The sequence below is a fragment of the Subsaximicrobium wynnwilliamsii genome, from assembly GCF_007997225.1.
In the GTDB taxonomy this organism is placed as follows: Bacteria; Bacteroidota; Bacteroidia; order Flavobacteriales; family Flavobacteriaceae; genus Psychroserpens; species Psychroserpens wynnwilliamsii.
In genome coordinates this window covers 1-105,714 of record NZ_VORM01000018.1, presented here as the reverse complement: position 1 = coordinate 105,714, position 105,714 = coordinate 1, and the positions used below count along the sequence as shown (strand labels likewise).

Genomic DNA, 105,714 nt, shown 5'->3' with positions numbered 1-105,714 from the left:
TGCCGTAAAAGTAAAACACCCTGTTACCAAGGAAATAACTTACACCACCATAATCAACTCCGAGCAGCAACAAAATTTAGCGAAATTATTCGATTTCTAACTTGGGTGTCCCAGCGACGAAAACAGGAAATGATTGTTTATGGAGGACTTACACTACTCTTTCAACCATTTTTTAAAATCGCACTTGGAAGAGAAATGTGGAATATTGTGGACGTGATTGTCGGAATTGGACTTATTGCAAGTTTGTTTATGAATAGAACAAAAAGCCAACGCTAAAAGCCATACACATTTGCAATTCGCACCAGCCAACGCTACGCCAAAAATCGCAAAAGAGTATGTCTTGCCAACGCTCACTTCCGAACTAGCATTAAAACCTCGGAAAACCAAGAAGGACGTGGAAAGCCAGCTTACAACAATGTATAAAAATAATAGCGGTTTTATCGCTAAAACCAAAGTATGTAAATTATAAATAAGGTCTGTGTTCAACCGAAAATTAGTGCATTTTAATCCGCTACTATTCTTATACTAGACCGTTGTGCAAAATATAAAAAAACAAACTTCCATTCAATAACTTACCGCAACAAATCTAAATGACAAAATAACTAATTAACCACTTAACAGCAATATGACAAAGAAAATATTTTTCATCATTTTACTCACAATTGTTTCCTGTAAAAACTCACGTGATTCAGAATCAGAATTTATGAATTGTGTTTACTCAAAAAACAGTGAATCAAAACTGACAATTGAAAACACGATATTTGAACATGAAGTTTATCTTAAATCTAAGGGGTTGATTAATGGCAATAACGGAAAAGATTATAAGAGATTAATTAAGGACATTGCTGACGAAAAAATCGCCATCAATATTATTGGTGAAACATTAGCACTTGATGTGCAGAATTTAGATATCGATGTAATTGGTTGTGGAGAGAAATATTCTTCTAAAGATTTTAAGGCTGAAAAATTAAGAGAATTGTTTAGCAATATGCTATATAAAAAAACTGACCTTGTTAAAACCCTCAATAAATTTAATAGTATTGTAGATGAAGAAGATTTTAAACATCCCTTTTATAAAATCTGTACCTTCGTAATCATAGATTATTTCATATTAAGACTGAATGAATAAAAACGTTGTACTACATCGCATAAAATTAATTGGTAGAGCTTGTCATGATCCTAAAAATTCTCGCAGATTTCCAGGTTTATTATTTTTTGCTAAATTCAATGCTTGAGGCGCGCAGCTAATCATCCTCAAGAGTGTAGACAACAAAATGAAAAAAACAACAGCACTGCTTTTTATAGTTTTTGGTTTGAATTCTATTTTGGCGCAAGTCGAAAAGAATATTTACGAATTGAACCCAATTGAAAATCTCTTAACCAAAGATGTCAAAGACATTTTAGACAGCAATTTAAACGGTAAAAAAGTTGTGTTCTTGGGCGAATCCAATCATTATTTTGGCTCTGATTTATTGGCCAAAACTGAATTTGTGAAATATTTAGTTTTAGAAAAAGGATATAAGGACATCGCCTTTGAAGGCGATTTTCTCGGACTCTATTTTGACCATAACAAAAGAAACCTATATCCCTTTTGGTCTAATTCAGTGCAGTGCAAAGCATTGTTTGAATTCCTAAAAGCACATGATGTAAGTATTTGGGGTTTTGACAATCAAATGAATGCTACTTACACCTATACTGATTTCACTATTAAATTAAATGGATTTTTGAATGACAATTCCATCAGCGTTGATAAACGTTTTATTGAATTGACTGAAACCTTTTTCAAAAACACAGCTAGAAGTAAGTCCGTCGAAATTGTTGGCAAGTCAAACTTGGAATACTTAATCGTTGAAATTGACAAACTATTAAAAAACGACACGCTTATTCAGGATAAACTTTGGACTCGATTTTTAGAAAGTTATAAGAGTTATATCATGATAAGTTCAGCACATAAAAGCAGTAAAGGAATAACAGCAATTAGAGACAATCAGATGGCAAAAAATCTAGATTTCCTGTTTAAAACAATGCCTGAAAAAAAGTTTATTGTTTGGTTACATAATGCGCACATGATAAAAGACGACTATGGTACTCAGCCTGGACAAACCATGGGATTTCAATTTGTGAAAGCAAATCCTAATTTGTCATATCATATCGCTTTTTCATCAATACATATGCCGTATAGAAAACCCAAATGGATAGAAAAATATAGTAAGGACGAAGGAAACTTATTACACTTCTTACCTACAACCGAAAAAAACTATTTTATCGACGCGCAACAAATCATTAGGGAACGCCCTGAATATGAAGCACAAGAATATGATGGAATGTTTATCGTTGAGAACAAGGACATAAAAACAAATTGGTTTATGCATTATGATGCTCTGGTTTTTATTTCAAAAGGAGAGGATGTGAAATTTATTGAGTAAAATACTGTTGCCCATAACCTAAGCAAAGCATAATGTAAGGCATTGCATATGCCAATAGTTCGTGCCAATTTGAAAAACGATGAACCGCTATGAGTTGTCTTTACTCTAATTTCAATAAAAATCAGTAAATTTATAAGGATGCTGCTATAGTAATGTTTTCTAATCAATAACCTCGAGGCAAGCCCACGAAGTATGAATTGAAAGATGTTCTTTGAATTTCGAGGCAAGTCTCGGGGAATAAAACCCTCTGGAGGGATTTAACCAAACGCATCGAATGCTGACACACCCGCCGTCAATCCCGCTGAAATATAAATCGTAAACTCCTATTGATTTATGATAAAGTCATTTTTTATAAGCGTTCTTTTGTTAACCCCACTCTTGGGATTTTCGCAGGCAAACGATAGTTTGGCGGAACCTGTTATCTCCATAGATAAGAAAAGCCTCTTGAATAATATAAATATCACATTCGATATGCGCATGGAGTTTCAGGCATATACCTTTAGGGGCGGGGATCGCTATTACAACGGGCTACAGTTTGAAAATGGGTTCACCGCCCTTGGTATTTCTGCAAAACTACACGAACGTGTGAACTTTCATTTTAGAAATCGCTTTAATAAAGACGGCGATGTGCAATCATTGGATCAACTGGGCAGTAATATCGAATTGGCCTATATCGACGTTATAGTCAGTCCGTCCCTTAAGATTGTACTGGGAAAAACCTACGCCTTTTACGGTGGTTATGAATACGAGTTCAAAGCTTTGGATGTTCTGGAATATAATGACATTCAAAGCAATGCCCTGGCTTTTGTTACCGGCGCCGGGATTACTTACCAAAATTCAAAAAATCACAAATTCGGTTTTCAGGTGCTCAACTCGCGTACCATGCTTTATGAAGACCTTTATGGTGACGTCGTTGCAGAAAACATCCAGGAACCTGACTGGCCGGTAGCACTTGTTGGAAACTGGCGTGGAAGCTTTTTCGATGGAAAAATCCAAACCATTTATAGCCTGAGTTATTCCAACCAAGTGAAAAGAAGAGGCACCTATTTTTTTACCTTAGGCCATAAATATCAAGACCATAAACTAACCCTCATGTATGACTTTAATTACAGCTTTGAAGAGGTCGACACGAAAGGCATTGTGACCAGTATTCTTAATAATGACGCTGTGGCTGAGGATGTGCTGTATATTGAAAATTGGTTAAGAGCAGAATACCGCTTCAGCTCAAAATTCAAAGGTCTATTAACCCTCATGACCAGCAGTGCCTATGCCAAGGTCACAAGTGAAAACAACCACCTGAGAAGGAGCTATGGCATGGTGCCTACCTTATATTACAGTCCATTTAAAAACATTGATGTCCGTTTTTTTTTAGCGTACATCGGCCGGTATTATGATCATACAAATTATGCTATCCAAAACCTGGGTGCAGCTAATTATAACAGAAATGAGGTAAGAGTCGGCTTTATTGCACCCCTATCGTTATTATAGATCGCAGCGTGACTTAGTAAGCATTATGCCAAATGCATCCATAAAACAAATAGAACGTATTGAGATGCCATCTCTATTGAAACCAAAAAAAGTATATGTGTAGAACTACCGGCAATTTGTGATACAGAAATTGGTAGCGAAGAGAACTTTGCTAAATTAGGTGCTCAACCACACAACTAACCTGCTAAAACCACATTGTAAACTATGCTGAAAAACCTCATTTACACAATTATATGTCTAACTTCAATCTTGAGCTTTTCTCAAACCATAAAATCAATTGTAGAATTTAAAAAAGTAGGAGATAGCTTGGTTGAAAATAGGCTTAGCGAATTCGATGACTCTGAAAACTTAATCAAAGAAGTGAAGTATGGAAACTATGATTCCAGATTAAAAACATTCAGAAATAAAATCCGAACCATTGAATATTCGAATGGTCATCGGGTTTCTGACTATTTTTGTGAACATTTTGTTTCCGAAGATACTTGTGTGGTTCGTTCATTTTCCACTTTTGAATTTGACGAAAAAACGGGCATTGAAAAACAGATAAAATACGAGTCTGACTCCCTTATTCGATTCATTAGGGACACAAAAAAAACGAAACAAATGAAAAGTTCTAAAACATTTTCTTGGGAATTATCGCCTGTCGAAAAACCAGATTTTGAAAAAGCCATTGTGTTTATGGACACGATATTTTATGACCAAGAGCAAAGGAAAATAAAAAGAGTTAGTTACAATAATCGCAAGCAAAAGCCATTGATTGAATTATATGACTATTCAGATAAAAAATACACCTATCAAACAATTGGCAGGTTTAGAGATACCACTTTGACTTTCCAATACGGTAAATTGCGAAAATTAGCAGATAAAAAATCGTTGAATTACATATTTCAGGACCCCCAGAATTATAGCTACGAAATAGAATATTATTAAAAGCAAGTCTAGCTTACCGCTTAGCATCAATGGCTAGGCTTGAGCCTGCAAATACTAATTCCCCACACCCAAATGTATGTTAAGAGCCGAAGCAAGCCAGATCCCTACTCAAAATAGTCTCCCAGAAAAATAATTTTTTTTTAACCCTAAATCGCAGAAAAACCATAATCACTATTTTACCTTTGGGCATCCATTATAAAGACTCATTTTTTGCTTATCGAAGCGCGTCAAAATCAGGTTAAATCATAAGGAATTGAAAACGTTGGAACATGAAGCGGCAAGTTGGACCAGTTGTCTGGACTGTCAAGGACGCGGCAAAAAAAGTAGGAGGCTGCGCAAGAAAGTGCGGCTCAATTACCAGAGATCACTAGAACACTATCAAAAATCCAATGGCAAAGGAAGGGCTCCAATACGCCCAAAAGGGCATCTATACACCTGTTTGAACTGTAGCGGATCTGGGTTGATTCCTTCCCCAAGTGCACCTATTCCAGATACAGAAAACTACCCACACCTCGCCATTATTGGTGGCGGTATAGGTGGCGTGGCGCTGGCTGTGGCTTGTTTACACCGTAAGATTCCTTTTACACTTTATGAACGCGATACTAACTTTGATGTGCGATCTCAAGGCTACGGTCTTACTTTGCAACAAGCGAGCAAAGCGATTGAGGGATTGGGTGTTTTTACCTTGGAGGAAGGCGTGGTTTCAACACGGCATCTAATGCATACTACAGCAGGAAAAGTGATTGGCGAATGGGGAATGCGAAAGTGGATCCAGCAAGATGACAATAGCGCGCCAAAGCGGACGAATGTGCATATCGCACGGCAATCGTTACGCTTAGCGCTACTTGAACAACTCGGCACACAGGATGTCGTGCAGTGGGGACACCAATTAGTGGGTTTTACCGAAGATGAGGGCCAAGGTGTTGATTTACGCTTTCAAGTGGATGGCGAGATCAAAAATGCCAAGGCAGATCTTGTGGTTGGGGCCGACGGTATTCGAAGTTCGGTGCGAAGCTTGCTCCTTGGTGAAGCTAGCACACCCTTACGTTACCTAGGCTGTATCGTGATATTGGGCATTTGTCCTTTAGCGGGGCTCGAAGGCCTTGAAAGTTCCCTGCTGGATTCGGCAACGGTATTTCAAACCGCCAATGGTCACGAGCGTATTTATATGATGCCCTATACATCAAATTCAATCATGTGGCAATTGAGCTTCCCAATGCTCGAAAAAGAAGCTAAAGCCCTTAGTGCACAAGGCGCTCAAGCACTCAAAGCTGAAGCCTGCCGCAGAACCCAATGGCACGATCCCATTCCTCAAATTTTAGCGGCGACCCAAGAAACCCAAGTTTCTGGTTATCCCGTGTATGACCGAGAATTACTCAGTTCAGAACTATTGGAGACCGCTGGAGCAGTCACGCTCATTGGGGATGCGGCCCACCCTATGAGTCCGTTTAAAGGGCAAGGCGCAAATCAAGCGCTGTTGGATGCGCTGGCGCTGGCTCGGGGCATCTACAGCGGATGCAGACCCCAATCGCAATGGCGGGAAGCCGGACTGCGCAAAAGTGTTTTGACTGCCTTTGAAACAGAAATGATAGCACGCAGTACTCCAAAAGTAGAAGCTTCAGCCGAAGCAGCACAGTTCCTGCATTCCGACATTGTGCTTCATGAGGGTGATGAACCTAGAGGACGCTGTATAAAGCGTAAAGATTCCTAGTTATACGCAGCTTGCGAAACCTGAAATGTTGCGACTCGCATTCGGTAATTATCGGGATTCTATTTGTTTTTTATTTACTGAATCAAGTGCTCAATCACACAACAAACCATAGACAAACAGGCTGTGTTTCCTAATATAGATTCAACTGCAAAAAAACACATGTAGTGTTTGCCAAGGTTGGAGCAAACCTCAAATAAATCAAAAAATCCTTTTTGAACAATAAAAAAGGCCAGCTCATTTTGAGCTGGCCTTTTGTTTTAAGGTCTATGATACCAATGTTCTATCTGGTGGCCTTGATGAACTTCTTACTGATTGTCTCACCATTAAGATGGATCATCAGGAAGTAAGCACCATCGGCAAGGTTAGAGACATCTGCATGGATCTCGCCCTGTCCAGAGTAATTGTCTAGTGAACCTCTGCCAAGCGACTGGCCCATGATCGATACGATCTCGTAAGATACCTTGCCGCCAAGTTGGCTGCGCAGCTTCACGTTCAATCTGTCTCTCGCTGGCACTGGGTACATCGTGACCTCGGTTGTTGCCAAGACCTGATCTTTCGTGCTGAGTGCTGCAAACAGCTCCTCCAGACTGGTTGGTGATGCCAGTGTAGTCGCTACGGAGATATCATCCAATAGGTTGCCAATGGTGGCACTTGTGCCACTTACCGCCTTGAAGAAGATGATTGTTGACTCTTGGCCCGCTGGCACTGCGTAAACGAAGCTCTTAGTCTCCCATCCCGCTCCTGGCGTTGCCATGAATGGATAGGCAGTTCCATCTGTAATGGTTTCGATGGCATCGCTAAAGTAGAGTTCCATCTCGTCTACACCAGAATTGCGTCGCTTCATGTATGAGAAGCTGACCTCGATATTGCTGCCCGGTGTGGTACAGATCTCCTGGTAAATGTTGTTGAGTGCATCGCCGTTGAGCTCAAAGTGGAAACCGCCACTGTTGGACGCATTGCCATCAACCATACCGCTTCTCTGGATCTCTATAGTGCCCGTTGGTGATGTTGTGCTCCAACCCGGAACTTCGTCCTGAGGCACATACTTCCATGATCCGGCAAAGGTGTTGTCATCTTCAAAGCCACCGTTGACGATCTCGCTGAAACAGGTGTTAGGATCCTCTAAAACCGTACATCCCGGCAATGAGATGATGCCATCCAGATCAAAGCCGTCAGGAGATACAGAACCCTCTGGGGTGGTATCCACAACTCTCACTTGTGTGATATACGACAACGCCACAGATGCATTGGAGATATCCAAGCTTGCCGATTCATTGGTAAGCACACTTCCTATAAAGTAAAAGTTAAATCCGTCCTGGGAAACATACACATCGGCAGATTCCGGATAGGAAGCAAACGTGGCGTTTCCATAGGTGGTCTCTACAACCACAAGATCATCGCCTACCTGGTTAAGTACCAAACCATCAAAACCGATAGTGATCTCACCACCATAGCCCAAGGATACAAAGTTTGAAGTATTATCAACCTGAGGTACTCCCAAAGCTTTTGAGGGATCCAAACGTTCTGGGTCTGTGATTGGCTGACCGTTCTTTTTAAGACCTGGCATATAGCTGTTATCTACCACAAAGGCTCCGTAGCAAGGATCGTTCTCATCACTTGGGACATCTTGACAGCCGTTAACGGCCTCTACACCATCAACATCATAACCATCTCCACTACCCGTAGTAATGTCTGTAATACGTATATGCGTCACATAGACCACGGGAATCCCGTCAAGGTCAATGGCGCCGTCACGGCAGATCTCACCGGCATCGTACCAGTTGGTACCATCCTGTGACACCTCTACCATGGCGCGCTCATCGTTGGCACCCGAACAGTTGTCCCCAGAAAAAGAGGTCTCGTAGATCAGGATGTCATCTCCCGCAGTATCATAGACAGCGCCCGAGAATCTCAGGGTCAATTGACCGCCAATACCCAAGGATGCAAAGCCACCGGCCTCATTTGCTCTATCTGGTTCGCCAAGTGTTACCGTAGCATCAGTTCTATTGTTTGCAATGGCGTTCCCGTTGGACTGAACGGTTGGGCTGTAATCTATCACTTCCATGGCGTAGCAGCCTTCTTCATCTTCGTCGTCATCGTCACCTTCATCGTCATCGTCATCGTTAGAGCATGCACCTTGAGTATCCCCATGAGCTTCATGTGCAGGCCATGCTGAAGCCGCTATTTCAATGGTTTGGACATTCTCTGGATTACCTGGTGGGTAATGGCAAATTGTAATCTTAGGGCCGTTGTCATCTCCTTCATGACCACCAAGATCAGAAATAGAGGCTGGCGAAACCTCCCAGATACGCTCTTTTTCAAAACTAATTGAAAAATTTTCAACACCAGAAATCAACGTAACATCGTTAATACCTAATGCGATTTCGATTGCACTGTTTTCTCTACCCTGAACTATTAAGGACATTAATAATAAGGGCAAAAGGCACCAAGACCTTAAAACTTTTGTAATTTTTGTTTTCATAATTAGATGTTTAGGGCATGCACCACAGTCGACCCACCAGCAAGGCTTTTTTAGTTGCTGGTAAGACATTACTGCGGTAATTATAATACATGCAAAGGGTTAAATTTTAACGCTACAAATGATAATTCTATGTAACAGACGGGGACAAGACCCAACCCATTTAGGATAAGAAGTAAAATAAGAGCAACTCATTCTGCTATTAATCAGTTGCATTCAAATGTTCCGGAAGTGACTGCCCAACAAATAAAGAAATATTGATCAGAAGAGTTCTCATGTTTTCGATTAAAAACCTTATTTATTGGCTTTAAGACCTTGTGATGCAATTATATCCGACGAAATGAAGTGCTTTAGAACACTATCATGCAACATTCAAGGCGGTTTTCAAGAACGATTTATTGGATAATTGTATGCTCTGATGCCAATTGGCACAAAAAATAGTGTTTGAAACATACTTGTAACTGAAATAGATTGTATCCCATTTTTGATTTAGCAGAAAATAACTTAAACTTGATAGCAGGATCTTTATATTGATAGAACTCCGGATTATGATATTCTCAGAACTATGCAGTCTTTTGTTCTGCTTTGTCACGGTTTTTATTGTGGTTCTGGAGAAAAACAAATGAATGGTTTAATTAAAATGTGAGAAGGCTAATTTAAACCTAAGACAACTATAATTAAATCAAAAGAAACATCACGAGGTTAGATCTACTTCTACGAAGTTGCAAGTCAAACCAGGCGATGGATGTTTCCAAACAAAAAATCTTATCTATGCGATGCATGGTCCCAAAAATGAAATTATTTAGGGGTTTTCAAGTAAATTGAACATCTCATAATTAGTTCTGAACATGTTCAAATTTTTTGCTGGCTTAAATATTATAATCCCAGTACTAAACCTAATTATTTCTAATTGCGATTTATACTTTATTTTAAAGAATAAACGCAATGAGCGCATGAAGGAAGTTGCAAAGGTGCAATGAGGATCTAAAATTAAAGAATTAAACGTTTACGCATTACCTTTAGCCAAAAAAGCGGCGTAAGGAACGACCTCAAACAAAAAATCAAAATTATTAAAGCGAATGCCAAGTCCCAACCTTGAACTTATTCACGAAAACAATGATTACCTAGTCGTCAATAAATCGGCCGGACTTATAAGCGAAAAAAGTCTGTATGAAAAAAGCACGGTCGAGGATCAAGTGCATCAACACCTTTCAAAAAACAATCGGAAACCTTATGTTGGGGTCATACATCGGTTGGATCGCGTGACCAGTGGCGTCATGGTTTTTGCCAAGAAAAAAAGCATTCTTGTTCAATTTAATGAGTTGTTTAGCAGCCGGAAAGTCCAAAAAACCTATCTGGCTATTGTCAAAAAAAAGCCAGCCAAGACCAAAGCACACTTAACTAATTTTCTGGTAAAAAACAACTTAGAAAAAAAAGCAGATATCGTTCCGTCAAAATCAAAAACGGCCTTAGAATGCCGTCTTTCCTATCAAGTTATAGACGAAAATGAATTTGGCTATCTTTTGGAAGTAAAGCCAACCACGGGTCGATTCCATCAAATAAGAGCTCAATTGGCACATATAGGCCTTCCCATTGTTGGCGATGAAAAATATGGTTCCGATCAAAAGTATGTACCCTTATCTGTTTGCCTTCATGCCTGGAAGTTGAGTTATCAAGTCTCTGGCTCTAAAGCATTCGAAACCTTTGAAGCCCCTGTGCCAAAAAACGCTTTTTGGCGATTCAAATCCTTCGAAAAACAACCCTAATCCCATGAGTTGCTAGCGCTAACCTGATTACTGATCTTGAAGTTTCAGAACTCGCGGAGGTTCTGCTGGCAAGCTGTTTCGATAAACTGGGTAATCAAAGAACATAACATTCATCGCCGCATGATTTTCAGTCCAAATCAAATTTGAACAACTTTTCATAATTCCTGCTTAAATAATTTCAAACCACTAAAAGCTTCATTATTTTTACAGTGTTGAAAAAGAAAATCATAATTATAGGTTCTGGGATTGGAGGTCTAGGTGCTGCTGCATTGTTGGCTAAATCTGGATATGAGGTCACAGTCATTGAAAAGAATGCCAATCTTGGCGGTCGTGCCAATATTTTTGAAGCCGAGGGTTACACCTTTGACATGGGGCCTTCTTGGTATCTCATGCCCGATGTATTTGAGCAGTATTTCAAATTGCTGGATGAAGATGTTTCCAAACATTTAGATCTTATAAAACTTTCCCCGTCGTATCGTGTGTTTTTTTCCAATGATGAAGAATTACCCATCGTTGATATCCATTCGGATCTGGATAAGGACTTGCCGCTTTTTGAGCAGCTGGAGCCAGGTATTACGCCTAAGATTAAAGAGTACCTCAAGCGTTCTGGAGAGCAATATGAAATGGCCAAGGATACGTTTATGTATCGCAATATGGGATTTTCCCTGGATTTTTTAAAATGGGATGTGATTAAAAAAGGGATTGAACTCAATCCGTTTCAAACCATGCAATCTTATTTGAATAAATGGTTTCAAAGCGAGCGGGTTAAAAAAATATTGGAATATACCTTGGTGTTTCTAGGTTCTGATCCTTCAAAAACACCGGCCATGTATAATATCATGAATGCCATCGATTTCAATATGGGCGTTTACTACCCTAAAGGCGGTATTTACGAGATCGTAAAGGCTTTGGTAAGCATCAATAAAAAGCATGGCACCCAATTTATGACCAACAGTCCTGTGTCAAAAATTAGAGTTGAAAACAAAAAAGCAACCGGCGTACTACTCGAAAACGGAACTGTTTTAGAAGCAGACATGATTATCTCCAATGCCGATTTATGGTTTACGGAAACCCATTTACTCGAGAAGCGTCACCAAACCTATCCTGAAAAATATTGGGAAAAGGCTGTTTTGAGTCCGAGTGCGTTTATCATGTATCTTGGTTTAGATAGAGAATTGGAGGTTTTGAGTCATCACAACCTACGCTTTGGTGGCGATTGGAAACAAAATTTCAAAGAGTTGTTTGATACGCCTCAGCTTCCGGAAGACCCAAGTTATTACATTTGTAAGCCCACGGAAACCGATCCAGATTTATCGCCAGCAGGTACTGATAATTTATTCGTTCTTGTGCCAATTCCTCCGGGCTTGACACTTTCCGAAGCTGATATGGCCAGCTATCGTCAGAAGATTTTGAATCTGATGAAAACGGATTTAAAATTACCTGCATTCGAAGATTACATCGTTTATGAACGGTCTTACTGGAGCGATGATTTCCGAAGAGATTACAACGCTTATAAAGGCACTGCCTTAGGAATGGCGCATACCTTGAAACAAACACTAAAGCGCCCTTTAAACTACAGCAAAAAGGTAAAAAATCTCTATTATGTGGGTGCTGGTACAAGTCCGGGCATTGGGATGCCCATTTGTTTGATTTCGGCGGAACTTGTTTACAAGCGTATTCAAAAGATTAAAACCTCCAAACCCTTAAAATCCCTGTAGTTTTCGTTACCCTATTGCTTTAAAAAATAGATAGAAAAACAATACTGCGCCTGTAATCACATTGATGAGTGGGAAGTAAGTGTAATATTTGAATAATTTTGAACTGTTATAGATGCTTAATAGCACCATGGCACTATAAACACTTCCGAAGACAATGGCAATAAATCCTACGTAGTAAAAGCCAATCGAGGCCGAGATCACATAGGCCAATAAGCAAAACCAAAAAGATTTCTGCTCACCAAGCATAATTGCCAAGGTATTCACACCCGCTTTTTTATCGGCTTCAATATCTGGAATCGCAGAATAGGTTTGCATCCCAAAAGCCCAAATAAGACCCCCAAGTACTGCTAACCATTCTATGTTGGTATTGCCGGTGATAAAAAACCCAACGAGTGCTGGTGTGACATATATAACTGCAGAAAACAGAACGTCTAAAGGGGGTTTGCTTTTTGCTCTTATGGGCCGTGCTGAATAAAACAGGCCGGTAAACAAAAACAACAGCAAAGCGAGTTTTGCCGGCAGATTGACCATAAAAAATAAAGGCAAAAACGGAAGCAGTAGCAGCACAATGATGAGCCACAAGCTTCTGTGTTTGTCTTGTTTCAATACAGATTCGTACTTTATCTTTTTATCATTATGGATATCGGTTTGGTAGTCGTAGATATCGTTAATACCGTAGATGAAAACATTAGCGGGTAGGGTAAAGAATAAACCAAACGCTATTAAAAGCAGGGTAGTGGTAGCATCATACAAAAATAAGTTTCCTGATGCAATGACACCAACGAGAAAAGTCCCAAGGACGTACATCCAGAATCGCGGTCTAGAGACTAAGAAAATTTCTTTGAGCGTCATTTTCATATCGTCGCAAAAATAAGGAGACAGACTCGTTAAATCTAACTAATTAAGTTTATTCATTTAATTTTTTTTAGGTTTCATTAAACAAAAACAGCGTCCTTTAAAAGTCAATATCGCATGATAAAACCCTGAATATACCATCGGTTCTTATGTTTTATCTTTAGGCAGCACTAACTATTGGCTTTTCAGCAAAAAACAACTAACTTCGTTCAATAGCGAAAATCGCCAACTTAAACAGCTAAGCTCAATGCACTGTGTGCAATTGCACGCAAGAAACTGTGTTGAATTCTTAAATTATCGGATTTAATTTTTCAAGTATTTCAACAATGAACCTTGCTGTGCTTGAGGTTAAAAATAAGAAATGCATAATGGTGCAAATATAATCCAGAAGCATCTCAACGCCAGTAGATGGCATAACTAAATAACTCTAATGAAATTAAACTTATTGTCTTGTGATGCTCAAAGGCCAGATAGAAGAGCGATAGCCAAATGTATTGCTGAGATTTCATCTTCTATGGATGAACCCTTGTCAAATGAACTTACAGATATACTCTTAGAAGGAGATGCTGTAGCCATTGCCGTAGAAGACAGAAACTCTGCTTCAGCTTTAAGGGCTTTGCGCAAACTGAGTATTGACTACGAAATCGTAGAATGAAACAAATCGCTAGCAAGGCTTGTTCTTGATCACTCAAAATAATTTCTTCTGAAGGCATCATCATCAGTATCAAATATTGAAAACCTTCAGTTAATTCTTAAATTAGGGAGAAAGCACTACAAACAATGATTGACAAGATGCCTGAAAAAACAGGCAAGTCTTTGACTGAATGGTGAAAAATACTGAAACCCAAGTCATTTGCCAAACATGCTGAAGCTGTGATTTCTCTTAAAAACGAACATCATGTGACGCATGGGTTTGCAAATACCATTGCTGCATTGTCAAAAGAAAAAAACGACACAGCAACCAACCTTGTTGAAAAATAGTATAAAGGCAAGGAAGATGTACTTCCAATTTACGAAGCTCTAATAATGCTCATCAACGAATTTGGCAATGACCTTACAATTACACCTAAAAAGACGAGCGTAAGCCTTATTAGAAAAAAACAATGTGCATTGATAAAGCCCGCAACCAAAACAAGAATTGATTTGGGGCTAAAATTAAAGGACAAGCCCACAACACACCGACTCAAAAATTCTGCGCCTTTTGGCACAATGTGCACACACCGCGTGCAGCTTTCAAGTGTCAACGACATTGATAGCGAGCTGAATAACTGGCTCAAGGAAGCCTATGAAAATGCGGAATAAATAAAGACTCAAAAATCCGGCCTTTGTTAATTCGAATTAAAAAACACTTTTCAACGCGTTTCATAAGGGAATGAAGAAAAACCTCGTCGCACTATTCGAAATCTGTAGCAAAGAGACCGGGTTTCAATGTTGACAACATGTGAGGTTCTGCTAATAACACTAACTTATTTCTCCCGTTTGTCTTTTTTGAATTATGTTTTAATTCAATGAATTGTAATCTTAACTTGTATATAAAAAGAGAGCCTTCGCGGAAATTAAAACCGAAATAATTTAGAAGATCTTGAGGGGTATTATTTTTGATCCACCACAATATTAACGACCGAAGCCTAGAAAACTAAGTCTCAACTTCGTTATTTTTGCAAGATGGTTATAATAATTGGAGCAGGTTTGTCGGGGCTTTTGACGGCATATCGTCTAAAAAAAGAAGGCATTCCATTTAAAATTCTAGAGGCAAGAACTCGAGTTGGCGTGTCTAAATAATACACAAACCCTTATAGCAATACTGCGGAAAAATACTTTTTGGACATTTAAATCGGTTTAGATGTTAGACGTGCTTAAGCTATTGCTGAGTATTTAATTATTTTGGAAACTGCTTTTAGGTTCTGATAAAGATTATCAACCTCAATGCTTGGTTCGGCTCAATCTTGACGTTTTTAAAAATTTTTACGTTACAACTCCTTGCTAAATCGTATTTTAGTTAAAACTTAAAACTTTAACTATGAAAAAAATTTACAATGTAATTACGATTCTATTGGTTCTGCTGGTCACAGGCAACATGAATGCTCAAGCATTAAGCGGAACTTATACTATTGGCGACAATACTGCCGATTACGAAACTTTTTTGCTTGCGATAGATGATTTGCAATTAAATGGTGTTGACGAAGGTGGCGTAACGTTTACTATACTCCCTGGTGTATATAATGAAAGAATTTTATTGGAAAATATTTCCGGTTTAAGTGAAACGAGCAGAATTACCTTTTTTGCAGACCCAGGATCAGTGACGATTGAGGCTGTTGGAAGCTCTAATGGTAATGAAGCCATCATTAGGGTCAATGACCTAAGTTATATAACGTTTGACGGTATTGGTTTAGTCGATGGCAGTACTTCTGGTTCAGAACTTGAATTTGGTTATCATTTTGTAGGCACAAGTGCTGCAGGATGCTCTAACAATATAATCACAAATAGCTCTATATTTTTAGGAGCATCTGGAGCTAGGCCTATATCGGCTACAAGAGGGATTTTCTTTACCTCTTCAGGGAATTCCTTAGAAACCTCAAACAGTAATAATATAATTGATAAGGTTACGATTGATAATACATCATGGGGAATACAATTCCGTTGTGCTTCCAGCTTTTTAGGTCAAATAACACAGCCTGATTTTAATAATCAGATCATTAAGTCCACATTTGGAGCCAACCAAAGCTTAGGTCACGACTTTAGTAGTGGTGCGCTGGCAATCAATGCTCTGGGTGGCAGGGATATGATCATTAAGAATAATGTCATAGAAAGTGTTGTTAATTTAAATTCTGCCCCCTCACTGCCAGTTTCTACTTCCGGTATCAGCCTAGATTCGTGTTCTGGGGAAGTTACTGAAAACGAAATAAATAATTTGGAATATGAAGGTACAATTGGTGCCGTATTTGGTATCAGGTCAAGCACTTGGTTAGGAGATACAACACTGATCGCCAACAACAAAATTTCGGGTTTGATAAGAAGTGATTTTACCGCTTCAACGACAGACCCGAGTTTTACCATAACAGGTATTTGGATTTTCAACCAGGGCGGGAATAATGGTTTGGCAAGTATTTTACATAATTCCATTTTTCTGGAAGCGGAATTACCAGTAAGTTACAGTTCCGCTGGTGTTAATTTATCTGGAGGCTCCACTGGCCAATTTCCCGGGGAAGTCTTTAACAATATAATTGTAAACAACATTTCGACTTCGTCACCTAATTATAGATCATTTGGATTAGTAGATGGCAATACCTCGAGAGGATTTTTGATATCAGACTACAATGATCTCTATGCAGATGGTGATAACGGGTATTTAGGTGCCATAGGAAGAGAACTTGGCGGCACAGAGCAATTTACCAACAACTTAGAGGACTTTATCTCGTTTTCTGAAACCAACGAGAATAGTGTGAATTTTTTGCCAGAATTTTTAGATGCATCCTTAGGAGATCTTAGTTTTGCTGATGATCTTGTCGCTACAACCGATTACTTAGTTCCTACGCTTCCCGAGGTGCCTTTAGATATCGAAGGGACTACCAGAAGATCACCAGAAACATTCTTAGGTGCTTATGAGGGAACTGAAGTGCTTTCAATTAAAGACAGTAACCTCTCTTCAATTGCTATTTATCCAAACCCTGCGAGAGAGATTCTAAACCTAAGCATCCCTAATATGATGCCTAATGAGATAACGGTCCGCATATATGATCAAATAGGCAAACAGGTTCTTGAATTACAAGGATTGAAGTTCGATGGAACAAGTTCAGCCGCGTCTGTACCAGTAGAAAATTTGCAAAGCGGTATGTATTTCATAAAGATAAACAGTGGCTCTTCTGAAATCACAAAAAAGTTTATAGTGAGATAATAAATTTAAATTTTAGTTTTTTAAGCCTGCCACTTTATTAAAACGGCAGGCTTATTATGTTTAGCCTCTTCTTAAAATCCTTCATCATTAAAAAAAAATGGAATCTAATCTGATATTGTTTATCCATGAATAAACCGAGAGGAATTCGGCTAAAAGTGTGCTTTATTTTCATTGTTGACCGAAAAAGAATTAAGACCGCTGCGCTCTGAGGACTAAGAACAATCCCGAAAGCTTTCGGGATGATTGTAACTAGCTGATAAGCAGTTATAATTGGTATAGAAAATAAGCTCTCACTCTCGCTAAAATTATTTTCAAAAAAACAAGGTGTCACTCTTAAAACCTCGTAAAATCATAGCATTTAAAAGTAACTTAATGACTTTTCAGCATTTTAATTGGACTAGTGTTTTATTTTATCGAGTTTTAAAATTTATAAAAGTAGGCAGAGATGCAAGTTCTTTTTCCATTGAGACGTTCAAATGAATAACCTAGCAAAAAGGCTTCAAATCAAAGACAGTTTTTAGAAGTTCCTGGATCGATAGTATTGGTTCGCGTTTCGTTTTGGTTGCACAAAATATTACACCCCTGCCAAAACCTGAATTTACAGCTGATTGAAAAATTCAAACCAGTAAAAATCCATTATTTTTAACACCATGCTCCATTCTCAGAAATTGAAATGTGAATAATTTAGAATGACCTTCCCGCGGATGTTTGATTTACCTCAACATTAACAAGCGCCGCTTAGAAACTAAGTCTCAACTTCGTTATTTTTGCAAGATGATTATAATAATTGGAGCAGGTTTGTCGGGGCTTTTGACGGCATATCGTCTAAAAAAAGAAGGCATTCCATTTAAAATTCTAGAGGCAAGAACTCGAGTTGGCGGAAGAATAAACACCATCTATGGAACAGGCCATGCACCGGTGGAAATGGGCGCAACTTGGTTTGGGAACCATCATAAACAGCTCATAGCATTGTTGGACGAATTAGAAATAAACTACTTTGAACAGTATATGGAGGGCAGGTCATTTTTTCAGCCCTATTCTAACGCCGCAGCAAACGCCATACAAATACCCAGTCAACCCCCTAATTATAGAATTGCGGGTGGCACATCCAAGCTTATAAACACCTTATGTCAACAATTCGATGAGGATGAACTCATTCTAAATCAATCTGTAAAAGAAATTAGGTGTCATAAAAACGCTGTTCAAGTCATTGCAAAAGCTGTTTTTGAAGCCAACACGGTTATTTTGGCCATCCCTCCTAAACTGTGGGCAAACAACATCTTATTTGAGCCGCAGTTACCAAGTGATTTGATGACTGTAGCAAGGCAAACACATACCTGGATGGAAGACTCCATTAAAGTGGCCTTAACCTACAAACAGCCGTTTTGGCAACAAGAAAACCGCTCGGGAGCCTTTTTCAGTAACGCTGGCCCTGTTACCGAACTGTATGACCATTGCAATCACAAAAGGTCTAAATACGCACTTTGCGGGTTCATAAATGATTCCTTTAAGACGCTTACTTATGAAAAAAGACGTGCCAGTGTGATCAATCAACTAAAAACTGTTTTTGGAGCGCAAGCTGAAGCATTCATGGATTATGAAGAATGCATCTGGAGCAAAGAGGAAAACACATTTGAGGCATCCATTACCGCGCTATATCCGCATCAAAATAATGGCAACCCAATTTTTAATGAAGCACTTTATAGTGGTAGATTATTAATTTCAAGCTCTGAATCAGCTTCCGAATTTCCTGGTTATATGGATGGCGCTGTATCTTCAGCGAATATGACGGCTAAAAAGATAATTACCTCCAACAGCGCTTAGCCAAAATAGCAGGTGATTCAGAAATAAAAAACCTGTTGGCATCAAGGTGTAAAATAACAGGATAGGCGGCTTGAATATAAAATTGAGCGGATTGCAAGACGTACAAATAGAAATCCAAAAACAATTTTTCCGCTATATCAAGGAGCGGTATTGTATTTGCCTCGTAGCATGAAAATTATAAAACTTGGTGACGTTCCAAAAATGCCGAACCTTTGTGTTGGCAACGACTCGCACTATGTGTTATTTACGTCTTTGTTACCTGCAGGCTTTTCCGCCTGTTTCTTCAAATTCAAGTAATATGCTCTGCTTTTCTTGTCGAATTTCTCAATGGCGTAGCGAAGTGTAATTCTTGGCATGTCACTGGCGTGTTTGTCGAGAAATTTTTTTAGCTTTTCTTCATTTTGCTTTCCAGCCTCCCTTATCCAACTTCCCACAGCTTTTTGAACAGATTCGTCTGTATCATACACAAGAATTTCAGCAATCTCAAAAGTGTCTTCTATTTCATTTTTTCTGATAAAATAATAAGTGCTCACAATTGCAGTTCTTCGTTCCATTGGGTTTTTGGACTTTGCTAAATCGTATAATGCTTTTTTGTCTTTGTCGTGTAAATAGCCTCCAACCACATACGGTGCACTTCTATCTACCAAACCCCAATTGTCAATCCATTTATGATTATCGATATAAGCGCTGTATATCTTTTCTCGTTCGGTTTTAGAAGTTTTCTTATGTCGTGCTTTCCAATCTAAAATAGATACTGCTCCAAGTCTATGGTTGACATTTTCATCTTTTAGCAATTTCACAACTTCAGATACAGGAATTTGCTGATAGGCTTTCGCTAAAGAAAATAGTTCCCGTTTCGGGATTTCTCCCGAGTAATCTTGACCGATTATTTTTAAAGTTTCAATAAATGCTTTAGCAGTCATTTGGTTTTTTTTACCGTCATAAAATCATTCAAGGATTCACATGATATTCTCCAATCTCTTTCCGCTTCGATTATTTTTTTCCGCAATTCTTTTGTCCGTATCATTCTCAAATCGGTTGTCTTCAACTAGGTCAAATGTCATTAAAGTAATTCAGTCCTATGGATAAATTTAGATTTGTTGCATTAAGTTATTGAATGGAACCTTGGTTAGTCTTAATGAAGCACGACGCGATGCATATGATGAGCAACTAAATTAGTAAAAGAAAACGACCCAAATGCAATTACGATTATCATCAATAAAAAAATTTGCCTAGTATTGACAGAACCAAGTATTATACTGAAGCAGTAATTTTAGCTGTAATTCCATTTAAGAATGTGGATTTGTATTAGAAATTTTTGTCTTTTTACAGCTGACTCTCCTATGCGAGTGCTCCACTAAACCCGCTTTGCTTCAGGCCTCGATACAAACAGCAAAAGGTAAACATCTTGCTACTCTAGTAAGGTTTCCCTATTTTTTTTATAAAAATGCCTTATATCTCTGCGGTTTTTACAGCGTAAAACAATATTTTACGAGCGATTTTCAAAAAAAATAATTCGAAATAATGATCACAAAACTTATCGTCCTATCCGTTTATGTCGCTATTCTATTTTTAATCGGAATACTCGCCTCACGGAGAGTCAAAAGTATGAGCGATTATTATTTGGGGGGTAAAAAAATGGGATTTTGGGCTGTTGCTTTTTCGGCTAGAGCAACCGGCGAATCTGGATGGCTGTTGATTGGTCTAACTGGAATGGGAGCCATTGCAGGCTATTCTGGTTATTGGGTGGTTGTAGGTGAAGTTTTAGGTGTTTTTCTTTCCTGGCAATTTATGGCCAAAAAATTCAAAAGGCGGTCAGACGACTACAATTCTATTACCATTCCTGACTATCTCCAAAGTCATTTCAAATCCTCCACCAACACGCTCCGAATTTTATCGGCCTCTGTACTCGTGGTTTTCGTAGTCATTTATGTCGCCTCCCAAATGGATGTTACGGGAATTGCATTTGAATCCATGCTCAATATTGACTATCGCATTGGCGCCTTAGTAGGTTTTGGCATTGTTCTCCTCTATATTTTTGTTGGTGGGTTTGTGGCTGCAGTTTGGTCGGATATGTTCCAAGGGATTTTAATGTTTTTTGGCCTGGTTTTGATCCCCATTGTAGTTTGGTTTTCTATGGATCATGGTGCTGGAGTTACCGCAGGATTAAATGCTATTGACCCCACTTTAACTCAAATAATGGGTAGAAGTGAAGACGGGTGGATGAACTTCTTTACAATTTTGGGTTTCTCTATGATTGGCCTAGGCTTCTTAGGATCACCACAGGTTTATGTTCGCTTTATGTCTATTAAAAGTGAAAAAGAGATAGATAAAGGGAAGTGGGTAGCCTTGATTTTCACACTCTTAACCGATGCCGCAGCAGTAACGATAGGTATTCTTGCCCGAATTTATTTCACAAAAGAAGGACAAGACCCTGAAGCTATTTTAGGAACTGGGGGTGAAGATGTTTTGAGCATGATCACTCATGAGTTCTTACCCACCATTCTAGTAGCGATCTTTATTGCTATTGTGCTTTCAGCCATTATGTCGACCATAGACTCTCTTCTTATTCTGGCCTCTAGTGCTATAACACGAGATTTCTATCAGAAAATATTTAGACCAGATTTAAAAGATAAGGATTTAACGAAACTTTCAAGACTCGTTACTGTTGCCATGGCCATGGCCGCCCTTGGCATCGCCATTTTATTATATAACCTGTATCCAGATAGGCAGGTCTTCTGGATTATGATTTTTGGATGGTCTGGAATTGCCGCAACGTTCTGCCCTGTCATCATTCTATCACTTTTCTGGAAAGGCTATTCAGAACAAGGGGCGATTGTTTCTATGATTACGGGGTTTGCATCGGTGATACTATTCAAGTTTGTATTTGCTAAAATCGAAGGAATAGGAGCCTATTTACAGGAATTAGATGTTCTGGCGCCCTCTTTCGCCTTGGCAATGATCACTGGATATATTGCTTCAAAAATATATCCTCCTAAACATGATGGTATTGAGTAATTCCAATTTCATATAGAGATTTAAAAGGATTCAGTTAAGTACCGATGACGAGATTGATTAGTCGCTCCTTAAGAATTATAAAAATATTTTTGATTGAGCACGAGCCGAATTTTCAAATTTTACTTATTAACTTTCTATCTCAATAAGCCCACCGAAGGAATACTGCTACCTAAATTTAGAAATTTGGCCGACTCGCAAATATACCTTAACTCCGTTTAATCAAATACCTATATATGAGATGAATACGTTGTTGTGCAACGTTATTTTCCGTCTTGTCGGTTATCCCAAAATGCAGAGATTATTAAATCAGTTTCTGAAACTTTATAGTAAATGCTGTAATTTCCAAGAGATGCAACTCGAACATCTTTAAAGTCAGTTGATTTGTAAATAAAAGGCGTTTCTGCTATTTGGTTTGTTCGTTCCGAAACCAATTTTACGAGCTTAATTGAATATCTTTTGGATTTATTTCGCTTAACCCAATATTCTAAAATTCCGACGAATTATAAATCGGCAGTTCTTGTCCAAATTACATTGCGTTTAGCCATTCCAGATTTCTTTTATTCATTGCATCTTGAGAAATCAGTTAGCCATTCTTAATATCCTCTTCACTTATTTCTAACATTACTTTTTGCTCATTGGTTAATTCGACCAATTCAGAGGAAGAAGAGCTTGAAGTTATTAAATTGTCAAGAGCTTGTAAAAAATCTTTGTTTTTAATTGATAGGATTTTATCAATCAATCCGTTTCTTATGTTGTCAACTGTTGCCATTACTTTTGTTTTTGGCCTTAAATGTCCGACAACTTGATGAGTTTTCCTAATGTTGCACAACGCTCTTGGGTATGGTTAGTTGCATGTTTTGAGCAACTAATCTAGCAAATATAAACGAATTATGAATCCGCGAGGATTTTCGTAAGGAGGCTAAAATTATTTTTCAGGTGTCAGTTTAAATTCAGTCCTTTTACTTCCTCCCATTCCCATAAGTGAAAAATTGGTCTCAACGGTCATGATGCCGTCGTATAAAATCCAGTAACCCTTTTCTAAATCAAATTCGGCAGTGGCTTTATGGGACATTTTCATGACTGTTTTTTTGTCATTGCTGTCTTTAGTAAACATTGATAACATACCATTTCCAAAATCGCCCGAAACATATTCCTGTAAATCATATTCGATTACTGCTATTTTTCTTCCATTTGTTATTTTCAAATCCTTAAGTCTCACAGTGTTTTTTTTGAATATGTATCGGCTTTAAAGTTTTGGTCCATCGTAATCATATCCACTTTCAAATTCCATTCATCGCCAACTTTAGCTGGTTTGGCTGGAAGTTCAAACAGCATCGAAATAAGATTGTTTTGAGCTCTTTTGTAATAGAAGCTCAATACTTCTCCTTCCGGACTTACTTTACCTCTTAAAACAACATTTCCGTTCATTTTAGCCATTCCAGAAAATAATTTTTCTGTAGTGTCGGCTTTGTCATTTTTGAGCAACATTTCAATATCCACATTTCCTGTGTTGTCTGGAAACAATTTTGTTTCGTATTTCAAACCAGATAACTGGTTTTGTAAGGCTTTAAACATGCCGCTCATTGTTCCAGAGATCGAATCATTTTCAGTTTGTTCCTTACTCTTTTCAAGAACAACATCACGCATTACAGTCTTGTAAGTCAAAGTATCGGCTATTTTTCCATTTCAAATCCACAGTGTCTTCCTGCTGTGCATTCACGGTAAAAGCAATTAATATAAATGGGAGTAGTGATTTTTTCGTGATTGTGGGGGATGGGTTTGAGTATGACTAGTTGCTTGTTTTAGCACGAACCTCTCCAAATATAAACTAACTTTGGTAAATCCGTAGATGTTCCAAATCGGCACAGACCCAGCAATGGCTTGTACACGGTGTTGCCAATAGTACGATTTCGATTTCCAAAATTTTATTGATATTCAAATCTTTTTATTCCTTTAGTTTTCTTTTCGCATCTATGAAAGTTCTATTACTGTTCTTTTTCAGCGATTTAATAATATCAATTTTATCTAATGTCTCTCTTTGTTCTCTAACAGTATCAATAAGTATCTTGAGCCTATTTTTTTTAGTAATGTTATTGTTTATTAATGTTGAACTCAAACTCTCAAGATTTGATAATATTGCTAACTCATTGATACTTGCCATATCTCTTATGTTTTCGCCATTCAAGACTTTGGTAGGATTTAATTCTCTCCATTGTTTAGCAGTGCATCCGAATAATGCAATGTTTAATAAATCAGCTTCATCCGCATATTCTAACCATTCTTTAGCCGCGCTATATCTGGTTTTAGGAATGATGTGTTTTTTTACAGCATCAGTATGTATTTTATAATTAGTTTTACTCAAAATCCTTCTGACATCCCATTCTAAACCATACTTATCAGTCTCAATTTCTTTGAGTCTTTGATATTCTTTAATAATATGAAGTTTGAATATAGGACTAATTGCAGAGCCAAATTCAAAAGCTATATCTCTGTGCGCATATGTTCCGCCATATCTTCCTTTTACTGAAAATATTCCTTTAGCATTTGTGGATTCTACCCAATTAGAAACGCTCATAGTAAAAGTTGGAAGACCTGCCTCTTTTCTAAAGTGGTCGAATTCGACCACTTTAAAATCTTTGTTGTATAATGATTCCCAAGTGCCTAAAAATTCGATGGTTGACCTGTTTCTAATCCAGTTTTTAATAACATCAGCAGCTCTGCTATCATCATCTTTGCTTCCCGCCATATCGGTAAGAGAAATATAATCTTCCTCTTTTAAAGAAGTTATATTTATTTCTGTACCTTCTACAATTATGCTGTTTCTTTTTGCCATTTTAAATATTTTCAATTATTATTCAAAGATAATTTAATTATCGTAGCTTAATATTTCTATAAAAAAAAATTCAGTTAAACAAAAATCACTTTGATTGTTACTTTAAATACGACTAAAAAGGGAAAATCTTAAAATTTAGTGCAGAAAATTATATTGAATTATCGGGTTTTAAGTATTATTGGCAACGTTTATGTATATGAGCTGTGGCATGTTTTAGCACGAACCTCTGTAAATATAAACTAACTTTGGTAAATCCGTAGATTTTCCAAGTCGGCACAGACCCAGCAATGGCTTGTACACGGTGCTTTGTTAGCAAGCAATTTTATTCCTCGTTTCGTATTTCAGTTATAATTTCTGTTGTCAAAATCCAGTCAATTCCTTTCTTGTTCAACCCCTTTATTAATTTCTTATCGCCAGTCCAAAGTGGTGAATCCAGTTCCAGCGCAAGAGCAATAAAAGGTGCATCAAATTCGTCGACATGGTTGGTTAGTTCTATCGCTGTTTCCCAAGTTGATTCTCTGATGGATTCCAAATCAATCAAGTCTATTTTTTTGGATAAATGGCGTTGCAGAAAACCCAGTTCCTTTTCTGATAATCCACTAATTTTTAATAGTTTTTTCTTGTGGTTTTCAAGTTCGTCTAGCAGATAAGTTGGTGAATAAAAATCAAACGTATTTGACGAATTCAGCAAAAGGTCACTAATTGTTCCATTTGGGCTTAAAAGTCCGCTGAAAATTATATTAGTATCGATTACGATTTTCACTTTACAAACCGACTTTTGTTTTTATTCCACCAAGAAGATTTGGATTCGGAAGAAAGTTCGTCGATTTGTTTTTGAGATGCTTTGCTTTTTGATGCTATTTCACGGAATTTTAGATAGTCCAAAATCCGTTGAAGTCCGACCAAATCCGTTCCAGAAGATACTCGGATTAATATTTCTTTATTTGTTCTTTCGATTTGCATATTTAAATGTACTCAAAATTTTCAATCGTTCCTAAATTTTTTTTTAATGCTTTGGAGTCGAGCCAGGAGTTCGTCAGACGCTTTGCCCTGCACGTTTTACCCAAGGGATTTACCAGAATACGGCACTATGGCATTTTGAGCAGCAATTGGAAAAAAGAGAAGTTGCCAAAACTACAAGCTGAACTGGCCACTGTAAAGAGGGAACCTGTCAGAACAAAAGAACCACTTTTGCATCGCCGATGTCCTGTCTGTAAAAAAGGGAGATTGCATACGATACTATTGTTCAACGATCGTGGGCCTCCAGAGAATTGGCGGGTTTTACTGAAAGACAGGAAATTGAATGGGAGCAACTAAAAATTATTCTGCACATGCGGACTGGCTCTACTATGCCTTAACTTTAAAATTAAACGATGAAAACCAGCTATTGAAAATTTAAACCACTAAAAAGCACTCATGGCGTTAGAAAACAAGTAAGCTTTATGCTTTCTGACCACATCAATAAAAGCAAAACTTCCAACCATCCTTCCCTCGACTCAACGTTTTACCCATAGACGGCAAATCAACCGGATTCGTCAACACAGTATTCATCTCTGGCCTATCGGCGAGCCGAATACTTAGTTATTGTGCGTAGGTTTTATCTTTAAATATTAGTTCTTTTAGCGATAAACTAAATAAGTTTCTTTTGCAAGCTCCATTTTTTTCGGCATGCTTGATTAAATCGTTTATCTCAATATATACCATATTTTCAAATTCACTTTCATATTCCGATTTTTGAAATGAAACTACAAATTTTTCTCGATTAAAAATATGGTTTAGTTTCTCTTTTATTTTTCCGATAGTGTTTTCGTCAGCTTCAAGGATAGGTATTATGAAGGCATTAGCATTTGATAGGCTAACAAACTCGTTGTCGTTGTTGATTGTTAACAAATCTGAATACGGTTTTTCTGTTGGTAAAAAACTATAAATTGATTCCTTGATAAAAGAAGTCTCTAAAACTCTTTTCAACATAGTAATTTGGTCAAAATTAGGCATAAATTTATCTTTATTATGATAGAATATCTTGAAGTTTATTTGTGAAAAATTCTCTGTTTTCATTCGTAAAACTACTTCTTTTGTATCCAATAATATGAGTATTATTTACCTTGTCGTATAAATATCCAAAATCGTTAGAAGTCCATACCTTTTGTTCATAGCATTGTTCTACAATATTATTAAAAACAGTTTTACCTTCTAAAATCACAACTTTAGGTTTTAGTATGTTGATTAACTGTATTGAAAAATAGGCGCTTTTTTTAAAATATTCATTGCTATATTGAATGTCGTCAATAACCTTTTTCAAATCATTTATGTTTTCTGTAGCTAAATGGAAAAAATTACTTTTTACAACTTTTTCTTTAAAAATACTTTTTATTTTTTCATCACTCCAGTTGATTAACTTAAAAAACTTAATAGTCTTTTCTGCTAAATGATATGTGTTTGGATAATCATCTCTATAATCATCATTGTAAATATCTAGATAAGATATTTGGTCAGTTTCTATTATTTTTTTCCCAGAATCTCCATTACCGCGACCAGGATTAATACCTATAAAAAGAATTTCTGGATTTGTGATAGGTTTTCCATCAAAGATTTCGAAGCCAAAATACAGGTCTTTATAGTTTGATTTTTCTTCCAATGATTTAATTAATCTGGTGTTAAATTCATAAACACCTTCTTTCCACTTTATTAAATTTTCAATCATATTTTTTTGTTTTATATTTTACAATATTACGACAAAATATTTAATATTAAAAATATAATTTACTGATACTCGGTTAGTTACGTTCGTTAAACAAGATTAGGGTTTCAGTCCCGAAAATCCGCCTGAAAGCTTCTTTTTATTTATTGAAATAGTTTTTTTAGGTTGAGTGAGCAACTTACGCACAACGTTGATGTGTATGAGCCGTTGCGTGTCTCACACACGAGCCATTAAAAGTACAAAACTCCGCTGGAAAATCTGCGAGGATTTTCTTAATTAGCTTTGCAACAGCAATTAATTTTATAAGGTGTTGTAAGTCATTTTTATTCATCAAAAAAGAACTCGTGAATATTAATTAAATTACCTCGTCCAATTTGAATCAAATTCATTGTTTCTTTTAGATAAATTCCTAGTGAGCGTTCATTATAAATAAATTTCATTTCAGGTGAGTAGTCTGTCACTAGATACATATCTCCCTCTATTTTGTAAAAATCAATATCTTCTCTATTTTTTACTTTAACCCCTTTATTTACGACCTTTCCGTCTTTTAATGCGCCTCGAATGGTACCCTCATTTTTTTCGCTTGAAGCCACTTTAGTATATGCAGTCATCATATTCATCCATTCATTACTATCAATCAGAAACCATTCTACTTTGCTGAAGTCAATACCATATTCATTAATCCAACCGTAACTTGTAAAACCAAATAAGACCAATTTTTTACCTAATTCTGGTTCATTTCCTTTGATATCAAATTCTCTAATTTTAAATGTAATTACTGATGTTGAAGACATATCCTTCAGTTTCTTCCCATCAAAGTCGAGCGTTTTGAGTGAAAATTTATTGTATTCTGGATGGTTTGTTAAGAACCATTCTGTTGCAGTTAATTCTGCTTGTTCTTTCATTTGTTCTATTGCAGCAATTCCGGCTCCAATAGCTAACAATCCACCAGCAACAGTCGCTACAGCCGCTCCATCATTTTGAGCTTTCAAATTTTGAGGTGCTAAATACATGACTACAACAAACAGGATTAAAATTTTTTTCATTGGATTGGTTTTTTAAAATACACACAACGACTGGATATAGACAATTGTATATCTGAATAATAACAGCAAGTAAGACAAAATAAAGGACATATCATATACGTAGAACTACGTAATTTTTTTGATGGTTTGTGGTGGGGGTTGATGGAATGGGTGAGTGGGTGGTTGCGTAGGCAAGAAACTAGTAATTAAAAATACAAAACTCCGCTGGGAAATCCGTGAGGATTTTCCAGATAGGCACAGACCCAGCAATGGCTTAAACAAGGTGTTAGGCACTGGGCTTTATCCGCTTTTTGTTTTTATTCTGTTCAAAATATTTGACAATTTCCTCTGGACTTAAATTCATTATGTCCTTTGAAATTCTGTCCCTTTGTTCGCGCATAAATTTTACGGCATCAAAGGTTTTTTTCGCGTTTTTTTCTTTAGTCTTCATAAGTCATTAATTCTCTTGGTGAACGAATATCTATTGGTTTATAGCCTTCCGCAATATTTACGGAATTATATCCTACGATTCTTACTACGTTTACAATATGTTTAAAATTCCAGCTTATTAAAATGTTCGCATTATGTATTGTTGCCATAGCAATGTGCAGACAATCTGCATATGATGTTGGACCAACGACTCCTTCATCAATATATTTTTTGGCCAAATTGGCTGATTCAATATCCGATTTTACATAAACAGTCGAATCTTTAGGAAGCAATTCAACGGTCGCTCTTATTCGGTCAGGCGCATTTTCCAATTCCTGTTCCGTAACATTTGAGTAAATTATTTCAAATTCAGATTTTTTAACCCGCTCAAATAAAGGCTCCGTATAATCTTTAAACTCTTCGTCGTGCAATCCGCCGAAAATTGAAGTGTCCAAATAAATCCGTTGTTTTTTCATTTCCTAAATTTACGAAATTCAGCGAGAAGTTAAATTGTAGACGGATTTTTTTTTGCCTTGTGCCTAACGCTCTTAAGTATGAGTAGTTGCGTCTTTAAGCCACTAATTTAGCAAATAAAAACGAACTAGCGAATCCACGAGGATTTTCGGAAGAAGAACAGGCCAAGCAATTAATTATACGCGATGTTGTGAAAAGTGGCCTGGAATTATGGTGTTTTGTTGTTGCTTTCCCGGAGATAGTGCGATTGAGTGAGTTCCGCCGTTCCCAATATCCGCAAACTTTTATATTCCGCCCGAGTGTAAAATTCCGTGTGAGTGAGCAATTTCGCAACACGATTTTATTCAGAGTGGATTTGATTAATTCAAGGTTCCGCAAAATTGTCTGTTTACGAACCAGACTAAAAATCCGCGTTGCTTTATATCGGACTGGTTTAGAAATCTGAAATAAAAATTCCGCGACCGTGAAAGGAATAGTTTTTTGAATTCCGATTGTCTATTTATGAGAGAATTACGCCATTTTTTACAACACGTATCAAACCAACAATATACCATTTTCCTACAATAAACCCCCAAAACCACTTGTTATTTAAAAGTATCCAAAGTCAAGTAAGTCCCCAACTAAAACAATCCCTCAACCCAACCCAACCCAACCCCAAGTACAAACGACAACAAACACTTACAAACGATTTTAAACAACTAACTACCGAATACAATTTGGAAGCCATCGCATCTTTGCCCTGTTGGATTGAACGAATGAGATTCAACTTATCAAAACCTTATCTTATGTCTACGTTAAGAAACAAAGTACAGTTAATCGGCAACTTGGGTAACGACCCAGAAATCGTGAAGTTGGAGTCTGGCAAGACGCTCGCCAAATTTTCAATAGCCACCAACGAGAGCTACAAGAACGCCAAGGGCGAACTGGTCAAGGATACCCAATGGCACAATGTGGTGGCCTGGGGCAAGACCGCTGAGGTCATTGAGAAATACCTGACCAAGGGCAAGGAGATCGCCATCGAAGGCAAATTGACCTCCCGCTCCTACGACGATAAAGAGGGCGTGAAGCGTTATATTACCGAAGTGGTCTGCAATGAGATGCTCATGCTGGGCGGCAAATAATCCAAGCCCTTGAGCCCAAACAAAAACATCCAAATCTCATAATAAAGCTTGGGATTTGGATTTTTTTTTGGTCTTTAGTCTCTAACCCTGGTTGCAATTTGTAATTTTACCAATTCCGAAGTTCCTTGAGCGTAAAAAGTGAAATCCATTTCAAATATGCACTGATATCTTGATGGTACTTTGCTAAACGCATTGGCAACAAAACCTATGCAGTTTTCATAAAGAAACGCTGATCGATTTGTTCTGAAATGCCGAATTCCAGAGAAGAAATGCAACAATAATTGCAGACTGAACTTTGACGCGAGCACTGCTTCCTTTGGATCTGAATAGCCTGAAATAATGAAAACAGCCTTATCGGAAATTGAGATTCAACTGAACGATTTTTAAGTCTGAATTTTTTTCCGTCTGTCTGGCAACTCATTGTTTGCGGAAGAATTGCGAAGCCCATCATGAGGTCTTAAACCATAGAAATGACCGAATAAAATAATAAAAAAATAAAGAGTACCACAGGATTACATTGAGAGTCCAAAATAATTAACACAGCCAATTTTACCGCCATGATCGCAGAGCAACCCGTCCTTTCCCTTTTGAAAAAGCATTTCGGTTACGATAGTTTTAAACCTAACCAAGAAGCCATAATCAACGATATCCTAAATAAAAAGGACATTCTTGCCATCATGCCCACCGGTGGCGGAAAGTCGCTGTGTTTCCAATTGCCAGCTTTAATGTTCGATGGTACCGCCATCGTGATTTCTCCTTTGATTGCCCTCATGAAGGATCAAGTAGATGCGCTCAAAGCCAATGGCATCAAGGCTGCTTTTTACAACAGCAGTCAGGACACCACAGTGCAAAACGACATATTATCTCAATTGGCCAACGGCGCACTCGATTTGTTTTATGTGGCTCCAGAAAGCTTGGCGAACCTGTCGCCATATTTCAATAATTTGAACATCAACCTCATTGCGGTAGATGAAGCGCATTGCATCTCGTCTTGGGGCCACGATTTTCGCCCGGCGTATACCCAGTTGGGCTATTTGAAATCTCAATTTCCGCAAACGCCTTTGGTGGCTTTTACAGCAACTGCCGATAAAGCGACCCAAGCCGATATCCGCACCCAGCTCAACATCCCAAACGCACCCGTGCACCTGGCCTCTTTTGACCGAAAGAACCTCTATTTGGAAGTGCGTCCTGGCACCAATCGCCTAAAGCAAATCTTGAAATTCATCGGTTCCAGACCTGAGGAAAGTGGCATCGTTTATTGCCTAAGCCGAAAAAGCACCGAAAGTCTCGCGAGTAAAATCAATGCCAGCGGCATCGAGGCGAAGGCCTATCACGCCGGACTTTCAGCGGAAGCGCGCAACAGTATCCAAGAAGATTTTATCAACGATCGGGTGCCAATCATTGTGGCCACCATTGCTTTTGGGATGGGGATTGATAAAAGCAACGTGCGTTGGGTCATTCATTACAACATGCCGAAAAACATTGAAGGCTATTATCAGGAAATTGGCCGAAGCGGTCGTGACGGTCTAGCGGCTCACAACATCCTTTTTTACAGTTATGCCGATGTGGTGCAACTGCGCAAATTTGCTGAAGGCAGTTCCAACGAAACCTACCAAATCGCAAAATTGGAGCGCATGCAGCAATTCGCGGAAGCTTTGAGCTGCAGGCGCATTGCCCTGCTCAATTATTTTGGCGAGCAATTGACCGAGAATTGTGGCAATTGCGACATCTGCAAAGCGCCTCCCAAATATTTTGACGGGACGGTCTTGACCAAGAAAGTCTGCTCGGCAGTGGCGCGCTTGAAAGAAGTTGAAGCGCTCGGGATGGTGGTTGATGTGTTGCGAGGCTCTCAAAATGCGCAGGTTTTTGACAAGGGTTACCAAAATATAAAAACCTACGGCGCAGCACAGGATTTCGCTTGGTTGGATTTGCAACAGTACATCATACAAATGATCAATCAGGGGATTCTGGAAATTCGATTTCATGAAAACGGGCGCCTCATGCTCACACCTTTGGCGAAAAAAATCCTGTTTGAGGATAAAACCGTGCGTTTGGCCAATATTAAAAAGCATCTGGCGGAAGCGAAGGAAATCAGTAAAAAATCGGCCAAAACCTCTGGCTTGTTTGAGCAACTGCGTCAATTGCGGGCAGAGATCGCCAAGACGGAAAATGTGCCGGCTTACATCGTGTTCAGTGATGCCAGTTTGAAAGACATGGATGCGAAGAAGCCAAGCAGCACCAGGGAATTTGCTGAAGTTTTAGGCGTTGGACAGGCCAAACAGGATAAATATGCGGAAGCGTTTTTAAAAGCGATTGGAAATTATGGCGGAAGCAAAACGTCTAAAGTACCAACCCACGAAGAAACCTATTCACTTTTTAAGGGCGGACGCTCAATTGCTGAAATCGCCGAAAAACGAAATCTCAAGGACAGCACCATTTTTAGCCATCTCATAAAAATTCACGAGGCTGGAAAAGATGTCGATCTAGAGCAATTCATGTCTTCCGAAGAAAGATCAAAAATCATAGCTGCCAAAAACAGCTTCGACGAATTGGAAGGTCTAAAGCAATTGTTTACCCATTTTGAGGAAGAAATTCCGTATTGGAAGTTGCGATTGGCCTTGTATTTGGAAACGGTATGAAAACCACCGGGCAGGTCTATTCTTGATTTCAGCAATAGGATTTAAGGGTGTTTTTTGCCTGTTCTAAAGTTTGTAATTAATTGATGACGATGGTCTTTTCTTCAGTCACAAACTCGTCGTCATTGGCGACACCTTCAATAAACAATTTCAAACGCTCATTTCCAGTATCTGGAATTTTGAAATTCAAATTGCCATTGCTGTCAATTTTAAGTTTCGGTTCCCAGCCAATAACACCATAATTTTGAAAGAAATTGCTTCTATAATAGGTGTATTTTGGCGTATAGAATTTTTTGGGCGATGTAAAGGTTAATGGAATATCAACAATTTGGGTCACATCTCTATTTAAGGGACTATTAAGCATAACCCTTGGGTCTGTAAAGATCTTTATCACTCCAGCTGCCCCGCGCATGCCTTCTCCCAAACCAGACTTATCAATAACAATATAATCCACATTGGCCATATCATAATTTAGCAGGATGCTAAAATCGTTTAGCAAAAAATTATCCATGTAAATGAGGGGCGTTCTGCTCGCATTCAAAGAAATGGTCCTTGCGGTGCTAATGTTGAGATCTGTGGCAGTTTGGTTAACCACAAAACCCCTACTGCTAATATAAGATGCAAAATCAATAAAGGAGTTTCTTTGGATATCGTCAAAAACATCAACTCGCCCATTGTGACGTCTGGTGATTTTTTCGATGCGATCTACTTCCTTTTGTGCGGTAATAACAACTTCATCCAAAGCTTGAATCTCTTCGAAGGCTCTTACAAGTATGGGGTCATTTTCATTGCCTTCAAAAGGCCTGTTTTCCTTAACCGGTAAAAATTTGGCATATTTCTCAAGCGACGGCACCTTGGAAGGATAAAATTGAAGGTAGATACTGGGTTTGTTCACGTTTTCTCTGTTAGAGATCCCCCCAATATTAATTTTCTCATCGTCTTCTGGAAGCAGTCCCTTGACTTCAAAGGATTTTTGACCTTCTTTGATGTTTGTCATAACTGTTGGACTGTTTTTCAATGGATAAACCACAAATTGATCTTCTTTGGAGTTTCGTGTATTGGCCTTAAAGCTAATACCGTTCTCAAATTCAAAGCCAACCTCTGGCGTATGGCTAAAGACATTAGTCCAATCATAACTGCTCCATCCTTGGGTCAATAGCAGCATGTCTAGCTCATATTTTTTCTGTCGATCAATATCCTGAAAATAATATTTTGCATTTTCTATAAATCCGCGAACATAGGGCTGTAAATAGACCTGCGAAATGATGTTTTGATGGTTGTTATTACTTTTAGTATGCTCTGGTAGAATGGATACACTCAGGCTGCTAAACTTTTCAGAAAAAGCAGCTTCAAACGGAACGGTTACCACCACAGAGTCTGGTTCTCTTTTAGTCACAATGGTTTCAGACTTAACAATGCCAATGCCATCATATTTAAAAAACAAACGCTCTAAGATGGGTTGGCCATCTTCATTGAACACAGTGAAAATATTGATGCCTTCAAATAAATTCTCATAATTCAATACTTTGGTCACTTCAAGTTCACTGCCAAAATTGAAATCGACGATTGTTATCAAATTTCCGTTGTGAATTGACAACTTGTAAGGCTTGCTTTCAATCTGGGATAAGGTTTCTGGATTGGTTCTAATGGAGAGCGCCACACGATTTCCCAGATCAGTCAACTTGAGATTTAGACCTATGGATTCTGCAGGAGATAGATTGATTTGGGGAGTTTCGACCTCTTTGATTTTTACGGTATAGCGCTCTTGATCCACAGGTTTGATGCTGAACTTGCCCAAACCCAAAGCATTGGTTTTGAAATTGGTGATTTCAGTGCCAGTGTTGTCATAGACGCCTGCGCTAAGATTAGGGATGCCATAACCTAAGTTGTTCTTAATGGTTACACCAATACTGTTATTGACATTGGCGATAAGATGGCCTCCTTCGGGTAGAAACTGTACATCAATATCTTGTGAATTTGTGGTCACCTCTTTCTTGTAATCTTCTGGATTTATGATTTTTAGATTTTCGATATAAAAGTTCTGCTCATTAAAATTTTTCATCCAATTGCTGTAGGCCTTGAATATGTAATTTCCAGAATCAAAGAGACTATCTATTTCAAAAACACCATTTGCCACGCCATTCTCGGCCAAAATCAGAGATTTTTTCAGGACTTCGCCAGATTCATTTTCTAGGCTGCAATAGATATTAGTAGTGCTGTTTGAAGGCGCTTTAAGGTTTTTATCATAAACATAAATCGCAAAGCCTAAAGTTTCGCCCTTAATGAGAGTGCTTTTATTAAGATGGCCGTAAGTGACTTCCCTAGGTAATTTGGTGTATGCTTGAAAGTTATCCAATAGACTGTTGTTAGCGGTTTGCGCCTCAACCAGGAAGCTAAACAGGCTAAAACAGAATAGAAACACAGCGATTGAGAAGTTTCGGTTTAAGCGGAATGTTAGTGGTTTATGCATAGTAGGTTTTCAAATGAAATAGGGCAAATCAAATCTGGTTATTTTGAGCAAATAACGTGAAAACGATTGAAATATAAAAAGTTAAAAACAATTATAAGCTGTAAAAAGTGATTTTAAGTAAGAATTGATCTCAAGCGTTAAGCTCAAAATTGTATTGCCATTTTGCCTGTCATAGGCCAGCAACCATTATTTTGGTGATTGCTAATTAAGCCAGTGAAACCGTTTAAAAAACACATAATCACTAAAAAACTGGAAAAACTTTTATGCATAGCCGCTTTGCGTCCTAATGGATGTTCTAAACTTAAAAACGCAAAAATTTTTGTTTCCCCCATTAGCCGCGGCTCAAGCAAAAATTTTAGAATGAGTCTAAAATTTGAGAATATGACCACTCTTTAGTCCCGATAGCTATCGGGAGGGGCAAAGGCATATTCGGCCGTGGGATATTAAAATTAACTTTTAGTACTGTTTGCCCATATACGTAAAACTTTAAATATTTACTAAATAGCTGAGTTCATTCAATAAAATACATTTCCTTCATTATCTTTATAAAAATCAAATGATTGCATGTTGATTTTTTATAGCTGGGAAAATGGCCGTTTTTTTAATGCTTACTCACAATGGAGTTATTTCCACCGAGTTGAATGTTCTTAAGCCTGCGTTTTCTGAAGTCTCTATTTTTTCGGCAATGAAAAAAAGAGGAATCCGCTAAATCATCACTTGATTTAAACGACATATAAAACGAATATAAACCGACAAGTAAAATTATGCCAACACAGCCAAAACTCACGCGATTCAATCAAAACGTACTGTCAAAATACCAGATCTACAACAGTATATTCATGACCTTGCCTTTTGATTCCATTACTAAAACCGGCGTTTTATTGCCACTATTTCACGAAACTTGTAAAAAAGGCTTCCAAGATGGCGACAATCCCACGACCATAGTTGAAACGTTTTTCAAGAAATACCAAGCGCGACGCAGTAAGGAAAGCCAAACAAACTTACTCTTCCGCTTTATCCAATACATCGAGCGGCAAGTGGTGCTTTTTGATGCCATTGAGGACGCTGCATTTCCCATTGTAAATAATATGGATGGAGTAGGTACGTTGAGGAGTCTTACAGAATCTGCTTCTTCTGAAAACAAATTGCAGGAACTTCAGCAATATCTTAAGGAATTTAAGGTGCGCATCGTGCTCACAGCGCATCCCACCCAATTTTATCCTGGCAGCGTGCTCGGCATTATTACCGATTTAACCGCAGCCATCAAGGCCAATGATTTGTTGACCATCAATGATTTATTGGCACAGTTGGGCAAAACACCATTTTTTAAGCATGAAAAACCGACGCCTTACGATGAGGCAGTTAGTTTGATTTGGTATTTGGAGCATGTGTTTTATTTTTCCTTCGGAAGTATTTACGATTACATTCAGCAAAATATTTTTGAAGGCCAACACATTGATAACGACATCATCAATATTGGCTTTTGGCCAGGAGGTGACCGCGACGGAAACCCATACGTAACGCCAGAAACCACGCTTAAAGTAGCCGCTAGATTGAGAGAATCCATACTCAAAAATTACTACCGGGACATTCGTCGTCTCAAGCGTAAACTAACCTTCAAAGGGGTTGAGGAACGCTTGTCGGCATTAGAAACGGGACTTTATGATGCCTTTGTTTTCCCAGGAAAGGAAAGCATTACCTTAGAGCATTTTGTGATGGAGTTGGGAGCGATAAAAGCCACGATCATTAAAGATCATCAATCTTTATATCTCGAGCAAATCAATAGTTTGCTCAACAAAACGCGTTTATTCGGTTTCCATTTTGGAGCATTGGACATTCGCCAAGACAGTCGTGCACATGCCGCGGTTTTCAATACGGTGGTTGATAAAGTGATTGCTTCCGGCAGTGAGGTGTTTCCAAAAGATTACCAAACCCTTTCCGAAGCTGAACAAATCAAAACCCTTTCAGCAATAAAAGGGACTATTGATATATCTCTTTTTGAAGATGAAATGGTGTTGAAGACACTCAATTCCATGAAAGCCATAAAAACCATTCAGCAGGAAAATGGCGAAAAAGCCGCCAATCGTTACATCATCAGTAACAATCAATCGACTTTGCACGTGATGCAACTTTTTGCCATGCTTAAGATTGTGGCTTTTGAAGATGACCTTACGGTAGACATTGGGCCTTTGTTTGAGACCATTGTTGATCTTGAAAACGCGCCAGCAGTGATGGAGGAGTTATATACCAATTCGCATTACGCTGCACATCTCAAGAAACGCGGCAACAAACAAACCATTATGTTGGGTTTTAGTGACGGTACCAAAGATGGTGGCTATTTAATGGCCAATTGGGGTATTTTCAAAGCTAAGGAGCGCTTGACAGCAGTCTCTAGAAAATATGACGTGACCGTTATTTTCTTTGACGGTCGTGGTGGCCCTCCAGCGCGAGGTGGTGGTAAAACCCACCAGTTTTATGCCTCCTTGGGCCCAACCATTGAAGATAAAGAAGTGCAATTGACCATTCAAGGGCAAACCATTAGTTCCAATTTTGGCACAATGGATTCTTCACAATACAATTTGGAGCAATTGATTTCCTCGGGTATTTTAAACCGCTTGAATGACACCAACACTGCAATGTCTAAAGAAAACACTGAAGTGATGGAGGATTTGGCGCAATTGAGTTATAAAACCTATTCCGACTTTAAGAGCCATAAAATGTTTGTGCCTTATTTGGAGCGCATGAGTACTTTAAAATATTATGCCAAAACGAATATTGGCAGCCGACCGTCAAAACGCGGTAATTCTGATAAGTTGGTGTTTGAAGACTTGAGAGCCATCCCATTTGTGGGCAGCTGGAGCCAACTGAAACAAAACGTACCAGGATTTTTTGGCGTTGGCACAGCACTCAAACATTATGAGGACAATGACGAGTTTGAGAAAGTGAAGCATTTGTATGAAAGCTCCAACTTCTTTAAGACTTTGGTGGAAAACAGCATGATGTCCTTGTCCAAATCCTTTTTCGATTTGACCAAGTATATGGCCGATGATGAGGAGTTTGGTGATTTCTGGAACATCATCCACAATGAATATGAAACTTCAAAACGCTTGCTATTGAAACTTACAGACGCTGAGGTTTTGATGCAGGAAGAGCCAACAGGAAAGGCCTCGATTGATGTACGGGAATCCATTGTTTTGCCATTGTTGACCATACAGCAATATGCCTTGAAGAAAATTCAGGAATTGGAGCGTGCCGAGGTAAGGGACCAAGAGCAAATTGATATCTATGAGAAGATCGTGACCCGCTCGCTTTTTGGGAATATCAATGCGAGTAGGAATTCGGCTTGATGTTGTTGGATCGTTCTTCAAGTGTGGTATCAGAATACATGCTGAAGGATTTAAAACAAAACACAGTCAATCGGAAAACATAAGGATCCTGAATCTGTAGGCCAAAAGGATCGATTTAGCCTGGATTATGCTTAATTTTGAAAAAAATTTGGCGCTCGGGCGCTTTAGAATAAAGGAAGCAGTAACCCGAAAATTTGAAAACAAGCCAATGTTTTGAAGCATTCTTAGTTGCTACTTTAGTACGAGCAAAAATAAACGCATCACCTACAGGGATACTGTACGAAATCTTTCAAAATTGAACTTAAATGACAACCAAAACCATTGATATCAATGAATCCACCATAAAAAATTACGTGGATTCCTTGCGACCAGATAAACCCGAAATACGAGCACAATTAGACTTTGGCTTTTCTTACGACGGGAAAGTCGCCATTTTATTTGAAATTCGACCTGCATGGGATGATCCAAAAGAAATCCAGCAGCTTGAGTTTGCCAAAATAAGATATTATAAATCCAAACAAGAATGGCATTTGTTCTGGATGCGGGCGAGCGGGAAATGGGAGCTTTACGAACCGTTCCCAAAATCTACCCACTTGGAAAAAATTGTGGATACTTTAAAAGAAGATAAGCACGGCTGTTTTTTTGGCTGATTTCAATAAACGGGCAATAGCAAAAAACTGCTTTGCTCTCAAGCAATACCAAGAGCATTCCTTTATCATTAATTCACCTATGTAAACACGGGGAAGCTGTGGCACTCAAAAAAAAAAATCCTGAGCTAAATAGATTATTGGCACCTAATTCAAAAAAAATTTAAAGTAGTTTTGAAAGTCTATTTCATAGAGACATAAGATAGGTAATTGCAACTGTGAAGACTAATTTCACATGATACGGCGTATAGCTTTATAAAACGAGGTAACACTACTATTCAAGAAGGCTAAAAAGATCACTCAGGCATGTTGACCAAATTGACTCGTTGGGTTTTTGTAGAAAGTGTCTCCAAGAAAGCAATGATTGCTTCCACTTCCGTTTTATTCAATTCTAATTTTTCAAGCATAGGTGACGTGGTCGGAATCAACGAGTCTCTTGTAGTGCCTAAATATTTCTTTTGAATTGGTGCAGGGTTGCCTAAATTATAGTATTCCACGACGTCCAATAGCGACGGAAAATGACCGTGGTGCATCCAAGGTCCTGTCATGGCAACTTCTCTCAAACTTGGGGTTCTAAATTTACCCAAATCCTCAAGTTTATTTGTGTGATTGTAAAGTCCGAAATCTTCATCATTGGTACCAAATAATGCTTGGCCATCATTATGGAAGAGGTTGTCACTAAAATAGGGCGTATTATGGCAATTAATGCAACGTGCTTTGGTTCTAAACAAATGCAACCCCAGGACTTCCTGATCGGTAAAGGCTTCTGCTTTACCGCTTACAAATTTGTCAAACTTACTATTTCGACTTACCAAACTGCGTTCAAAGGTCGCAATAGCTTTTAAGACACGGTCTAAAGTGACTTGAGCATCGCCAAAAGCTTCGGTAAATAAGGGTTTGTATCCATCAATATTCGCTATATTTTCTAGGGTAACGGTGCTATGGGTATTCATTTCAACAGGATCTGAAATAGGGAAGGAGGCCTGATGCTCCAAACTTTCAGCTCTTCCATCCCAAAAAAGACGTTTAGCGAATGCCACGTTCATTATACTCATGGCATTACGTGTGTTTTCTTGCCGTTCGTGACCTAAAGACCGCGTGATATTATCGGTCCAGGCCAATTCAGGGTTGTGGCAGTTCGCACAGGCAATCTGCTTACTTTCAGATAAACGGGCGTCAAAGAAAAGCAATTTCCCCAATTGCTTTTTTTCTTCGGAAAAGGGATTGTCATTAGGATACTCCACTTCTGGCAAAACGCCCAAATCCTCAAATTTAGAGCGGTCTACAAGGCTATCCAATTCAGGCTCTGGCCATTTTTTGGTATCTGCTTGTGCATATTGTGCTCTTAGATTAGATATGGAAATCGACACATACTCACTCTTAGCGTCTACTTTGCAATTAAGAAGAAAGCAGCAACTGAAGACGAAAAGACCATATTTGAGAAGTGTAAAGACGTTCATTATAAATCTATTGGGGCAAAACAAGATTCGCTTATTGGTTCAAGTTCTTCATATTCATTAGTATTATAGATATGATAATACACGGTGCGCGTACCACCAAATAATTCTAGGTTAAAGGTATTAAGTTCTAGTTGAATTTCAAAGATTCCTGTCGCAATTTCGGTGTAAGTTCCGCTTCCCGAAATGCTAATCACATAAGAAGCGCCTTCTAGACTGGAAATACTAAGGTCTTGTTCAATGACTTTTACAAAGCCGTCGCTGCTGCTGTTGCCATTGGTTGGGAAAAATTCTAAAGCTTGTGGAATATTGAATCCAGGGGAGTTGCTGCTGTTGGAGGCTTCATTGTTGAACCAACGTTTGAGATTGAAAGAATTTGTTGTATTGCCATCGTTGGGAGAAACAAAGCCAATTCTGAATGCATGGTGGTAAATATCGTCTGAAGAATCGCTATTGCCCATATCATCATACAAAACCGCGTTGGGATTATCGGCCGTCACAACTACAGGGAAGGTAAAGGCATTGAAACTGCGCCATTCGCAAACCCCATCGTCACTGTTGTCAATCCAATTCTCACCGAAGGTTCTGTAGAACGGATCAGATAGATCGTAGAAGTTATTGGCAGTGAACACGCTCAAATCACGGTCGATCACAATAGGTTTTTTAATGGAGTAAGTACTGCTTCCGCTAAGAGTATAGCCACTTAAATCGGCAAGTTTAAATTGAGCACTAAATTCCAATTCATCTATTGTAATGGCTTCGTTGAGCGTGAGTTTATAGTCAATCGTGCTGGTATTTGTTAAAGGCAGACGCTCCAGAGTGTAATTAAAGTCACTGTTTATGGCTTCTATTAGATTGAAATTCTCAAGTTCTGAAGGCAAATAGCCTTTTGGAAAAAGAACTGAAAAATTAATGACTTCACCATTAGTGCCAATAATTTCTTGTTGGTTTGGAGTCTCAAATAAATAAGTGGGGTTGACTTCGCCTAAAGTGACCAAAAGTGTTTCATTACTGGCATCGTTATTTGGCATCCCAATCTGGATGTTTTGATCGCTCACGTTGGTTAACCTAAAATTGAGTTCCGTATTTGCATTTGGATTCCAACGCTCATTAAAACCAACATAAATGGTATCGATCAAACGTTCTGGTGTGAAGCTTAGATTGTTTGGGCTTATATTGAAGTTGCTCATATTGATAGAACTTGTGCTTTCAAAATTAACTGTGATGTTTTCAGAAAGTGCTTCGTAAGTGAGTGCAACTGGAATTTTGAGTATTTTAATATCGGTCTTATCAAATACCGAAACGGGCTGGAGACCACCATTGATTTCAGGAAATTCTAAAGCTTCATTGTTGTTGTTTACCAATAAAAAGAAGCGTACAAACGGCCCATCAGCATTGGAGAAACGTTTATTCTCTTCTTTGGAACAGGCTGTCAAAGCCAAAGTGATCATGCAAAGTAAAAAAAATTTAGTAGCCTTCATTTTGTTGGATGTTTTGGTTCAACGAAATACTGAAAAACGGAATGGGTTGAATAAAAAATGGAGACGGATATGCCACATCGCACAAATTAGATATACAATCCTGATCGCGAAACACATCTTTTTTATAACGCAAGATGTCAAAAAATAACATGTTTTCGAAAGCCAATTCGAGACGTCTTTCAATGAAAATTTCCTGGAGTAGATTGCTGGTATTGGTTATTGCTTCGAGATTAGCTCGGGTTCTCACAGTATTTAAATCATTGAGCGCTTGCTCAAGGCTTCCCAGGCGGGCGTTGGCTTCTGCACGAATTAAATAAAGTTCAGACAAACGTATGACTGTGGTGCCAGCATCGTTTTGAAATTTCTTTGTGAAATAATAGGTCTTAGGTGTAATGACCCCGTTGACATTGGTGTTAATGTCTTGTTGAATAAACATGCTGCGCCTTATGTCATCATCAGTATATAAATCAATAAGATCACCTGAAGCCGAGTTTTTAGCGATGTTTGAGTTTTGATTACTGCTAAAGAACTCCGAAACAGAAGAACTTACGCTGCCATCAGAATTTCGTGGTGCCGTAAACTCAAGTATAACCTCACTCACTGGAGCGACCTCCTGTTCCCATTCCTGTACGTAGGTCTCGCTGCTCATCAATGCAATTCCAGAATTATCGATGATATCGTCTGCAAAGCTTCTTGCAGTGTCCCAATCATTCATTTGCAAAGCGACTCTGGCATACAAGGCTTTCGTGGTTAGAACATTGAAGTAGGAAAAAGAAGGCCCCGATAATAATTGTGTATTACCATGCAAATTCAAGGCATCGTTCAAGTCGGTTTTGATAAGGCTATAGGTTTCGGCCATGGTTTTTCTGGCTGGAAAATCCTCACCTGCCGTAAGCGTTTCGGTATTGTAGACAACACCTAAATGCGAAGCATTTGGAGTGAAATTATAATTTTGAGCAAATAGCAAGGATACTTGATAATGGGCAAAGGCCCGAATGGTCAACAATTCTGCTTTTAGTTGGTTTAATCCTTCCGAATCAAAAAAGGTAAAACCATCTGAACGTTCCAACAGCAGATTGCTTTGGTTGATGATTTCGTAGCACGCTAGATAATAGCTTTCAAAATCTACTGTAAACTGGGTTGCTTCAAAATTATAGGTCGTTTCGATCTGAGAAAACACTGAAACTTGACCAGTTGAGGACGCCGGAGTAAAGGCGATATTGCCGCCAAGTACTTCTCCATATAACGCATAATTAGAAGAAGTTAAGGTTTCAATATCCTTATAAATACCACTGTAAGCTTCTAAAACGCCTGCTTTTGTAGAGAGTTGCTCTTCAATAGACACTTGCACATCGGGCTCAATCTCCAAAAAATCACTGCAGGCCAAAAGGCTTAAGCTAAAAAATACGATATAAAAAATGGATGTCTTCATATTAAAACGATGCATTTAAACCTAATGAAAAGGTTCTCATTTCTGGATATACGCTCTTGAATTCGGCAATTCCGTTTTTGTTTTTCGGGCTTTTATGTTTGTACCAATACACTAAATTGCTGCCATTCACGAAAACGGATAAGGCCTCAAACGGAATTTTCATTAGGCTTGCTGGTAAATCATAACTAAGATTGATCGCTTTTAGCTTAATGTGTGACGCATCATACAGGTATTTTGACGAATTTGAAATGATGCGATTGGAATTTGAAATGACAGGAAAACTTGCTAAATCGCCTTGCTGTTGCCAAGCTTCGTCTAGCACGTTAATGCTTAGATTACGGTTGGTCAGGACGCGATAATTGTCTAAAAGCACACGGTCTATCAAAGCATCTTGGCCATAAGCAAAGGAAAATATCATGTTGAGATTAATGCCTTTGTAACTAAAACTGTTACGTAGGCCTCCAAAAAAATCGGGTTGGGAATTGCCAATCGGCTGCCAATCGGCAGGAGTAAAGTTTGCTGCTACATAACTGCCATCATAGATAGAACCATCTACATTATAAAGCTCTCGACCGGTTGCTGGATCAATCCCTATAAAGTCGAATCCCCAATACGTGCTTGTTGCATATCCAATTTGCTGTGCTCTGGCGACTTCGGCAGATGATGTGTTTGATCCCAAACCCTTTAAAGCGGTAATCTCATTCTCTATTTTTGAAATGTTTACATTAGACTGCCATTTAAATTTGGAGGTTTTCAGCCAATCGGCCTGCAGCGAAAACTCAACACCTTGATTGTACATTGCAGCGCCATTGATTTGCACGTTGGTGTAGCCAGATTCTGGGATGACGCTTCGGCTTACGATAAGGTCTTTGATATCATCCCTAAAGATTTCCGCAGTGATTTTGAACCTATTAAAAGCATTCACATCAAGCCCAATATTGAATTTGTTGTTGCGCTCCCAGCCGAGATTGGGATTGGGTGCAGAACTTGCATTTGCAAAATTATTGCCGTTGTAACCGTTACCATCGTCATTGTTGTCAACGGTGTAAAGACCCAGTGCACGATAGGAGCCAATTCTAGAATTTCCTGTGGAACCATAACTCACGCGAAGTCTTAAAAAATCGACTGGATTTTTGATGTTTTTTGAGAAAAAGTTTTCATTGCTAATTATCCAGCTGGCACCAAAACCGCCATTTAATGCGGTATCATTATCGCTGCCAAAGGCTGAACTTTGGTCTACCCTGAAATTGGCTAACAAGAAATAGGTCTTTTTAAAGTCATAATTAAGTTGGGAGAATACTGAGCGTCCCGTTGTTTCAGAGCTATCAAACCTAAAATTCTGTCTCTCTGCAGAAGCAATGGGCTGGGCGTTTTCCAATATATCAAAGCCATTTCCTAAGGCATAGGAGAAATCTACTTTTTCTTGTCGGGTTTCCATACCTAAAAGTGCGTCAAAATAATGGGCTTTACCGAATGTTTTATTGTAGAATAAATTCGCACTCCAATTCCAGCGTTTGGTGTTGCGCTCCCTTTGAACCCGCCTGCCTAAGGTGCCATCATTAAACTGTCCGGAACCATTGAGACCCGAAAACAATTTGTCTTCGTCCTTTTCTGAATAGTCGATACCGAAAAGCGTCGTGAGTCTTAAATCATCTGTTAATTGATAATTCATGTTGATACTGTTCAAAATCGCAAAGGTTTTTGACTCTGAAATGTTCTGTTCGGCCACAGCTAAAGGGTTTCCGAAGGTTTCAAAATTGGTGTAAACGCCATTAGCATCATAAACCGGAATGTTTGGTGCTATTGCAAAAGCATATAAAGTATTGGGGTCATTTTTGACTGTCAAGGAAGGCGAAAATCGTAAGGATGCTGTAAAATCCTTTTTTCGATAATCTAATGCAAGAGTGGTATTCAGTTTTTCAAATTGATTGTTGACTTGCGACTCCTTGTTTATTTGGTAATTGGCATTGGCACGATAGCTCCAATGCTCGGTGCCACCCGATACACCTAGACCATAACGGTTGAAAATCCCTGCACGATTGAGCAGTGAAAACCAGTCTGTATTCACCCCATTCCAAGATTGAACATTATTGAGATCACCGTTGTTGGTATTGTAAATGTTCTGTATTCTTTGAAATGACTCGCCATTTAAAAATTGGAACTGATTGATGGGTTCGCTAATCCCAGATTGTACTGAAGCATTGACTCTTAACTTCCCTTTTTTTCCCGATTTGGTTGTAATTATAATCACACCATTGGCGGCATCGGCTCCATAAAGCCCAACCGCAGCTGCATCTTTGAGCACATCGAAACTTTGAATATCTTGAATACCCACCCTCGCCAAAGGATTCAAAATGTTTTCTGAAAGATTTCCAGTACCAACATCAAAAAAGTCACTTCCATCAATACCCACTTCTTCAGAGAGAATAATGCCGTCTACAATAATCAAAGGTTGTGTAGATGTGCCTACAACATTTGCATTTAATGGTGTTAGTGATCCTTGACCTCTAATGTTTATTGATATTTCTTCGCCCAATCGTGGATTGGTTTCTATATATACGCCTGCTAATTGACCTTCTAAAAGTTCGTCAAACGTGTTGGCAGGTTGCTCGGTAATCAATTGATCTGCTGTTATGCTGGCGACGCTTCCCACAACTTCTTGTTTTAGTTTTTTTGTACCATAGGAGGAGGTAATGACTATTTCATCCAAAGACGAAATATCTTCCTCTAGATAAATCTCAAAATATGACTGCTTGCCCAAAGTGACAGTTTTTGAAATAAACCCTAAATAAGAGACTTCAAGTACCACCTTTTCTATGGCGTACTTGCTATTGACTAAATACTTGAACTCCCCTTCAATGTTAGTGACCGCACCTTTGCCTGTACCTTTGATAATTAGGGTCGCTCCTGCCAGGGGAAAATTTTCTGAAGCACTTTTGACCACTCCCGAAATCATTCGCTGATTTTGCGAAAACCCAAAGGATACACTAAACAACAATAGGATTATAAAACCGATTTTTGCCATAAAAAAATTAACTTCGTCATTCTGATAGGAACAACGAAGTTTTGTGAAATTTATAATAAATTCTATTTCGTTACTCTATGATGATTTTTTTCAGAACTAAAGGCTGTTTCTCCGCCTTAAGTTGTAAAATATACAAGCCTGTAGCCAAATCTATTGAAATTTGTTTGTTCACGACATTTCCAGACTGTAACTCTCTTCCATTTATATCGATTATGCTGTATTTGAAATCAAAATTAGAGGCAGATTTTAAGTTCAATACTGAAGTTGCAGGATTTGGGTAAATTGAAACGGACTTAGCTAAGACTATAGCGTTTGAAACAGTTAAGGTTGTAGGGTCTAGTTTGAAAAGCTCTCTTCCTATAACAGTATTTTCTGCTTCAAAGTATAATACCCCGTCTAATGCCACAATGTCATCTATGCCAAAGATATCACTGTCTAATCTTACGGTAATAGCACCATCTGTTCGAAATAAATAGCTCTCTGTATCACCTTCAACTTTGCCAGAATAGTATAAAAAATCGCCAAGCGGGGCAAAGTCGGAAGGATCGTGATTACCCGTGACATTGCTAACATTAGTCACAGTATCTAAGGTAGGGTCGTAAATCCATAACTGATCGTCTGACCCATTGTCGCCCTCAAAAAATAATTTTCCGTTCCATGCGTAAAAATTGTTAATAGCATCGATCCCTTCGGCTTCAGCTGCAGCCACTGCAAGAGTTCCAGCGGTTGTACCATCAGTTTTCCATAACTTTCCCAAAGCTTCAAAATAAAGATTTGTTCCTAAAATTGTAAAATTACTAATCCCTGAATCTTCATTGCTTTCAGTAATATCCTTGATTAAGTTGAAACTATCTATTGCAGGGTCATAGGCGTAAAGTTCCCTGCCAATCGTTGGTTCATCTGTAGCTTCATCCATATAACAAAATATTTTGTCTTGATAAGCAATCATCGTGGCTCCAATAAGACTTTCAGAACCCGATCCAGCAACTAAAGCGGAAGAGGTTCCGTTAAATTGGTTTAAGCTGTTACCTGTTGTCGTATCCACAAAATAGATTAGACCATCCAAGGGTGTTGGGTTAAATACGAAACCGTCACCAGTGGCAGCAGTACCGGCTGTGGTACCGTCTGATGAAAACAACACACTACCTGATCCAGAATTTGCCGAGAAATATAGGGATCCATTATATTCAAAAAAGTTTCCAGGACTAGAACCGGCATCACCAGTTCTTAAATTAGACACAAAAGAGGTGCCTGCTGCCGTACCATCACTTTTCCATAGTTCCCTTCCCAAATCTTCATCTCCAGGAGAATTGGTTCCGCCAGAATCGTCAGCGCCAAAATAAATGGCCGAGCCAAAAACAAATAAGTTATTTGGTGAAGAGTTTCCTTCCCCCTCATTGATATCAAATACCTGTTCTATTTGCGCCCATCCTATTTGAGCACATAATATTGGTAATAGTAAGATGTAAAATTTCTTCATGTTATTCTATTTTTATTAATAATGATTCTAAATAATAAAGCAAATATAGGGGATATTGTTTCTTTTGAGGATGTTTTTAGGTGAAAATCTTACCGAAATAACTACGAAAACAAATCCTGAGCCACACGAAACGTATTGGCATGGGCCTCAAGAATGATTTTGATATCTGGGGAATATCCGCCACCCATGCTGCACATGACCGGTATTTTTGCGTCTTTACAACTTTGCAAGACAAAACGGTCGCGTTCCTTGCAGCCTTCAAGGCTTAGGCCCAATCGGCCTAACTTGTCTGATGCCACCACATCCACGCCACATAAATAGTATATAAAATCGGGACGCTCTGTTTTGATTAACTTCGGAAGGGTTTCATAGAGGAGCTTGAGATAAGTGGCGTCATCGGCATCATTTTCTAGAGCAATGTCTAAATCGCTCACTTCCTTTTTAAACGGATAATTGCCCTTGCCGTGCATCGAAAAGGTGAATACGGAAGGGTCATTTGCAAAAATTTCGGCAGTGCCATTGCCTTGATGTACATCGAGATCGACTATCAGGATTTTCTCGGCTAGCTTTTTATGCTGAAGGTAACGTGCGCCAATCGCTTGATCGTTGAGCAAACAGAAAGCCTCCCCATGATCGGAATAGGCGTGGTGAGTGCCGCCAGCGATGTTCATGGCAATCCCGTTTTTTAATGCAAATTCACTGGCTTTCATCGTGCCATCGGCTATGATGATCTCGCGTTTTACCAAATCTGCACTCAAAGGAAATCCCAGTTTTCGGGCAGCGCGTTTGTCTAAGGTCAATTGATTCAAGTCTTGGTAGTAAGCTTCAGTGTGCACTCTTAAGATGTGTGAATCGTCAGGAATTTCGGGCTCAAAGAAATTCGCTTCGGTACAGGTGCCTTCATAAACCAATTGTTCTGGCAGTAGCTCGTACTTCAGCATAGGGAAACGGTGGCCTTCTGGTAAGGAATGTTTGTAGATGGGATGAAAGGCAATTTTCAGCATGTATGGGCTCCTTAGTGACCTTGATCAATCACTTTGATTATTATTGTTTGAAAAATTGGATGCTAAACGCTATGACCACACTTATAATGAGACCGAGATTGACTTTTGCCAAATCCTTGGCGATGATGATATAGGTTGGTTCCATTTTTTCTTTATTCAGCAAATAGCTCATCGCCAATTCGCGACCAGCCAAAATCCCAATAAATACCCAAGTGGTACTCATGGGTACGGCGTCTAGGTTACCAAAAATAAACAAGAAAATCCCATAAATCAAATCAATGATGGTCGCAGATCGAATGTTTTTGGTATTTGACTTTTGATTGACGATTTCCTGAATCTTCCCACCGCGTTTTTTGAAAATATAAGCCATGATCACAAAGATGATCGCCAAAGACAATATTAAGCTCAAAACATCCAATTTTCGGGGTAAAAACACGAAAATATTGGCGAAATCCTGGATGAGCCATTGCGACCATAGAAACCCTGTGGAAATCCATTGTGCAATGAGCCAATAATGCTTTCGTGCGGCTTTGTCCAATTTTTCCAAAGCGAATTTTGATTCCAGCTTTTTAGAGATAAGTATATAAATCAAAATGGAAAACACAAAGGCAAGCGCATACCCGTAAACCGATTTCAATATCATTTTTTCAATGATGTGTCCAGCAGAAAAAACGCTCAAAATCATGAAGGTGGTGCTAACCGGTATGCCGTAACGTGTAATGATGAGTAGGGTAATGGGAGCCAATAGATACCACCATTCCAGCGTTTCTGGCAAGGGGATTTGGGTCAATCGCCCGTAAGTGACGTCGCCATTATGCACGTACCAGCCATAAACAAGTGTGGCCGCTAAAATGCTTACTGCAAATAGCCATAGCCACCACCATTTTAATGTATGGTTGGAAGCCATGAATGTGCCCAAAGTTTGAATCACATCATTGGCAATAACTGCATAGGCGCAGATGATGAATCCAAGGTAACCTAAAAATAATTCCATAGGTAATCGCGAAAATAATTTGGCGAATTTAACCCGATTATACTTACAGCAGGTTAAGCCAATATTAAATCCCTCCAGAGGGTTTTACTCCCCTAGGCTTGCCTCGAAATACAAAGAACATCTTTCAATCCATACCTTGTGGGCTTGCCCTGAGCTTATTGATTTTCAAATGCCTTTCAATATATTAGCTTATATACGCACTGTTGTTTTCAAGAAAGTTCGCAGGTCTCTATAGGCATTTTTACCAAAAACGCTAAGCTACTTTAATTGCGAAAGAAGCACCTCAGCGGCAATGCGAAATTATTTTCTTTGAGACGCATTGAATAATGATGTGATGTCAAAAAATCATCTACATTTGACCGAAATTATTTGTAATATGATTCTGTCTGCTTGTCTTGTGGTTTTAGGATTTGCGCTCTTGATCAAGGGTGCCGATTGGATGGTAAATGGTTCTACGATGCTGGCCAAAAAGCATCGCATTCCAGATTTGGCCATTGGTTTAACCATTGTCGCCTTTGGCACTTCGGCACCAGAATTGGTGGTCAATACCGTGGCGTCTTTTGAAGGGCATTCCGATATTGTCTTGGGCAATGTAATTGGAAGCAATAACTTTAACCTCTTTTTGATTCTGGGTGTGGTGGGCCTCATTTATCCTATCACAGTGCAATCTTCCACGGTTCAGCGTGAAATACCAATTTCATTTCTTGCCGCTGTTGTGTTTTTATTGCTTGCCAATGGGTACTTGTTCTATGATAACATAGGCCTGTCTAGAGTGGATGGTCTGGTTCTACTGCTTTTGTTTTTTCTGTTTCTATACTATATCTACAAACAAATGCGGGCAGATGTTGAGGTTACTGAAACCCCAAAAATGGAAGCTTCCAGTAAAAAGATTTGGATGCTAATCGCATTAGGCCTTTTAGGCTTGATCGTTGGCGGAAAGTTGATCGTGGATAATGCGGTGGCCATTGCCAGTGACATGGGTGTGAGTGAGAAAATAATTGGGCTTACCATCATTGCGGCGGGTACTTCATTGCCAGAGTTGATGACATCTGTGGTGGCAGCGCTCAAGAAAAACTCCGACATTGCCATTGGAAATATCATTGGCTCCAATATTTTTAACATTCTGCTCATTCTATCGGTAAGCTCCTTGGTGAATCCAATTAATTTCAGTGCTATTTTCAACATGGATATCTATCTGTTGTTGGGCGGCACCCTCTTTTTGTTCTTGGCCATGTTCACAGGCAAAAAGAAACGTTTGGACCGCTGGGAATCTGCAATCTTGCTCATCACTTTTGTGGGGTACACCACTTTTCTCATCAGTAAGGAACTGTAAAGCTTCAGCTCCATCAGCGTGCTATTGGGATTCATGGAACACAGATGACGCAGATTTTTGCAGATTTGCGCTGCTGAAGGATTCACAGGTCAAGAGAAAAATCAGTGAAAATCAGCTCCATCAGCGTGCTATTGGGATTCATGGAACACAGATGACGCAGATTTTTGCAGATTTGCGCTGCTGAAGGATTCACAGATCAAGAGAAAAATCAGTGAAAAATCAGCTCCATCAGCCTTATCAGCGTTCTATTGGTATTTATGGAACACAGATGACGCCGGTTTTGCAGATTTGCGCTGCCGAAGGATTCAGAGATCAAGATAAAAATCAGTGAAAATCAGCTCCATCAGCGTTATCAGCGTTCTATTGGGATTTATGGAACACAGATGACGCCGATTTTTGCAGATTTGCGCTGCTGAAGTATTCAGAGATCAAGAGGAAAATCAGTGAAAATCAGCTCCATCAGCGTTATCAGCGTTCTATTGGGATTCATGGAACACAGATGCCGCAGATTTTGCAGATTTGCGCTGCTGAAGGATTCAGAGATCAAGATAAAAATCAGTGAAAATCAGCTCCATCAGCCTTATCAGCGTTCTATTGGGATTTATGGAACACAGATGACGCAGATTTGCGCTGCTGAAGAATTCAGAGATCAAGAGAAAAATCAGTGAAAATCAGCTCCATCAGCGTTATCAGCGTTCTATTGGGATTTATGGAACACAGATGACACAGATATTTGCAGATTTGCGCTGCCGAAGGACTCACAGGTCAAGAGAAAAATCAGTGAAAATCAGCTCCATCAGCGTTATCAGCGTCCTATTGGGATTTATGGAACACAGATGACGCAGATTTTTGCAGATTTGCGCTGCTGAAGGACTCACAAGTCAAGAGAAAAATCAGTGAAAATCAGCTCCATCAGCGTGCTATTGGGATTCATGGAACACAGATGACGCCGGTTTTGCAGATTTGCGCTGCTGAAGGATTTACAGTTCGACAGAAAAATCAGTGACAATCAGTTCCATCAGCCTTATCAGCGTGCTATTGGGATTCATGGAACACAGATGACGCAGATTTTTGCAGATTTACGCTGCCGAAGGATTTACAGTTCGACAGAAAAATCAGTAAAAATCAGTTCCATCAGCCTTATCAGCGTGCTATTGGTATTTATTGAATACAGATGACGCCGGTTTTGCAGATGTGCGCTGCTGAAGGATTTACAGTTCGACAGAAAAATCAGTGAAAATCAGCTCCATCAGTGTTTTCAGCGTTCTATTGGGATTCATGGAACACAGATGACACAGATTTGCGCTGCTGAAGGATTCACAGATTAAGAGAAAAATCAGTGAAAAATCAGCTCCATCAGCGTTTTCAGCGTTCTATTGGGATTCATGGAACACAGATGACGCCGGTTTTTGCAGATTTGCGCTGCTGAAGGATTCAGAGATCAAGATAAAAATCAGTGAAAATCAGTGAAAATCAGCTCCATCAGCCTTATCAGCGTGCTATTGGGATTTATGGAACACAGATGACGCAGATTTTTGCAGATTTGCGCTGCTGAAGGATTCAGAAATCAAGATAAAAATCAGTGAAAATCAGCTCCATCAGCGTTATCAGCGTGCTATTGGGATTCATGGAACACAGATGACGCCGGTTTTGCAGATTTGCGCTGCTGAAGGATTCAGAGATCAAGAGAAAAATCAGTTAAAATCAGCTCCATCAGCGTTTTCAGCGTGCTATTGGGATTCATGGAACACAGATGACGCAGATTTTTGCAGATTTGCGTTGCTGAAGGATTTAAAGTTCGACAGAAAAATCAGTTAAAAATCAGCTCCATCAGCCTTATCAGCGTTCTATTGGGATTCATGGAACACAGATGACACAGATTTTTGCAGATTTGCGCTGCTGAAGGATTCAGAGATCAAGAGAAAAATCAGTGAAAATCAGTTCCATCAGCGTTATCAGCGTGCTATTGGGATTCATGGAACACAGATGACGCCGGTTTTTGCAGATTTGCGCTGCTGAAGGATTCAGAGATCAAGAGAAAAATCAGTGAAAATCAGTTCCATCAGCGTTATCAGCGTTCTATCCTTGCAACTTTAACTGAATCCGTTTGCGCTTCTCATCCACTTCCAAGATTTTAACCATAATCTGTTGCTGCAAATGCACGTGTTCATTCACATCTTTCACAAAGCCATCGGAAAGGTTGGAGATATGTATCAATCCACTTTCTTTGATGCCCACATCCACAAAGCAGCCAAAGGCGGTAATATTATTGACGATCCCAGGCAGCAATTGTCCTACTCGTAAATCGGATATCGTGCTGATGTTCTGGTCAAAACTAAATACTTTGGCCTGTTCTCGAATGTCCAGTCCGGGTTTTTCCAGTTCCTTGACAATATCCTTGAGCGTTAAAAGCCCGACGGTTTCAGTACAGTATTTTTGCAATGAAATATTCTGAAGTTTAGACTTGCTACCAATCAATTCTGAAAGGGAGACGCCTTCATCCTTGGCCATTTGTTCAACAATAGCATAACTCTCTGGATGTACGGCAGAATCGTCCAAGGGATTTGCTGAAGCTTTGATTCTCAAAAAACCGGCAGCCTGTTCAAAGGCTTTTTCGCCCAATCGGGTCACGTTTTTGATTTCTTTTCTATTGCTGAAGGCACCGTATTCACTTCTGTAAGCGACGATGTTTTCGGCAAGTTTCGGACCAATACCAGAGACCGCACTCAGCAAACTATGACTTGCGGTATTGATGTTCACTCCTACCGAATTCACGCAACTTTGCACCACCACATCCAGTTCATGCTGAAGCTTTGCCTGATCCACATCGTGTTGGTATTGACCAACACCAATGGATTTGGCGTCAATCTTCACCAATTCTGCCAAGGGATCTTGCAATCGTCGCCCAATGGAAACAGAGCCTCTAACCGTCACATCATAATTGGGAAACTCGTCCCGAGCAATTTTTGAGGCTGAATAAATACTCGCACCAGCTTCACTAACCACAAATACCTGAATCTCGTTTTTGAAGCGCATGCGTTTGATGAGCGCCTCAGTTTCTCGTGAAGCGGTCCCGTTTCCAATCGCTATGGCTTCTATGTTGTGGGCTTCGGTTAAGAAACTGATTTTCTTCATCGCGCCCGTTTGGTCGTTTTTTGGGGGATGCGGATAAATGGTTTCATTATGCTTGAGGTCGCCTTTTTCATCCAAACACACCAATTTGCAACCGCTCTTGAAACCTGGGTCGATAGCCAACACGCGTTTTTCACCCAATGGCGAACCCAAAAGTAATTGCTTGAGGTTTTTGGCAAAGATGGCAATGGCAGCTTCATCGGCTTTTTGTTTGGCATTTTGCAAGGCTTCATTGCTCAAGGATGGAAACAGCAGTCGCTTGTAGGCATCGCTTATGGCAAGTTCAATTTGTTGCGCACAGGCATCCTGGGTTTTTATGATGCGACTGGCGATACGGTTGATGGCGTGTTCTGCATCAATTTCGATTTTGACTCTGATAAAGCCTTCAGCTTCTGCTCTCAAAATGGCCAACAGTCGGTGCGAGGGAATTCTGCTTAGCGCTTCTTCCCATTCAAAATAATCTCTAAACTTTTGCGCCTTTTCCTCGTCTTTTTTGGCTTTGATTACTTTGGTCGCAATCATGGCGTGGCGCTGCAATTGGTTTCGGAGTTGATTTCTAAGGTCGCTGCGTTCATTGACCCATTCAGCAATGATATGTCTGGCGCCTTCTAAAGCATCTTCAAATGAAGTGATTTCCGAAGTGATGAATTCTTGCGCAATAGTGGCAAGGCCTTTGTCATCAACATGTCGCGATTGTGACATTAGGATTTTAGCCAAGGGCTCCAATCCGTTTTTGCGCGCAGTTTCGGCCTTGGTTCGTCTGCTTTTTTTATACGGAAGGTAAAGGTCTTCCAGAGTTGTGCTGTCTTGGCAGGCATTGACCTTGGCTTTCAAGTCTGCAGTCAAAACCTCTTGGTCTTCTAATGCTTTTAGAATCGCGAGTTTTCGTTTTTCCAAAGTTTCAAAGGCGTCCTTGAATTTGACGATGTCGCCAATTTGAACTTCATCCAAATTGCCTGTGGCTTCCTTCCGATAACGAGAAATGAAAGGAATCGTGCAATCTTGGTTTAATAAGTTAACCGTGTTTTTTACTGAAGCTTCGGGCAGTTTTGTTTGGGAAATGATGTAGGGGATGAGTTGCATGCAATGGGTCAATTATGTTGGGGGCAAAGATAGGAAGTTCAAGCAGAACATAAGTTAAGTTTGTGAGCTCGGCAAATCTTTTAGAAAAAAACCATTCAGTTTAAACATAAAAAAAGCCCTGTAAAAAACATTTACAGGACCTTCAAAATTTAATTTAGAATAAGCTTCTAAATGCCTTTTGCTTATTTTATTGTTCGCCAGCTTGTTGTTTGGCCTCATTAATCATTTGCTGATTAGGTACAATGGCAACGTTCACTCGTCTGTTTTTAGAGCGTCCATCTACAGTACTGTTATCATGCATTGGTTGGGATTCGCCAAACCAATTGGTTGTAAATCGACTTCTGCTCAAACCTTGATTTGTCATATAATCGGTCACAGCATTCGCTCTGTTTTTGGATAAGGTCATGTTATTGTCCTCAGATCCCACGCTGTCGGTATGTCCCACAACCAAAATATTGGTGTCTGGATATTCCTTAAAGACTCCTGAGAGTTTATTTAAAGTCGCTTGTGATTTGTCGTTGATGTTGTATTTGGCCGTGTCAAAATAGACACCACTTTTCTCATCAAAGGTCACGACAATCCCATCATCAACCCGCTCTACTTGGGCACCAGGAATTTCGTTTTCGATTTCCTTGGCCTGCTTGTCCATTTTATTGCCGATAAGCACTCCAGCGCCACCACCAACAACGCCTCCAATGACGGCGCCTAATTCGCCATTGCCACCTTTGCCAACATTATTACCAATAATGGCACCCAAAATGGCACCACCTGTAGCGCCTATCACAGCACCTTTTTGTTTGTTATTCGCATTATCTACTGCCTTACAACTGGTAAAACCGATGCTCAAAAGCGCGGTTACGGCTAGTATAGTTATTCTGTTTGTTATCATTTTCATATTTTAAAGTTTAGTAAAGTTCATATTAATAATAAATGGCGCACCGTTGCTTATCACGGTTTGCTGCCATTGCATCGAATTCTCTGAGATTGCGGTCAATTTCATGCGAAAACCAGCATCAGTTTCCGATTTGCCTTTCTCATTGGTTGGTTTCAGCATAAAATCATAAAGGCCAGTGGTCGCGTCTGCTTCTTCAATATCAAAATTGAAATAACGATCGCCTGTATTACAATCGGCATTGATAATACTGTAAGTGCCCGTATTGTTATTGGGTACAAATTGCCAGGTACTGTTTTCAAAGCAATCTTTTGAGGTGTCGTTTAGCAAGGTCACATCGTAATCGCCTGTTTTGCTATAAGTAATGGAATTTAAGTTCCAATTCCCTTTGATGGTCTTTTCAGATTCCCGAACCACTTTAGAGCCTCCGCAAGAGAAGAGACAAACCAGTGTTACAGCCAATAGTGCATTTTTCATAAATAGTTGATTTAGTATTTGGACTAATGTAGTTAGTAAAGTGCATACTAAATGATGCAAACCAATAAATTACTAACTTGTTTAGACCCTAAACGTATATACGAGAACTAATGGATCACAGATGTTGAGTAAATGCTGATGAAGATGAAGATGAAGTTGAAGTTGAACTTGAACTTGAAATTGAATTTGAAAAAAGAATATAGATGCTTTGGAAATTACTAAAGGCTTTTTTAGTTTCCATTGGGAAATGAGAATTATTGAAGAACTCAATGCATTATGAGGGCAACGGCATTATTTTGATAACGCGCTGACCCCATTTTGCTTATAAATTTTAAAAACTAGCTTATCTGAAGTCCGTTTTTGACCGTCGTATCGGGATTGACGAATACCAGTTGACCATCTGCGCTTTCGGTCATTAAGATCATGCCTTCACTTTCGACGCCTCTCAAGGATCTTGGTGCGAGATTGACCAAAACGGTAACTTGTTTTCCAACGACTTCCTCGGGCGTAAAACTTTCGGCAATGCCGGATACAATGGTTCTTGTATCGATCCCTGTATCTACTTTTAAGACGAGTAATTTTTTGGTTTTCGGCATTTTTTCAGCAGAAACGATAGTGCCTACGCGCAGGTCCAATTTGGTGAAGTCTTCAAAATTGATGGTCTCTTTTTGGGTTTCTACTTTCATGTTGGCGGCTTTGTTTGATTTTTTGCTGGCTTCTAATTTTTTCAATTGGGTTTCGATGGCCTCGTCTTCAATTTTTGAAAACAATAATTCGCCTTTTCCAATGTGATGTCCCTGCGGAAGTAAAACGTCTTTAGCGGAAACATCCTGCCACTGCGTATCGTTTTCGGCGTTAACATTTAGGATGCCTTTTAATTTGGCTGAAGTAAATGGTAAAAAGGGTTCGCTCAAGATAGCGAGTGCCGAGGCGATTTGCAGCGCTACGAACATGATGGTTTTAGTGCGTGCTTCATCGGTCTTGACAAGTTTCCAAGGCTCTTCATCGGCCAAATACTTATTGCCCAATCGCGCGAGATTCATCAGTTCTTGGCTGGCTTCCCTAAATCGGTAACGCTCAATGGAGCTTTCAATCACTGCGGGATAGGCTTTTAAGGTTTCGATGGTTTTATTATCAATTACTGAAAATTCGGAAGCTTCTGGCACTATTCCGTCGTAATATTTATTGGTCAAAACAACGACTCGATTGATGAAGTTTCCGAAGATGGCCACCAACTCATTGTTGTTTCTGGCTTGAAAATCCTTCCAAGTAAAATCATTATCCTTAGTTTCGGGAGCATTGGCCGTCAACGCGAAGCGGAGCACATCCTGTTGGTTTGGGAAATCCAATAAATAGTCTGGCAACCAAACCGCCCAATTTTTAGAAGTCGATAATTTTTGGCCTTCCAAGTTCAAAAACTCGTTGGCCGGGACGTTGTCTGGCAAAATATAAGAGCCTTCCGCCTTGAGCATGGATGGGAAAATAATGCAATGGAACACGATATTATCCTTCCCAATAAAGTGTACTAATTTGGTGTTTTCATCCTTCCAATAATCTTCCCAATTTTTACCTTCTCGGGCTGCCCACTCCTTGGTAGAGGAGATATAGCCAATTGGCGCATCAAACCAAACGTAAAGCACTTTGCCCTCGCCTCCAGGCACGGGAACGGGAATGCCCCAATCCAAATCGCGGGTTACCGCTCTTGGTCGCAGGCCATCGTCAATCCAGGATTTGACTTGTCCGTACACATTGGGTTTCCAATCTTTTTTGTGGCCTTTTAGGATCCAATCCTTTAAAAACTGTTCGTGTTTATTGAGTGGTAAAAACCAGTGTTTGGTTTTTTTTAGCGAAGGCACATTACCAGTGATAGCCGACTTGGGATTGATGAGGTCGGTAGCATTTAAGCTGGATCCGCAGCTTTCGCATTGGTCGCCATAAGCCTCTTCATTTCCACATTTAGGGCAAGTTCCCGTCACAAAGCGGTCGGCCAAAAATTGATTGGCTTCCTCGTCGTATAATTGCTCGGTCACTTCTTCAACAAACTCGTTTTTATCGTAAAGTGTCTTGAAAAACTCCTGTGCTGTATCGTGGTGTATTTTTGCAGTGGTGCGTGAATAGTTGTCGAAGGTAATTCCAAAATCTTCGAAAGATTTCTTGATGTTGGCGTGGTATTTATCCACGATGTCCTGAGGGGATACACCTTCGTTTTTTGCCTTGATGGTAATGGGTACGCCATGTTCATCGCTTCCGCAGATGAAGGCCACATCATTTCCTGTTAAGCGTTTGTAGCGTGCATAAATATCTGCCGGCACATAAACACCTGCCAAATGCCCAATATGAATAGGACCGTTGGTATAAGGTAATGCTGCGGTAATGGTGTATCTTTTGGACATCTTAATTATGGTTTTACAGGGCACAAAAGTACACATTTTACAAGGGATTTAGAAAAAAAATGTACTTTTACACTATGTCTAAAATTCATCATTTATCACGCTTGTGCGCTTTGTTTTTATTCTTCGGAATAGCGACTGCCCAAGCACAACCCATTCAATCCGAAAACACAGCTTTGATACAACCACCATACCTAAAAGCGGGCGATACCGTCGCCATCGTAGCGCCTTCGGGCATCTTGCAAAACCGTAGCGATGAAGTTGCCCATGCGGTCAAACTGCTTGAAAGTTGGGGCTTGCACGCGGTTATTGGCGAACACGTTTTTAGTCAAGCCAATCATTTTGCGGGCAGCGATGCAGAGCGTTGTGAGGATTTTCAGCAGGCCTTGGACGATCCAAAAATCGCCGCGATATGGTGCGCACGAGGAGGCTACGGGACGGTTAGGATTTTGGATAAATTGGATTATACCAAATTCAAAAAGCACCCCAAATGGCTTATTGGCTATAGTGATATTACGGCATTGCACAATCAATTCCATAATGAAGGCTATCAAACTTTGCACGCCTTGATGTGTACGAGCTTACCGAGAGACATTTCAGAAATAGAGCAAACGGTTGGCACGTTTAAATCGGCACTCTTCGGAATGCCAGAAAATTATACGCTCAAAGGTTCAGCCGATAATCGCATTGGAAAAGCTACAGGCGAATTGGTGGGTGGTAACCTTACCATTTTGCACACCATGTTGGGTTCAGAGACGAGCATTGACACTTCAGGAAAAATTCTCTTTATCGAGGAGATTGGCGAATATAAATACCATATCGACCGCATGTTGCAAAGTCTAAAGCGCGCCGGCTATTTTGATGATTGCGCCGGTGTTTTGGTGGGAGATATGACGCGATTGCGAACCAACACCACACTATGGGGTAGCTCAGTAGAGCAATTGATTCTAGATGCCTTGGCAGAATATGATTTCCCAATTGCCTTTAATATGCCGGCAGGTCATGAAGATGATAACCGGGCCATGATCTTCGGGAGAGTGGTGGAGTTGAATGTGAACAAAGAGAAATCTTCTATACGGTATGCAGAATAATATTCTATGTGTATTATCACATCTTATATCCTAATGATGCCATGATTTGATAAGCGTTATTCTTAAATTCTAAAAATTCTGTTCCCCCCGTATTATTAAAATCGTACAAATAAGAAAAATCAAGACCAACTCTAATTTTCTCAAAATCTTTTACAAATCCAAGCTCCCCTTTTGCGCCAAATACGGTAGAATTTATAATATAACCCTCATAAATAGAACTATCAAATTTATTAGAATCAATCAAAATATCTAGTTTAGGCCCAGCTCCTATAAAAATGTGTGTATTATTTCTAAATCTGATAGGAAATCTTGCAGTTGTATTTAAATGTATATAACTCCAAGATTCTTTAATTCTTGCTCCATTATCAGACGGTAAAAACTCATTTTCTTCTTTTCCTCCTTTTTGTAAATAGCCTACTTCGCTGGATAAGTAAAAGTACTTACTTTCAAAATAATCCAGTCCAAAAGAAAAAGAATAAGTCACGATATTTTGATTGAGAATTTCGAATCCACTAATAACCGCTTCGCTCTCTGTCAAATCCATAGAACTTATTGAAATACCGTTTTTTACTTTTAAAGTTTGAGCAAAAGATGAGAAACTCACAAAAACCAATAGAAAACTAAGGTGCTTTATCATTGTAAATATTTTTATATGTAACGCGTAAAAATTAAGATTTATTATTTAAATCAAAAGAACCACAAAAAATATTTGTAGTTCTTTTGATTTAAGTAGAAAATATAATTATAGAGTGAAATAATAATATGTATAATCGAAGCCATTTTGAAGAGTATTGGGTAAGTCTATATTAATAAATTGAGCATTTAGATTATATTTCACATTAATCATCCATGTTGCAATAACATATTGTTTCGATGTTTGAGTAGTATTAGTGTACTCATTAATGCCTACCGTTTGTGAACTTGCTGAAATATAGCCGGAAGGAGTGGGTAAATCTGCAGCCGGTGCTCCATTTAATGGTATAGAAACTACAGATTGAAACTTATAAATATCACAAATGTAAATACCTGTAGCCAGACCACCTTGTCCACCTGAGAATAGGATTTTTTTATTTGAGAAAACTAACGATTGTACAGCATTTACGGTAAACGGTCCATTTAGAGTAGGCGACCTATTCAAATTTTCATCTTTTAAAAGTGATTTGTTTTTCAAACCATCAATTTCAAGTTTATTAGATATTTTAACTTCTTCATAATCTTTAAATTCTTCTTTGAACATATTATCGATATCTTCCAAAGTTAAAACATCTAGTGTATCACGTGAATTTTTCAACTCAATACTTTCATTTGAATCAATGCTTGAAGGCGAATCAGATATTTGATCATGACTACAAGACCAAACTATTGATGATAATGCAATAAACATAATTAAATTTTTCATAATAGTAAATTTTAGAGTTAATATTGATATATAATATATAGGTTTTGAAATTTTGTTTGGATTTTTTGCACATGTTAAAATTTTAAGATAATTCGTAAAATTTTAGTTTAGACTACAATGAATATTGTGGGATTAATAATAAATATCGTTGTTATATTGAATGATTTTGGACACGGCTCTTGAATAGAGATCATTTGCAGCCCTGTCTAATTTTCTCAGGACATCGGGCATTCCCTTTGTGGCCTTTACAGGGGTTAGCATTTCTGAATTGAAATTGTCTTTCATGTTCGTAAAGAAACCTACCGAGTTGTATATTTTATCTCCAAAGAACGTTCGGTTTTCCTTTTCGGACCAAGCTTCTTTGAACAGCGTAAAGTCGTTTACAGAAGCTGGCGTGAATATGATCTGCTCTGGATGCGGCAATCTATTTGGATTGCAAAATCCCAGGGTGTGGAGCTTCATCCCGTAATAATACATGCTCTTTGTGGAGCAGAAACCTTTGTCCGTTATCTCGGGGGCGACCTTACCCGAACGTTTTCCCGAACATGTGATAATGGGAATTGAATCCAATACACTCAAGCTGCTAGAGCATTCCTTTGGACTGTATTCAGTCAGGAGCATTTCCACAAAAGTGTTCATAACACCGGAGAGTCTGTTTATCCTCTGGTTGAAAGCTTGATAGCTTCCAAGGTCCGGGAACCAGCTCAATAAATACTCACTTGCGAACTGGTGTATCTTGTTCATTTTAAAAATACCCTGGTGGTTCATGACGAATAGATAAATCGTGATTATTTCTTGATCTGTGAGTTTTGGCTCATTGTTGTTGCTGAAACGCATGCATTCATGTTGTAAATGTTCTTCAAATTTCTCACAGACTTAATCATATATTTTTACTAACTTGTAATCCTTGTTATTGTTGTTTGTATCCAAAATAATCTTGTTGAAATTGACTATTAAGATACTGAATATCAATAACTTAAACAAGTTTAAGGCGTTGTTTTTCAACAAATTAAACTTGTTTTTTATCTTTTTTCAACACTTGATTCGCATTAATAATAAATATCGTTGTTATATTGAATGATTTTGACTGAAGATTATTAAAACTATCCTAATCCTTTGCCAACTTCCAACTACCAACTACCAACTAAAGACTAAAGACTAAAGACTGAGGACTAAACAAAAATGGCACAACACAACGAACTTGGTAAAAAAGGAGAGCTTATCGCCTATGATTTTCTCATAAGTCATGGTTATAAGATTGTAGCGCGTAATTTTATTTACGAAAGAGCAGAAGTCGATATCATGGCGCTAAAAGACGATATACTCGCAGTTGTGGAAGTCAAGACCAGAACCAGTGCCAATTTTGGCGACCCGCAGCAGTTCTTAAAGCCAAAGCAAATGCAACGCATCATAAAGGCAGTGGATTATTACGTCAATGAGCACGAGATGGACGTTGAGGTGCGCTTTGATATCATTGCCATTGTGCTCAACAAAAAGGGCATGAGCTTGGAGCATTTGGAAAATGCCTTTTATCATTTTTAATCCTAGCAAACCTGTCTTCCGAAAAGGTAGAAGCAGAGATCTTTTAATTGTCAGTTCGATTTATGAGCCCGAAAGCACGCCGGGACCCTAGTTGCTTATTCTAAGTTGGCAACAAGTTAACCAAACCAAGAACTTAATATTTAACTATAAAGTATCGCTACCCAATCAAGAACATTATTCACTCATTATTAGACTAGGAATGAATTTAGCTTATTTTTTGATGACATTTTCAATTTAAACCGATGCATGCATATAAACCATTATTGTATGTGTAATCGCTATGTGTTTATTGATATTGAGACTTCAAAAAAAAGTTTAGAATTAATTAAATGAAAGAGATTATACTGTTTTATTAACACGTATAAATGATTAAAACTATGAAAACTTTAAATTTAATTTCTAAAAGGTCAATCTTTTTAACTATCGCTTTGTTTTATTGCTTGACGGTTCTTGGTCAGGGCGCTGAATTAGTCAAGGATATTAATCCAGGTCCAAATTATAGTGACCCAAAATCTTATGTAGAGCACAACGGTTTACTGTATTTTCAAGCATTTCATTCCGATTATGGCAGTGAACTTTGGGTTACAGATGGCACTGAAAATGGTACTCATCTCGTAAAAGATATGAATCCCGGAGGGGGATATGGGGCACCGGCATATTTAATATCCTACAACGGAAAACTCTATTTTTTTGCTAGCGATGGAATTCATGGTTATGAACTTTGGGTCTCTGATGGAACTACGGATGGAACAGTCATGCTAAAAGACATAAATACAACAGGAGATTCATCTCCTATCCCGTTTATTATTTTTAATAATTTATTGTACTTTTCGGCTGATGACGGGATTAACGGTCGTGAATTGTGGGTCACCGACGGCACTAGTGAGGGAACACAACTATTTTATGATATTTCACCTGGCATAAGTAGTAGTTCTCCTTCTTATGTTACAGAGTATAACGGTAATTTATATTTTTCGGCAGACGATGATGTGTTAGGAAAAGAGCTATGGATAACAGACGGAACAGTTGCCGGAACTAACGTATTAAAAGATATTAATCCTGGTGCAATTGGTAGTTCCCCGTATGTTTATGGTGTTTTTAACAATTTACTATATTTTACTGCAAGTGATGGAATTCATGGACGTGAATTATGGACATCTAATGGAACTGAAGCAGGTACTGAACTTTTAAAGGATATTAATACAACTGCAGGTTCGAGCAATACAGCTGCAGGCTCGAGCGATCCTACAAATTTCAAAATTTTAGATAATCATTTGATTTTTACAGCAAACGATGATGTACACGGGGAAGAATTATGGCGTACTGACGCAACAGCAGACGGAACAATACTTATTAAAGACATAAACCCTGGAAGTGCACAAAGCAACATAAAAAGATTTGCAGAATTAAACGGAAGGTTATTTTTTGCAGCCGACAATGGTGCAGATGGGCTTAAAATGTGGCGGAGTGACGGAACACCCGAAGGCACCTCTTTTTTTGTTGATGTTAGTCCTGGAGGTGGAATGGACCCATCTTATTATTTTGTACACTATGCAGACGCACTTTATTTTTTTAGCAATTATCAGTTATGGGTAACAGATGGTACCCAACAAGGCACAAATAATATTCCGGATATAGTTCCAACGACAATTAATAATGGTACTTTTTCATTTAAGCCATATAAAAATAGTTTATATTTTTCATCGTTAGCCGATTCTGAAATAGGAAATGAGCTTTACAAATATACAAAGGAAGGATTATCTGTAGATGATGTTAATTCAATATCTATTTCCATCCATCCTAATCCCGTAGATAATCTGCTTTTCATTAATACTTTAAGTTCAATTGAGAGGGTTTTGATTTACGATATTTCCGGTAAAATTGTAAATGAAAAAGATTACAACTTGTCAACTTTTCAAATGGATACTTCTTATCTGAAGTCTGGAATTTACTTCTTTAATTTTGTTACAAAAGACGGGGCGCAAACACATAAAATAGTTAAATATTAAAGAAAGCGAATACTTAGGTTTAAATCTTTAATTCTGGTTACTTCAATGGGTACACTTCTGTTTATCATTACAGTTTAGAAATTGCTTTATTTACAGGTGAGCTGCAAATTTTATAACAACTAAAAAGACGGTACCTTAGTGCTATGAACTTAAAGGAATCCATAAACTCTAAAATGACCGAATTCTCAGCATTATGTAAACTTTATAGGGTAAAGGCGCTTTATGCTTTTGGAACTTCTGTTACCGACCAATTTAATGAAGAGTCTAGCGATATTGATTTGCTTATAGAAATCGATATCGAAGAGCCCATACAAAGAGGTGAAACCTTGATGACAATTTGGGATCAGTTTGAAGCTTTCTTCAGCCGGAAAGTAGATTTGTCAACTAGCGCCTCAATAAAAAATCCGATATTGAAAAAAACATTGACGCCACGAAACAATTGATTTATGATGGACAAGAGCAAAAAGTTCAGTTCTGATGTTTTAATCTCTTAGGGTTTAATTCCCCGATGATTGCATCGTTTTTATTTTTTTTGGAATTTGGAATTTGTTTTTTAGGTATTTGACACCTTGTATGCTTGCATCGCGGTAGTTCATTGGCGATTGACTTAATAGCGTTATTCATTGGTGCTATTTCCGATTTCAAGGCTTATCAAAATGTCTGGAAAACTCAAAGTAAATTTAGATTTTGAATGGAGCAAATTCTATTGGTTACGAAATTACGGGAGTCGTTTCGCACGCGTCGCACAAGTTCAATTCATCAAGATTTGGCCGCCAAGTTATTTGGCATGTTTCGTGAGATTCCCGCCTCTTCCTTTTCGGCAGACAGGTGCGCAGGAATTTTACCTGTAAAAAAGCATCTCATCCAAATACGCCCAAACATGTTCTGGCAACATGGGGCGCACATTTTTGCCCGCTTTGATGCCTTTTCTTATAAATGTGGACGAGAGTTCCATAATGGGCGCATCGATTTTATGAATGCGGTTGTGACCTGTGAATTGGGTTTCGATGCTGCCTTCAGAAATTCTGGGATAAACATAAAGCTCATACTGCTCTAAAATAAGTTCATAATTCTTCCACTTGTGGAAATTTTTGAGATTGTCCTCGCCCATAATCAAAGAAAACTCATGCTGTGGGTATTTTTCTTTAAGATGCACCAGTGTATTTATCGTGTAATTGGGTTGCGGCAAGTTGAACTCAATATCGCAAGGCTCTAATTTGAGATAGTCTTTGGTGGCTTGATACACCATTTCATAACGTTGGCGATTATCCAGCAAGGATTTTTTCTTTTTAAACGGATTGTGAGGCGTGACCACAAACCAAACTTTCTCCAAGTCGCTGTATTCCGCTAAATGGTTGGCGATGGTTAAATGGCCCACATGAATGGGGTTGAAAGTCCCGAAAAAGAGTCCGATTTTCATGATCTATCTGCAATAAAATTGGAAACCAAAGTGTAAGATTCAATTAAGGCATTTTCCAAATGCTCATTGAGTACAATGGTATCGAAAAGTGGTGCGGTCGCCAATTCTGCCGAAGCTTTTGCAATGCGCATATTGATTTTATCGGCACTTTCAGTTTGACGCTTTTTTAATCTTATTTTGAGCTCGTCAATACTTGGTGGTTTTACGAAAATGGCCAAGGTTTGTTTGGGAAATTTCCGTTTGATACGCAAGCCGCCAGAAACGTCAATATCAAAAATCACGTTCTTGCCATTCGCCCAAATGCGCTCGACTTCGGTTTTTAAAGTGCCGTAGAAATTATCGCGATAGACTTCTTCCCACTCCAAAAAATCATCGTTTTTGATGTGCTGTTTAAAGGTATGTGCATCTAGAAAGTAATAGTCCTTGCCATCTACTTCGCCCTCGCGCATCTCGCGGGAGGTTGCAGAGATGCTAAACTCCAAATTCAATTCTTCCTTTTCCAGCAAATGCCTTACAATGGTGGTCTTGCCAGAGCCCGAAGGTGCAGAAAACACTACTAATTTTCCGTTTTTTATTAATTCTTTTTTAGTCAAAAGTCACTTTTTTTTATAATTAACTGTATTGTTTTATCTTTAAAACAGTCGTGAGAGGCATCAGAAACCACCCTCTAAAATCTATTCTCATGGTCTTTTTTTATGCTCTATTTCTTTTCAGCAAATTCTCAAAGCACGTTCAGCAACTGCTCTTTGATTTTTTCAAGCTCATCCTTCATTTGCACCACCAGTTTTTGCATGGGGGCATGGTTGGATTTTGAGCCAATGGTATTGATTTCACGACCCATTTCCTGACTGATAAAAGCCAGTTTTTTTCCGTTGGAATCTTCAGATTTAAGCGCCTTTTCAAAATAATCCAAGTGATTTTTCAAACGTACCTTTTCTTCCGTAATATCAAATTTTTCGATGTAATAAACGAGTTCCTGTTCAAAACGGTTTTCATCTACTTTCTCTTTTATATCGGCAATGCCTTTATTTAAACGCTCTCTAACGCCATCAATACGTTCTGGATCCATGGCAATGATCGCTTCCAATACATTGGAAATATTGTTTACGCGAGCCCTAAATTCCTGCTCCAGTGCTTGGCCTTCATCCAATCGGTATTCTTCAATCTTTTCAAGGCTGTTATCAATTACCTTGGCGATTTCCGTCCACTCATCTTCGTCGATATCGTCGCGTTCGGTCATGATGGCGTCGGGCAATCTAATGGCCATTTTCAATAATTCGGTCTCATCACCATCCACCACTTCACGCAATTGCTTGATGTACTGCCTGACTACTGTTTTGTTGATTTGGGTTGACGTTTCCTCACCGGTCATTTCAACATACAATGAGAAATCAATCTTGCCACGCTGCAATTTTGAAGCGATCAATTTACGAATCGCCAATTCCTTTTCGCGATACATGGAAGGCATTCTAGTGTTGAGGTCGAGATTTTTGCTGTTAAGCGATTTGACCTCTATTGAGATTTTTTTAGACGGAAGCTGTAGCACAGACTTACCGTAACCAGTCATGGATTGTATCATTAACGTTTTGTTTGAAGTTGCGCAAAGGTACATAAAATGATGAAGTTTTTCTGGTCAAGCAGGTTAGACCGCTTACTTCGTTTAAGCCCAATGTGGGTCTCATCAAGACATAAGGGCATCTGCCAGAATTTAAGTAACTGATAAACAGCATGGTTTACGTCTAGTATTGCAATGGTTTTATTTCACAAAGGGCTGAGCAGGTGCTTGATAGTCATTTGATAGGCTCTAGTTTAATCAAGCGTTGATTCTTTAAATTTAGTTTGAGATCCATATATTTTGAGCTTTCTCAATTCTAGAAAATTCAATTATACCCTTTAGGGACAGGGCAAAATTATACTACTCAGTTATACTACCTGGTTTAAACTAGCGCCATTGGTAACCATAAAAAAATTCGTAATTAAGGACTTATGAGATACTGATTTCGTCAAGAAAAAAAATCAGCGAGGAATGACTAAATGGGCTGGTTCTTATTTATACATCATAAAATGATTAATTTTGCCAATTAAATTTTAGAGCATGTACAAAAAGGAATTTGAGATTAGATGGAGCGATGTTGATGGGAATGGTCACATGGCCAATTCGGCATATCTGAATTTTATGAGTCATACCCGCGTAGGATTTTTAAATGAAAATGGCTTTTCAATGAAAGAATTGATCGCGCATGGTGTGGGCCCAGTGGTTTTTTCAGAGCACATTCATTATTTCAAGGAATCGTTTTTAGAGCAGAAACTTACCGTTAGCTTAGATGTTTCAGGCTTGAGTGACGACGGGAAATTCTTCAAGTTTGAACACAATTTCTACAATGGTAAAGGACGGCATCTGGCTACTTGTGATATCTTGGGGGGATGGATTGATTTAAAAACAAGACAATTGGTAAGTTTATCTGAACCTTTGTTGACCAAGATAAAAGCATTTCCGAAATCAGCCGATTTTAAAACCTTGACCAAGGAAGATACACGTGCTTCTGGGAAACGACCGAAGCATTTAAATTAAGAATTGTGAGTGAAACACATTACACTTAATGGCACAACCGCATGCAATATTTTGGGTATTTTTGCTATTTGGAGTCTGGCAATCGAACTTGAAGCGCTCGAAATGGGGAGTTCATAAAAATATGTGAGCCCTAAAAAAAGGCGTAGTTTAATTATCATAATGAAATCTACATTGAATTATGCTGCATTTTTGGTCAGCGCCTTTCGTTCCTGATACTCTATGCACCAAGCGATGCTCTCCTGTTATTCTTCTTGACCAAAACCCTTTTAGCCTGTGCTTAAGTGGTTCGGGTTTGCCTATTCCTTTAAATGGATTCTGTTTAATGGATTTAATGAGTTCCCTTATTTTTAGGGCAGTGGGAGGGTCTATATCTAACCAAAAGTAGAAATCTTCCCAGCCATTAGGTGTGACATCGGCATTCATTATTGGTGGAGTGTGACATCATCTTCATTTGACCTTACCAAGGTTTCATCGTCAAGTTGTTCAATTGACTTCATAAGCCGGTCACTATTAGCTCGTGTTGAGAGCAAGTGCTCAGTTTCTTTCAATGAATTGTATTCGCTTATAGACATGATAACAACTGCATCATCTGCTTTACCTCTAGGGACGACAATGATTTCAATTGAACTTGAAACATATTTAAGATGTTTTTTTATATTTTTTCTTAATGTGGAAACAGTAATTGATCTCATAACGATTCATTTTTGCACAAAAAGTTAGCCGTATAAATGTATAACTAAAAGGTCTATATTTCAAATGGGACGCTGTTAACGCTTTTCAGCTGTGAATTAAACTGAAGCCTTCGACTTCTTCGTTACCAAAAAAACACCAGCAAAAATAAGGCACATGGCCATGATTTTAACGGCGTCAATGGAATCGGCACCCATCAATAAGGCAAAAAGCCCTGCGAAGACTGGTTGCAAATAAATGGAAACACCAACGGTTGAGGCTTTAAGCAGTCGAATGGAAATTGGGTTAAAGAAGTAAGTGCCAAAAGTGGCACCAACCACCACAAATGCAACCGAAAACCAAATGTAGGGCGAGAACGTATTCCACTCAATTTCGGTGGCTTGCGCATAGCCAAAAGGCAGCACCAAAACAATTCCGAATAAGAACATCCATTTTATAAAGGTAAACGGATGGTATTTGGCAGTCAGTTTTTTGACGAGAATCACGTAGATACTGTAAGAAATGGCATTGAGGAAAATGAAGGTGTTACCCAGCGCCACATTATCTCCAACCCGGGTGGATTCGCCAAAAGCAGTCAGTAAAACGCCGCCACAAAAGCCCAGGAACACGCCAATGATTTTCAATTTGGTTAGTTTTTCGCTCAGGAAAATGGCCGAAAGTATCAAGATCACAATAGGCGTTATGGTCGTGATGACCGAAGCGTGGATTGGGGTTGTGTATTCCAGTCCTTTTAAAAAGAAAAGCATGTTAAGGCCTACGCCAAAAACCGCAGCTGCGAAAATGCTAATAAAGTCTTTTTTCTCAATCTTTTCACTTTTCAAGAACAGGCTTAGCAACCAAAATAATGCTGCTGCACCAATGACTCTCAACACTACAAAACCAAAGGGTTTGACGTAGTTTTCGTTCATCACATTTTTGGCGAAGGTGTAGTTTAGGCCATATAATACCTGTACCATGATCACGGCAAAAATGCCAAAGGCGCGGCTATTCATGTGACCGGATAAAGGCTGTTGCAGCCTCAACGGTTTTCTTGCTGTTGCCAATGAATATTTGATCGTCGTAAACTAGAACTGGGCGCTTTAAAAACGTGTAATGTTCTAGCAAATATTTTTTATAGTCTGTTTCGCTAAGCGTCTGGTCTTTCAGGTTTTTAGTTTTGTAAAGCTGTGCACGTTTACTAAATAGTGCTTCATAACTACCTGCCAATTTTTTCAAGGCATCCAATTGTTCCGCAGTGAGAGGCTTACTCTTGATGTCTTGAAACGTCACAGAGGCGTCCAGATTTAAGGCTGCGATGATGTTCTTACAAGTGCTACAAGTGCTGAGGAAATAAAACTTTTTCATAAATTGGGTTTTGCGAAAGTGACACCGAAACAGTTCGTTTTACAAAGAAACAGATTTAAATAGAAAATTACTTATTTTTAAAAAAAATATGAAATTGCCCAAATTGGGGGATTTAAAGCATCTTTAGCCTTTTCATGCTTTCACTAATTGTGTAATTTAAAACGCTCAAAAACACGAGATGGAATACTACACTATCGCCTCCATACTTATTGTAATGTCTGCCCTGTTTGGTTACATCAACGAACGGTTTTTAAAGCTGCCCATTACCATAGGCCTGATGCTTATTACGATAGTGTTTACCCTAATTGTGATTGCAATCGCCAATTTTGATGACACGTTATTGCTTCAAGAAAAGGAATTGATTTCGAATATAGATTTTGAAACCGTGCTGTTGGATATCATGCTTAGTTTCTTGCTTTTTGCTGGGGCTTTGCACACTAATTTCAATCAGCTTAAAATACAACGTTGGCCTATTCTGGCCTTTGCGACTTTGGGCGTATCGGTTTCTACCTTTCTGGTGGGCATTAGCACCTATTATTTGCTTATGCTTTTTGGGTTTGATATCAATTTCATTTACTGCTTTTTGTTTGGTGCCTTGATCTCACCAACCGATCCCATTGCGGTTTTGGGAATCTTAAAGAAAGCCAAAGCACCCAAAAAATTGGAAGCTAAAATTGTAGGTGAATCTCTCTTCAATGATGGGGTTGGCGTGGTTGTTTTCTTAACGATCTTTGCAATTGCCAAACTGCCTGGTGCTAGCATCGATGTGGGAAGCATTGCGCGACTATTTGGTCAAGAGGTGCTTGGAGGTGTTGCTTTGGGTCTGGTTTTAGGCTATGTGACTTATAAATTGCTAAAATCCATTGATAGCTATGAGGTGGAAGTCATCATTACCATTGCAACCGTTATGGGCGGAAGTCTGCTAGCACACCAATGGCATTTATCGGCACCTTTGGCAATGGTTACCGCAGGACTGATTGTTGGGAACGATACGGTACGTAAAAGTTCAATGTCGGACACCACCGAAACCTACGTCGATAAATTTTGGGAACTCATTGACGTGTTGCTCAACACCGTGCTGTTTGTGATGATTGGTATGGAATTATTGGTGCTGAGTTTGGAAACCAACTACATCTTGGCCGGTTTGATTGCCGTGCCTCTGGTTTTGCTGAGTCGGTATTTGTCACTTTGGTTACCGGTTAAATTCTTCTCTAAAAGACTAAAATTCGTGCCACACACCAATTTGATCATGACTTGGGGTGGGTTGCGAGGCGGTATTTCCATAGCCTTGGCCTTGAGTCTTAGCACAGAGATGCACCGCGAACTCTTTTTGGTCATGACTTATGTGATCGTGGTGTTTTCAATCATTGGTCAGGGCTTGACCGTGGAGCCCATTATCAAGCGATTGGCAAGAGGAGCGGAGTAAAAACAACTTCAGAAGGCTATTTTTTCTGCGGAAATAAGGCAGGTATCAACGTTGTTTTAGAAGCGAATTCACTTCCGCATAAGGAATCAAAAATTCGGTGATGCCTTGGGCGTAGGAAGCGATTTCGTAAGTATTGTAAAGGATCACAACACCTTCATCGTTAAAACCGATGCTTTCAGGCAGCTGAAAATCCTTTCCGAAGAAAAAATCCTCAGTGGTCTCTCCCTGATCTTGGGGTTTGGTCTCGCTTTGAAAATGCTGTTGCACGATTTTTAAAAATGCAGCCCTGTCGTTGATGAGTGCTTCCTTTTCAAGCAACTCACCGGTTTGAGCATCAAAGTTCAAGAATCTCACCACGGTATTGCCGTGTGCGCCACCAGTATCGAGATAGGAGTTTATGTAAATACAAATCAACTCTGGAGACTTATAGGTCACTTCGCCATCTACAAAGGCCTCCCATTGCTGAGCTGCTTCGGGGAAATCGCTTTTAAAGCGTTTGTACTCAAAATTAAATTGTTTTACAGCCTCGTCTATCGTGACGTTTCTCAGCGTATCATTTGCCATATTGGTTTGGTTGGCCACGTAATTCTCAATGCTTTGATTGATGCGTTCTGCAACCGTTTTCGTGCCTGTTGCTTTTGGGTAGTTGAAGTTGATGTTGGCAGCTTCGGTTGTTTTGATTTGGGCTTCTTCAAAATTGACTTTCACTTCTTCCGCACAGGAAAGAATCATTGCAGGAAGCAGTACGAGCAAGGCTAATTTTTTCACTGTTTTGGGGATGGATTGTAATACGTTAAACATAATATAAAGGTATCAATAGATTTGAATCCCACCAATTAAACCTTAATTTTATTAGGCGCTATTTTAAAGCGGCTATTATGGTTGAAATGACCGATTTTCGGCGTTTTGGCTCCCTTTAGTCCCGATATCTATCGGGAGGGGCAAGAACAAAATGCCGAAAATCCAATTATTTTTTCCCTAACCCTAAAGGGAATAATCGGATGTTCTAGGTTTGAGCCAATTTAAAAGATTTATAATTTCAATTTTATTAATAATAGCAACGCTAGATTAAACTAGAGCCTTTTATTACTATATTATAGACACCGAAAGTTTCTGGTTTCAATACCTTTACAACTTTCACAAATAGACATTTACAGATGAAATTCAATACAAAAACCATTCACGGTGGCCAATCACCAGATCCTGCATACGGAGCTGTAATGCCACCCATTTATCAAACTTCCACTTTTGCGCAAACCACACCAGGTGGCCATAAGGGATTTGAATATTCCCGCAGCGGAAACCCAACCAGAAGTGCTTTGGAAAATGCCTTTGCCAGCATCGAGAACGGCGAGCATGGTTTGGCATTTGGATCGGGATTGGCGGCCATTGATGCCGTGATCAAATTGCTTGAAACCGGCGATGAGGTGGTGTCTACCAGTGATATTTACGGAGGGACGTACCGTTTGTTTACGAGCATCTTTGAGAAATTTGGCATCAAGTTCCATTTTATTGGGATGGAAGACGCCGAGAATATAGAACATTATATCAACGATAAAACGAAATTGATTTGGGTTGAGACTCCAACCAACCCAATGATGAATGTCATTGATATCAAAGCCACTGCTGCCATTGCCAAAAAACACAAGGTGCTTTTGGCGGTTGATAATACCTTTGCCACGCCATATCTACAACAGCCTTTAGATTTAGGAGCAGATATTGTGATGCACTCTGCCACAAAATACATTGGTGGTCATAGTGATTTGATTATGGGGGCCTTGGTTGTGAATGATAAGGATTTGGCAGACCGTTTGTACTTTATTCAGAATGCAAGTGGTGCGATTTGTGGCCCACAAGATAGTTTTTTGGCCTTAAGAGGCATCAAGACTTTGCACGTGAGAATGCAACGTCACTGTGAAAATGGCAAAGCGGTTGCTGAGTACTTGAACCAGCATCCCAAAATTGAAAACGTCTATTGGCCAGGATTTGAGAGCCATCCCAATCATGAGATTGCAAAAGCTCAAATGAAGGATTTTGGCGGAATGGTCTCTTTTACCACCAAAGGGAATAATTATGAAGAAGCCATTAAAATTGTTGAGAACCTGAAAGTTTTTACCTTGGCGGAATCCCTCGGCGGTGTGGAGTCCTTGGCAGGTCATCCTGCGAGCATGACCCACGCCAGCATCCCCAAAGAGGAGCGGGAGAAAACAGGTGTGGTGGATTCTTTGATACGACTTAGTGTTGGTATTGAGGATGAAGACGACTTGATTGCCGATTTAAAACAAGCCATTGGTTAATTGAAACCATAGCGCATAAAAAAGACCAAGTTGCGCTTGGTCTTTTTTTATGTCAAGTGCGTGCTGATTAATTGCTGTTTAGGTAATGTATGTAACCTATATTGAGCCATACCAGCCAATCATTGGATTTGTTGGATTCTAAATTGTGATCTAGGCCATCAACGCGATCATCTAAGAAATACTGCCATTTAAGATCAATCACTAAATCAGATAAGAGGTTGAGCTTATAGCGGGTACCAACGCCTCCTACAACCGAAAACGTGGAACCGGCGCCATCAAAAAGAAAATTATCCTCGTTAAAATTTGGGTTGGTGGCTTGCACCCAAGAATCGTAAAAGTTATTCGAATTATCGATATTGCCATCGCCAAAAGTTGTAAACACCTTTGGGTTATAGGCAGTAAACTGCACACCCAAACTTATGTATGGCGCAAAGGAATATGACAAAGCTTCAAAATCGCGAATACTGAGCGGAAAGAATTCCAATTGAGAACCAATATTGATGTTTTGGGCAGAGCCAGAATGCTGTCTCAATTTATCGGCATTGGTGCTTTTTCGGTCTTCATCGACCCATTTCCCGAAGTGATCGAGATTTGTTTTATTGAAGGAGAGTTCATTTCTTACCTTAAAATGGTAATTAAAAAAATTGGCGCTTTGTCTAGAGCTGTATTGTCTTCTGTAAGTAAAGTTAATATAGTGCACCAGCCCAATACCATAGCCAGTATTGCCAGAATTTGTTTCAAAGTCCTGGCGTTCGCCAAAATCAGATTGAAAGGCCACAGGGCCAGCAACGATCCCTATTTCATTGGTGAAGCCAAATTGAGCAAAGCCTTCATTTATTCCCAATACCAAAGCAAAGAGCATAACTGTTACTGGTTTAAAATTAAGCGTCATAGGGTTGTGTTAGGTTTGTCAGGTCTTTTTGTAAACAAATATATAAAAACTGACCTAACAAACAAACAAAACTAAATATGTAGGATAAATTTTTGATTGTCATGTCGATACTGTGTTTAAAACGCTATGTTGTTTAACGGGAATATTAAATTAATCGTCGTATTTTTTAAAGAAAATGTATCTTTGTGGTTCGAAAAACAACGTTGATTCTTAATTATTTGAGTACATGAAAAACAAAATAGAGGCTTTTGTGGAAAGCGTCGAACAAAAGAACCCGCATGAGATAGAATTTTTGCAAGCAGTGCACGAAGTTGCAGAAACTATAATTCCATTTATCGAAGCACACCCAAAGTATCAGGGTAAAATGATATTGGAACGCATAGTTGAGCCAGAGCGCAGCATTATTTTTAGAGTACCATGGTTGGATGATGAAGGTAAGATTCAAGTGAATAGAGCCTTTAGAGTGCAATTCAATTCGGCCATAGGGCCTTACAAGGGAGGTTTGCGATTTCATCCCTCTGTCAACTTGAGCATCCTAAAATTCTTGGGATTTGAGCAAATCTTCAAAAATGCGTTGACTACACTCCCGATGGGTGGAGGTAAAGGAGGTGCAGATTTTGACCCTAAAGGAAAAAGCGACAATGAGGTCATGCGTTTTTGCCAATCTTTTATGTCTGAACTTGCCAGACACATAGGTCCAGATACCGATGTGCCTGCTGGTGATATTGGCGTTGGCGCTCGTGAGATTGGATTTATGTTTGGGCAATACAAACGTTTAAGAAATGAATTTACAGGTGTTTTGACCGGTAAGGGGATTGCCTATGGCGGTTCTTTAATACGGCCTGAAGCTACAGGCTATGGTTGCGTCTATTTTGTAAAGAATATGCTGGCCATTAAAAACGATACGCTTGAAGGAAAGACCATTTGCGTTTCTGGATCAGGAAATGTAGCGCAATACGCTTGTGAAAAGGCTATAGCGTATGGCGCCAAGATATTGACTATGTCTGATAGTTCTGGCTTTATACATGATGCTGAAGGTATTGATGCCGATCGTTTGGCTTTTATCATGTATATCAAAAACGAAAAACGCGGAAGGATTAGCGAGTATCTGGATAAATATCCATCTGCCACTTATCATGAAGGTCAGCGCCCTTGGGGTGTAAACTGTGATATTGCTTTACCTTGTGCCACTCAAAATGAATTGAATAAAGAAGAAGCCGAAACACTGGTAAATAACAAAGTCATTGTTGTTGCTGAAGGCGCCAACATGCCTTGCACTCCAGATGCGATTGAGGTTTTTCATAAATCAAAAGTGCTTTTTGCGCCTGGTAAGGCATCCAACGCTGGTGGTGTTTCCACTTCGGGTTTGGAAATGAGCCAAAACGCGTTGCGATTGAGCTGGCCATCTGAAAAAGTGGACGAAAAACTACACCAAATCATGGACGATATTCACAATGCCTGTGTAGAATACGGGAAAGATGATAGCGGCTATGTCAATTACGTCAAAGGCGCCAATATTGCGGCCTTTGTAAAAGTAGCCGATGCCATGTTGGCCCAGGGTGTGGTGTAATTCAAAAAACCAATTGAAAAAAAAAGAGCTTTCGGTTTTGCTGAAAGCTCTTTTTTTTTGTTCATGTCTATATGATATGCACTTAATTCTCGTTAGTAATAAATATATTTGGCATAAACAAAACCTAACATGATCAAAAAGATTGCAGTTACTTTTTTGGTTCTTATTTCTATTCAAGTTAAAGCGCAAGATTTCTCAAGTCTTTGGGAAGGCTATTTTTCCTATTCTGAAATTAGAGCAATAGCGTCAGGCGATGATAAAATTTACGCTGCTGCCGAAAATGCAATTTTTAGTTATGATGTTCTTAGTAATGAAATCCAGACCATCACAACCATCGAAGGCTTGTCTGGCGAAACCATCTCAACCCTTTATTACAGCGAAGCCTTTGATCTATTGCTTATTGGTTATGAAACAGGATTGATGGAAGTCTATTCTCAAAATGATGCATCCATTCTTTCTGTTGTGGATATATTAGAAAAACAAACCATAAGCCCTAGCCGGAAAATCATCAATCATTTTAATGAAGTTGATGGGTTGGTTTATATTTCAACCGATTATGGCATTTCTGTTTATGACTTAAATCTTTTGCAGTTTGGCGATACTTATTTTATTGGCACTGGTGGTGCGCAAATCAACATCAACCAAACTACGGTGGCCAATGGGTTTATATATGCAGCTTGCGGTCAAAATAATGGTGTTAGAAAAGCCGCCTTGTCCAATCCAAACCTAATTGATTTCCAACAGTGGACAAGCATAGCCAGCGGTAGTTTTGGAGCAATAGTAACGGTTCAAAATCAAATATATACACAGCGCCTGGATAATACCATTCTCAAAATTGTTTCAGATAATCTCAGCCCCTTAACCACTTACCTTTCGTCGCCATTAGATGTGAAATCTGTAGAAGAATATTTGTTGGTCACCTTAAACAATCAAGTGTTTGTTTACGATAGCAATTTCAATCTATTGGCCAATGCTGTGCCCAATGCTCAATTTGATGCCAAATTTACCGTAGCATCGCTCAATGATGATGAGCTCTTTATTGGCACCAAAGCATTTGGCGTTTTAAAAACCAGCCTTGCCGCCCCTTTTGATTATGTCTCAATCAAGCCAGAGGGACCCTCTAGTAACAAAGGGTTTAAAATTGAGGCAGGAGATAATGAGTTGTGGCTTTCCTACGGGGAATATACAATCTCCTACAATCCAGGCCCTTTCAACAGTAGGGGGCTTAGTCATTTGAGAGATGGCGTTTGGCGAAACATCCCTTTTGATAGCCTACTTGGCGCGCGCAATTTGAGTGATATTGCCATAAACCCATTTAAGCCGTCCCAAGTTTTCGTGAGTTCCTTTCAAGATGGGCTTTTAGAAATTAATTCTGAAGTGCCAACCATTCTCTACAATAGAACCAATAGCGGGTTGGAGTCTTTGGTTCTTCCTAATTCCCCAAATTTTGTGAGTATAAGAGTTTCCGATTTAAAATTTGACCGTAGCGGCCTTTTATGGACCTTGACCTCCTTGGTGGATAGGCCCTTAAAATCCTACGATCCTGCGACCGGGCAGTGGAGGGGCTTTGATTTTACAGAGCTTATCCCTTCATCTGTAAATAATGAATTGGGTTTTGGCGATTTAGATGTTGGCAACAACGGTACAGTTTGGGTCGCTTCTTATCGTAACGGGGTAATTGGGTATGACACAAATACCTCAGAAATTAATAAAGTGTCTTCCGAAGAACAGAACATGCCATCGCCAACAGTAAGAGCCGTGGCCTTAGACAATAGAGGGCAATTGTGGATTGGAACCGACTTTGGGCTTAGAGTGCTTTTCAATACCTCTGGCTTTGTAAACGACCCTAACCCTAGAGTCAGTGAAATTGTGATTCTTGAAGATGGAATTCCTACAGAGTTACTTTCTGAACAATTTATTTCAGACATAAAAGTGGATGGCTCCAACAACAAATGGGTGGGTACATTAGATTCCGGTGTTTTTTATTTTTCCCCAGATGGGCAAGAGACTATTTATCAATTTACAACCGACAACTCGCCCTTGCCTTCCAACGCCATTTCAGATATTTCCATTGACGGGCAGTCGGGCAGGGTTTACATTGCGACAAGTAGAGGCCTGGTGTCTTTCTCATCAGGGGGTACAAAACCCCAAGAAACGCTTGAAGATGCTTATGTCTATCCAAATCCCGTTAGGCCAGAATATGATATATTGGGCTATGACGACCTTAACAATATCAACAATGGGATTAAGATTTCTGGCTTGACCGAAAGTGTTAACATCAAAATAACCGATATCGAAGGCAATCTCGTGGCCGAAGCACAATCCCAGATCAATAAACGATCGTCGAGAGCCAGTTATAATTTCGCAATAGATGGAGGTACAGGCATCTGGAATGGTAAAAACCTTCGCGGCAACATCGTGGCCACTGGGGTGTATCTCATTTTGATTTCAGATTTGGAATCTTTTGAAACCAAGGTCCTAAAAGTGCTAATTGTTAGGTAAAACACACTACGACCATGCTTATCAAGACTAAGGCGATTGTACTTTCCAAAATAAAATATAGGGATAATGACCTCATTGTTAAATGCTACACCCAACAAAAAGGCATTGTTAGTTATTTATTGAGGGGTGTTCTAAAAAGCAAAAAAGGGAGTTCAAAGTCGGCCTATTATCAACTATTGTCCCAAATTGAGCTGGAAAGCAGCTATAAGGCCAACCAATCTTTGCAGTATATCAATGAGGTAAAAATCGCCTATGTCTATAAAAGTCTGCAAACCAATATCTTAAAAACAGCGATTGTGATGTTTCTTTCTGAAGTATTGTCAAGTGTCTTAAAGGAAGAAGAGCAAAACCTAGAACTCTTTGATTATATAGAGACCACTCTGCAATGGTTGGATCTACAAGAGGAATTTTCCAACTTCCATCTCTTATTTTTGTTGGAGCTTACCAAACACCTCGGTTTTTACCCAGATACTAGCGATGTGAACCAACGCTATTTCAATTTGAACAACGGGCTATTCCAATCTAATAAACTCGATGTTTATAGCATTTCGGGCGAAAATCTTGATATTTTATCACAATTGCTGTTCGTTGATTTTGAGAGCCTGGAAACCGTCAAACTCAATGCCAAGCAAAGACAATCCTTTTTGACCATGCTATTGTTGTATTATGAACTACATTTGGGGAGTTTTAAAAAACCACAATCCCTAGACATCTTCAATCAAGTATTCCATTAAGTCAAAATTTCTATTGAAATGAAATACATAACCTCGGTTATCCTATTTTTGGTCATAACCACTATGTACGCACAAACCATAACCGTTTTGGAAAGGGATACCCAAGAGCCTATTTCTGGCGTGTTGATTTATGCCGCTAAAAAAAATAAAACGGTAACCAGTAATTTAAGTGGAAGGGCCAATTTGGAGGTGTTTTCTGCTTCAGAAGCACTTTTTTTTCAAGCGTTGGGCTATAAAATTTTAAAACTTCGGAAGGCAGACATAACCAAAGCAAATAACCTTGTTTACCTTCAGCCGAAGCTGGAAGGTCTGGATCAAGTCTTGATTTCAGCTTCAAAATTTGAGCAGCGCAAACGAGATATTCCGCAAACCATTGTCAATATCAATGCTGGCGATATTGCTTTTGATAACCCACAAACCAGTGCCGACCTACTAGAAAGCAGCGGTAATGTGTACATACAAAAGAGCCAGTTGGGTGGCGGAAGCCCTATAATAAGAGGGTTTTCGGCGAATAGGCTATTGATCACTGTAGACGGTGTGCGCATGAATAACGCTATTTTTAGAGGCGGAAACCTACAAAACGTCATATCGGTCGATCCTTTTACAATACAGAATACAGAGATCACCATAGGTGCTGGCGGAGTAGCGTATGGTAGCGATGCCATTGGTGGTGTGATGAGTTTTTACACTAAAAAACCGAATTTTGCTCAGAATGATACCTTGCAGTTTAGTGCCAATGCCGTAGTGCGATACGCCACTGCCAACCAAGAAAAGACAGGACATTTGGATCTTAATTTCGGACTGAAAAAATGGGCATTTCTCAGCAGTGTGAGCTATACCGATTTTGACGATTTGAGAATGGGACGTCATGGCCCCGATGATTATTTAAGGCCAGAATACGTGGTTACCGAAAATGGCGAGGACGTGATTGTACAAAATAATGAGCCTAGAGTGCAAAAGCCAACTGGTTATGACCAAATCAATTTGCTTCAAAAAGTGCGGTACCAACCTGAGAATGATTTGAATTTCGATTTAGGGCTTTTCTACACAAGCACTTCTAAATACCCACGGTACGACCGTTTGATAAGGTCTAGGAACAACGAGTTACTTGCGGCAGAATGGAATTACGGTCCGCAAGGTTGGTTTATGGCGAATTTGCAAATTACCAAGACCAATGCCAACAGACAGTTTTATGATAAAGTACAAACCACTGTGGCCTATCAAAATTTTCAGGAAAGCAGGTTTGATCGCGATTTCCAGTCCGCAATTAGAAATAGTCGTGAAGAAGCAGTCAATGCCTATTCCATGAATCTTGACTTTGAAAAGCAGTTGACTCAACAACACTACTTATTTTATGGTTTGGAGTATGTGTATAACGGAATCCATTCCGAAGGCGAAACGGAAAACATTGAAACCAATGTGACTTTACCTGCCGTATCGCGCTATCCTGATGGGTCGAGCTGGCAATCTATTGCAGCCTACGCCAGTTATAAATTTAAACCTTCGGAAAATTTTGTGCTACAAACAGGCTTGCGGTATAACCACATTTTAATTGATGCCGATTTCACTGAAAACAATCTGTTCTTGAACCTGCCTTTTGATAAAACCGAAATCGATACCGGCGCTTTAACGGGAACGGCAGGCATAAGCTGGTCTCCCAACGACATGCTGCAATGGCGTTTAAATGGTTCCACCGCTTTTAGAGCACCCAATATTGATGATGTTGGCAAAATCTTCGACTCAGAGCCTGGATCTGTGGTAGTGCCCAACCAAAACCTAAAACCTGAATATGCCTATGGCGGGGAGCTGGGACTCCGGCTTAATTTCAATGAATTTCTTAGGTTCGATATGGCCACCTACTACACCTATTTGGACAATGCGTTGGTAAGAAGGGATTTCAGTTTAAATGGAGAGACGCAGATTGAATATGATGCTGAGTTGAGTACCGTGCAGGCCGTGCAAAACGCTTCAGAAGCAAAGATCTATGGTTTTGAGGTAGGTATGGAAGCGCATTTTACTGAAGACTTAAGATTGACCTCACAATACAATGTGATTGGAGGCAAAGAGCAAGATGAGAATGGCATGGAAGTGCCGGCAAGACATGTGGTACCTTATTTTGGAAATGTGCATTTGATTTGGAAGCATACAGATGTTAAGGCCGATGCTTTTTTAGAGTTCAATAATGAATTGTCCTTTAGTCAATTATCTCCCTCTGAAACTGCTAAGGACTATCTCTATGCCTCAAATGCTAACGGAAATCCTTACGCAGCATCTTGGTACACTTTGAATTTGAGAACACAATACCAAATTTCCAATACTGCCAGGATTAGTGCAACTTTAGAGAATATAACCGATCAACGCTACCAAACCTATAGTTCTGGCATTGCCGCCCCGGGGCGCAATTTGATATTGGCATTGCTTTATAGTTTTTAATGTAAATCGTTGCTATTCAGCATACGGCTTAAGAGCGCTAAGCTCCACAGGACTCACAGCAGGTTGCCCCAAGACTCAAGAACAATCCCGAAAGCTTATAGGATGTTTTTAGTGGCTGATAGAAAGTATGGATGTTTTTTTCGTTGACATTTGAAAAAATGAAGTGTTCATAAATATCGAAAAAATCAATCAAGGTCTTTTTTAAAATTATCCGAAGCCATTTGAGCATTGCTAAGTCGCCACAGTATTGCACTTCAAGAGCAAACGCATCCTCCAAAAATGGTTGAAACTACACGCAAATGGATGCTGTGGATACGAAGTATTACCTATAAGATTCCGTTTGTTGGTGGCAGAAGCTTTGCTATTGGCAATGGCGCTTGTGATTTTTACATTGCGTCTTCAATTTTGCACCTTGACATGCGGCTATGGTTTTTTGGTTTATATTTACCAGGCATCAATGTCTAATTATGCACTTCGGCTAAGGCTAAGAGCAAAAAAAAAGGAATGGCACCGAGGGGCACACACCTTTAGTTTTATTTGAAACCTAGATTATTGTTTGGGTTTCATTTTAATTCAGCAATTTTTTCTTGACAGTAAATCCGTTTTCCAACGTGATGACTGCGAAGTAGAGCCCTCTTGCAAAATTGAAGTCTTTGCTAAAACGTTTGCTGAGGCTTTCTGGGATGTAATTGGCAATGGCTTTACCGGTAAGGTCGTAAATTTGTACTGCTTCAATGTCTTGGGAGGATTGTACTTTAAGAACACCATTGTTGATAAAGGCAAAGGTATCTAAAGATGTCACTTGATTTGTTGAAAGTGTTGGGGCTGTATATCTCAACACAAAACGATCGTTCACGGTGCCAGCGATTGCTGTAAATGAATAGGGTGATTGTCTCAAATCATGAGACAGATTTAAATATAAATCTTCCACGTACAGGGCTTGTTCTTGATCTACAAATACTGCCCCTTTTAAATTATCGATCCCAATTTTATAGATCCCATTCTCAGATATTGTAAAACCTAAAGGCACTAGATCGCTCTCCTGAAATGGTAATGGGCGACCTTGTATGCTTAATACCGTTTCATTTAAAACAGAATGTAGCGAGAATGTGTCATCTGTGATATGGGCATCATACAACACATCTCTTTCATACGTGGCGCCATCCACATAACCTATCAAAGCGGTGGTTGCTATATTATTAGCATTAGTCAAGTTTAACCAAACCAATTGTTTTTCGGAATCAGCGGACGCATTTCTATAAAAATCGTTATTGTCATAATTAGGGCCAGAATCAAAACGTAAATCATTTTCAAAAGTTAGAGGAACTGATGTGGTCAATGACTGTATTCCTTGAACAAAAAATGCTTGTCCCGAGGCAATCTTACCATTAAAGCTTGAACCTTGCGATGGATTTGAACCGGTATTATTATACGTGAAATATTGATTGCCATAATTCAAATTATAGTCTTGATAATAAGGACTGTTTAGAGCTGTAGGAGACGCGTTATGAGTCCAAATGTAAACAAACCCTTCAATTTTTTGAGAAGTTAAAGCATGATCCGTTAAGAATTTATCAGCATCTATTGCTGATGGATACGGATTCCCAATTAAGTTAAAGTTACTTATCGTTGAGTCATAGGTGCCCGAAGTAGGTACAATATCAATTGTTATATTACCATTATTAGGCCTGCCAGTTAATGTTGATGTGGCAGATATACCTGCTTCAGGATATGCTGGCATTGTGTTTGGTACTCTTACAATATAACCTCTTCCAGCTTCCATATTAGAACCTGCAGCTGAAATATAATTCCCAGAAACACCAGTTACGCCAGTATTGCTTGCGGCTGGATCCCACAGATACCTTGGTGTATTTGAGGAGATCCCATCAATATTAAAATTTTCTACCGGTGATGACCAATACACATAATCATATTTGTTAAGGTTATTGGCAGTGCGCTCCTTGTTGATCGTGCCAGAATTTGCATTTGTAGTAACCGCTTTGGTCTGGATTAGGCTTGCACCATCTTTTAGGGTGAAGGTGCCAGCTGGAATCGAATTTGCAATTACATTACCATCAGTATCATATTCCGTCGGTACTTCCTCTTCTATAATAATCTCACTATATAATTTTAAAGTCTTACCTATGGGTATAGTAACCTTCGCACCTGCCTGCACTCTGCAATTACAGCCTTCCAAGTTTTCAGCTGTGGTTGGATTATATTCCGCTGCAAAGATTAAGTTTCTGTCTGAATCACTTGGAGTAATTCCAGCAGCAGCATACACTGGCGGGAAATTAAATTGTGGACCACCAGTCCATATGGCTGGTGTTCCGCCTTCTTCCAGCGAAACGGGTAAAATTATGGTCCCGAAGCTATTGGAGATTTTTAGATTGTAGGTGCCAAGATCATTGATTGTGATACCGCCAGATAAAGTAAACGGGGCATCAACTGTTGCGGGAGTTAGCGAACCAGTACTACTGGTTGCAGTATTCTCCTTAAACCACTCGTAAGTTAGTGTTTGATTATCTGGGATACTTTCAATAGGCACATTGCGTCCATCAATATCTGCAATAGTATTGAAAGTAATTGATGATGAAGTATTAGGGACTTTACATATAAATTGCGATACAGGATAACGGGTCGCTACGGGCGATTTGATATCAAAGGCATCTCTATTATATGCTAAAAAAGCGATGTCAGCATTACCACCAGCACCCATATTGACATTGTTGACCTGATCGATATTGCTAGCATTGATTTCAAACTCCTCCAGCCGAAGCCCTACCATTTTTAAAGTTTTTTCAGTGGCAGTTTGATTGGTGGCGAAGACTGTGGGAATAGCGCCCTGAAAGTTCCCACTTGAGTAACTAAACAAATCCATGCGCCATCTTGCTAATAAACCATCTCCATCTTCGTTATTGTTCTTTTTAATATCGAGACGTATTGGTCTGCCAACTATACTTCCAAATTCATCGGCATAATAATATATATCTGAACTACCATCACTAGCATCGGCAATTTGAGTGATGACCAAATCAGGGATATTGTCGCTTATTGCTCCTACTTGACCATTACCACTAAAAAATTTAACCGTGACGTCTTTGTTAAAATTGGTAATACCTGTTCCCAAATCTAGACCATTGACCCCATCAATTATCGATTTAAAGATTCCAAAGCCTTTAATTGTTGAAGACGTAATTGTAGCACTTTCATTGGTAGAAATATTTCCATCAACTGCATCACCGGTAATGAGGTAATGCTCTCTTTTAATTTTTCCTTGCACACCATTTGTAGAATAGGCCTTAAACTTTTGAGGAGTAAAAGTAACCTCATTATCTGAAAGTCTAGAGTCTTTAACTCCAGTTGAATAAGTGATACCATCATACGTAAAAGCTAAAAGGTCGTGATTGCTATTTGGTTTAAGATCTTCATTGCCCTGATCATCTTTCCATTGAGAAGAACGCCAAAATCCTTTTGTGCGTGGTTTGGTAGGATTATTTGATGTGCCAACATTATAATCTGTAAAAATCTCTGTAATGCGGGTTACAGTATTTTCACTGCTCTTATTAGATAGAGTCTTTTTTATTGGCTTCAAATATTCAATATTGATTTCTGTATCAGCGTTATTAACCCAAAGATCACCAAACTGGTCATAATTTAGAGAGGTCTTGATTTTAAAGGACATTTCATTTGCGCTGATGAATGTTTCGTCACCAATATATAGATTTTGATGTGAGGCGGATTCACCTTTATAATATAATTGAACTAATATGGTATCTTCATCTCCTGAAGAAAATCCACCGCTCGGGTCTTTAATAATCACTACGAAATCGGTAATTACTCTGTTTGGTGCTGCAGTAATCTGCGCCACGACACCAGAAGTCAAAAAAAGAAAAACAGCAACGAGCGTAAAGCGTATACTGTTTGTTAGCGTAGAAAATTTAGTAGTTGTTAAAGTCATAAGCATGATATTTAAAAATGCAAATACTTTAGAGGTACTTGCCTGGTTAAGTATGATTTAATAGAGAAAAAATTGATATTGATGTTATAAAGGTAGCAATTGGGTTTATGTAATAAAATTTTTTAGTCATTAGGCAAAAATAGTCGTTAAAACGTGACTTTTTACCATGAAATGAATTTTCAAGTAGGCTATTTATCAAAGAGTTATACTGCGAGACATCTAATTATAACAGTAGTGAAATTTTGGTCTTGAGACCTATGCTAGTGGTAGCTACTTACAATAGTCCTTTCAGAACTTTAACTTCTATTTATTGGTCTCAAATAGAGTTAAAACTATGTACTTTAGTGCATTTCGCTTTAGCTTCTAAAAATATTTTGCCACGGTTTTACGAACCTTCCGGGCCGGTAGGCAAGGTTTTCACGAAACCGTTTTCTATCTAAAAGCATTTACAATGGGATACTATTCATTTCACGAATTCAACACACTTTCAGTCTGTTTCAAAAAACCTATGGACTTGAAGTCCATAGTGATTTAGTTTAAGCCTTATTGAAATCATCATTATTTTGCTGGTTTATGACCAAGATAACATATTCCATAATCTGAGCTATTGCCTATGAAGAATTGCTTAAAACAGTATTGATCTCCCTTGCTATCCAATTATAATTCTATTCTAAAGTAGGTGTAAAATATTATTTGGTTAAAACGGAACCAACTGCTTAATAGATAAATATTGAGTAATAAAAAAGGCTGCCCAAAAGGGCAGCCTCAATTTATTTAAAAAGAACTAATTGCTACTATTTAGAGATGATAAACTTCTCTGAAATAGAAGTGTTGTTAGTTGTAATCTTATAGATATACAAACCTGAAGCAAGGTTGCTTCCGTCAAAATTGGCTTTATACTGTTGTCCAGCAAAAGTATTTCCATTGAATACTTGAGCGATATTACGACCATTAATGTCATACACCTCAATAAGTACTTTACCACTAGTCTTAGCTACAAACTCTACATTTGAAACACCACTAGTTGGGTTTGGATAAGAAATAAAGCCTAAGTCCCTAGCTTCTAAGCTGTTTGCGCTCAATAAAGCTGATGATTGCTGAGCTAAGAATGCTTCGATATTAAAATCTACACAAGTTCCCAAAGCAACAACACCATCTAAATCGAAACCATCTGGGGTTGTAGACATCTCGTTATTGTTAACGACTTTTACGAAATTTACATAGTCAAGAACACCTGCGTCAGAAATATCTATTGTAGCCTCAGACTTACAAATAGTTCCTGCCATGTAATACGTTACATTGTCTAAAGACACGTAAACATCTGCATATTCAGGATATGTTTCACAACCTAATGGCTTGTTGAAAGATGTTTCTACAAAGAATAAATCAGGTCCTGGTACGTTTGGAATCGCTCCACCAAAAGTTAAAGTAATTTCTCCTCCGTAACCTAAGGTTGTGAACACGTAGTCATCTGTACCTTCTGGCTCTCCTAAAACCATATCTGGATTTGTTCTAATTTCAGCAACCTCACCACCATTCTTGGTAGTTCCTTCGATATAGTTCATGTAATCTACAACGTAACATTCAGAAGGGTTTGGATCTGCGTTAAATGGAATATTACAACCACCTGTCATATCACCATCCTTAAATGTAAATGGCTGCCCGTCAAGTGTCGCTGGTACACTATTGGTAACGTTTCCGTTGGTATCTAAAAATTGAATTGCATTTGAATTTTTGGCAATTACAGCCAAGTTTCCATCAGGAGTCGCACTCACACCGTGCACGTTGGCAGGAACAGATCCTACATTAACAGCAACACCACCAACAAACTTGTACAAATCGTCACCATCTTTAGTGCTAATATAAAGATCATTGCCAATAAAGGCTAAATCACCACCATTTATTGGTAAATCAGCTACAACCTCAGTAAAAGAACCATCTGTAACATCAATTGCAATAACTCTGTTCTGACTTCCTGAAGCAGTGTATAGAATACCATTTTTGAATACTGCTGAGAATACTTGATTCCCAAAACCTGGAGCTATGTTAACAAAACCTAAAGAAGCGCCATTTATAGGGTCGATTTTTTCAATTAAGGTTCCAGCGGCATTTATACCGTAAAGCACATTATTTGCTTCATCATATGCTATAGAGACTTCTGGGTCTCTAGAAGTGATCATCGTTAAAACAGCGTTTCCTCCAATGATTTTAGCAGCGTAAATTTTTAAGATACCACCGTTTTGTTGTCTATCTGCAACGAAATAATCGAAATTCTCACAAACTTCAGGATCCTGAGAAGGATCTTGAGAACACCCGTTTAGAGCAATTATACCGTCTAAATCATAGGCATCAGCAGAAATAGAACTCATAGGAGTTACATCAACCACCTTTACACTTCTAATGAAGGTAAGACCTACACCAGCATCTGCAATATCAAATTGAGCAAGCTCAAATTTATTGGCAAAACCTACCGAATGAAAAATAACATTATCCTGAGATACGAACACCTCGGCTGTTTCTACCCAAGGAGCAGTAGCGCCAGCATTATTGCCAGTAGTCTCAGCAACTGCAAGATCATCTCCAGGTGCGTCATAAACGACACCATCAAAGGTAATTACTATAGATCCTCCATAACCAAGAGAGACATAAGTAACGGTATTAGGGTCGTAAATAAGTTCTGGTGCACCTAGCGCTTTGGTTGCGTCAGAACGATTACCAGCAACTGGCTGATTGTTTTTTTGCAAGCCTTGCTGAAAGCTTCCTTCTACAATAGAAGAACCGTAGCAAAGATCAACATCGCTGACTGGTTCACAACCGCCAATGGCAACAACGCCATCAACATCGTAACCATCACCGTTATTTGTAGTCATGTCAGTAATTCTGATTTGAGTTACAAATGGTACTGGTAAACCGTCAAGATCCACACCGCCATCACGACAGATGTTGCCTAGATTGTACCAAGTACTTCCATCTTGAGATACTTCAATCATTGCAGTTTCGTCATCTGAAGCACCACAGGTGTCTCCTGAGTAAGAAGTCTCATAGATCATAATATCATTACCATCGGAATTTGAGACAGCACCACCAAATTTAAGGGTTATGCTACCTCCCATACCGAGAGAATAAAAACCTCCAACAGCATTAGACATGTCTGGAGACATAAGCGTTTTGCTTACATCGGAGCGATTTGCAGGAACAGCAGCGCCATTTGAGGTAAGGCCCTGGTTCGAGGCGACTACCTCAGTGGCATAACAGCCATCCTGAGAGTCACCTTGAAATGCACTTGCACTTGAAGGCAACATCGAAGATGCGCCACAAATACCGGCAATCATGAGTTTAGTAAAGTTTTTCATAAGTATTTAGGATTAATTTAAAATTAAGTTACCCCAAAGATGGCAAAAAAGGCGTTACCTACATTATTTAATCGTGGTACTTCTTAAATACTCGTCAAAATCATTATTATTCGTTAAACTATTGGAAATTATAGATGTACAGAAGTGAATTTGCTTGAAAGTACCGTGAATAAAGACGCCTCCGACGAAATGCACAATAAACTAACCTGGCGGTATAAAGGGCTGATTGACATTGTTTTAAACAAAATTTGGAGGTTCAGGTTTAATTTGGTCTCATTTAATGGGATGCCACCGCCAAGACTTTCTGCTAATTTAACGAAGGTCTTTTCACAAGTCATTAACACACTTGAAGAATCAATTACTGTTGTTTGATCGCTTTTTTCAAAATCACTTGCCCATTGGAGAGGGTCGCTTTCGCAAAATAGGTGGATTGGCTTAGGTTGGACAGTTCGAATATTTCAGACGAATTGTTGGCTTTCAGATTATACAAACGTCTTCCCAAAAGGTCTAGGATCTCTATGTTTTTTATATTCAAATTTTTGTCTACTGAAAATCTGACACGTCCATCCTTAAGTTCCATGATAAGTAAGCCTTCCGCAGAAATCTCATTTTGGTAGGTTGATAGGGCTGCAGGGTTAAAAACGATTTCAAAGCGATCATTGAAAACTCCGGCTTCCGAAGTAAAGCTATAGGGCTGATTAGTTAAATTATGGGTAAAGCCCAATAGTTCGTCTCTTAAGTAAATGGTTTGTGCATTGCTTTCAAATAAACCGTCTACCGCGCCAATGGCAATGGTGTAATTTTCAGGTGCGTTGACCTTTATACCCAATTGAATAATATCGTTCTCGTCAAAGGCTAAGGCGCGTCCTTGAATAATATAGGACTCGTCATTGATGAGCGAATAAATACCTTCAGTAGCGGCATCAAAACTTATTGGAGCATCAAACATGCGGTCTCTAGGCATTGTAGCCCCTTCAATATATCCCACAAGTATCCTATTCGTTGAGGTTGTGGGTGATATTAAATCCAGCCAAATCCTGTGTTTTTCTTGAGATGACATCTGATTTTGGGAGGTCCTAAAAAACTCGTTATTGACATAGGCTTTATCTCGCATGTTGTTTCTGAAAATGACATTGGTAGTGTCCGGAAGTTGGCCATCAACCATGTTGACCATAAATCCTTGTCCTGCTGCTATAAAACCTGAAAAACTATCAGGACCATCAGAACTTCCCGAACTATTATAGTAGAAATAATCAGATTGATTGTAGTTTAAGCTGAAGTTTTGATAAAAGGGGCTTATGGAGCTATTTGGTGGTAGGCCATGTTTCCATAAATTGACATAGCCGTCAACCGTTAGATTTTGGCTTAGAAAATCCATAATAGAAATAGCCGAAGGATACGGATTTCCCAGAAGATTCCAATTGTCATCGGTATCAGCATCACTAATCGTATTGTCTCCTCGGAATATGTCAATGCTAATCTCGCCATTATTGGGAACGCTTGACCCAGCCCCAACATCATAAAAAGTGGTCGTGAAATTCAAAGATCCAGCTGGGCTAGGGTCTGCTTGACCATTTGGAGCTCTCACAATATAACCCTTACCGGGCAGCATGGTTTCGCCTATGGCTTGAATCCAATTGCCCTGTGTATTGTTTGCATTTGTTGCCGTGGCATCCCATTTGTAGATGTGAGTTGTAGGGCTTATGTTGCTCACATTATAACCATTGATAGGTGCAGACCAGTATACATAATCTAGATTTTTTATGGAAGCTTTTCTAATCATGGAAATTTTTCCGATATTGGTTTTAGTGTCGTTGATTTGAATCAAGCTGCCAGAGTTTTCAATATTAAAACTGGCCGTATTATCAACAATAACACGTTCATCAACCGTGATGGCTTCATCGGTTTTAACCAACAAGCTGCCAGATTTGACCATTAAATCCTCTCCTACTAAAATATCGGTTGGATGTCCCAAGGTCTTTGTGCCGGTGCCTGAGATGCTTATATTTTTATATTCGGGACTAAAGCTAGTTATGTTTTGATCTGTTCCTGTATACTCAATAGTTGAAAAATCTTCCAGAGTAACCGTTGGACTGTTGGTGTTTCTAATGGCAGTATTCACTGCACCACTAAAACCAGCGGTGTTCTTTAATTTGAATGTCGCACCATCCTTAACGGTAAACGTACCTCCATTTTTCAAGAGAATACCAGTGACGTTCGAATTATTAGAAACATTAGTGCCACTTATAACGATGTTGGCATACTGGATAGGCGATAGGCCCAGCCTCACAATGCCGGCTCCAGTGGTGTTCGCATATTCAATCGTGGAATTTATGTCTAATGAATAAACACCGGCAGTGTCTGGTTTCTCTCCTCCGCCATCAGTGACATAACGGCTGCTATCATTCATGGTAAATGAAGGGTTATTGCCAAGTCCCAAAGAGTTGTTTCTAACATCTACAATGGCATTGTTGGAAATTGTAATGTTATTGGAGACTTTGGTCGCTGTACTCAAACCTTTATAATTTAAAATGGGAAAAGGTGGTGGCCCATAATCATTTGTGCCACTAAATTTTAGATTAAAATAGTGTGGAGTGCCACTGAGTATTTGTGTGGCATTGCTTCCATCTAAATTGACAATGCCACCGGAGAGCTCATAATTAGCATAGCCGCCAATGCCGGGAAGCCCTGCAGTGCTGCCTAAGCGAGGCAGAAAATCTGTTAATGGAGAAGCCGTAATGGTACTGATGCGATATTCGCCATTGGTCATGACCAATCGTCCGCTACCGTAAAAATCGCCAGTAGAGCTTCCTACAACGCTGCCTCTTTGAATTTCCAGCTTACCTCCATTTAAGTCTAATGTTGTAGCATCTGAAATGCCTACATCATTGCTAAGAATCAATGTGTTGCTGTTGTTTGAAAGGTTAACAAACACCAATTTTTCCGATGACCCCGGAAGTAAGGCATTACCCGTCACTTGATTTTCCTTGCCTATGTAATGGAAGGTTGCGGTTTGGTTGAAAGTTTTATTGCTTGCACTCAACTGCACATTTCCTGCAGTGCTTAAAGAAGAAATACCTTGAGAGTGCGTGATTTTCAAAATGCCTCCTTCTTCTAATTCGAAAAGATTAGAGCCACTAGGAGACGTAGGCTGCGTTACCAATAATGGGGTAATTCCGTCAAGCCCAAAGCCGAAATTTAATGTGCCTCCGCTTTCCACTTTGATTAAGGAGCTTCGATTTAAACGCAAATTGTTTTCAGTCAATAACACCTTTGCACCATTTTTAATATAAAAGGGAATTCCTTTTTCTGAACTTGAATTGCCGACTATGCTTTTTATATTTACGGATTGAACCGTATTGCCAACAAAATTAAATTCTACATCATCTCTTGGGGTAATGTTATCTATTTCAGCATCAGTAATCAACAAATCGCCTTTTAAGTTAATTATATGCATCCCACCATTGGCAATAGAGTAAATAGTTGTATTCATTCTTAGTTGAGTGTTCGAAGTGACATTGCTACCATTAACTAATATGTTGCCATCTACGTTAACAGTGCAACTTCCTGCTGCCGAGTTTCCTCCCCTCAAGGCAAAATCACCGGCACAATCTAACTCGATATTTCCATTGATATTTAAAACCAAGTCTGCATTTCCAGTAGCCATCACGATTCTTCGTGCAGATCCTATTCCAGATCTCAAAATCAAGTCGCCTCCAATACCGGCAACAACATCATTATTTTGAATAAATTGAAATTTTTCATTTCCGCGAGTACTCACAAATTCAAAGTTGTTATGACAAAGGTTTTTGTCATTAGCGTTTGGGCCCAATACACTTTCCCAGTCCTCAGCAGGGGAAGCTCCCGTTACAGAATTAGTGTAATCTACATAGACATTTCCAAAGGCTGCGGTATAGCCATTGTACGTATTAAGGGTTACCTCTCCGTTGAACAAATAGGCATTGGGATTAAAGTCCGTGATGTAAAGTTCTGATAAGGGATGGAAATTCTCCGTTCCATTCCATAAGGAAGTTGTTAGGTTAGAATTGCCTCTATCATCAAAATACACCATACCACCATCAAACACCTCAATTGTTCCTGAGCTTGCGATACTTAACGATTCCCTAATGTCTAATGTGCCACCTTCATAAATAAACACCTGTTGAGCAGTGCTATTGTGTATGTTGATAAACGTGCCACCGTCTAAAATGTAGAGTTTTACGCTGCTACCAAATGCCCCTGAAGTTGTAATGGTATGTCCGTTTCTAATATAAAGTCTATTCACGCTAGCATAGGATGGTGCCGTTGAAGAGGACCAAGTGCCTCCGGTAAACCTTTCCCAAATGGTGTTGCTGTTCCAATTTCCTGATCCAGTGGTTCTATAGTCGCCATTGGAAGTGGGTAAATCTGTGATATTGAACGATGATGAGGTTGCGGTCCAATCTAATGTCCCAGAGCGCACCGCAGTCAATTGTCTATTGTTTTCTGCAACCGAATGTACAATGGTGTTAAACGACGCAACACCATTAATTGCTGTGGCAGACAATGGCGAACTTGTCATAGTGCCGGTTGAGCCAATTTGGATGGTGGTTGTATAATCTAAATCCCGGTGGGCATACATATCGATTCCCTCAATGAGAACTGCCGGCGTCATGGTGGCGTTTGTATCGGTATCACTAGGTTGTTGTACAAAACTCAATCGATCAGCGGTTACATTCAATCGGTTTTGACTGTTGTTTCCTGTGCTACTTTGTGCGCCACCAGCATCTGCTGCTACAAATGAAGAACCAGTTGGGTCTGCAGTGGCGGAGGTGATTTTAAAAATCAGCTTCGTTCGATCCACAACTTGCGTTTCGTCAAATGAAGCGCGAATGTGCAGTATTCTTCCGCTAAGATTATCATCTGGGGCAGTGACTGCAGCCCCACTCATTCCAGAAAACACCAATGCATTAGCGACTTTAGTCGCGGTTGCCAATACGGTGCCGCCAGTTGTGGTAAGCAGCGCGGTTTTTATCATGGCCAATTGATTGGTGTTTGATACATCTTCAACCGTTAAGCTTAGATTGGTCAAGGTGGTGTCAAAGCCATCCGCATCGGGCCCATCCAGAATTCTGATTTTCATAGGGATGAATTTCCCAACAGAAGTTGCTGAGCCATCGATAAAGTTGATGTATTCAGGATTGCTATTAAATTCTGGAGCAGTACTGCCATAATTTGTGTTGTCTATAATGGTGGAAAGGTTGCTGTTTGTTCCATTACCCGATATCGTAAAGGTGTAAGTTCCTTCATCTGAGTCGTCACTCGTTACCGTTATCGTTGCAGTACTCAAGCCAATGGCATTGGGATCGAAGGTCACGGTAAAAGTAGCCGAACTTGAGGGAGAAATACTTCCTGACGTGGCGCCAGAGACCATAAATTCTGAAGCATTTGAGCTGGTCACGCTTGTGATATCTAAATTGGCGGTCCCGGTGTTATTTATAGTAAATATGTTGTCTTGCGTACCGCCTGCTAAAGCTACATTACCAAAATAGGTAGCATCACTGGAATCTGGACTGCTGTCGCCATTGACGATTTCGTTGCCATTGCCTTGGATTGCTATTTCGGGTTCGGGAGTTGGAGTTCCACAGAAAATGCTAACATCATCAATATAAATCGACCTATTATGGGCTGATCTGAAGAATCTTAATTGTACATTAATCAAGCTCGTTAGGCTGCTTAGGTCAACTGTAAAGATTGTATATACCTCAGAGGTTGCTGTGTGTTCGATTATATCAGTCCAATCAGTACCGCTCCAATATTGTATTTTAACACTATTTGTTCCGGTTGGATTGCTACTTAACCGTGCATAATAAACTAAAGATGATGGATTGTCAATACTTAGCATTTGAATCCAATCACCTAAATCATTCATACCAGCTTTTTGATTGCCAGAACGGGCATCACCGGTATTGTAATATGAGCCATTATTTGTCCAGCCAGTAGGTTCTCCAGACTCAAAGCTTTCTTCTCCCAGACAAGGTCCAACATAAACATTAAACGTCGCACTTATGGTACGGGGAGCTGTAACATTTATAAAGTTATAAATGCTTACTGCACCTAAAGAAGCACCATCAACCAAAACGTCATCTATGGCGTAACCACTGGCCGCCGTAATGGTATAACTTTGATTGGCACCACAGGAAACACTCGTAATGCCACTAGGAGTGATGCTACCATTGGGGCCTGAAGTAGCTGTAATGTTGTAATCATAACTGTTGTAAACTGCGGTTAAGGTATGATTAGCGCTAATGTTTGTAAATGTGTACGGATTGGCAGTACTGCTTGTTGCAGCATCTATGATCCAATTTGAAAAGGCATGACAGGCATCGGGAGTAGCTGTAAAACTTTGGTCAGCACCGGCAGCATAACTCGCGGTATCTGGGCTAATATTGCCCCCAGTGGCTTGAGTCACCGTGATGGTTGGACCAGTTGAAGTTGCTTTTGTGATTTCAACATCATCCATAGTCATGTTTGACGATCCCTTTGTAAAAGTCCATTTTACATATCGTGAGTTAGAATTGAGATTGTATGGGCCTTTGATCGTACAACTTGATGGAAGGTTAGAAGTCCCAGCTAAATTAATGACTGTGGTGTAAGATATTCCGTTAGTGGATTCTTCTACAAGGAGCTCCGATGTTGAAGTCAAATTATTAGATTTAACAACGAATTTTAATTCGTTTGGAGTATCTTCAAAATAAACAATTTTTACATCACCAGTTGTATCAAATTTAGCCCCATTGTTTGTTGAGCAAGCAAATGAAGATGTATAAGAATCTAAAGGACTATCTGTCCATCCAATCGGAGTCGAATTCCAGGTGGTTCTAACCAATGGCAAAGTTACCTGCCCAAACCCAGACAAAACAAAACACAAAAAGCAGACTAATACAAGCGTGTATTTTTTTTTCATGGAGGGATGAATTAATTAGCTGGCGAACAAGGCTTATAAATGTAGGTAAAATTACTTAATTGTCAGAAAGCGAGACAGATAGACTTATTAACAAAATGTTATATTTTTGTAATGTGAACACACAAAAATCTTACACCGTCGATGAAGCGCAAAAGCGCATGGAACATTACTGCGCTTACCAAGAGCGTTGCCATAAGGAAGTGAACCAAAAACTTTACGACATGCGTATGATTCCGGAAGCACGGGACCAAATCATTGTGCATTTGTTAGACCATAATTTCTTGAATGAGGAACGCTTTGCCCAGGCTTTTGCGCGTGGCAAATTCCGAATCAAAAAATGGGGCAAACAACGTATTCAAATTGAATTGAAACGGAAGGACATTAGTAAAATCATCATCAAAACTGCCTTAAAAGAGATTAGCGATGCCGATTATTACAGCACTTTTGATGCGCTCGCTGAAAAAAAAGTGCATACGATCATGGAATCGAATCCCTATAAAAAGAAGAAAAAGCTGGCCGACTATCTCTTGTACCGCGGCTGGGAAAGTCATTTGGTCTATGATAAGGTCAATGAGCTGGTGCGTTAGGGTTTGAGGATGAGATTTCAGGTAGTAGGTGGTTGAAATTATACCTTTTGGATTCTGGATTTTAGACTCATCTAGCTTAAGTTTGAATTTTTTTTGGGCGTTACCCTGAAAAAGGGTCGGGCTTTCTGTTGCAATCTTTTTTCTCGTGCCTCGAAAAAAGGATTTTCACGACAATCCCTAACGCAAAAAGAATAGCAAAGACGCCTAAGATCAAACCAAAGACAAAATACTTAAGGCCGCGCACGCCATATTGACGATGGAGGATTGAACACAATCCAAACCTCTTCAAAATAAAAAAACAGTACCATCCCAGAGAATAGTACTGTTTCGTAAATAAGATTCTTGGAGATCTAACTGCGCATTAGAAAGTTTCAACCCAGTCTAATTTTTAGAGTCTAGAAGTGATGATTTAGCGGCAGGGTCTAGATTCTTTTTATTCACAAGTTAAAAGATGCGCCAATATTCAAGGTAAATTGGTTGTGGATGTAATTGGCTGGGTCTAGTTTGTTCTCATCGTATTTTGCCAATGGAAAGTTTGCTTCTGTGAAAATCCCGAAGCCTTCCGTAAAGAAATAACGGGCGCCAACGTGACCTCCAAAATTCTTTAAGCTCAAACTCAAACCTGGATAGAAATCAAAATTCTCGTCAATGTTGATCACGTTACCCAAATTGGCGTTGAAACGGGCTTTTAGGTCAAATCTGTCGCCAAAGTCGGCATCCAGAAAATCACTGACTCCCAAGGCATAACTGGAGGAGAACCCTACTGAAATATTCTGTCCCAAACCATAATCGTAGCTAATATTCACGCCTGTGGCCTCATCTTGGATGTTGGCAGCGACTTGAAATTTTTGATCCCCTTGGCCTTTAAAGGCTTGGGCATTTACAAAGCTTATGGAAATAATGGCGATTAAGGCAAGTGTTATCTTTTTCATCTTTGGTTTGTTTTAAGTGGCAAATATAAGTGTTTTACTACTTTTTTTACTAATTACAGCAATTGTTTATTGGTTCGGGCAATGGCTTTCTCGTTTTTCCAATCAATCCAGTCTTGACCTTTGAGACGTCGCATGAGATTGTCAAAATTACGCAATACAAAAACGTTATAAAACGCCTTGCCTAAGGTTTTGGGATGTCTGGCAACGGCACGCAAGCTCATTGAAAATCCTGGGGTCAAGTACTTCATGTAATGCCAATAGCCTTCGGGCATGTAAAGCACTTCACCGTGATGCAATTCACATTCCCAGCCTTCGGCGTTTTTGAGCGCTGGCCATTTCTCAAAATCTGGTTGGGAAAAATCGATGTCTTCCCTTGTAATCAATGAATGCGGAACTTTATACAAATGCTTAGACTGATCCTGGTCAAAAAGAATGATTTGTTTTTGGCCTTCAAAATGGAAATGGAAAATGTTTGCCAAATCGATGTCGTAATGCATGAAGGTATGCGAATTCTTTCCGCCGAAAAACAGCATGGGCAAACTCTTCATCAAGCGCAATCCGAAGTCAGGATAGGAATAGTCCTTTTGAAGCTCGGGGATTTCCTTGAGCACATTCCATAGAAAGATGCGGTATTTAGTGGGTTCTCGTTTGAGCAAATCCACATACTCGCTCATTTTCATGGTAGCATGGGCTTGGTTGAAGCCATCTTTATAATCTACAGGCCGATCGTCGTAAAGTGGGACGGTCTTGTCTCCAGCGATGTCCTTCATATAGTCCAAGCTCCATTTGTTTAAAGCTGGCCAATCTTCAATAAAATGCTCGATAACCACAGGCTTCTGTGGCTTAAAGTAGTGCTTTATAAAATCCTCTTTTGAAATGTTTGTAACGCGAGGGATGTCTTGAAGTTGCAAGTTCAACAGGAAAAAATTTAATAGGCAAAGTTAAGAAAACGTTACCAACTGTAATTAATAGAGTGTTAAAATTTAAGTGCAGATGGCAGCTGCTCGGGTTTATGAAATTCCGAAGAAAAAGGAATATCATTGATCTTTCTTGACCTTGAATTTATTGGAATTGGAACGAATTAGCAAATAAGGGATGCCAATCGCCAAGGCAATAAAGAAGGTATACAATTTGATGCTTTCGTCTTCCATAAGCGCTGAACAGAATATGCCCAGAAGCATAATCAAAGCCATCCCGAACATCCCATTTCTAAAAACAGTTGCAATGCCTTCAATGTCATAATTGGCTTGTTGCGCTTTCGTCATGGTATTGTAGCCAGCAATCAAAAAGTGCATTTTGCCATACTTGATGACAATGCCTAAAATGATGAAGAAGATGGGTACGAATAGCATTGGATTGTTGTTCAATTCTAAGTTAAACTTGAAATGTGCCAATGATTATTGGGTGTTTCAGACCTTTCAGGTTTTCAAAACCTGAAAGGTCTCGACTTCAGCTAAGCAAATTCAAAACAGTCAATTTCTCACTTCAACACCTTCCCTTTTTGCTTCGCTTCTTCATTGCGCTCAATCTTGTGCTCAGGTCTGGTCCATTTTGGTTTTTCGCCCAAGGCTTGGTATTGAGATGCTGAAGCTTCCACACTTTCAGGCTGCATTTTTTTGATGAAGGGTTTTTGCGGATTCAGTCCCAACATCTTAAAGAGTTCCATGTCCTCACTCACATCTGGGTTTGGCGTGGTCAATAACTTATCACCGGCAAAGATGGAATTGGCGCCAGCAAAAAAGCACATGGCTTGGCCTTCACGAGACATTTCGGTACGTCCTGCGCTAAGTCTTACTTGCGTTTCTGGCATTACAATACGCGCTGTGGCGACCATGCGAATCATTTCCCAAATCGAAATCGGTTTTTGCTCTTCTAAAGGCGTGCCTTCAACAGCAACCAAAGCATTTATGGGCACCGATTCTGGTTGCGGGTTCAAAGTGGATAAGGCCACCAACATGCCAGCGCGGTCCTCAATGTTTTCGCCCATGCCAATAATACCACCAGAACAAACGGTCACATTGGTTTTACGCACGTTGCCAATCGTATCCAAACGGTCTTGATACCCGCGGGTAGAAATGACTTTCTTGTAATATTCTTCGGAAGAATCCAGATTATGGTTGTAGGCGTAGAGACCCGCTTCCGCTAAACGATGGGCTTGATTTTCAGTTATCATGCCGAGGGTGCAACAGACTTCCATTTCCAGTTTGTTAATGGTGCGTACCATTTCCAAAACTTGGTCAAATTCTGCTCCGTCCTTGACATTTCGCCAAGCGGCACCCATACACACACGGGAACTTCCAGAAGATTTTGCGCGCAATGCTTGTGCTTTGACTTGTTGAACCGTCATAAGATCATTGCCTTCAACATTGGTGTGGTAACGTGCGGCTTGCGGACAGTAGCCACAATCCTCAGGGCAACCACCGGTTTTTATAGATAGGAGTGTAGAAACCTGAACCGTATTTGGGTCATGATGCTCCCGATGTATGCTAGCAGCTTGATACAACAACTCCATCAAGGGCGTGTTGTAAATCTCTAAAATCTCGTCTTTGGTCCAGTTGTGTTTTGTCTCGCTCATAAAATTTCATGTCTTATGAGCCAAAAATAACTATAACCATTCAGAATTTTGTTCTGATCTGCCAAATATTAATATTTAAGAATGAAGAAATTTAACTTTCTCAAGAATGGATCGGTTATTTTAAGAGCGCATTTATTAGTATTTTCATTGATAATCTATACCGCGGTTAGCAAAAAAAAGCTGTATTGAGACCTCGAATAACGATTAAGCTGTTTTAAAGCTGAATTTGAAAAGCTAATTGCCACTGTATCTCTTTATAGAAGGTTTGATTCTGAACAGCTAAGAAAATAGTAAAATAAAATGTTAAATTAAGTTGTTTTTTTTTGTAGGTTTGATTTTTGTTTCAAATTAATTCTTATGTATTCTAAGAAGCAATTTCTAGAGCCAAGAATCGATTTCAATTAGACTCATAAAGAGTGATTTATAATAATATTAACCTAAAACCAAACTGAAAATGATTAAAAAATCAATGAAAATGATGACCATAGTATTTGCGTCATCAATGCTATTGACTTCGTGCTATTCTTACACAAGTGTTGTAGGAGAAGGGGCTCAAGGAAATAACCAAGTAACTGAATGGAACCACTATGTTATTTATGGTCTGGCACCTGTTGGTGTTTCTGATTCAAAACAAATGGCTGATGGAGCAGAAAATTACACCGTGTATACAAGACAATCTTTTGTTAATGGATTAGTTACTGCAATAACTTTCGGGATTTATTCTCCTAGTGTAACGACAGTTACTAAATAAAGTGTATGAAGAAGTTGTCTCTACAGTCAACTTCTTCTATTTTTTAGCTTATGAAAAAAATTTTATTCTACATATCAGTACTTCTTTCTATATTTCTATTGCTAAATATTTTGAAAATTTTATTTGTTGACTTGAGTCGGTTGACAGAATATGGTTTTGGATATCTAGTCGGCAAAATTATCTTACTCTTGGCTTTTCTAACAATAGCAACGCTCACGCGAAAATCTGTAGTTAGTTCAAAGCGTTAACTGCGGTTAGACCCACCACAAACAACGACACTATAAAAACGGACTTCCCTTTTAAGTAGGTTTGCTTGACTTTCAATGGGCTGTTTTTGTTTGGTTGTTTCTAATTGGAATTGGTCAAAACAAAAAAAATCCGCCTCACGACGGATTCTCTTTTCATAGCTTTTATTCTGCTTCTTTTTGCTTCGGAAGGTTTGGCGCTTGAGTTTCAGCTTTATCCTTACCTTTCAAATATTCCGGTAAATCCATACCGGCCATATTGAACATTTCCTGCAGCGGTGGTACCGATTTATACATTCCTGATAAAAAATTGGCGGTTGAGGATTTTCCATTTTCCCCATTGTTTCCGCTATCCCAAACGGTCACTTTATCGATCTTGATGTTTTTGATAGCTTCCGCTTGCAATCTTACCAATTCTGGTAATTTATCAGCGATGAGCAATAGTACTGCATCTTTGCTGTTATTGCCGGCAGCTTTAACGATTTCCTGTAAACCTTGGGCTTGTTTGGTCAAGACCTCGAATTGGCCTTGAGCTTCCGCCTGTGCTTTGAATAAAATCGCATCGGCCTCACCTTTGGCTCTTCTTCTAATGCGTTCTGCTTCCGCTTCAGCATCGATCTCTACTTTGCGCTTATCAATTTCCGCAGGAATAATGATATCTGCCATTTGAGAGGAGCGTTCACGTTCTGCTCTTGCTGTTTCTGCTTCTTGCTCAGCAGCATAAGATTCTTGCAGGGCTTTTGCACTTTGAACTTTTTCTGAAGCTATGGCGACACGTCCTGCTTCGGCTTCGCGTTGACGACGCAAAGAATCGGAATTGGCGACCGCGATTTTCGCAGTGTTTTCGCCTTCAACAGCTTGTGCGTTTGCAGCGGCAACTTGTGACCTTTGGTCTTGCACAGCATTGGCCTCACCAATACTACCATCCCTGTTTTTCTCTGCAACCGATTTACGAGCGGCGTTGATCGCGTGCGCTGCGGCCTCTTTACCAAGCGCTTCGATATAGCCAGACTCGTCAACAATATCGGTAATGTTAACGTTGATGAGCTTAAGGCCTACTTTTTTCAGCTCAGTCTCAACACTTTTGGAAATATTGGTCAAAAACTTATCACGGTCATTGTTGATTTCCTCAATATCCATGGAAGCGACGACCAAACGCAATTGGCCAAAAATAATTTCTTTTGCCAAATCCTGCACATCTTGTGCTCCCAAGCCCAATAAACGTTCTGCTGCATTTTGCATCACACCGGGTTCTGTAGAGACGCCAATGGTAAAACGGGAGGGCACATTAACACGAATATTTTGTTTTGATAGCGCATTAACAAGATTAACCTCGATAGAAATTGGGGTTAAATTTAAAAATTGGTAATCTTGAAATACAGGGACGATGAAAGCTGCACCACCATGGATGCATTTCGCCGATTGACCGCCACCCACTTTACCATAGACCACCAAAATACGGTCTGAAGGGCAGCGCTTGTAACGTCTAATAAGAATGATAAAAAATACAAATACAAAGAGTATCGCGACAATAACCGCGATGGGCAGGCCTAAATCAAAGCCCTGAGCTTGGAGGTAATTCATAAGTTTCTGGTTTAATTGGTTCTATTGGTTTTTTGGTTTGTTCTACGATGAGGATGCCATTATTGGTCACATCCACGACTTTGATGATGCTGCCCGATTTAAGTTCCATCAACGAATCAGACAAGGCCTCAAGCTCCCGGAACGATCCTTGCACATTTACGGTTACCTTGCCCATCTTAGTGCGGTTGGGGCCAACAGTCAAATAGACTTCGCCAATGGTATTGATGGCATTTCTATAATTTAAAGTACCGCTGTTGGTCAATTTGCCCATGGCATAAAACATGCCTGCCATGATGGCCATCATGAGCAGTCCGCAGCCAAAGGCCGCAATCACACTCAAAGGTTTGGAGAGTCCAGCATTGTAGAAGCCGATACCCGTCCATCCAAAAATGGTAAAAAAACCGATGAGGTTTTTAAAGCTGATGAATTGAAAACCAATCCCAACATCGGCATCAATTTCAGCATCCAGACTATCGAAATCTTCACTGGAATCCATGCCCATTACGGTTGAAATTATGATGAAGAAAAACACCACAGAGCCAACTAAAGCAATGATCCAAAAGAATTGTGAGAAGCCGTCAAGTGCAGAAAACCATTCCATAGGGATTTGGGATTTAGGGATTAATGCTTAAAGATAAGCAGATTTTTGTTATGCTCACTTATTAATTCTTTCAACATTATTGACCGTTAAAGAAATCTACGAGGTGGTTTTAATTCGATTTTTTTAGGCTATTTGCGGTTTTTTAGACTGTGAGTCCTCCTGTTTTCGTCGCTGGGACACCCAAGTTAGAAATCGAATAATTTCGCTAAATTTTGTTGCTGCTCGGAGTTGATTATGGTGGTGTAAGTTATTTCCTTGGTAACAGGGTGTTTTACTTTTACGGCA

The 105,714-nt window shown here is 39.3% G+C and carries 79 protein-coding genes and 3 pseudogenes; 35 read left to right on the top strand and 47 right to left on the bottom strand.

Going from position 1 to position 105,714, the window contains the following annotated elements; genetic code table 11:
- The 6 genes from ESY88_RS21485 to ESY88_RS14690 form a co-directional block, all read left to right on the top strand.
- Positions 1-276: DUF6804 family protein (locus tag ESY88_RS21485; RefSeq protein ID WP_317128685.1), on the top strand; the 276-nt coding region annotated here is incomplete at its 5' end.
- Positions 277-625: 349 nt separating this feature from the next.
- Positions 626-1,129 (top strand): hypothetical protein, encoded by a 504-nt coding sequence (locus tag ESY88_RS14710; protein WP_147087510.1) that lies wholly within the window; start codon positions 626-628, stop codon positions 1,127-1,129.
- 145 nt (positions 1,130-1,274) lie between these two features.
- A complete protein-coding gene (locus tag ESY88_RS14705) occupies positions 1,275-2,426 on the top strand; it encodes an erythromycin esterase family protein (RefSeq protein WP_147087509.1) in 1,152 nt (383 codons plus the stop codon).
- 333 nt (positions 2,427-2,759) lie between these two features.
- On the top strand, positions 2,760-3,914 hold the full coding sequence (locus tag ESY88_RS14700) for a porin (protein ID WP_147087508.1): 1,155 nt from the start codon (positions 2,760-2,762) through the stop codon (positions 3,912-3,914).
- Positions 3,915-4,118: 204 nt separating this feature from the next.
- The gene (locus ESY88_RS14695; protein WP_147089868.1) at positions 4,119-4,844 is read left to right on the top strand and encodes a hypothetical protein; all 726 of its coding nucleotides are present in this window, start codon (positions 4,119-4,121) and stop codon (positions 4,842-4,844) included.
- Positions 4,845-5,097: 253 nt separating this feature from the next.
- Positions 5,098-6,555, top strand: coding sequence for an FAD-dependent monooxygenase (locus tag ESY88_RS14690; RefSeq protein WP_147087506.1), 1,458 nt, complete (start codon positions 5,098-5,100; stop codon positions 6,553-6,555).
- Positions 6,556-6,835: 280 nt separating this feature from the next.
- Here the strand turns inward: ESY88_RS14690 and ESY88_RS14685 are convergent, their stop codons facing one another.
- Entirely contained in the window at positions 6,836-9,037 is a 2,202-nt protein-coding gene (locus ESY88_RS14685) for a T9SS type A sorting domain-containing protein (RefSeq protein WP_147087505.1), read from the bottom strand.
- Between the two features lie 1,076 nt (positions 9,038-10,113).
- On the opposite strand from ESY88_RS14685, the gene ESY88_RS14680 reads away from it, so the two are divergent.
- On the top strand, positions 10,114-10,800 hold the full coding sequence (locus tag ESY88_RS14680; RefSeq protein ID WP_147087504.1) for an RluA family pseudouridine synthase: 687 nt from the start codon (positions 10,114-10,116) through the stop codon (positions 10,798-10,800).
- Positions 10,801-11,012: 212 nt separating this feature from the next.
- Complete coding sequence (locus tag ESY88_RS14675; protein ID WP_147087503.1) at positions 11,013-12,518, top strand: phytoene desaturase family protein; 1,506 nt, start codon at positions 11,013-11,015, stop codon at positions 12,516-12,518.
- A gap of 6 nt (positions 12,519-12,524) precedes the next feature.
- On the opposite strand, the gene ESY88_RS14670 is transcribed toward ESY88_RS14675, so the two are convergent.
- The gene (locus ESY88_RS14670; protein WP_147087502.1) at positions 12,525-13,376 is read right to left on the bottom strand and encodes a prenyltransferase; all 852 of its coding nucleotides are present in this window, start codon (positions 13,374-13,376) and stop codon (positions 12,525-12,527) included.
- 427 nt (positions 13,377-13,803) lie between these two features.
- Here ESY88_RS14670 and ESY88_RS14665 point away from each other — a divergent pair, with 427 nt between their 5' ends.
- The 6 genes and pseudogenes from ESY88_RS14665 (at position 13,804) to ESY88_RS14645 (ending at position 19,092) form a co-directional block, all read left to right on the top strand.
- Complete coding sequence (locus tag ESY88_RS14665) at positions 13,804-14,028, top strand: hypothetical protein (RefSeq protein ID WP_147087501.1); 225 nt, start codon at positions 13,804-13,806, stop codon at positions 14,026-14,028.
- A gap of 179 nt (positions 14,029-14,207) precedes the next feature.
- Positions 14,208-14,354: a DUF4287 domain-containing protein gene (locus ESY88_RS21480; protein WP_317128686.1), complete on the top strand. Its 147-nt coding sequence runs from the start codon at positions 14,208-14,210 to the stop codon at positions 14,352-14,354.
- A 15-nt stretch (positions 14,355-14,369) separates the two neighbouring features.
- Positions 14,370-14,675: pseudogene (locus tag ESY88_RS21475) on the top strand (DUF5655 domain-containing protein); the annotation flags it as partial.
- A gap of 363 nt (positions 14,676-15,038) precedes the next feature.
- Complete coding sequence (locus ESY88_RS14655) at positions 15,039-15,155, top strand: NAD(P)-binding protein (protein ID WP_223270841.1); 117 nt, start codon at positions 15,039-15,041, stop codon at positions 15,153-15,155.
- A 238-nt stretch (positions 15,156-15,393) separates the two neighbouring features.
- Positions 15,394-17,268, top strand: coding sequence for a T9SS type A sorting domain-containing protein (locus ESY88_RS14650; protein WP_147087500.1), 1,875 nt, complete (start codon positions 15,394-15,396; stop codon positions 17,266-17,268).
- A gap of 774 nt (positions 17,269-18,042) precedes the next feature.
- Positions 18,043-19,092 carry a flavin monoamine oxidase family protein gene (locus tag ESY88_RS14645; RefSeq protein ID WP_147087499.1) on the top strand — a complete coding sequence of 350 codons (1,050 nt, stop codon included), beginning with the start codon at positions 18,043-18,045 and terminating at the stop codon, positions 19,090-19,092.
- Between the two features lie 233 nt (positions 19,093-19,325).
- Here the strand turns inward: ESY88_RS14645 and ESY88_RS14640 are convergent, their stop codons facing one another.
- Positions 19,326-20,015, bottom strand: a complete 690-nt coding sequence (locus ESY88_RS14640) for a DNA alkylation repair protein (RefSeq protein WP_147087498.1) — start codon at positions 20,013-20,015, stop codon at positions 19,326-19,328.
- Between the two features lie 601 nt (positions 20,016-20,616).
- On the opposite strand from ESY88_RS14640, the gene ESY88_RS14630 reads away from it, so the two are divergent.
- A complete protein-coding gene (locus ESY88_RS14630) occupies positions 20,617-22,110 on the top strand; it encodes a sodium/proline symporter (RefSeq protein WP_147087497.1) in 1,494 nt (497 codons plus the stop codon).
- 260 nt (positions 22,111-22,370) lie between these two features.
- Here the strand turns inward: ESY88_RS14630 and ESY88_RS14625 are convergent, their stop codons facing one another.
- The 7 genes from ESY88_RS14625 to ESY88_RS14595 form a co-directional block, all read right to left on the bottom strand.
- Complete coding sequence (locus ESY88_RS14625; protein ID WP_223270842.1) at positions 22,371-22,556, bottom strand: type II toxin-antitoxin system RelE/ParE family toxin; 186 nt, start codon at positions 22,554-22,556, stop codon at positions 22,371-22,373.
- 137 nt (positions 22,557-22,693) lie between these two features.
- Positions 22,694-22,879 (bottom strand): hypothetical protein, encoded by a 186-nt coding sequence (locus tag ESY88_RS14620; RefSeq protein WP_147087496.1) that lies wholly within the window; start codon positions 22,877-22,879, stop codon positions 22,694-22,696.
- Positions 22,880-23,035: 156 nt separating this feature from the next.
- A complete protein-coding gene (locus ESY88_RS14615; protein ID WP_147087495.1) occupies positions 23,036-23,329 on the bottom strand; it encodes a hypothetical protein in 294 nt (97 codons plus the stop codon).
- Complete coding sequence (locus ESY88_RS14610) at positions 23,326-23,775, bottom strand: hypothetical protein (protein WP_147087494.1); 450 nt, start codon at positions 23,773-23,775, stop codon at positions 23,326-23,328. The genes ESY88_RS14615 and ESY88_RS14610 overlap by 4 nt, the downstream gene beginning before the upstream one ends.
- A 280-nt stretch (positions 23,776-24,055) precedes the next feature.
- Positions 24,056-24,943: a KilA-N domain-containing protein gene (locus ESY88_RS14605; protein ID WP_147087493.1), complete on the bottom strand. Its 888-nt coding sequence runs from the start codon at positions 24,941-24,943 to the stop codon at positions 24,056-24,058.
- 322 nt (positions 24,944-25,265) lie between these two features.
- A complete protein-coding gene (locus ESY88_RS14600) occupies positions 25,266-25,706 on the bottom strand; it encodes a PIN domain-containing protein (protein WP_147087492.1) in 441 nt (146 codons plus the stop codon).
- Complete coding sequence (locus ESY88_RS14595; RefSeq protein WP_147087491.1) at positions 25,703-25,906, bottom strand: hypothetical protein; 204 nt, start codon at positions 25,904-25,906, stop codon at positions 25,703-25,705. Before ESY88_RS14595 ends, ESY88_RS14600 begins: the two co-directional genes overlap by 4 nt.
- 57 nt (positions 25,907-25,963) lie before the next feature.
- Between ESY88_RS14595 and ESY88_RS14590 the strand changes: the two are divergent.
- A pseudogene (locus ESY88_RS14590) lies at positions 25,964-26,260 on the top strand (transposase); the annotation flags it as partial.
- A 264-nt stretch (positions 26,261-26,524) separates the two neighbouring features.
- Here the strand turns inward: ESY88_RS14590 and ESY88_RS14585 are convergent.
- The 4 genes from ESY88_RS14585 to ESY88_RS14570 all read right to left on the bottom strand — a co-directional run bounded on the left by ESY88_RS14585 (position 26,525) and on the right by ESY88_RS14570 (position 29,574).
- Positions 26,525-26,938: a hypothetical protein gene (locus ESY88_RS14585; RefSeq protein ID WP_147087490.1), complete on the bottom strand. Its 414-nt coding sequence runs from the start codon at positions 26,936-26,938 to the stop codon at positions 26,525-26,527.
- Between the two features lie 13 nt (positions 26,939-26,951).
- Entirely contained in the window at positions 26,952-27,647 is a 696-nt protein-coding gene (locus ESY88_RS14580; protein ID WP_147087489.1) for a hypothetical protein, read from the bottom strand.
- A gap of 320 nt (positions 27,648-27,967) precedes the next feature.
- Positions 27,968-28,690, bottom strand: coding sequence for a hypothetical protein (locus ESY88_RS14575; RefSeq protein ID WP_147087488.1), 723 nt, complete (start codon positions 28,688-28,690; stop codon positions 27,968-27,970).
- A gap of 419 nt (positions 28,691-29,109) precedes the next feature.
- Positions 29,110-29,574: a PIN domain-containing protein gene (locus ESY88_RS14570; RefSeq protein WP_147087487.1), complete on the bottom strand. Its 465-nt coding sequence runs from the start codon at positions 29,572-29,574 to the stop codon at positions 29,110-29,112.
- Between the two features lie 783 nt (positions 29,575-30,357).
- On the opposite strand from ESY88_RS14570, the gene ESY88_RS14565 reads away from it, so the two are divergent.
- Positions 30,358-30,693, top strand: a complete 336-nt coding sequence (locus ESY88_RS14565) for a single-stranded DNA-binding protein (protein ID WP_147087486.1) — start codon at positions 30,358-30,360, stop codon at positions 30,691-30,693.
- Positions 30,694-31,250: 557 nt separating this feature from the next.
- Entirely contained in the window at positions 31,251-33,332 is a 2,082-nt protein-coding gene (recQ, locus tag ESY88_RS14560) for a DNA helicase RecQ (RefSeq protein ID WP_147087485.1), read from the top strand.
- Positions 33,333-33,408: 76 nt separating this feature from the next.
- Here recQ and ESY88_RS14555 read toward each other — a convergent pair whose 3' ends face one another.
- Positions 33,409-35,799, bottom strand: coding sequence for a hypothetical protein (locus ESY88_RS14555; RefSeq protein ID WP_147087484.1), 2,391 nt, complete (start codon positions 35,797-35,799; stop codon positions 33,409-33,411).
- A 764-nt stretch (positions 35,800-36,563) separates the two neighbouring features.
- Between ESY88_RS14555 and ESY88_RS14550 the strand changes: the two genes are divergently transcribed.
- A complete protein-coding gene (locus tag ESY88_RS14550; RefSeq protein ID WP_147087483.1) occupies positions 36,564-39,146 on the top strand; it encodes a phosphoenolpyruvate carboxylase in 2,583 nt (860 codons plus the stop codon).
- A 305-nt stretch (positions 39,147-39,451) separates the two neighbouring features.
- The gene (locus ESY88_RS14545) at positions 39,452-39,796 is read left to right on the top strand and encodes a DUF3024 domain-containing protein (protein WP_147087482.1); all 345 of its coding nucleotides are present in this window, start codon (positions 39,452-39,454) and stop codon (positions 39,794-39,796) included.
- A 293-nt stretch (positions 39,797-40,089) separates the two neighbouring features.
- Here ESY88_RS14545 and ESY88_RS14540 read toward each other — a convergent pair whose 3' ends face one another.
- From ESY88_RS14540 to ESY88_RS14510, 7 genes are all read right to left on the bottom strand, one after another.
- A complete protein-coding gene (locus tag ESY88_RS14540) occupies positions 40,090-41,253 on the bottom strand; it encodes a cytochrome-c peroxidase (RefSeq protein ID WP_147087481.1) in 1,164 nt (387 codons plus the stop codon).
- Positions 41,253-42,731 carry a Rossmann-fold NAD(P)-binding domain-containing protein gene (locus ESY88_RS14535; RefSeq protein WP_147087480.1) on the bottom strand — a complete coding sequence of 493 codons (1,479 nt, stop codon included), beginning with the start codon at positions 42,729-42,731 and terminating at the stop codon, positions 41,253-41,255. The genes ESY88_RS14540 and ESY88_RS14535 overlap by 1 nt, the downstream gene beginning before the upstream one ends.
- Entirely contained in the window at positions 42,718-44,163 is a 1,446-nt protein-coding gene (locus tag ESY88_RS14530; RefSeq protein WP_189702612.1) for a RagB/SusD family nutrient uptake outer membrane protein, read from the bottom strand. Before ESY88_RS14530 ends, ESY88_RS14535 begins: the two co-directional genes overlap by 14 nt.
- A gap of 1 nt (position 44,164) precedes the next feature.
- Complete coding sequence (locus ESY88_RS14525) at positions 44,165-47,119, bottom strand: SusC/RagA family TonB-linked outer membrane protein (RefSeq protein WP_223270840.1); 2,955 nt, start codon at positions 47,117-47,119, stop codon at positions 44,165-44,167.
- 139 nt (positions 47,120-47,258) lie between these two features.
- The gene (locus ESY88_RS14520) at positions 47,259-48,668 is read right to left on the bottom strand and encodes a T9SS type A sorting domain-containing protein (protein ID WP_147087477.1); all 1,410 of its coding nucleotides are present in this window, start codon (positions 48,666-48,668) and stop codon (positions 47,259-47,261) included.
- A gap of 101 nt (positions 48,669-48,769) precedes the next feature.
- Positions 48,770-49,672 carry a histone deacetylase family protein gene (locus tag ESY88_RS14515; protein WP_147087476.1) on the bottom strand — a complete coding sequence of 301 codons (903 nt, stop codon included), beginning with the start codon at positions 49,670-49,672 and terminating at the stop codon, positions 48,770-48,772.
- Positions 49,673-49,712: 40 nt separating this feature from the next.
- Positions 49,713-50,666 (bottom strand): hypothetical protein, encoded by a 954-nt coding sequence (locus ESY88_RS14510; RefSeq protein ID WP_147087475.1) that lies wholly within the window; start codon positions 50,664-50,666, stop codon positions 49,713-49,715.
- Positions 50,667-51,000: 334 nt separating this feature from the next.
- Here ESY88_RS14510 and ESY88_RS14505 point away from each other — a divergent pair, with 334 nt between their 5' ends.
- On the top strand, positions 51,001-51,999 hold the full coding sequence (locus ESY88_RS14505) for a calcium/sodium antiporter (RefSeq protein ID WP_223270839.1): 999 nt from the start codon (positions 51,001-51,003) through the stop codon (positions 51,997-51,999).
- 2,079 nt (positions 52,000-54,078) lie between these two features.
- On the opposite strand, the gene ESY88_RS14500 is transcribed toward ESY88_RS14505, so the two are convergent.
- From ESY88_RS14500 to metG, 4 genes are all read right to left on the bottom strand, one after another.
- Positions 54,079-56,214, bottom strand: a complete 2,136-nt coding sequence (locus ESY88_RS14500; protein WP_147087474.1) for a Tex family protein — start codon at positions 56,212-56,214, stop codon at positions 54,079-54,081.
- 187 nt (positions 56,215-56,401) lie between these two features.
- Complete coding sequence (locus ESY88_RS14495; protein ID WP_147087473.1) at positions 56,402-57,109, bottom strand: OmpA family protein; 708 nt, start codon at positions 57,107-57,109, stop codon at positions 56,402-56,404.
- Between the two features lie 3 nt (positions 57,110-57,112).
- Complete coding sequence (locus tag ESY88_RS14490) at positions 57,113-57,583, bottom strand: lipocalin family protein (protein ID WP_147087472.1); 471 nt, start codon at positions 57,581-57,583, stop codon at positions 57,113-57,115.
- 338 nt (positions 57,584-57,921) lie between these two features.
- On the bottom strand, positions 57,922-60,012 hold the full coding sequence (gene metG, locus ESY88_RS14485) for a methionine--tRNA ligase (protein ID WP_147087471.1): 2,091 nt from the start codon (positions 60,010-60,012) through the stop codon (positions 57,922-57,924).
- Positions 60,013-60,050: 38 nt separating this feature from the next.
- Between metG and ESY88_RS14480 the strand changes: the two genes are divergently transcribed.
- Positions 60,051-61,064 carry a S66 peptidase family protein gene (locus ESY88_RS14480; protein ID WP_147087470.1) on the top strand — a complete coding sequence of 338 codons (1,014 nt, stop codon included), beginning with the start codon at positions 60,051-60,053 and terminating at the stop codon, positions 61,062-61,064.
- A 16-nt stretch (positions 61,065-61,080) separates the two neighbouring features.
- Here the strand turns inward: ESY88_RS14480 and ESY88_RS14475 are convergent, their stop codons facing one another.
- From ESY88_RS14475 to ESY88_RS14465, 3 genes are all read right to left on the bottom strand, one after another.
- Positions 61,081-61,701: an outer membrane beta-barrel protein gene (locus ESY88_RS14475; protein ID WP_147087469.1), complete on the bottom strand. Its 621-nt coding sequence runs from the start codon at positions 61,699-61,701 to the stop codon at positions 61,081-61,083.
- Between the two features lie 105 nt (positions 61,702-61,806).
- Complete coding sequence (locus ESY88_RS14470) at positions 61,807-62,463, bottom strand: hypothetical protein (protein WP_147087468.1); 657 nt, start codon at positions 62,461-62,463, stop codon at positions 61,807-61,809.
- A 132-nt stretch (positions 62,464-62,595) separates the two neighbouring features.
- Positions 62,596-63,300, bottom strand: a complete 705-nt coding sequence (locus ESY88_RS14465) for a hypothetical protein (protein WP_223270838.1) — start codon at positions 63,298-63,300, stop codon at positions 62,596-62,598.
- A 345-nt stretch (positions 63,301-63,645) separates the two neighbouring features.
- On the opposite strand from ESY88_RS14465, the gene ESY88_RS14460 reads away from it, so the two are divergent.
- The 3 genes from ESY88_RS14460 (at position 63,646) to ESY88_RS14450 (ending at position 66,457) form a co-directional block, all read left to right on the top strand.
- Positions 63,646-64,005 (top strand): YraN family protein, encoded by a 360-nt coding sequence (locus ESY88_RS14460; protein ID WP_147087467.1) that lies wholly within the window; start codon positions 63,646-63,648, stop codon positions 64,003-64,005.
- Positions 64,006-64,382: 377 nt separating this feature from the next.
- On the top strand, positions 64,383-66,014 hold the full coding sequence (locus ESY88_RS14455) for an ELWxxDGT repeat protein (protein ID WP_189702611.1): 1,632 nt from the start codon (positions 64,383-64,385) through the stop codon (positions 66,012-66,014).
- A 143-nt stretch (positions 66,015-66,157) separates the two neighbouring features.
- Positions 66,158-66,457, top strand: a complete 300-nt coding sequence (locus ESY88_RS14450) for a nucleotidyltransferase family protein (RefSeq protein ID WP_223270837.1) — start codon at positions 66,158-66,160, stop codon at positions 66,455-66,457.
- Between the two features lie 398 nt (positions 66,458-66,855).
- On the opposite strand, the gene nadD is transcribed toward ESY88_RS14450, so the two are convergent.
- The 3 genes from nadD to ESY88_RS14435 all read right to left on the bottom strand — a co-directional run bounded on the left by nadD (position 66,856) and on the right by ESY88_RS14435 (position 69,013).
- A complete protein-coding gene (nadD, locus tag ESY88_RS14445) occupies positions 66,856-67,434 on the bottom strand; it encodes a nicotinate (nicotinamide) nucleotide adenylyltransferase (RefSeq protein ID WP_147087465.1) in 579 nt (192 codons plus the stop codon).
- Positions 67,431-68,009 carry a guanylate kinase gene (gene gmk, locus ESY88_RS14440; protein ID WP_147087512.1) on the bottom strand — a complete coding sequence of 193 codons (579 nt, stop codon included), beginning with the start codon at positions 68,007-68,009 and terminating at the stop codon, positions 67,431-67,433. Before gmk ends, nadD begins: the two co-directional genes overlap by 4 nt.
- Positions 68,010-68,155: 146 nt before the next feature.
- Complete coding sequence (locus tag ESY88_RS14435; protein ID WP_147087464.1) at positions 68,156-69,013, bottom strand: YicC/YloC family endoribonuclease; 858 nt, start codon at positions 69,011-69,013, stop codon at positions 68,156-68,158.
- A gap of 516 nt (positions 69,014-69,529) precedes the next feature.
- Between ESY88_RS14435 and ESY88_RS14430 the strand changes: the two genes are divergently transcribed.
- Positions 69,530-70,006: an acyl-CoA thioesterase gene (locus tag ESY88_RS14430; protein ID WP_147087463.1), complete on the top strand. Its 477-nt coding sequence runs from the start codon at positions 69,530-69,532 to the stop codon at positions 70,004-70,006.
- Between the two features lie 147 nt (positions 70,007-70,153).
- Here ESY88_RS14430 and ESY88_RS14425 read toward each other — a convergent pair whose 3' ends face one another.
- The 4 genes from ESY88_RS14425 to ESY88_RS14410 form a co-directional block, all read right to left on the bottom strand.
- Positions 70,154-70,429, bottom strand: a complete 276-nt coding sequence (locus tag ESY88_RS14425) for a Txe/YoeB family addiction module toxin (protein ID WP_147087462.1) — start codon at positions 70,427-70,429, stop codon at positions 70,154-70,156.
- Positions 70,429-70,698, bottom strand: a complete 270-nt coding sequence (locus ESY88_RS14420) for a type II toxin-antitoxin system Phd/YefM family antitoxin (RefSeq protein WP_147087461.1) — start codon at positions 70,696-70,698, stop codon at positions 70,429-70,431. Before ESY88_RS14420 ends, ESY88_RS14425 begins: the two co-directional genes overlap by 1 nt.
- Before the next feature lie 96 nt (positions 70,699-70,794).
- Positions 70,795-71,688, bottom strand: coding sequence for a DMT family transporter (locus ESY88_RS14415; RefSeq protein ID WP_147087460.1), 894 nt, complete (start codon positions 71,686-71,688; stop codon positions 70,795-70,797).
- A complete protein-coding gene (locus tag ESY88_RS14410) occupies positions 71,681-72,040 on the bottom strand; it encodes an arsenate reductase family protein (RefSeq protein WP_147087459.1) in 360 nt (119 codons plus the stop codon). The genes ESY88_RS14415 and ESY88_RS14410 overlap by 8 nt, the downstream gene beginning before the upstream one ends.
- 178 nt (positions 72,041-72,218) lie before the next feature.
- Between ESY88_RS14410 and ESY88_RS14405 the strand changes: the two genes are divergently transcribed.
- Positions 72,219-73,466 carry a cation:proton antiporter gene (locus tag ESY88_RS14405; RefSeq protein WP_147087458.1) on the top strand — a complete coding sequence of 416 codons (1,248 nt, stop codon included), beginning with the start codon at positions 72,219-72,221 and terminating at the stop codon, positions 73,464-73,466.
- A 45-nt stretch (positions 73,467-73,511) separates the two neighbouring features.
- Here ESY88_RS14405 and ESY88_RS14400 read toward each other — a convergent pair whose 3' ends face one another.
- A complete protein-coding gene (locus ESY88_RS14400; RefSeq protein ID WP_189702610.1) occupies positions 73,512-74,234 on the bottom strand; it encodes a DUF3298 and DUF4163 domain-containing protein in 723 nt (240 codons plus the stop codon).
- A 383-nt stretch (positions 74,235-74,617) separates the two neighbouring features.
- Between ESY88_RS14400 and ESY88_RS14395 the strand changes: the two are divergent.
- Positions 74,618-75,763 (top strand): annotated as a pseudogene (locus ESY88_RS14395) (cystathionine gamma-synthase); the annotation flags it as partial.
- A 67-nt stretch (positions 75,764-75,830) separates the two neighbouring features.
- Here ESY88_RS14395 and ESY88_RS14390 read toward each other — a convergent pair.
- The gene (locus ESY88_RS14390) at positions 75,831-76,655 is read right to left on the bottom strand and encodes a THC0290_0291 family protein (RefSeq protein WP_147087455.1); all 825 of its coding nucleotides are present in this window, start codon (positions 76,653-76,655) and stop codon (positions 75,831-75,833) included.
- A gap of 226 nt (positions 76,656-76,881) precedes the next feature.
- On the opposite strand from ESY88_RS14390, the gene gdhA reads away from it, so the two are divergent.
- The 5 genes from gdhA (at position 76,882) to ESY88_RS14365 (ending at position 84,359) form a co-directional block, all read left to right on the top strand.
- Positions 76,882-78,225, top strand: a complete 1,344-nt coding sequence (gdhA, locus tag ESY88_RS14385) for an NADP-specific glutamate dehydrogenase (RefSeq protein WP_147087454.1) — start codon at positions 76,882-76,884, stop codon at positions 78,223-78,225.
- A 129-nt stretch (positions 78,226-78,354) separates the two neighbouring features.
- Positions 78,355-80,727, top strand: coding sequence for a type IX secretion system anionic LPS delivery protein PorZ (gene porZ, locus ESY88_RS14380; protein ID WP_147087453.1), 2,373 nt, complete (start codon positions 78,355-78,357; stop codon positions 80,725-80,727).
- Positions 80,728-80,741: 14 nt separating this feature from the next.
- Complete coding sequence (gene recO / locus ESY88_RS14375; RefSeq protein WP_147087452.1) at positions 80,742-81,461, top strand: DNA repair protein RecO; 720 nt, start codon at positions 80,742-80,744, stop codon at positions 81,459-81,461.
- 18 nt (positions 81,462-81,479) lie between these two features.
- Complete coding sequence (locus ESY88_RS14370) at positions 81,480-83,894, top strand: TonB-dependent receptor plug domain-containing protein (RefSeq protein WP_147087451.1); 2,415 nt, start codon at positions 81,480-81,482, stop codon at positions 83,892-83,894.
- A gap of 279 nt (positions 83,895-84,173) precedes the next feature.
- Positions 84,174-84,359, top strand: coding sequence for a hypothetical protein (locus tag ESY88_RS14365; protein ID WP_147087450.1), 186 nt, complete (start codon positions 84,174-84,176; stop codon positions 84,357-84,359).
- A 103-nt stretch (positions 84,360-84,462) separates the two neighbouring features.
- Here ESY88_RS14365 and ESY88_RS14360 read toward each other — a convergent pair whose 3' ends face one another.
- The 3 genes from ESY88_RS14360 to ESY88_RS14350 form a co-directional block, all read right to left on the bottom strand.
- Positions 84,463-87,855, bottom strand: a complete 3,393-nt coding sequence (locus ESY88_RS14360; protein WP_147087449.1) for a hypothetical protein — start codon at positions 87,853-87,855, stop codon at positions 84,463-84,465.
- A gap of 794 nt (positions 87,856-88,649) precedes the next feature.
- A complete protein-coding gene (locus ESY88_RS14355; RefSeq protein WP_147087448.1) occupies positions 88,650-91,208 on the bottom strand; it encodes a T9SS type A sorting domain-containing protein in 2,559 nt (852 codons plus the stop codon).
- A gap of 358 nt (positions 91,209-91,566) precedes the next feature.
- The gene (locus ESY88_RS14350) at positions 91,567-97,893 is read right to left on the bottom strand and encodes a choice-of-anchor D domain-containing protein (protein ID WP_189702609.1); all 6,327 of its coding nucleotides are present in this window, start codon (positions 97,891-97,893) and stop codon (positions 91,567-91,569) included.
- Between the two features lie 374 nt (positions 97,894-98,267).
- Between ESY88_RS14350 and ESY88_RS14345 the strand changes: the two genes are divergently transcribed.
- Positions 98,268-98,741, top strand: coding sequence for a regulatory protein RecX (locus ESY88_RS14345; RefSeq protein ID WP_147087446.1), 474 nt, complete (start codon positions 98,268-98,270; stop codon positions 98,739-98,741).
- Between the two features lie 437 nt (positions 98,742-99,178).
- On the opposite strand, the gene ESY88_RS14340 is transcribed toward ESY88_RS14345, so the two are convergent.
- The 4 genes from ESY88_RS14340 to bioB all read right to left on the bottom strand — a co-directional run bounded on the left by ESY88_RS14340 (position 99,179) and on the right by bioB (position 102,248).
- Complete coding sequence (locus tag ESY88_RS14340; protein WP_147087445.1) at positions 99,179-99,673, bottom strand: DUF6646 family protein; 495 nt, start codon at positions 99,671-99,673, stop codon at positions 99,179-99,181.
- 53 nt (positions 99,674-99,726) lie between these two features.
- Complete coding sequence (locus ESY88_RS14335; protein WP_147087444.1) at positions 99,727-100,590, bottom strand: cupin-like domain-containing protein; 864 nt, start codon at positions 100,588-100,590, stop codon at positions 99,727-99,729.
- A 120-nt stretch (positions 100,591-100,710) separates the two neighbouring features.
- On the bottom strand, positions 100,711-101,067 hold the full coding sequence (locus tag ESY88_RS14330; protein WP_223270835.1) for a DUF3784 domain-containing protein: 357 nt from the start codon (positions 101,065-101,067) through the stop codon (positions 100,711-100,713).
- A gap of 86 nt (positions 101,068-101,153) precedes the next feature.
- Entirely contained in the window at positions 101,154-102,248 is a 1,095-nt protein-coding gene (bioB, locus tag ESY88_RS14325) for a biotin synthase BioB (RefSeq protein ID WP_147087442.1), read from the bottom strand.
- A 454-nt stretch (positions 102,249-102,702) separates the two neighbouring features.
- On the opposite strand from bioB, the gene ESY88_RS14320 reads away from it, so the two are divergent.
- Complete coding sequence (locus tag ESY88_RS14320; protein ID WP_223270834.1) at positions 102,703-102,999, top strand: Bor family protein; 297 nt, start codon at positions 102,703-102,705, stop codon at positions 102,997-102,999.
- Positions 103,000-103,409: 410 nt separating this feature from the next.
- Here ESY88_RS14320 and ESY88_RS14315 read toward each other — a convergent pair whose 3' ends face one another.
- A complete protein-coding gene (locus tag ESY88_RS14315) occupies positions 103,410-104,828 on the bottom strand; it encodes a flotillin family protein (protein ID WP_147087441.1) in 1,419 nt (472 codons plus the stop codon).
- Complete coding sequence (locus ESY88_RS14310) at positions 104,800-105,429, bottom strand: hypothetical protein (protein WP_147087440.1); 630 nt, start codon at positions 105,427-105,429, stop codon at positions 104,800-104,802. Before ESY88_RS14310 ends, ESY88_RS14315 begins: the two co-directional genes overlap by 29 nt.
- Positions 105,430-105,714: the final 285 nt, after the last annotated feature.

Excerpts from the sequence above, each read along its gene's own strand:
- ESY88_RS14360 (WP_147087449.1), bottom strand. The coding sequence starts at position 87,855 with ATGACTTTAACAACTACTAAATTTTCTACGCTAACAAACAGTATACGC.
- ESY88_RS14320 (WP_223270834.1), top strand. The coding sequence starts at position 102,703 with ATGATTAAAAAATCAATGAAAATGATGACCATAGTATTTGCGTCATCA.
- ESY88_RS14680 (WP_147087504.1), top strand. The coding sequence starts at position 10,114 with ATGCCAAGTCCCAACCTTGAACTTATTCACGAAAACAATGATTACCTA.
- ESY88_RS14415 (WP_147087460.1), bottom strand. The coding sequence starts at position 71,688 with ATGAATAGCCGCGCCTTTGGCATTTTTGCCGTGATCATGGTACAGGTA.
- ESY88_RS14315 (WP_147087441.1), bottom strand. The coding sequence starts at position 104,828 with ATGAATTACCTCCAAGCTCAGGGCTTTGATTTAGGCCTGCCCATCGCG.
- ESY88_RS14595 (WP_147087491.1), bottom strand. The coding sequence starts at position 25,906 with ATGCAAATCGAAAGAACAAATAAAGAAATATTAATCCGAGTATCTTCT.
- ESY88_RS14520 (WP_147087477.1), bottom strand. The coding sequence starts at position 48,668 with ATGAAGAAATTTTACATCTTACTATTACCAATATTATGTGCTCAAATA.
- ESY88_RS14575 (WP_147087488.1), bottom strand. The coding sequence starts at position 28,690 with ATGAAAAAAATTTTAATCCTGTTTGTTGTAGTCATGTATTTAGCACCT.
- ESY88_RS14500 (WP_147087474.1), bottom strand. The coding sequence starts at position 56,214 with ATGCAACTCATCCCCTACATCATTTCCCAAACAAAACTGCCCGAAGCT.
- ESY88_RS14355 (WP_147087448.1), bottom strand. The coding sequence starts at position 91,208 with ATGAAAAACTTTACTAAACTCATGATTGCCGGTATTTGTGGCGCATCT.
- nadD (WP_147087465.1), bottom strand. The coding sequence starts at position 67,434 with ATGAAAATCGGACTCTTTTTCGGGACTTTCAACCCCATTCATGTGGGC.
- ESY88_RS14390 (WP_147087455.1), bottom strand. The coding sequence starts at position 76,655 with ATGACGCTTAATTTTAAACCAGTAACAGTTATGCTCTTTGCTTTGGTA.
- bioB (WP_147087442.1), bottom strand. The coding sequence starts at position 102,248 with ATGAGCGAGACAAAACACAACTGGACCAAAGACGAGATTTTAGAGATT.
- ESY88_RS14480 (WP_147087470.1), top strand. The coding sequence starts at position 60,051 with ATGTCTAAAATTCATCATTTATCACGCTTGTGCGCTTTGTTTTTATTC.
- ESY88_RS14700 (WP_147087508.1), top strand. The coding sequence starts at position 2,760 with ATGATAAAGTCATTTTTTATAAGCGTTCTTTTGTTAACCCCACTCTTG.
- ESY88_RS14685 (WP_147087505.1), bottom strand. The coding sequence starts at position 9,037 with ATGAAAACAAAAATTACAAAAGTTTTAAGGTCTTGGTGCCTTTTGCCC.
- ESY88_RS14580 (WP_147087489.1), bottom strand. The coding sequence starts at position 27,647 with ATGATTGAAAATTTAATAAAGTGGAAAGAAGGTGTTTATGAATTTAAC.
- ESY88_RS14510 (WP_147087475.1), bottom strand. The coding sequence starts at position 50,666 with ATGGAATTATTTTTAGGTTACCTTGGATTCATCATCTGCGCCTATGCA.
- ESY88_RS14710 (WP_147087510.1), top strand. The coding sequence starts at position 626 with ATGACAAAGAAAATATTTTTCATCATTTTACTCACAATTGTTTCCTGT.
- ESY88_RS14665 (WP_147087501.1), top strand. The coding sequence starts at position 13,804 with ATGAAATTAAACTTATTGTCTTGTGATGCTCAAAGGCCAGATAGAAGA.
- ESY88_RS14370 (WP_147087451.1), top strand. The coding sequence starts at position 81,480 with ATGAAATACATAACCTCGGTTATCCTATTTTTGGTCATAACCACTATG.
- ESY88_RS14505 (WP_223270839.1), top strand. The coding sequence starts at position 51,001 with ATGTCAAAAAATCATCTACATTTGACCGAAATTATTTGTAATATGATT.
- ESY88_RS14545 (WP_147087482.1), top strand. The coding sequence starts at position 39,452 with ATGACAACCAAAACCATTGATATCAATGAATCCACCATAAAAAATTAC.
- ESY88_RS14455 (WP_189702611.1), top strand. The coding sequence starts at position 64,383 with ATGAAAACTTTAAATTTAATTTCTAAAAGGTCAATCTTTTTAACTATC.
- ESY88_RS14530 (WP_189702612.1), bottom strand. The coding sequence starts at position 44,163 with ATGAAGACATCCATTTTTTATATCGTATTTTTTAGCTTAAGCCTTTTG.
- ESY88_RS14525 (WP_223270840.1), bottom strand. The coding sequence starts at position 47,119 with ATGATTTCGGGAGTGGTCAAAAGTGCTTCAGAAAATTTTCCCCTGGCA.
- ESY88_RS14425 (WP_147087462.1), bottom strand. The coding sequence starts at position 70,429 with ATGAATGCCGATGTCACACCTAATGGCTGGGAAGATTTCTACTTTTGG.
- recO (WP_147087452.1), top strand. The coding sequence starts at position 80,742 with ATGCTTATCAAGACTAAGGCGATTGTACTTTCCAAAATAAAATATAGG.
- ESY88_RS14670 (WP_147087502.1), bottom strand. The coding sequence starts at position 13,376 with ATGAAAATGACGCTCAAAGAAATTTTCTTAGTCTCTAGACCGCGATTC.
- ESY88_RS14585 (WP_147087490.1), bottom strand. The coding sequence starts at position 26,938 with ATGCCTAATTTTGACCAAATTACTATGTTGAAAAGAGTTTTAGAGACT.
- ESY88_RS14405 (WP_147087458.1), top strand. The coding sequence starts at position 72,219 with ATGGAATACTACACTATCGCCTCCATACTTATTGTAATGTCTGCCCTG.
- ESY88_RS14555 (WP_147087484.1), bottom strand. The coding sequence starts at position 35,799 with ATGCATAAACCACTAACATTCCGCTTAAACCGAAACTTCTCAATCGCT.
- recQ (WP_147087485.1), top strand. The coding sequence starts at position 31,251 with ATGATCGCAGAGCAACCCGTCCTTTCCCTTTTGAAAAAGCATTTCGGT.
- ESY88_RS14490 (WP_147087472.1), bottom strand. The coding sequence starts at position 57,583 with ATGAAAAATGCACTATTGGCTGTAACACTGGTTTGTCTCTTCTCTTGC.
- ESY88_RS14645 (WP_147087499.1), top strand. The coding sequence starts at position 18,043 with ATGATTATAATAATTGGAGCAGGTTTGTCGGGGCTTTTGACGGCATAT.
- gdhA (WP_147087454.1), top strand. The coding sequence starts at position 76,882 with ATGAAAAACAAAATAGAGGCTTTTGTGGAAAGCGTCGAACAAAAGAAC.
- ESY88_RS14570 (WP_147087487.1), bottom strand. The coding sequence starts at position 29,574 with ATGAAAAAACAACGGATTTATTTGGACACTTCAATTTTCGGCGGATTG.
- ESY88_RS14550 (WP_147087483.1), top strand. The coding sequence starts at position 36,564 with ATGCCAACACAGCCAAAACTCACGCGATTCAATCAAAACGTACTGTCA.
- ESY88_RS14410 (WP_147087459.1), bottom strand. The coding sequence starts at position 72,040 with ATGAAAAAGTTTTATTTCCTCAGCACTTGTAGCACTTGTAAGAACATC.
- ESY88_RS14620 (WP_147087496.1), bottom strand. The coding sequence starts at position 22,879 with ATGGCAACAGTTGACAACATAAGAAACGGATTGATTGATAAAATCCTA.
- ESY88_RS14470 (WP_147087468.1), bottom strand. The coding sequence starts at position 62,463 with ATGAAAAATTTAATTATGTTTATTGCATTATCATCAATAGTTTGGTCT.
- ESY88_RS14605 (WP_147087493.1), bottom strand. The coding sequence starts at position 24,943 with ATGGCAAAAAGAAACAGCATAATTGTAGAAGGTACAGAAATAAATATA.
- ESY88_RS14420 (WP_147087461.1), bottom strand. The coding sequence starts at position 70,698 with ATGAGATCAATTACTGTTTCCACATTAAGAAAAAATATAAAAAAACAT.
- ESY88_RS14650 (WP_147087500.1), top strand. The coding sequence starts at position 15,394 with ATGAAAAAAATTTACAATGTAATTACGATTCTATTGGTTCTGCTGGTC.
- ESY88_RS14435 (WP_147087464.1), bottom strand. The coding sequence starts at position 69,013 with ATGATACAATCCATGACTGGTTACGGTAAGTCTGTGCTACAGCTTCCG.
- ESY88_RS14640 (WP_147087498.1), bottom strand. The coding sequence starts at position 20,015 with ATGACTGCTAAAGCATTTATTGAAACTTTAAAAATAATCGGTCAAGAT.
- ESY88_RS14430 (WP_147087463.1), top strand. The coding sequence starts at position 69,530 with ATGTACAAAAAGGAATTTGAGATTAGATGGAGCGATGTTGATGGGAAT.
- ESY88_RS14310 (WP_147087440.1), bottom strand. The coding sequence starts at position 105,429 with ATGGAATGGTTTTCTGCACTTGACGGCTTCTCACAATTCTTTTGGATC.
- porZ (WP_147087453.1), top strand. The coding sequence starts at position 78,355 with ATGATCAAAAAGATTGCAGTTACTTTTTTGGTTCTTATTTCTATTCAA.
- ESY88_RS14460 (WP_147087467.1), top strand. The coding sequence starts at position 63,646 with ATGGCACAACACAACGAACTTGGTAAAAAAGGAGAGCTTATCGCCTAT.
- ESY88_RS14515 (WP_147087476.1), bottom strand. The coding sequence starts at position 49,672 with ATGCTGAAAATTGCCTTTCATCCCATCTACAAACATTCCTTACCAGAA.
- ESY88_RS14565 (WP_147087486.1), top strand. The coding sequence starts at position 30,358 with ATGTCTACGTTAAGAAACAAAGTACAGTTAATCGGCAACTTGGGTAAC.
- ESY88_RS14535 (WP_147087480.1), bottom strand. The coding sequence starts at position 42,731 with ATGAAGGCTACTAAATTTTTTTTACTTTGCATGATCACTTTGGCTTTG.
- ESY88_RS14695 (WP_147089868.1), top strand. The coding sequence starts at position 4,119 with ATGCTGAAAAACCTCATTTACACAATTATATGTCTAACTTCAATCTTG.
- ESY88_RS14630 (WP_147087497.1), top strand. The coding sequence starts at position 20,617 with ATGATCACAAAACTTATCGTCCTATCCGTTTATGTCGCTATTCTATTT.
- ESY88_RS14495 (WP_147087473.1), bottom strand. The coding sequence starts at position 57,109 with ATGAAAATGATAACAAACAGAATAACTATACTAGCCGTAACCGCGCTT.
- ESY88_RS14475 (WP_147087469.1), bottom strand. The coding sequence starts at position 61,701 with ATGATAAAGCACCTTAGTTTTCTATTGGTTTTTGTGAGTTTCTCATCT.
- ESY88_RS14465 (WP_223270838.1), bottom strand. The coding sequence starts at position 63,300 with ATGCGTTTCAGCAACAACAATGAGCCAAAACTCACAGATCAAGAAATA.
- ESY88_RS14540 (WP_147087481.1), bottom strand. The coding sequence starts at position 41,253 with ATGAACGTCTTTACACTTCTCAAATATGGTCTTTTCGTCTTCAGTTGC.
- ESY88_RS14655 (WP_223270841.1), top strand. The coding sequence starts at position 15,039 with ATGGTTATAATAATTGGAGCAGGTTTGTCGGGGCTTTTGACGGCATAT.
- ESY88_RS14340 (WP_147087445.1), bottom strand. The coding sequence starts at position 99,673 with ATGAAAAAGATAACACTTGCCTTAATCGCCATTATTTCCATAAGCTTT.
- ESY88_RS14705 (WP_147087509.1), top strand. The coding sequence starts at position 1,275 with ATGAAAAAAACAACAGCACTGCTTTTTATAGTTTTTGGTTTGAATTCT.
- ESY88_RS14450 (WP_223270837.1), top strand. The coding sequence starts at position 66,158 with ATGAACTTAAAGGAATCCATAAACTCTAAAATGACCGAATTCTCAGCA.
- metG (WP_147087471.1), bottom strand. The coding sequence starts at position 60,012 with ATGTGTACTTTTGTGCCCTGTAAAACCATAATTAAGATGTCCAAAAGA.
- ESY88_RS14365 (WP_147087450.1), top strand. The coding sequence starts at position 84,174 with ATGGTTGAAACTACACGCAAATGGATGCTGTGGATACGAAGTATTACC.